At 39.8% G+C, this 100,898-nt stretch carries 87 protein-coding genes, 3 tRNA genes and 5 pseudogenes; 49 read left to right on the forward strand and 46 right to left on the reverse strand.

Annotated elements, in window-relative coordinates:
• Positions 1–283: 283 nt before the first annotated feature.
• From E0H94_RS14140 to E0H94_RS14150, 3 genes are all read left to right on the forward strand, one after another.
• Positions 284–1,273, forward strand: a complete 990-nt coding sequence (locus tag E0H94_RS14140) for a LysR family transcriptional regulator (RefSeq protein ID WP_016166891.1) — start codon at positions 284–286, stop codon at positions 1,271–1,273.
• 129 nt (positions 1,274–1,402) lie between these two features.
• Entirely contained in the window at positions 1,403–2,731 is a 1,329-nt protein-coding gene (locus E0H94_RS14145; RefSeq protein WP_131327101.1) for a hemolysin family protein, read from the forward strand.
• Between the two features lie 229 nt (positions 2,732–2,960).
• Entirely contained in the window at positions 2,961–4,301 is a 1,341-nt protein-coding gene (locus tag E0H94_RS14150; protein WP_131327102.1) for a CitMHS family transporter, read from the forward strand.
• A gap of 63 nt (positions 4,302–4,364) precedes the next feature.
• On the opposite strand, the gene E0H94_RS14155 is transcribed toward E0H94_RS14150, so the two are convergent.
• The 3 genes from E0H94_RS14155 to E0H94_RS14165 form a co-directional block, all read right to left on the reverse strand.
• Entirely contained in the window at positions 4,365–4,871 is a 507-nt protein-coding gene (locus E0H94_RS14155) for a hypothetical protein (protein ID WP_131327103.1), read from the reverse strand.
• Between the two features lie 159 nt (positions 4,872–5,030).
• The gene (locus E0H94_RS14160; protein ID WP_131327104.1) at positions 5,031–6,023 is read right to left on the reverse strand and encodes an NAD(P)H-quinone oxidoreductase; all 993 of its coding nucleotides are present in this window, start codon (positions 6,021–6,023) and stop codon (positions 5,031–5,033) included.
• 148 nt (positions 6,024–6,171) lie between these two features.
• Positions 6,172–7,353 (reverse strand): S1C family serine protease, encoded by a 1,182-nt coding sequence (locus E0H94_RS14165; RefSeq protein ID WP_131327105.1) that lies wholly within the window; start codon positions 7,351–7,353, stop codon positions 6,172–6,174.
• 167 nt (positions 7,354–7,520) lie between these two features.
• Between E0H94_RS14165 and E0H94_RS14170 the strand changes: the two genes are divergently transcribed.
• The 8 genes from E0H94_RS14170 to E0H94_RS14205 all read left to right on the forward strand — a co-directional run bounded on the left by E0H94_RS14170 (position 7,521) and on the right by E0H94_RS14205 (position 11,358).
• Positions 7,521–8,279 carry a Nif3-like dinuclear metal center hexameric protein gene (locus E0H94_RS14170; protein ID WP_131327106.1) on the forward strand — a complete coding sequence of 253 codons (759 nt, stop codon included), beginning with the start codon at positions 7,521–7,523 and terminating at the stop codon, positions 8,277–8,279.
• A 179-nt stretch (positions 8,280–8,458) separates the two neighbouring features.
• Positions 8,459–9,085, forward strand: a complete 627-nt coding sequence (locus tag E0H94_RS14175; protein WP_131327107.1) for a superoxide dismutase — start codon at positions 8,459–8,461, stop codon at positions 9,083–9,085.
• Positions 9,086–9,232: 147 nt separating this feature from the next.
• Positions 9,233–9,308: transfer RNA gene (locus tag E0H94_RS14180), tRNA-Asn, on the forward strand.
• Between the two features lie 4 nt (positions 9,309–9,312).
• Positions 9,313–9,388: transfer RNA gene (locus E0H94_RS14185), tRNA-Asn, on the forward strand.
• Between the two features lie 174 nt (positions 9,389–9,562).
• Positions 9,563–9,826 (forward strand): hypothetical protein, encoded by a 264-nt coding sequence (locus E0H94_RS14190; RefSeq protein WP_227548644.1) that lies wholly within the window; start codon positions 9,563–9,565, stop codon positions 9,824–9,826.
• 99 nt (positions 9,827–9,925) lie between these two features.
• Positions 9,926–10,001: transfer RNA gene (locus E0H94_RS14195), tRNA-Asn, on the forward strand.
• Positions 10,002–10,053: 52 nt separating this feature from the next.
• Positions 10,054–10,497 (forward strand): DUF2726 domain-containing protein, encoded by a 444-nt coding sequence (locus E0H94_RS14200; protein ID WP_227548645.1) that lies wholly within the window; start codon positions 10,054–10,056, stop codon positions 10,495–10,497.
• Positions 10,498–10,728: 231 nt separating this feature from the next.
• Positions 10,729–11,358 (forward strand): response regulator transcription factor, encoded by a 630-nt coding sequence (locus E0H94_RS14205; RefSeq protein WP_131327109.1) that lies wholly within the window; start codon positions 10,729–10,731, stop codon positions 11,356–11,358.
• A gap of 34 nt (positions 11,359–11,392) precedes the next feature.
• On the opposite strand, the gene ppk1 is transcribed toward E0H94_RS14205, so the two are convergent.
• Together ppk1 and mtgA are read right to left on the reverse strand one after the other, a co-directional pair.
• Positions 11,393–13,474 carry a polyphosphate kinase 1 gene (ppk1, locus tag E0H94_RS14210; protein ID WP_131327110.1) on the reverse strand — a complete coding sequence of 694 codons (2,082 nt, stop codon included), beginning with the start codon at positions 13,472–13,474 and terminating at the stop codon, positions 11,393–11,395.
• A gap of 130 nt (positions 13,475–13,604) precedes the next feature.
• Positions 13,605–14,279 carry a monofunctional biosynthetic peptidoglycan transglycosylase gene (gene mtgA / locus E0H94_RS14215; protein ID WP_131327111.1) on the reverse strand — a complete coding sequence of 225 codons (675 nt, stop codon included), beginning with the start codon at positions 14,277–14,279 and terminating at the stop codon, positions 13,605–13,607.
• A 78-nt stretch (positions 14,280–14,357) separates the two neighbouring features.
• Between mtgA and E0H94_RS14220 the strand changes: the two genes are divergently transcribed.
• Positions 14,358–15,176 (forward strand): rhomboid family intramembrane serine protease, encoded by an 819-nt coding sequence (locus E0H94_RS14220; protein WP_131327112.1) that lies wholly within the window; start codon positions 14,358–14,360, stop codon positions 15,174–15,176.
• A gap of 17 nt (positions 15,177–15,193) precedes the next feature.
• On the opposite strand, the gene E0H94_RS14225 is transcribed toward E0H94_RS14220, so the two are convergent.
• Positions 15,194–17,665, reverse strand: a complete 2,472-nt coding sequence (locus tag E0H94_RS14225; RefSeq protein WP_131327113.1) for an ABC transporter permease — start codon at positions 17,663–17,665, stop codon at positions 15,194–15,196.
• On the reverse strand, positions 17,662–18,366 hold the full coding sequence (locus E0H94_RS14230; RefSeq protein ID WP_131327114.1) for an ABC transporter ATP-binding protein: 705 nt from the start codon (positions 18,364–18,366) through the stop codon (positions 17,662–17,664). The genes E0H94_RS14225 and E0H94_RS14230 overlap by 4 nt, the downstream gene beginning before the upstream one ends.
• A gap of 85 nt (positions 18,367–18,451) precedes the next feature.
• On the opposite strand from E0H94_RS14230, the gene E0H94_RS14235 reads away from it, so the two are divergent.
• Positions 18,452–19,039: an arylesterase gene (locus E0H94_RS14235; protein ID WP_413773021.1), complete on the forward strand. Its 588-nt coding sequence runs from the start codon at positions 18,452–18,454 to the stop codon at positions 19,037–19,039.
• A gap of 40 nt (positions 19,040–19,079) precedes the next feature.
• Here E0H94_RS14235 and E0H94_RS14240 read toward each other — a convergent pair whose 3' ends face one another.
• Positions 19,080–19,694 (reverse strand): carbonic anhydrase, encoded by a 615-nt coding sequence (locus E0H94_RS14240; protein ID WP_116761772.1) that lies wholly within the window; start codon positions 19,692–19,694, stop codon positions 19,080–19,082.
• A 377-nt stretch (positions 19,695–20,071) separates the two neighbouring features.
• Between E0H94_RS14240 and E0H94_RS14245 the strand changes: the two genes are divergently transcribed.
• Positions 20,072–21,040 (forward strand): alpha/beta fold hydrolase, encoded by a 969-nt coding sequence (locus E0H94_RS14245; RefSeq protein ID WP_227548646.1) that lies wholly within the window; start codon positions 20,072–20,074, stop codon positions 21,038–21,040.
• A 12-nt stretch (positions 21,041–21,052) separates the two neighbouring features.
• Complete coding sequence (locus E0H94_RS14250) at positions 21,053–22,063, forward strand: hypothetical protein (protein WP_131327117.1); 1,011 nt, start codon at positions 21,053–21,055, stop codon at positions 22,061–22,063.
• 28 nt (positions 22,064–22,091) lie between these two features.
• Here the strand turns inward: E0H94_RS14250 and E0H94_RS14255 are convergent, their stop codons facing one another.
• On the reverse strand, positions 22,092–24,323 hold the full coding sequence (locus E0H94_RS14255) for a TonB-dependent siderophore receptor (protein WP_131327118.1): 2,232 nt from the start codon (positions 24,321–24,323) through the stop codon (positions 22,092–22,094).
• A 205-nt stretch (positions 24,324–24,528) separates the two neighbouring features.
• Positions 24,529–25,167: a Fe-S biogenesis protein NfuA gene (gene nfuA / locus E0H94_RS14260; RefSeq protein WP_116761780.1), complete on the reverse strand. Its 639-nt coding sequence runs from the start codon at positions 25,165–25,167 to the stop codon at positions 24,529–24,531.
• A 159-nt stretch (positions 25,168–25,326) separates the two neighbouring features.
• Here nfuA and E0H94_RS14265 point away from each other — a divergent pair, with 159 nt between their 5' ends.
• The 3 genes from E0H94_RS14265 to E0H94_RS14270 all read left to right on the forward strand — a co-directional run bounded on the left by E0H94_RS14265 (position 25,327) and on the right by E0H94_RS14270 (position 28,086).
• A complete protein-coding gene (locus E0H94_RS14265) occupies positions 25,327–25,944 on the forward strand; it encodes a rhomboid family intramembrane serine protease (RefSeq protein WP_131327119.1) in 618 nt (205 codons plus the stop codon).
• Between the two features lie 187 nt (positions 25,945–26,131).
• Complete coding sequence (locus tag E0H94_RS18520) at positions 26,132–26,290, forward strand: hypothetical protein (protein ID WP_227548647.1); 159 nt, start codon at positions 26,132–26,134, stop codon at positions 26,288–26,290.
• A gap of 248 nt (positions 26,291–26,538) precedes the next feature.
• Positions 26,539–28,086, forward strand: a complete 1,548-nt coding sequence (locus E0H94_RS14270; protein ID WP_131327120.1) for a hypothetical protein — start codon at positions 26,539–26,541, stop codon at positions 28,084–28,086.
• Positions 28,087–28,184: 98 nt separating this feature from the next.
• Here E0H94_RS14270 and E0H94_RS14275 read toward each other — a convergent pair whose 3' ends face one another.
• From E0H94_RS14275 to E0H94_RS14290, 4 genes are all read right to left on the reverse strand, one after another.
• Positions 28,185–28,682 (reverse strand): DUF2505 family protein, encoded by a 498-nt coding sequence (locus tag E0H94_RS14275; RefSeq protein ID WP_131327121.1) that lies wholly within the window; start codon positions 28,680–28,682, stop codon positions 28,185–28,187.
• 135 nt (positions 28,683–28,817) lie between these two features.
• Entirely contained in the window at positions 28,818–29,093 is a 276-nt protein-coding gene (locus E0H94_RS14280; protein ID WP_131263554.1) for a hypothetical protein, read from the reverse strand.
• A 20-nt stretch (positions 29,094–29,113) separates the two neighbouring features.
• Positions 29,114–29,698: a nicotinamide riboside transporter PnuC gene (pnuC, locus tag E0H94_RS14285; RefSeq protein WP_131327122.1), complete on the reverse strand. Its 585-nt coding sequence runs from the start codon at positions 29,696–29,698 to the stop codon at positions 29,114–29,116.
• A gap of 106 nt (positions 29,699–29,804) precedes the next feature.
• Positions 29,805–30,293 carry a hypothetical protein gene (locus E0H94_RS14290; protein ID WP_131327123.1) on the reverse strand — a complete coding sequence of 163 codons (489 nt, stop codon included), beginning with the start codon at positions 30,291–30,293 and terminating at the stop codon, positions 29,805–29,807.
• 264 nt (positions 30,294–30,557) lie between these two features.
• On the opposite strand from E0H94_RS14290, the gene E0H94_RS14295 reads away from it, so the two are divergent.
• Positions 30,558–31,001, forward strand: coding sequence for a GNAT family N-acetyltransferase (locus tag E0H94_RS14295; RefSeq protein WP_131327124.1), 444 nt, complete (start codon positions 30,558–30,560; stop codon positions 30,999–31,001).
• 4 nt (positions 31,002–31,005) lie between these two features.
• Here the strand turns inward: E0H94_RS14295 and E0H94_RS14300 are convergent, their stop codons facing one another.
• From E0H94_RS14300 to atzF, 7 genes are all read right to left on the reverse strand, one after another.
• Complete coding sequence (locus E0H94_RS14300; RefSeq protein WP_131327125.1) at positions 31,006–32,799, reverse strand: GGDEF domain-containing protein; 1,794 nt, start codon at positions 32,797–32,799, stop codon at positions 31,006–31,008.
• A 202-nt stretch (positions 32,800–33,001) separates the two neighbouring features.
• Entirely contained in the window at positions 33,002–33,340 is a 339-nt protein-coding gene (locus E0H94_RS14305) for an FKBP-type peptidyl-prolyl cis-trans isomerase (RefSeq protein WP_131327126.1), read from the reverse strand.
• Positions 33,341–33,368: 28 nt separating this feature from the next.
• Entirely contained in the window at positions 33,369–33,899 is a 531-nt protein-coding gene (locus E0H94_RS14310; protein ID WP_131327127.1) for a YaeQ family protein, read from the reverse strand.
• Between the two features lie 61 nt (positions 33,900–33,960).
• Complete coding sequence (locus E0H94_RS14315; protein ID WP_131327128.1) at positions 33,961–34,971, reverse strand: CobW family GTP-binding protein; 1,011 nt, start codon at positions 34,969–34,971, stop codon at positions 33,961–33,963.
• Between the two features lie 135 nt (positions 34,972–35,106).
• Positions 35,107–35,793 carry a GntR family transcriptional regulator gene (locus E0H94_RS14320; RefSeq protein ID WP_131327129.1) on the reverse strand — a complete coding sequence of 229 codons (687 nt, stop codon included), beginning with the start codon at positions 35,791–35,793 and terminating at the stop codon, positions 35,107–35,109.
• Positions 35,794–35,808: 15 nt separating this feature from the next.
• Positions 35,809–39,408, reverse strand: coding sequence for an urea carboxylase (gene uca / locus E0H94_RS14325; RefSeq protein ID WP_131327130.1), 3,600 nt, complete (start codon positions 39,406–39,408; stop codon positions 35,809–35,811).
• 16 nt (positions 39,409–39,424) lie between these two features.
• Complete coding sequence (gene atzF / locus E0H94_RS14330) at positions 39,425–41,266, reverse strand: allophanate hydrolase (protein ID WP_131327131.1); 1,842 nt, start codon at positions 41,264–41,266, stop codon at positions 39,425–39,427.
• Positions 41,267–41,829: 563 nt separating this feature from the next.
• On the opposite strand from atzF, the gene E0H94_RS14335 reads away from it, so the two are divergent.
• From E0H94_RS14335 to trpC, 5 genes are all read left to right on the forward strand, one after another.
• Positions 41,830–42,414 (forward strand): NAD(P)H-dependent oxidoreductase, encoded by a 585-nt coding sequence (locus tag E0H94_RS14335; RefSeq protein ID WP_131327132.1) that lies wholly within the window; start codon positions 41,830–41,832, stop codon positions 42,412–42,414.
• 11 nt (positions 42,415–42,425) lie between these two features.
• The gene (locus E0H94_RS14340; RefSeq protein WP_131327133.1) at positions 42,426–42,749 is read left to right on the forward strand and encodes a putative quinol monooxygenase; all 324 of its coding nucleotides are present in this window, start codon (positions 42,426–42,428) and stop codon (positions 42,747–42,749) included.
• 186 nt (positions 42,750–42,935) lie between these two features.
• Entirely contained in the window at positions 42,936–43,520 is a 585-nt protein-coding gene (locus tag E0H94_RS14345; RefSeq protein ID WP_131327134.1) for an anthranilate synthase component II, read from the forward strand.
• Complete coding sequence (gene trpD / locus E0H94_RS14350; protein WP_131327135.1) at positions 43,521–44,567, forward strand: anthranilate phosphoribosyltransferase; 1,047 nt, start codon at positions 43,521–43,523, stop codon at positions 44,565–44,567.
• 14 nt (positions 44,568–44,581) lie between these two features.
• Positions 44,582–45,388, forward strand: a complete 807-nt coding sequence (trpC, locus tag E0H94_RS14355; RefSeq protein WP_131327136.1) for an indole-3-glycerol phosphate synthase TrpC — start codon at positions 44,582–44,584, stop codon at positions 45,386–45,388.
• A 125-nt stretch (positions 45,389–45,513) separates the two neighbouring features.
• Here trpC and E0H94_RS14360 read toward each other — a convergent pair whose 3' ends face one another.
• Positions 45,514–46,695, reverse strand: a complete 1,182-nt coding sequence (locus tag E0H94_RS14360) for a hypothetical protein (protein ID WP_131327137.1) — start codon at positions 46,693–46,695, stop codon at positions 45,514–45,516.
• Positions 46,696–46,912: 217 nt separating this feature from the next.
• Between E0H94_RS14360 and E0H94_RS14365 the strand changes: the two genes are divergently transcribed.
• Both E0H94_RS14365 and folE read left to right on the forward strand, forming a co-directional pair.
• Positions 46,913–47,599 carry a Smr/MutS family protein gene (locus tag E0H94_RS14365; protein WP_131327138.1) on the forward strand — a complete coding sequence of 229 codons (687 nt, stop codon included), beginning with the start codon at positions 46,913–46,915 and terminating at the stop codon, positions 47,597–47,599.
• Positions 47,600–47,692: 93 nt separating this feature from the next.
• Positions 47,693–48,241: a GTP cyclohydrolase I FolE gene (folE, locus tag E0H94_RS14370; protein ID WP_171304967.1), complete on the forward strand. Its 549-nt coding sequence runs from the start codon at positions 47,693–47,695 to the stop codon at positions 48,239–48,241.
• Between the two features lie 56 nt (positions 48,242–48,297).
• On the opposite strand, the pseudogene E0H94_RS14375 reads toward folE, so the two are convergent.
• From E0H94_RS14375 to E0H94_RS14385, 3 genes and pseudogenes are all read right to left on the reverse strand, one after another.
• Positions 48,298–48,641, reverse strand: a pseudogene (locus tag E0H94_RS14375) (arsenical resistance protein ArsH); the annotation flags it as partial.
• A pseudogene (locus E0H94_RS14380) lies at positions 48,635–48,816 on the reverse strand (arsenical-resistance protein); the annotation flags it as partial. The pseudogenes E0H94_RS14375 and E0H94_RS14380, both read right to left, overlap by 7 nt.
• Positions 48,817–49,080: 264 nt before the next feature.
• Complete coding sequence (locus E0H94_RS14385) at positions 49,081–49,404, reverse strand: ArsR/SmtB family transcription factor (protein ID WP_131327139.1); 324 nt, start codon at positions 49,402–49,404, stop codon at positions 49,081–49,083.
• Between the two features lie 90 nt (positions 49,405–49,494).
• Between E0H94_RS14385 and arsC the strand changes: the two are divergent.
• Positions 49,495–49,917 (forward strand): annotated as a pseudogene (gene arsC / locus E0H94_RS14390) (arsenate reductase (glutaredoxin)).
• 54 nt (positions 49,918–49,971) lie between these two features.
• Here the strand turns inward: arsC and E0H94_RS14395 are convergent.
• From E0H94_RS14395 to hemE, 4 genes are all read right to left on the reverse strand, one after another.
• The gene (locus tag E0H94_RS14395; RefSeq protein WP_131327140.1) at positions 49,972–51,855 is read right to left on the reverse strand and encodes a DUF4105 domain-containing protein; all 1,884 of its coding nucleotides are present in this window, start codon (positions 51,853–51,855) and stop codon (positions 49,972–49,974) included.
• A gap of 62 nt (positions 51,856–51,917) precedes the next feature.
• Positions 51,918–52,388 (reverse strand): DUF3015 family protein, encoded by a 471-nt coding sequence (locus E0H94_RS14400; protein ID WP_131327141.1) that lies wholly within the window; start codon positions 52,386–52,388, stop codon positions 51,918–51,920.
• Positions 52,389–52,530: 142 nt separating this feature from the next.
• The gene (locus E0H94_RS14405) at positions 52,531–53,331 is read right to left on the reverse strand and encodes a DUF817 family protein (RefSeq protein WP_413773022.1); all 801 of its coding nucleotides are present in this window, start codon (positions 53,329–53,331) and stop codon (positions 52,531–52,533) included.
• A 23-nt stretch (positions 53,332–53,354) separates the two neighbouring features.
• Positions 53,355–54,425, reverse strand: coding sequence for a uroporphyrinogen decarboxylase (hemE, locus tag E0H94_RS14410; protein WP_131327143.1), 1,071 nt, complete (start codon positions 54,423–54,425; stop codon positions 53,355–53,357).
• Between the two features lie 202 nt (positions 54,426–54,627).
• Between hemE and E0H94_RS14415 the strand changes: the two genes are divergently transcribed.
• Together E0H94_RS14415 and E0H94_RS14420 are read left to right on the forward strand one after the other, a co-directional pair.
• Complete coding sequence (locus E0H94_RS14415; protein ID WP_131327144.1) at positions 54,628–55,866, forward strand: L,D-transpeptidase family protein; 1,239 nt, start codon at positions 54,628–54,630, stop codon at positions 55,864–55,866.
• A gap of 173 nt (positions 55,867–56,039) precedes the next feature.
• Complete coding sequence (locus tag E0H94_RS14420; RefSeq protein ID WP_131327145.1) at positions 56,040–56,729, forward strand: pirin family protein; 690 nt, start codon at positions 56,040–56,042, stop codon at positions 56,727–56,729.
• Between the two features lie 259 nt (positions 56,730–56,988).
• Here E0H94_RS14420 and E0H94_RS18745 read toward each other — a convergent pair.
• The 3 genes and pseudogenes from E0H94_RS18745 to E0H94_RS14435 form a co-directional block, all read right to left on the reverse strand.
• A pseudogene (locus E0H94_RS18745) lies at positions 56,989–57,189 on the reverse strand (capsule assembly Wzi family protein); the annotation flags it as partial.
• Positions 57,190–57,359: 170 nt separating this feature from the next.
• Positions 57,360–58,886: a lysine--tRNA ligase gene (gene lysS / locus E0H94_RS14430; protein ID WP_131327146.1), complete on the reverse strand. Its 1,527-nt coding sequence runs from the start codon at positions 58,884–58,886 to the stop codon at positions 57,360–57,362.
• Between the two features lie 128 nt (positions 58,887–59,014).
• Positions 59,015–59,455 (reverse strand): SRPBCC family protein, encoded by a 441-nt coding sequence (locus tag E0H94_RS14435; RefSeq protein ID WP_131327147.1) that lies wholly within the window; start codon positions 59,453–59,455, stop codon positions 59,015–59,017.
• Between the two features lie 287 nt (positions 59,456–59,742).
• On the opposite strand from E0H94_RS14435, the gene E0H94_RS14440 reads away from it, so the two are divergent.
• Positions 59,743–60,261, forward strand: coding sequence for a YqiA/YcfP family alpha/beta fold hydrolase (locus E0H94_RS14440; RefSeq protein WP_116761833.1), 519 nt, complete (start codon positions 59,743–59,745; stop codon positions 60,259–60,261).
• 57 nt (positions 60,262–60,318) lie between these two features.
• Here the strand turns inward: E0H94_RS14440 and E0H94_RS14445 are convergent, their stop codons facing one another.
• Entirely contained in the window at positions 60,319–60,864 is a 546-nt protein-coding gene (locus tag E0H94_RS14445) for an adenine phosphoribosyltransferase (RefSeq protein WP_131327148.1), read from the reverse strand.
• Between the two features lie 479 nt (positions 60,865–61,343).
• On the opposite strand from E0H94_RS14445, the gene rubA reads away from it, so the two are divergent.
• The 7 genes from rubA (at position 61,344) to pgaD (ending at position 68,671) form a co-directional block, all read left to right on the forward strand.
• Positions 61,344–61,508, forward strand: coding sequence for a rubredoxin RubA (gene rubA, locus E0H94_RS14450; protein WP_016166951.1), 165 nt, complete (start codon positions 61,344–61,346; stop codon positions 61,506–61,508).
• A 58-nt stretch (positions 61,509–61,566) separates the two neighbouring features.
• Positions 61,567–62,745 carry a rubredoxin reductase RubB gene (gene rubB, locus E0H94_RS14455; RefSeq protein ID WP_131327149.1) on the forward strand — a complete coding sequence of 393 codons (1,179 nt, stop codon included), beginning with the start codon at positions 61,567–61,569 and terminating at the stop codon, positions 62,743–62,745.
• A 58-nt stretch (positions 62,746–62,803) separates the two neighbouring features.
• Positions 62,804–63,742: an esterase EstB gene (gene estB, locus E0H94_RS14460; protein ID WP_131327150.1), complete on the forward strand. Its 939-nt coding sequence runs from the start codon at positions 62,804–62,806 to the stop codon at positions 63,740–63,742.
• Between the two features lie 12 nt (positions 63,743–63,754).
• Positions 63,755–64,648: a LysR family transcriptional regulator OxyR gene (gene oxyR, locus E0H94_RS14465; protein ID WP_131327151.1), complete on the forward strand. Its 894-nt coding sequence runs from the start codon at positions 63,755–63,757 to the stop codon at positions 64,646–64,648.
• Positions 64,649–64,951: 303 nt separating this feature from the next.
• Positions 64,952–66,946, forward strand: a complete 1,995-nt coding sequence (pgaB, locus tag E0H94_RS14470; protein WP_131327152.1) for a poly-beta-1,6-N-acetyl-D-glucosamine N-deacetylase PgaB — start codon at positions 64,952–64,954, stop codon at positions 66,944–66,946.
• 12 nt (positions 66,947–66,958) lie between these two features.
• The gene (pgaC, locus tag E0H94_RS14475) at positions 66,959–68,221 is read left to right on the forward strand and encodes a poly-beta-1,6-N-acetyl-D-glucosamine synthase (RefSeq protein ID WP_131327153.1); all 1,263 of its coding nucleotides are present in this window, start codon (positions 66,959–66,961) and stop codon (positions 68,219–68,221) included.
• A 27-nt stretch (positions 68,222–68,248) separates the two neighbouring features.
• The gene (gene pgaD, locus E0H94_RS14480) at positions 68,249–68,671 is read left to right on the forward strand and encodes a poly-beta-1,6-N-acetyl-D-glucosamine biosynthesis protein PgaD (RefSeq protein ID WP_131327154.1); all 423 of its coding nucleotides are present in this window, start codon (positions 68,249–68,251) and stop codon (positions 68,669–68,671) included.
• 354 nt (positions 68,672–69,025) lie between these two features.
• Here the strand turns inward: pgaD and E0H94_RS14485 are convergent, their stop codons facing one another.
• Complete coding sequence (locus E0H94_RS14485) at positions 69,026–70,648, reverse strand: inorganic phosphate transporter (protein ID WP_131327155.1); 1,623 nt, start codon at positions 70,646–70,648, stop codon at positions 69,026–69,028.
• A gap of 440 nt (positions 70,649–71,088) precedes the next feature.
• On the opposite strand from E0H94_RS14485, the gene metH reads away from it, so the two are divergent.
• A complete protein-coding gene (metH, locus tag E0H94_RS14490) occupies positions 71,089–74,775 on the forward strand; it encodes a methionine synthase (RefSeq protein ID WP_131327156.1) in 3,687 nt (1,228 codons plus the stop codon).
• Positions 74,776–74,850: 75 nt separating this feature from the next.
• The gene (locus tag E0H94_RS14495; protein WP_131327157.1) at positions 74,851–76,284 is read left to right on the forward strand and encodes a hypothetical protein; all 1,434 of its coding nucleotides are present in this window, start codon (positions 74,851–74,853) and stop codon (positions 76,282–76,284) included.
• A gap of 295 nt (positions 76,285–76,579) precedes the next feature.
• Here the strand turns inward: E0H94_RS14495 and E0H94_RS18525 are convergent, their stop codons facing one another.
• A complete protein-coding gene (locus E0H94_RS18525; protein WP_165495618.1) occupies positions 76,580–76,732 on the reverse strand; it encodes a hypothetical protein in 153 nt (50 codons plus the stop codon).
• Between E0H94_RS18525 and E0H94_RS14500 the strand changes: the two genes are divergently transcribed.
• Positions 76,731–76,934 carry an amino acid transport protein gene (locus tag E0H94_RS14500; RefSeq protein ID WP_131327158.1) on the forward strand — a complete coding sequence of 68 codons (204 nt, stop codon included), beginning with the start codon at positions 76,731–76,733 and terminating at the stop codon, positions 76,932–76,934. The two genes, E0H94_RS18525 and E0H94_RS14500, sit on opposite strands and share 2 nt — an antisense overlap.
• Here E0H94_RS14500 and E0H94_RS14505 read toward each other — a convergent pair.
• Positions 76,931–77,398, reverse strand: coding sequence for a hypothetical protein (locus E0H94_RS14505; RefSeq protein ID WP_131327159.1), 468 nt, complete (start codon positions 77,396–77,398; stop codon positions 76,931–76,933). The two genes, E0H94_RS14500 and E0H94_RS14505, sit on opposite strands and share 4 nt — an antisense overlap.
• Before the next feature lie 140 nt (positions 77,399–77,538).
• A complete protein-coding gene (locus tag E0H94_RS14510; protein ID WP_131327160.1) occupies positions 77,539–78,759 on the reverse strand; it encodes an MFS transporter in 1,221 nt (406 codons plus the stop codon).
• A 102-nt stretch (positions 78,760–78,861) separates the two neighbouring features.
• On the opposite strand from E0H94_RS14510, the gene E0H94_RS14515 reads away from it, so the two are divergent.
• On the forward strand, positions 78,862–79,644 hold the full coding sequence (locus E0H94_RS14515; protein WP_131327175.1) for an AraC family transcriptional regulator: 783 nt from the start codon (positions 78,862–78,864) through the stop codon (positions 79,642–79,644).
• 19 nt (positions 79,645–79,663) lie between these two features.
• Here the strand turns inward: E0H94_RS14515 and def are convergent, their stop codons facing one another.
• From def to E0H94_RS14530, 3 genes are all read right to left on the reverse strand, one after another.
• Entirely contained in the window at positions 79,664–80,149 is a 486-nt protein-coding gene (def, locus tag E0H94_RS14520) for a peptide deformylase (RefSeq protein WP_131327161.1), read from the reverse strand.
• Between the two features lie 216 nt (positions 80,150–80,365).
• Complete coding sequence (locus E0H94_RS14525; RefSeq protein WP_131327162.1) at positions 80,366–80,947, reverse strand: HutD family protein; 582 nt, start codon at positions 80,945–80,947, stop codon at positions 80,366–80,368.
• An 853-nt stretch (positions 80,948–81,800) separates the two neighbouring features.
• Complete coding sequence (locus E0H94_RS14530; protein WP_131327163.1) at positions 81,801–82,562, reverse strand: TorF family putative porin; 762 nt, start codon at positions 82,560–82,562, stop codon at positions 81,801–81,803.
• An 847-nt stretch (positions 82,563–83,409) separates the two neighbouring features.
• On the opposite strand from E0H94_RS14530, the gene E0H94_RS14535 reads away from it, so the two are divergent.
• From E0H94_RS14535 to tcuB, 6 genes are all read left to right on the forward strand, one after another.
• Entirely contained in the window at positions 83,410–84,339 is a 930-nt protein-coding gene (locus E0H94_RS14535) for a LysR family transcriptional regulator (protein WP_131322246.1), read from the forward strand.
• 278 nt (positions 84,340–84,617) lie between these two features.
• Positions 84,618–85,928 (forward strand): MFS transporter, encoded by a 1,311-nt coding sequence (locus E0H94_RS14545; protein ID WP_131327164.1) that lies wholly within the window; start codon positions 84,618–84,620, stop codon positions 85,926–85,928.
• Between the two features lie 86 nt (positions 85,929–86,014).
• Complete coding sequence (locus E0H94_RS14550; protein ID WP_205679303.1) at positions 86,015–86,809, forward strand: substrate-binding domain-containing protein; 795 nt, start codon at positions 86,015–86,017, stop codon at positions 86,807–86,809.
• Positions 86,810–86,940: 131 nt separating this feature from the next.
• A complete protein-coding gene (locus E0H94_RS14555; RefSeq protein WP_009390620.1) occupies positions 86,941–87,870 on the forward strand; it encodes a LysR family transcriptional regulator in 930 nt (309 codons plus the stop codon).
• A 103-nt stretch (positions 87,871–87,973) separates the two neighbouring features.
• Complete coding sequence (tcuA, locus tag E0H94_RS14560; RefSeq protein WP_131327165.1) at positions 87,974–89,380, forward strand: FAD-dependent tricarballylate dehydrogenase TcuA; 1,407 nt, start codon at positions 87,974–87,976, stop codon at positions 89,378–89,380.
• Entirely contained in the window at positions 89,370–90,503 is a 1,134-nt protein-coding gene (gene tcuB / locus E0H94_RS14565) for a tricarballylate utilization 4Fe-4S protein TcuB (protein WP_131327166.1), read from the forward strand. The genes tcuA and tcuB overlap by 11 nt, the downstream gene beginning before the upstream one ends.
• 77 nt (positions 90,504–90,580) lie before the next feature.
• On the opposite strand, the gene E0H94_RS14570 is transcribed toward tcuB, so the two are convergent.
• Positions 90,581–91,114, reverse strand: coding sequence for an HPP family protein (locus E0H94_RS14570; protein WP_131327167.1), 534 nt, complete (start codon positions 91,112–91,114; stop codon positions 90,581–90,583).
• 97 nt (positions 91,115–91,211) lie between these two features.
• Between E0H94_RS14570 and E0H94_RS14575 the strand changes: the two genes are divergently transcribed.
• Both E0H94_RS14575 and E0H94_RS14580 read left to right on the forward strand, forming a co-directional pair.
• Positions 91,212–91,772 carry a TetR/AcrR family transcriptional regulator gene (locus E0H94_RS14575; RefSeq protein ID WP_131327168.1) on the forward strand — a complete coding sequence of 187 codons (561 nt, stop codon included), beginning with the start codon at positions 91,212–91,214 and terminating at the stop codon, positions 91,770–91,772.
• A gap of 1 nt (position 91,773) precedes the next feature.
• Complete coding sequence (locus tag E0H94_RS14580; protein WP_131327169.1) at positions 91,774–92,433, forward strand: VOC family protein; 660 nt, start codon at positions 91,774–91,776, stop codon at positions 92,431–92,433.
• Between the two features lie 86 nt (positions 92,434–92,519).
• Here E0H94_RS14580 and E0H94_RS14585 read toward each other — a convergent pair.
• From E0H94_RS14585 to E0H94_RS18935, 5 genes and pseudogenes are all read right to left on the reverse strand, one after another.
• Positions 92,520–92,750: pseudogene (locus E0H94_RS14585) on the reverse strand (CoA transferase); the annotation flags it as partial.
• Between the two features lie 810 nt (positions 92,751–93,560).
• Positions 93,561–94,997: an HlyD family type I secretion periplasmic adaptor subunit gene (locus E0H94_RS14590; protein ID WP_131327170.1), complete on the reverse strand. Its 1,437-nt coding sequence runs from the start codon at positions 94,995–94,997 to the stop codon at positions 93,561–93,563.
• Complete coding sequence (locus E0H94_RS14595; protein WP_131327171.1) at positions 94,994–97,126, reverse strand: type I secretion system permease/ATPase; 2,133 nt, start codon at positions 97,124–97,126, stop codon at positions 94,994–94,996. The genes E0H94_RS14590 and E0H94_RS14595 overlap by 4 nt, the downstream gene beginning before the upstream one ends.
• 69 nt (positions 97,127–97,195) lie before the next feature.
• On the reverse strand, positions 97,196–98,578 hold the full coding sequence (locus tag E0H94_RS14600) for a TolC family outer membrane protein (RefSeq protein ID WP_131327172.1): 1,383 nt from the start codon (positions 98,576–98,578) through the stop codon (positions 97,196–97,198).
• A gap of 157 nt (positions 98,579–98,735) precedes the next feature.
• The coding region (locus E0H94_RS18935) for an Ig-like domain-containing protein (protein WP_131327173.1) at positions 98,736–100,898 on the reverse strand (2,163 nt) is incomplete at its 5' end.

Raw genomic sequence — 100,898 nt, forward strand, 5'->3', positions numbered from 1 at the left:
AGTTTTTAAGTTTTTAAGTTTTTAAGTTTTTAAGTTTTTAAGTTTTTAAGTTTTTAAGTTTTTAAGTTTTTAAGTTTTTAAGTTTTTAAGTTTTTAAGTTTTTAAGTTTTTAAGTTTTTAAGTTTTTAAGTTTTTAAGTTTCATTTTTAGTCATTTTCCTTTACCATTCATTCGCAATTCGTTTCACCTCTCACCAGCTTTTTTCATCATATTTTCTACACAAGCCTTATCGCTTATGGCATAATCAACATAATTTCATAAGTTTATTCTTGGTATTTATTTTATGAATCTGGAGCGGGTCGACCTTAATTTACTCATTTATCTTGATGTATTATTGCGTGAAAAAAATGTCACGCGCGCAGCAGAACAATTGGGCGTTACCCAACCTGCAATGAGTAACATCTTACGTCGCCTTCGTAATCTCTTTAATGACCCTCTATTGATTCGTTCTTCCGAAGGTATGACCCCTACCGAACGTGCGCTTGAATTACAGCCACGAATTCGCGATGCGTTGTCAGACCTTTCCATGATTTTAGAACCACGTACAGAGTTCCGTCCTTATACCTCTAATCGTGTTTTTCGCATTATGACTTCTGACTATGCCGAGGCCACGTTGGTTCCTCGTTTAGTTAAAGCCTTACGCTCAGAAGCACCCAACGTCGTGTTGGACTTTTTAACTCCAAGTGACGTGTCCTATCGTGATATGGAACAAGGTAAAGTCGATTTAGCCATCAACCGATTTAATGAAATTCCGCAAAGTTTCCATCAAGTTTTAGTATGGCGTGACAGTTTTTCCTGCTTATTGAATGGTAAGCACCCTGCTGCATCAAATTTAAACTTAAAAAGTTATCTCGATGCGCAACATATTTGGGTGTCTAAAACAGGTATGGGTGTAGGTTTTGGGGTAAATCCTGAAAAACAAGCGGGCTTAGGTTGGATTGATCAAGCATTAGAACGTATCGGGCAAAAGCGTAAAATTTCTGTCTTTACCCGCCATTATCAAATGCCAGCACTATTAGCATCAAATGTCGATTTGATTGCAACTTTACCCACACGTATTGCGCGTCTACAAGCTAAGAGCCAACATTTACTAATCAAAGACCCGCCGTTCTACATTCCTGAATTCGAATTAAAAATGGCATGGTGTCCTCTGTTACATCATCATCCAGCACACCGTTGGTTACGCCAGTTAATTTTATATGTCGCTCGTCAAATGATCGAAGAAGAAAATCGTGAATTTTTATTAAATAACTCACAATTTTCACACTATTAATTAGATTTTTCTTAAATTCTTCTTTTTTAAGATTATACTGTGAGCACTTCGGGCATAATTCGATTATTCCCCTAGTGCTTTTTTGTGTTAAAAATATTTCATAATAATGATGATCCGCAGGTGGATTTCGTGAGTCTCTTCCAGAATATTATAATCATCGCACTTCTGATTACAGGGGCGGGATTTCTGTCTCTGACTGAAATTGCACTTGCCGGTGCGCGCAAAGTCAAATTGAAAATTCTGGCCGAAGCTGGCGAAGAGCGAGCGCAAAAAGTTTTAGATTTGCAGGAAAATTCTGCTGATTTTTTTGCAGCCTCTCAAATTGGTCTAAATGCAGTAGCAATTTTGGGCGGTATTTTAGGTGAAGGGGCTTTTCGACCTTACTTCATGAGTTTTGTGTCTCGTTTTTACTCAGGTGCTTGGGCGGAAAGTATTAGCTTTGCTCTTTCTTTTACCTTAGTCACCTCACTCTTCATTTTATTTGCCGATTTAATGCCAAAACGTTTGGCCATGATTGCACCTGAAAAAATTTCTATTGCAGTCATTAACCCCATTCAAGTCTTTATTAAAGTTTGCAAACCTTTGGCTTGGATCATTAACTCTTTAGCTAACCTACTGTTTCGTTTGTTCAAAGTGAATACAATACGTGACGACAATATCACCTTTGACGATATTTCTGCGGTCATGGATGCTGGTGCTCAAGCTGGCGTATTATTAAAGCAAGAACATCACTTTATTGAGAATGTACTTGAACTTGAAGAACGTAATGTTCCCTCAAGTATGACCACACGTGAAAATGTCATTTACTTTACTTTAAATGAGGCAGAGGACAGCATACGTCAAAAACTGGCTGAATATCCCTATTCAAAGTTCGTTGTCTGTAGTGAAAATATTGATGATGTGATTGGCTATGTCGATGCTAAAGACATTCTGGTTCGTATTCTGAATAATCAATCTTTACTGCAACTCAATGAAAGTACCATTCGTAATGTCTTAACTATTCCAGACACGCTGACCTTATCTGAGGTTCTAGATCGTTTCCGCTCAACCAAAGAAAAATTTGCAGTGGTGATCAACGAATATGCCCTAGTGGTAGGTGTCATCACGCTGTCAGATATTATGATTACGGTCATGGGTGATTGGGTTACCCCTATTGAAGCAGAGCAACAAATTATCAAACGCGACGATAATTCATGGCTGATCGATGGCAGCACCCCAATTGAGGATATGAAGCACGCTCTCGAAATTGATGAAATGCCTGATGAAAAAAATTATGAGACGCTGGCTGGCTTTATGATGTACCGCTTACGTAAAATTCCACGCCCTGCAGATGTGGTACTTTTTGGTGGTTATAAATTTGAAGTAGTGGATGTTGATCATTTTAAGATTGACCAACTGCTAGTGACTCGCCTACTTCCAGAGCCAAAAGACTCAAATGACACGGAACCGCAAGAATAAAGGTTAGCTAGGTCTTACTTTCTAAGCCTTGCACATCATGCAAGGCTTTTTTTGCACCCAATCCATACCAATTTTGTACTCTGACATACTTTATCGATATATATTATTTATTAGAAAAATAGAATAAAAAATACCATTTGTTAAATAATCTTTAAAAATCACCATTACTTGAATACTATCAATTTCACTCAAATATTAAATAAAACTATCACACTCAAAGGACTGATCCATGCTGACTATCTTAGGCTTGGGCATGATTATTTGCTTTATGTATTTAATCATGTCCAAGCGTTTGAGCGCTCTTGTCGCTTTAACTTTAATTCCAATTCTTTTTGCATTAATTACGTATGCTTTAAGCTTCTTTGTTGACAGTCTAGCAGGATTTAATATTTCAGAATTAGGCAACATGATGATGGAGGGGATTAAGAAACTTGCCCCGACGGGTGTCATGCTGTTATTCGCTATTCTTTATTTTGCCATCATGATTGATACAGGCTTGTTTGATCCATCTGTGAAATGGATTTTAAAACAAGTCAAAGGCGACCCTCTGAAAGTAACTTTAGGGACAATCACATTAACCTTGATTGTGTCATTAGATGGTGATGGTTCAACGACTTATATGATCTGTGTTGCTGCGATGCTACCACTGTATAAACGTATTGGCATGAGCCCTTTGATTATGGCGTGCTTAATGATGCTTGCCAGCGGCATCATGAATTTAACTCCATGGGGTGGACCAACGGCGCGTGCTGCAACTGCACTACACGTAGACCCGAATGATGTATTCGTACCCATGCTATTTCCAATGTTTGTCGCAATTATCTGGTTATACTTCTTAGGTTTTATGTATGGTCGCATGGAACGTAAACGTATTGGGATCGTCGAATTAGATATTAGTCATGGAGATAGCATTCAAATCTCTCAAGTCCCTGAAGCAAACCGTCATCATCTGCGTGTATTTAATGCGGTGTTAACTCTGGGACTCATGTTTGCCTTAATCATGGGTATTTTACCTGCACCAATTTTGTTTATGGTCGCATTGTGTATTGCGCTGATTGTGAATTATCCAGATTTAGATATGCAAAAGCGTTTAGTTGGCAATCACTCTGCAAGTGCATTGGCGGTGGTCGGTATTATTTTTGCCGCAGGTATATTTACAGGTATTCTTTCAGGCACTGGCATGGTCGATGCTATGTCCAAACAATTGGTAGCAATTATTCCTCCAAGCATGGGACCTTATCTAGCACCCATCACTGCTGTGATTAGTATGCCGCTCACCTTCTTTATGTCAAATGATGCCTTCTATTTTGGTGTACTACCCGTATTGTCCGAAGCCGCTGGGCATTATGGCATTAGCCCTGCAGAAATGGCTCGCGCTGCAATTGTTGGACAACCTGTACATCTATTATCCCCTTTGGTTCCATCGACTTATTTATTGTGCGGACTTGCAGGAATCAATTTTGGCGAACACCAAGAGTTCACAATTAAGTGGGCTGTTATTACTTGCTTAGTTATGTTGGTCACTGCTGTAATTTTTGGAATCTTTCCACTTTATTCAACACTTGGATAAAAACTGCTAATAAAAAAGAGCATCTCATGGTGCTCTTTTTTATTTTCATTGCGCATTAAAAGATTAATACTTTTCTAATAAAGCCTCTAAAACAGCTTGATAGTGAATCAAAATGTCATCTTCTAGAATTTTGTAGGCATTGTCGAACTGCACCATTGGCCAACCCTGTTTCCAGAATGGGAAAATATTATGCAAATCTTCTGTCACCATCGCTTCTTCACGGGTAATTGCTTGTGCAATTTGCGCCAGAACTTGTGCTGTTTCAGCACCATCAATGGCTAAATAATCAATCCCTTGCGCTTTTAAAATACGAATACGGTCTTTTTTATAACGAATTTTTTTTGCTTGAGTTGAGTTCAAATGTAACGCCAATGTTACCGCTTCAACAAATTTCTCTTCAAAAGATTGATGTAATGCTACTAAAGCCTGTTTATGTGCTTCCTGACGTCCAGCCTTGCCTCCATCACGAATGATTTGATTGGCTTCAACATTGAGCTTATCGTTTTTCATAGATTTTAAGATGTCTAAAATTTCGATATCACTTAATTGCTCAGGAGATTGTTCAGTCATGCACTGCTCATTTACATTAAAAGGAATCTACTATTCTCTCATATTTCCAACATAAAGAGCAGTCTTTACTTCATGCGTAGGTATGAACATGAAGAGAAGCTTCAATATATGCGTATTACAGAATATTCAAGCTTACTTCATGATCAATAACTCAATAGGTTAAATCACTTCAACCACAATTTTACCAATATGCTCACCTGTATCCATAGCACGATGTGCATCTTGAATTTGGTCAAATTTAAAAGTTTTATAGATCATTGGAATGCATTGACCTTGCTCTAACAACGGCCAAACATGCTCTTGCAAACCTTGGCGAATTTCTGCTTTTTCGGCCGTATTACGCGCACGCATGGTCGAGCCTGTAATCGTCAAACGCTTCATCATAATTTGACCGAGCTTAACCTCTTTGGCTTTTGCCCCTCCCAGAAACGCAATGTAGACCAAACGACCATCTTTACGTAATAAGTTCAGGTTTTGTTCTAGATACGGTGCACCCACAATATCTAAAATAACATCAACCCCAGCTTGTGCTGTTTTTTCCAGAATATAACTTTCGAAATTTTGCGTTTTATAATTAATTGCATCCGTTAAGTGAGCAATGGCGTGAACTTTTTCATCTGAGCCAACCGTTGCAAAGGTTTTAAGCCCCAGTGCATTACACAGCATTAATGCTGTGGTACCAATACCACTTGTGCCACCATGAATCAGCACCGTTTCTCCTGCTTTGGCTTTCCCCATTTGAAATACATTGGCCCATACCGTAAAAAATGTTTCTGGAATTGCCGCAGCCTGCACATAGCTTAAGCCTGTTGGAATGTTTAAAGTTTGGCTTTCAGGGATAACACAATATTCGGCATAACCACCACCATTGGTTAAACCACACACCTGATCACCGACTTTAAACTTCTGCACTGCGGAACCGACTGCAACGACTTCACCTGCAACTTCCAAACCCGGTACAGGAGTCACACCTTTTGGCATCGGATATAAACCTTGACGCTGTAAAATATCTGGACGATTTAATCCAAAAGCATGTACCTGAACCAAAACTTCGTCGGCTTTAGGTTCTGGCACATCAGTTTGCTCAATGGCTAATTTTTCTGGTCCACCTACTTCGGTAATCACTACCTGATGCATCATTGGATTTGTCATGACTTTTCCTTATATTGCTTTATATTCTCACGCTGTATTTGACCACAAACATTTAAATGAATGAAGTAAAACGTCCTCATCAATTCGCTTAATGTCGTTGACTCTAGCCATAAAAAAAGCCCCTTTTCAGGAGCTTTTTTTAAAATATTTATCTTTTCGGTAACGGAATATATTGTGAATCCGAATTTTGAACTTTACGTTCGCCAACCACTACATCCAAACTTAATGGTTTACCCCCACGTTCGACTTGAATTTTGATGGTACTGTTCGGTGCCTGTAGTGCCACATAATTAATCAAATGCGATGCCGAGGTAATTTTTTCCTCATTCACTTGAGTAATTTTATCGCCTTTTAATAGTCCTGCTTGAGCTGCTGGCCCATTTTTCAGCACGTCTGCAACAACCACACCCGCTTGTTTCGGTTCAATAATATTTTCTTGCTGTACAGGCATTAAACTAATACCCAACCAACCACGAACCACACGACCATCTTTCAAAATTGAATTAAGCACTTGCTGACAGATTTTTGCAGGAATCGCAAAACCTATCCCCAGTGAGCCACCTGATTGTGAGAAAATAGCAGTATTGACCCCAATTAAATTGCCTGCCACATCAATCAAGGCTCCCCCTGAGTTACCAGGATTAATCGCTGCATCTGTTTGAATAAAGTCTTCATAAGTATTAATGCCTAAATCTGAACGCCCTGTCGCAGAGATAATCCCTTGCGTTACAGTTTGACCGACACCAAATGGATTACCAATCGCTAGGACCACATCCCCCACTTCATTGCCACTCAGCTTAAAGGGTAATACTGGCAATTTATCTAACTCAATTTTAATCACAGCTAAATCAGTATCAGGATCTGTACCAATAATTTTTGCTGCAGCACGTCGACCATCTTGTAGTGCAACAATAATTTGATCAGCCTGAGAAACCACATGATTATTCGTCAAAATATAACCATCTGGGTGAACAATCACCCCAGAACCCAGACTATTTTCATTTTGTTCAGGATTTAATTGCTCTGGAATTTGGTTACCAAAAAACTCTCTAAATGCTGGATCATTCATGAGGGGGTGATCAAGTTGTTTGACTTTCTGTGTGGTAAAAATATTGACCACCGCTGGTGCAGCAACTTTTACCGCAGCACGATAAGATACGACCCCACCCGTTCTAGAAGTATCGATCAGTGGTTCAACTTTTTCAGCAGGCATTTTTACGCCATCGGGAGCAACAGGCGCTTTTGGTTTTTGGTTTTGTTGCCATGCAATAAAACCGATAATGACAATAATGAGTAACACCCAAGGTAACCATGTAAAGGTCCGGCGCACGTTTCTATCCTCTTAAAATGTTTTAATTTATTAATAACGAAGAATTTATATTTATTGTAAAGGCAAATACAGTTCGATACACAAAATTCATGCAAGAGTTTTGTGATGCTTTAGTTACAATTGAAACTATGTTTTGATGATATTAATTCGTAACTTAAGAGATTTTTATGGCGACCCTGCAAGAAATTTTACACTGGTGTAATGACACGTTAAAAACTCAAGAGTTTAAAGACTATGCGCCCAATGGTTTACAAATTGAAGGACGCTCTGAAGTTAAAAAAATTCTCTGTGCCGTCACGGCATCTCAAGAGGCAATTGATGCTGCGATTGCACAGCAAGCTGATCTACTTTTAGTGCATCATGGTTATTTTTGGAAAGGTGAACCCTACCCCATTACGGGTATGCGCGGTAAACGCATTAAATCATTGATCAAAAATGATATTTCATTGGTGGCTTATCACCTACCTTTAGATTCACACCCAATACTCGGCAATAATGCTGCAATTGCTGAAATTTTAGAACTGGAACATATTGAGGCTTTAGATGCTTCAGAACGCCATCCTATCGGCAATATTGGTTATTTAAAGCAAGCGCTTTCTCCTGAAGTGTTTAAGCAGCTACTTACAGAACGCTTAGGCTTTCAAACCATTCATTTAAATGCTGATAAAAAATCCATTCAAAAAGTGGGCTTCTGTACAGGTGCAGCGCAAGACTTTATTGGCAAAGCTGCTGAACAACTTTGTGATGCCTACATATCTGGAGAAGTCAGCGAACGAACGTATTATGAAGCCAAAGAATTGGATGTACATTACTACGCTTGTGGACATCATGCGACCGAACGCTATGGTGTACAACGCTTAGGTCAAGCTATTTCAGAACAGTTTAATCTTGAGTATAGTTATTTCGAATTAAACAATCCGATTTAATTTTGGTTTGGTAAATTTTCCTTACTTAAAATATGGATTTAAAGTATTTTTTATATACGTATAAATTCGAGCTTTATTCTGTATTGTTATTTAAAAGTATTGCGCAAATTTAGCCTAGAATCCATTACAATAGTGCCACTTAAATGTCAAAACCCAGCAAAATGCAAGGAATTGAAATCATGACAACGATCACTTTACCAGCACTTCCATATGGCTATGAAGATCTTGCTCCTCATATCAGCAAAGAAACTTTAGAATACCATCACGACAAACACCACAATACTTATGTTGTTAACTTAAACAACTTAATCAAAGGCACTGACCTTGAAGGTAAAACTTTAGAAGAAATCATCCAAGCTTCTGCTGGTGATGCAGCTAAAGTAGGTGTTTTCAACAATGCAGCTCAAGTTTGGAACCACACGTTCTACTGGAACTGTATGGCTAAAAACGGTGGCGGTAAAGCAACTGGCGCATTAGCAGCAAAAATTGATGAAACTTTTGGTTCATACGAAAAATTTGCTGAAGAATTTGCTGCTGCAGCAACAACTCAGTTCGGTTCAGGCTGGGCTTGGTTAGTGGCTGACGAAGTAAATGGCGCACTTTCTATTATGAAAACTGCAAATGCAGATACTCCACTTGCTCACGGTAAAGTTGCAGTATTAACCATTGACGTTTGGGAACATGCTTACTACATCGATTTCCGCAATGCTCGTCCTAAATACATCACAACTTTCCTAGAAAGCTTAGTGAACTGGGACTATGCAAATGCTAAATATGCAGGTCAAGCTGCTGGTGTTGAAAAATAATTTTTATTTTTCTGCATAAAAAATCACCCTTTACGGGTGATTTTTTCATTTTTAGGCTTTAACTGAATAATTATAAATCAAATAAAACAATTATCTTCAGGAACGGGTTGACGACTCCCACTTTCATCCCTAAAATGCGCATCAGATTCTCCAATAGCTCAGTCGGTAGAGCGACGGACTGTTAATCCGCAGGTCCCTGGTTCGAGCCCAGGTTGGAGAGCCACTATTCTTCCATAGCTCAGTCGGTAGAGCGACGGACTGTTAATCCGCAGGTCCCTGGTTCGAGCCCAGGTGGAAGAGCCAAGATTCTAAAAAACCCACACATTATGTTGTGGGTTTTTTATTGCCTATATTTTAAAATCAATCTAATTCCAAATTGTAATTCCGTTGCATTTTGAATATCTTCACTACATAACAACAGCACAGAGAATAAGAATGAATCTACCTTGGCTAAAATCCCTAATTTTTTGGATTATTATGATTGTGGTTATTTTTGCTGCCTTTCAATGCACACAAAAGTCTGAAAATAATAAGTCTGCTTCTGCCCTGATGTACGAACGCTTATATCAATGTAGTCGTGACTTAGCTGGGAAAAATCCAACCGTATTAACAGCTATCCAAAAGCAAATTCGTACCGATATGACTCAACAAGAACTCATGCAGTTGATCAATTCATGTCGCCAGGCCAATCCCCTCAAGACACAAAGCACTTATATTGACGCAATACAGCGTATTAAATAATCTATTTGTCTATTTTTAATTCATTTAACTGAAAATATTGGAATTTTTTAACTTTTTGCTTGACCACTTGCACTTAGCCCCCTAAAATGCGTTCCAGATTCTCCAATAGCTCAGTCGGTAGAGCGACGGACTGTTAATCCGCAGGTCCCTGGTTCGAGCCCAGGTTGGAGAGCCAAGATTCTAAAAGCCCACTCACTTTGTAGTGGGTTTTTTATTGAGTTCAATTTGTGTTTACATCAATTCAAGCGCTATTTTTTATTATTGGCTGTCTGGCAAGTTTTTTTTTGCTTCTGATGCTATTGCAACATTTATTTTTGAATCGGCAGCAATTTTATCAAAAACCTCTCATTACAGCCTTTGAACAAAAAATGTTTGTTCGACTGAATGAAGCACTGCCTGAACATCATATTTTGGCACAAGTCGCATTTAGTGCCCTGATTACCAGCAACAATTTCAAAATACGTCAACAATTCAATCGAAAAGTCACAGATTTTGTGGTGTTAAATCGCGATATGAAAGTTATTGCAATTGTTGAATTAGATGACCCTAGCCATATTGGTAAAGAAGATGAAGACCGTCAACGTGATTTAATGCTGACAGAAGCAGGTTATACAGTATTTCGTTATACCTCTATACCAAGTGCACGCGAACTACGCAAAGATTTACTTTAATTTTAGTTAAACAGCAATATTCATGAATATTTATTCTAATAAAAAAAATAATCTAAACAAATTACCTAAAATTTACAACAAAATTAAAACCATTTTCAATTAATATTTATTCAACAAATACTTACACTAGCAGCAGAGACAGAAAATCCCAATTTACAGGTATAGAACATTTTCAGTATTTGGAACACAGTCAAAAGATAATTGGATGCTCAAGTTTAGGACAAAAAAATAGTGAATGAGCTTTTACTCCCAGCACCCGTATTAATTCTCTCGGAAGAAATGAATTTAGACCTTCGCCTTAGAATATTATTGATGGAGTTAGGCTACCCTGCGCCGTTAATTCACTCTACGCCTTATTTAGATGATGCACTTGAAATCTATCGTTTACATTTACCCAATATTGTCCTAATCGATCTCAATTTTACGCAAGTGCCTTTACACGATCTAATACGCTCATTAAAAACTTATCATCCGTATGTGGTCATTATTTTGCTGGCGCCCAAAGGGCACACAGAGCAAATCTTCCGTGGAATTCAATCTGGCGCATATGGCTACTTTTTTATTGAGCAGACTGACCGTGAGATTTTGCAACAGATTAGAACCATTTTAAGGGGGGGTGCAACCTTACATGGCGAATTGGCACAATATATTCTCAATGCCCAGACTCAAAGCCAAACTCAACAATTCATCAACCCTTTTAAAGAAAGTCCAAACCAATTGTTCTCTAATGTCGAATTAGAAATTTTATCTTTGCTCGCAAATCAGTTAAATACTCGTGAAATTGCCCATAAATTAGGGATTCCTCTTTACAGCGTAGAAGGGCGTATCAAATCGATTTACCGGCATTTAAGTCATAAATAAAAAAGAGCCTACTTGAGGCTCTTTCTTTTGACTGTTATTTAATGATTTCTAACAAGGTACGTTGGGCATTATGCGGCACTTCCCCTTCTGCCACTTGAGCACGTACCCATGAACCATCACCTTGTAATAGCCATGCTTGTTGATTGTCTTTTAGATAAGTGAGTAAGCCCTGTAGATAAATCCGTTTTTTTAATGCAGGATCTTCAATTGGGAAACAAGCCTCCACACGATTAAATAAATTACGATCCATCCAGTCCGCACTTGAGCAGTAGATATGCGGATTACCATTATTACTAAAATAGTAAACCCGTGTATGTTCCAAGAAACGCCCAACGATAGAACGTACACGAATATTTTCTGACAAACCCGGTAGCCCAGGACGCAAACAACAAATAGAACGAATAATGAGGTCGATCTGCACACCCGCCTGCGAAGCTTCATACAGTTTATTAATCAACTGCAATTCAGTCAGGGCATTAACCTTCACAATAATCTGTGCTGGTTTTCCTGCTTTGGCATTGGCAATTTCCTCATCAATAAAATTGACCAACTGGGCATGTAAGGTAAATGGCGCATGCAAAAGCTTTTTCAGCTTTGCCATTTTGCCCATACCTGTTAACTCTTGGAAAATGCGATGTACATCTTCACACAGTTCTTTGTCAGTTGTGAGCAAACCGTAGTCGGTATAAATACGGGCATTGCCTGCATGGTAGTTTCCGGTGCCTAAATGAACATAACGTACCAATTTATTATTTTCACGGCGGACAACCAAAATCATTTTGGCATGCGTTTTATAGCCGACAATACCATACACCACCACAGCACCTGCTTCTTGCAAAACATTCGCCACTGCAATATTCGACTCTTCATCAAAACGAGCACGCAACTCAATCACCGCGGTGACTTCTTTGCCATTACGCGCTGCTTCTGCAAGTACTTGCACAATCTCAGAATCTGCTCCACTACGATACAACGTTTGCTTAATCGCAAGGACTTGTGGATCTCGTGCAGCCTCTCGTAACAAATTAATGACTGGCGCAAACGACTCAAAGGGATGGTGTAGTAAAATATCTTGCTTTTGCATCGCTGAAAAAATGTTTTCAGATTTTTTCAATACTTTAGGAATTACTGGGGTATGTGAATCATAGCGCAAATGCGGACGCTTAAAATTTGACAATAATCGTGCCAAATTTACTGGACCATCCACCTTATATAACTGCTCTTCTTCTAAGTCGAATTCATTAAGCAAGTAATCATAAATATGTTTAGGACAGTTTTCAGTGACCTCTAAACGTACTGCACGACCAAAACGACGCGAGTTTAACTCACCTTTTAACGCTTTCGCTAAGTCTTCTACATCTTCATTTAAAGCTAAGTCTGCATTCCGCGTTACTCGGAACTGATAGCAACCCGTTGCGGTCATTCCTGGGAATAGGTCGGAAACATGCTCATGAATAATGGCAGATAACATGACATGGTGTTCTTTGCCGCCCGTCAATTCATCGGGTAAACGTACAACTCGTGGCAATGAACGTGGTGCGGGTACAACAGCCAAATCAATTTGACGACCAAAGGCATCTTTACCTTCCAAAGTCACAATGAAGTTTAAGCTCTTATTGACCAAACGCGGGAATGGGTGTGCTGGGTCTAAACTAATCGGCGTTAATACTGGGGCAACCTGTTCTTGAAAATACTTTTTCACCCAAGAAGATTGAGCTGGGGTTAGCTCGCCACGACGCAAGAAACAAATGTCTTCTTCGCGCAGTTTCGCTAAAATTTCTTCATTTAAAATACGGTATTGACGTTCAATTGCAGCATGTGTCGTTTGCGAAATTTGCTCCAAAACCTGTTTTGGGGTTAGACCATCGGGGGTATGACTTTCATTGCCCAAATCCAACTGTTCCAACATGCCCGCAACACGAATTTCAAAGAACTCATCTAAATTTCTTGAAAAAATCAGCAAGAAATTCATGCGTTCTAGCAATGGATGCAACGGATCGACAGCTTGCTCAAGAACACGTAAATGGAAATCTAAAATAGAAAGTTCACGATTAATAAATCGATCATTATAAGTATATTCAACTGGCTCTAATGGAGTCTGTGCCGCCGTATTCATAATCAACCCATGATTTTAAGACGTTATCTGTATAGTCATAAGTATGCTTCAATTTTGTGACATTTTCATAAAAAAGCCCAAAATAATTTGGGCTTATGGTGCTTTATGCTTATCGCTGAATTAGGCCATATTAAGGTATTTGGCTATAACGCATATATTTACGAATCATTTTTTTACGAATTTGGACTTTTCGATCATTCTGATGATCTTGATAGTATTTCGGATTGGGTAAAATTGCAGCTAAAAATGCCGCTTGATCACGGGTTAAACTTCGCGCACTTTTACCAAAATAATGCTGTGTTGCAGCTTCAACCCCGTAAATATTTTCCCCGAACTCAACCGAGTTTAAATACACTTCCAGAATACGCTGTTTCGACCACATACGCTCCATCATCCAAGTAGCGACAGCCTCTTGACCTTTACGAATAAAAGAACGCTTATTGTATAAAAATAAATTTTTCGCCAATTGTTGAGAAATGGTCGAACCACCTGCAACCACTTTGCCTTTGTCTTGGTTACGTTCCAAAGCAAATTGCATACCTTCCCAATCAAATCCATGGTGATGCATGAATTTTCCATCTTCAGATGTGACCACAGCCCGTTTTACATAATCGCTGATTTCATCATAATCGCGCCATTTGTGCTGAATTGGTTTTGATGGTTCAGACCAGTAATCTAGACGCATGAACATCGTGGTTTCGACTGGATGTGTACGCCACCACACTAAACTACTAAAAATCCATAGCTGTACAAGTAGAATCAAACTGACAATGACTAACAAAGTTCGAACAAAAAAAGCTTTCATGTCAGTAAGTTGCTCCAAATATTTTCATTCTTTCGTGCTAAGCTTGATCAAAATATAGATTCAAAGTCAAACAATAGCATGTCTCATTCAACACCACCTTGGGTTCCAAGCAAACTGAATATGCAGGATTGGTGGCTCACAACCCTTTTGATTGCCATCAATGTCGGGTTATTTCTCTGGCAAATTTTCTCTGGAGTCAATGTCAGTGATCCAAGCCTAGCAGATGCCATACGCTGGGGAGCTGATTATGCACCTTTAACCTTTTTAGAGGAACCCATCCGTCTGTTCAGCAGCATGTTTTTTCATTTTGGTTTGATCCATTTAATGTTAAACATGTGGGCATTGTATATTTTTGGTAGTGTGGCTGAGCAACTCTTTGGTCGGTTCTATTATTTCATGCTCTATGTTGCCGCAGGATTAATGGGCAGTCTTTTTAGTGGTTATTTGGCAATACACGATACGATAAGTATGCTAAATCAGCAGGCGATTAATCCCGCGTTATTTCCACATGTGAGTGCTGGTGCCTCTGGTGCCGTGATGGGCTTAGGCGGTGCTTTAACCTTACTTTCTCTCTTTCCTGTTCTTGCACAACAACGCTTTATTCTAGATAAAAAAACCTTAATTATGGTCATGGGCATTAACTTGGTGATTGGACTCACGATCTCTGGAATTAATAATGCTGCGCATGTTGGCGGAATGCTCATAGGCGCAGTCCTTGCAGGTATTTGGTACCTATGCCAGAAGTGGCAAAAACCCGCCCTAAGCTTGATTTTGGGTACAACTGTAGCAGTCGCGAGCTGCTGGTTTCTATATCAGTATTGCCTGCAACAAGTTCAACTGATTCAACCGATTTGGGCTGAATTATTACAGGCCATGCGTCAACGCTACCATTTTTAAAGACAGAGAGATGAATCTTAAGATTGATTCATCTCTCTTAAACTTTGTAAAGGCGGTATATCACAGAGATAACTCAAACGATAACGCCCAATCAGTGCGCACAATAACATCATGCTCACGGGTAAAATCAACCAAATCTCCCAATGGGCTTGAATGCTTAGGTTCATTCGATAACTGGCAATTGCACTGATCAATTCGGCAAAGAAACAAGCCACAATACCCGCAAGTAACCCCATAAAGCCAATTTCCAGTGTCAGCATATTTTTGAGCATACGTTTGGAACTACCAAATGAACGAAGTAAAGCCACTTCCCTTTTTCGCTCATCCATCAATAAATTAAGACAGGCAATTAAGACCAAAATGCCTGCAAGGCTGACCAGTGCAGCCAGAATGGTGACGACTTGTATCAATACATTCATCAAGCGCTTAATTTCATCCAGTATTAAACCCACATCAATAAAGACCGTGTTACTAAATTGCTGAATCAATTGAATCATTTTTGGCTTGTCTTGCTCTGGGACATAAAAACTCCCCAAATAACTGCCTGCATTTTCATCCAACGTCTGCGGTGAAAAAATAAAGAAAAAGTTTGGGCTAAAACTTTCCCATTCAACTTCTCTTAAATTGACTACTTTGGCGTGTAGTATGCCTTCAGGCAAACTAAAGCTTAACCGATCACCCACCTGTATACCCAACTCTGCCGCGGTTTTCGCCTCGACAGAAACTTCTCCGACATGGGTAAATTTTGCTTGCCCTTGCACAATCTTATTGTCTGTTGGCAAGCTGCTACTTTGCGTCAGGTTTAACTCACGGCGTAATGAATTGTTCTGCTTGACCAATTGTTCTGAAAAAGGTTGTTCATTTTTTGCGACTAATCGACCGCGAATATTGGGATATAAAGGCGTGCTATTCCAGCCATGTGCCTGTAATTGCTGTTTAAACTGGGGGACATCAAATGGCGGCAAACCATACACAAATTGATTTGGTGTACCTTGTGGTAACTGTTGTTGCCAACGTTCTAACAAGTCTGTACGCAGGACTGCCAAGACTGTAATCAAGCTTAGTCCTAGTGCCAAAGCCGTAATCTGAAATGCAGTCTGATAAGGTACTTTAACATAAGCCGAAACCGCCATTTTTAAGCGTTTTAAAGCTTTTAAAACCAGCCAGACCAAAACATACAAAAGCGCACTTAGGGCAATAATGCCACCAATCACCAAGCTGGTTAATAGTAAATTCTCGGTCAGTATGAGACTAAAAATAAATAAACTCAGTGTACCCGACAGTAAGGTCCATAATAACACTTGCATAGACTGCGTTTGCTGACGAATCACTCGGATTGGCGGGGTGTACATCAATTGCCATAAATTAGGCAAAATAAAACCAGTTAACACCACTGCACTGGTCAATATGGCAATCGGCAATGGTCCTTTCAACATTGCCCATGCAGAAAATTGGAGCTGCAAATTCGGAATCAGTTGTAGCATAAGCTGTAACAACCCATACCCCAAAGCTATTCCGAGCAACACCCCAATCAAAATAGCAATACTTAATATAAGCAACAAAAGAGACGCGTAGACTTTTAAAATTTGGGCTTTGGAAGCCCCCATACAACGTAATAAAGCAATATAGTCTTGGTTTTGCTGTACATAACATTGACTGGTCAATGCAATAGCGATACCACACAGCAAAATGGTCAAGATATTTGCCAACTGTAAAAAGGTATCTAAGTTCTCAATCGGGCGCATCAAGCGCGTATTGCCTTCAGTGGCATTACGCAGTTTCAACCCATTGGCATCTTCAGCATTGACAGCGGTGGATGGTTGTTTTACTTGTAGCTGCTTAAATTGCGTTTGAAACTGTTGAATATTATTCGTATCACCCGCCATCAATAGACGGTAATCAATTCGGCTCCCGACTTGAATGGCATTGGTTCGTGCAATATCTTGTTGTGCAATCATCACTGTCGGTGAAAAACCCGAAAAACCAAGTTCCTGGTTGGAGTCATGTTGAATCTTTGCCGTAACTTTAAACGTACCATCTGCAATTTGAATTTGGTCTCCCAACTTTACCCGTAATAAGTCCATCACCCGTGGACTTAACCAAACTTCACCACTTTGAATCGCCTGCTGTTGAGGCTGAAGCTGTAACTGCCCTCGTAATGGAAAATGCGCATCAACAGCTTTCACATTCACCATGACAAATTGTGACTCAGTATGCGCCATAGAGTTAAACACAGTGACTTGCGACTGTTTTAAATGCAATGCAGTCGCCTGATCTTTCCAACGTTGTTCAATTTCTGACTGATCCGACAACACCAAATCTGCTGCCATCAGCTCTGCGGCTTGTAAAGTCACTGCATTCTGGATTTGCTCATTACTAAATTTCAGTGCAGTCGTCACACTAATCGCCAGTACCAAAGCAATAATCAGTAAATACATCCCACTACTTTTCAGACTTTGCTGCAATAAAGGTCGAAATAGAGCACTCATACCTGATCACCACCCTGCACGTGTTCATGCAACTGACCTTCAAATAAATGGAGATGGCGCTGACATTGTCTGGCCAATTTCAAATCATGAGTAACTAGCACCAAGGTGGTGCCCAGTTCCTGATTTAAAGCAAAGAGTAACTGCTCAATCTCTTTGGCTGTTTGGCTATCTAAATTACCTGTAGGTTCATCTGCAAAAATAATTTTAGGCTGGCTAATTAAAGCACGCGCAATCGCGACACGCTGTTGTTCTCCACCAGAAAGCACTTTTGGCGTTTGCTCTGCTTGTCGCTCTAACCCGACCTTTTTCAGCAATGTTAAAGCTTGTTGTTCTGCCTCCGCATATTGAAAATTAGCGTGCAAACGCAAAGGCAACATAACATTTTCTAATGCGGTCAAATGTGGTAAAAGCTGAAAAGATTGAAAAACAAAACCAATATATTTCAAACGGACAAGCGCTCGCTGTTCTTCATTAAGCGCAGAAATATTTTCTCCACAAACTGTTAATTCACCACCACTGGCTTGATCTAAAGTGGCCAAAATCCCCAATAAAGTCGACTTACCAGAACCCGAACGCCCTGTAATGGCAATTTGTTCACCTTCCATAATGTCGAGATTTAAATTTTCAAAAATTGAGAGACTTTTATCGGCAAGTTGTATTTTTTGTGTCAAATTCTGGGCAGAAATTACGGCTTGTGGCATGATAAATCTCTCTTCTATTGTGCTCAGGTTTTCGTCAGTTACTATGCGTCAATATCGTTTCAAAGTATTCGTTTATTCTTGGGTAATGGGGCTAATGCTCTGCCTAAGTCCAGTGATGGCTTCAGCTAAAACTATTCTGATTCTCGGTGATAGTATTAGCGCAGGTTATGGTTTACAGCCACAGCAAGGATGGGTCACACTGTTACAAAAACGATTAGACCAACAGTATCCGAAACAGCATCAAGTGGTCAATGCAAGTGTGAGTGGTGAAACCACCAGTGGTGCTTTAGCACGTTTACCCAAATTACTTGCAACTTATAAGCCAAATATTGTGGTCATCGAACTGGGAGGAAATGATGGTTTACGTGGTCAACCACCACAAATGATTCAGCAAAATCTAGTACGTTTAGTTGAACAAAGCCAGAAGGCAAAAGCCAAAGTCGTTCTGTTTGGAATGAAAATTCCGCCGAATTATGGCACCGCCTATAGCAAGGCTTTTCAACAAAACTACACGGTTGTCAGTCAACGCTATCAAGTGAAATTACTGCCCTTCTTTTTAGAAGGCATCGCAGGTCATAAAAATTTAATGCAAAATGATTTAATTCATCCGAATGCACAAGCACAAGTAAAATTATTAAATCTCGCTTATCCATACATTAAAGGCGCTTTATAAAGCGCCTTTAATCACATCCATATTTTATAGATCAGATGTCTTAGAAATCAAAAAAAATCACTTCGCCAGTTTCTAGCGAATATTCGGCACCCACAACAATCATCTTGCCTTTCGCAATTAATTGTTCCAATACAGCCGAACCATGACGTAATTGATTAACAGAAGCAAACACATTTGAACGAACAGCATGGTTTGAAAGTTTTTTCAAATCGTTTTTCAATTCAGTTTGCATCAAAGTTTCGACAGAAGGACGCACACGGTTCACAATCGACATTAAATTATTTGATGGTGGACAGTCTGGGTTCATTAAAGTGTCAATGGTCGCTTGAATGGCGCCACAATGGCTATGGCCAAGAACAACAACCACTGCGCAGTCATAACGTTCAGCAGCAAATTCCACACTACCCACTTGCGAAGGAGCAACCACGTTACCCGCGACACGAATGACAAATAAATCACCTAAGCCTTGGTCAAAAACCATCTCGGCAGGAACTCGCGAGTCAGAACAGCCCAGTACAATTGCAAATGGATTCTGATCTTCCGACATTTCAGCACGTTCTTGGTGTGTCAATTGTTTAGGGAGGGTTGTTTCCCCAGAAACAAAACGTTGGTTTCCTTTTTTAAGACGGTCTAATGCTTCTTGAGCCGTTAGCATTCTTTTTTCCACCATGATTTGAAGTTTCAATATTCTAATACCAGCAAAAATGAATGTCACTTGCAAAAAAGAATACAGCTAGGCATTTTTAGATTGGCAGAAAAGTTCAAATGCTTTTTGTTGTTAGCTTGAAGTAAATCACATTATCTTATTTTTATATCAATCATTTCAATAAACTTGTTCGTGACATTCTAGTGATTGTATTTACAATAGATCAACATAAAGCACACGATTATTCTTTATAGCAATTCCAGCATTTTTACAGTTTCAAAAATAGATTTCATCCAGCAGAATTTTAGTAACAAGGATTTAAGTCAATGACACAAAGCAGTCAATATTTTTCTCATTTTGTTACTGCAATGGGCATCCTGCTTACAATGTCATTGCTCAATATTGCTTCTGCCAAACCTCTACAGCTTTCTTCTGAGCAAATTGCGCTACAAAATTATTTACAACAAGAACGTGAAGATTGCGGATTAAAAACCAAAACGCTCAAAGTAGGGGATATTTTTTGGAGCTATAACGAAGGAGGATCGAGCCAAAAACCTACTGTTTTACTGATCCATGGGATTGGAGGAAATCGCGACAATTGGAATCGTGTTGCTTCTTATCTCACCCCAAACTACCATGTGATTGTGCCTGACTTACCCATTTATGGCGACACCAAAGTTCCTTCAAATTTTGATATTGCTGTTCCCAATGTCACCTCCAGCCTTAGACAATTTGCCGAAGCGATTGATATTGAAAATAAATTGAACATAGCAGGTCACTCTTTAGGGGGTTCAATTGCTACCCTGTATGCTGCGCAATATCCTTTTGATACACAAAGCTTATTTCTATTAAATAGTGCCGGCATCTATAAAAAAGCCAACACGCCTTACACAAAAGACCCGCATTTTTTAAAGCATATTATTGTGTCAAAACCTGGTGATTATGACGAAGTTCGCCATGAAATTATGCAAAATCCACCAAAACTTTCACCCGAACTCAAACATGCTAAAGAGCAATTACTGATTGCACAAGCAGGCAAAAATAATTTAGTTATTGAGCAAATTTCGACCTTAAACCGAATCTATACCCCTGAAACCTTTGCCCGAATTACCCGCAACGTAGAAGCACCAACTTTAATTTTGTGGGGCAAACAAGATAAAATCTTTAATGTTGAAGTTGCAGATGAATTAAAATCTCTGTTGAAACGTGCCGAAGCACCTGTCATCCTGAACAATGTGGGTCATATGCCTTTGTTGGAAGCAGATAAACAAGTTGCGAATTATTACCTCCCATTTCTCGCAAAGACCCAAAATCTGAAAAATCCATTGGCGGATCAACTGATTCCTTTACATTAAATTTGAGCTTTTATGCAAAAACACCCCATGATTGAGCAACTGATCGAAGCTCATCTGCAATTTTTAAATGATGAATTTACACAGTCAGAAACCATTAAAAATGAGTTTGTTGAATTTTATCATTGGTTCAGAAAACAAAAATTAAAACAAATTTGGACAATTGAACAGATTCATCAATTGATTCAAAAACAAATCTTGAACACCCCTGCCAGCGATTTTTTAATTGCACAAATTGCAGAACATATTCGCTTTGCCTTGGTTCATCCCGCAAATGACCAGACCAAAATCGCCGATGCAATTCCTGTGCTTACGGTCGATAAAATTGCTCAATATGTCGCCAGTAAAAATGGTCATCGTCAACGCTTAATTCATACCGTTGTGAACAACCCTGCTTTCTCTGCCATGATTACACAATTGATTCAGCACGCGATTCATGACTATTTAGATAACTCGGTCATGGTCAAGCATGTACCTGGTGTTTCTCGTTTTATGAAAATGGGGAAATCTGTTTTAGAAAGCGTGACTGATTCAAACTTGGATCAAGCCATTCAGCATTATTTACAGAAAAATATTCAGAAACTCAGTCAAATGAGTGAGCAAGTGTTAAATCAGCATTTTAATGACGATAAGCTTTATCATTTTCAAGCCAATTTATGGCATAAAATTAAAGACCTTCCGCTCAATGTCTTAAAAAATTATATTGAGATTGATGACTTGCCTCAAACTGTTGGCTTAGGTCATGAAATTTGGGATCATTTGCGCCAAACGGCATACTTAGAACAGCAAGTTAAAGATGGTATCTCTGCATGGTATGCGCGCAATCAAGACCGAAGCTTTGATTTATTGTTCCGTGACTTAAATATTAATGAAGCATTAATCCAAAATCAGTTACAACATCTGTTAGAACCGATTGTTCAGAATATGCTGCAATCAGATTACCTAACACAACGTGCACGGCATTATTTAGAAAAGTTCTATTATTCCGACAGTACATTAGCAATATTGAAAAAAGGCGCTGAATAGCGCCTTTTCGTTCTGTATTTAAATCAACTTAGAACTGATATTTCAGACTTGCATAATAAGCGCGACCAGGTTCATTATATGTCTGGTTCACAGATTTATCACGTAACTTTTGCTCATCAAACAGATTGCTAACACCTAAACGGCCACTGATTTGATTTGTGAATTTATAGCCCATGTTGATTCCTGCAATGCCATAGCTTTTCACGCTCTCCGTCACTAAACCTGAAACATCAGTATTCGATTCTGCATATTGACGTGGTCGTTGACGACCATATTGGGTATAAACAAAGTTAACATCCATCGCATCTGTAATGTCATAATTCAAAATCGAGTTGATGGTGTAATTTGGTACGATAGATAAAGGATTGCCTGTAGATTTATTCTTAGAATCCATCATATAGGTCACGTTATTGGTCCAGTTTATATCGCCAAAATCTAAGCTGATACTGCCTTCAACACCTTGAATCAACGCTTCTGGAATATTGGTCCACTGTAAAACGTTATAGGTGGTCGAACCAATAGTAACCTGCTGGGTGACTTCATCGCCTGAGGTGATTTTGTCTTTGTAGTCATTACGGAACCAAGTCAAACTGGCATTCACAATATCTTTTTCGAACTGTATGCCAATTTCTTTATTGACTGAAGTTTCTGGTTTTAAATCATCATTGCCTTGTAATACACAACGTGTAAGACCAATTGGGCAACCATTACCATTGGTTGCCAATAAATAGCCTTCGGCATTTTGATATAAGTTCGGCGTTTTATATGCCTGAGCAATCCCGCCCTTCAACGTAAAATAGTCACCTAACTTTTGCGTTAGATTTAAACTCGGACTCCAGTTCGAGCCTGACTTATCGTGATCATCAAAACGAACCGCTAGCACTAAATCAGTACTGTCAGTCACGCGGATATTGTTTTCTACATAAGCAGAGGCAATCCGTGATTCCATTTTAGAACGATCACCACTGGTCAACTGGTCTCCATATGAACCATCCCCTTGTGTCGTGCTGGCTTGATCTGTAAATTCATCTTCAACCCATTCTGCACCCAGAGTGAATACTTGAGGAACATAAATATCAACAGGAATATGGGTTTCGGCATTAAATCGTAAAGTCTCCAAATTTGACGTGACTCGATTGGTGTCTGAACTAATACTGCCTTCTGGCCCCCCCGCCAAAGCTTCTGCCAAACGTTTGTTTTTGGTTCGGTCATATTGTGCAACCAGTTTGGTGTCACCCCAAGCCCATTTCCCATCATGGGTTAAGGCAAAACTGTCACGATACATGGTATTGGTTTCAGTCCCCAATAAACTATTTAACAGTTGCGTTTTCGCATCAGTGACATCGCTATTGGATGCATCATAATTACTGTTTTGTGTATCGCCCGTATATTCATTACCTTGGCGACTGGTGGCTACGTCCAAGGTGAAGCTTTGGGCATTGGTCATTTGCCATGCTAAACGCCCAGCAATATCTTGGTTTTTTACCCCTTCTCGCGCTGCTGCTCGGCTACCATTCACTTCTGGGTTAATATCCGCAGCATCAGCATCGGTTTGGTTATAGTTACCAAATAAGCGATAAGACAAGACATCTTTGACAATCGGACCACTTAAATTAAAGCCAACACGATTGGTTGCTCCCTCTTTGGAATCTTCCGGCTGATTGCTATACAGCTCTACCGAACCATGCACTTCATTGGTCACTTTCTTGGTTTTAATATTGACCACACCACCCATGGCACCTGAACCATAACGTGCTGCAGCAGGGCCACGTAACACTTCAATCGATTCAATTGCATCTGCAGGAACCCAGTTAGAATCCCCACGCGTATCCCGTTCACCACGCCAACCGTAACGTACTGAGTTTCTAGAATTAACAGGCTTACCATCAATCAAAATTAAGGTATTTTCAGGTCCCATACCACGAATATCAATTTGGCGGTTATTGCCACGTTGCCCTGTCGCACTGTTCCCTGTCAAATTCACACCAGGCATACGGCGTACATATTCTGAAATATCATTCACCACAGGAAGTTTATCCAAATCTTCTGCTGTAATGATGGATGCCCCTAAGGATTGCTTTACTTGCTCTTCGGCAGTCAGAACAATTTTTTCAAGTTTGATTGGATCTGGCTGTTGTGTCGTAATTTGCGCAGTTGAAGAAGTTTGCTGTTCTGTCTGTAAATCTTCAGCATTACTCATCACACTCATGACCGACAAAATTGAAAGTGCTAATGCTGATTGGACAATACGTCTGTTCATACAAATACCCCAAAGGTGTGGAAGATAGAAAAAAACGTGAAATTTCGGTTTCAGAGTGTAACAAACATAAATATAAATGCAATTATTATTAATAATAATTCTCATTACTATTCAATAGTTCTCTAGAATCCACGCAATTTTGTATGAAACAGACATAAAAAAACCTCCAATCTATGGAGGTTTCTGAGGCATTACGTTCAAGTATTTACTTGAAATATGCACCTTCTGCTTGAGTATGATCCGTCTGGTCAATCACGCGCTGTAACTCAGGTACATGCTGTTTCAGAGTCGTTTCAACCCCTTGTTTCAAGGTCACATCAATCGCTGAACAACCTTGGCAACCACCACCAAATTTAAGTACAGCAGTTAAACCATGTTCTTCATCTTCAACCACTTCAACCAATGCACAGTTACCACCATGACCTGCCAGGCCTGGATTGATTTCAGATTGTAAAATATAAGTAATGCGCTCTTCGACAGAGGCATCAGGGCCAACGCGTGGCACTTTTGAGTTTGGTGCGCGGAAAGTCAACTGACCACCAAAACGGTCTTTATTGTAGTCAATCACTGCATCTAATAAATATGGAATAGATGGTGCATCAACATAAGCAGGGAAATCTGGATAGTCTTGCTTATAATCTGTTGGCACAACTTCTTCAGGTGCGCTATATGCCATACAACATTCAGCACGAGGTGTTCCAGGATTTTCCACAAAAACACGTACACCAATACCTGGAGTATTTTGTTTCGCCAATAAATCACGTAAATACTCTTGTGCAGTTGGTGTAATCAATAAGTTTGGAATTTCTTCTGCAACTGCAGTGCTGGTGTTCTCAGTCGACATAACAATATTTCCTCTAGCTGAAGTTGCCATTTTAACTGAAGATGCGGCTAAATAAAAAAAAATCAACTAAAATTGTCGGATTTATTCTAAAAGTCCTGTGCAATTAAACAATTAATGGCATTATTGAGGTTGAGTCATTAAAAATTGAACCTTTTTTATATGCTAAATCTGCCTTTCAACCATACTGTAGCGCTGATTATCATTACTGTGGTGGTTTCTCTTCTGGCGTTTTCCAATCAGAAATTGATGAGTCGATTGATCTTTTGGCCGCCCGCAATGCAAAAAGGACAATATGACCGTTTTATCACGCATGGTTTTGTTCATGTCGATGGCGCTCATCTGTTGTTCAATATGATCACCCTATTTTTCTTTGGGAGTATTATTGAAAGCTTTTATCGTCAGTACTTTTATGACCTTGGCTTTGCCCTGTTTTATTTGGGTGGATTAATTGTTGCCATTTTACCGAGTTACTTAAAACACAAAAATGACTTTCAATGGGCCAGTCTTGGTGCTTCTGGGGCAGTCTCCGCAGTCCTTTTTGCGTACATCCTATTTGAACCATGGAAGCTGATTTTTGTATTCTTTATTCCTGTTCCTGCCATTATTTTTGCTGTGCTCTACATTGCCTACAGCATTTGGTCAGGCAAACGAGGGAACTCTCATATTAACCATAGTGCGCACTTATGGGGTGCAGCATATGGGGTCGTTGTGACCATTTTACTTGAGCCACGTTTAATTCCACACTTCTTCAACAAACTGAGTCAATTGCCATTTTAAATATGTTTAATCAATACTTTATATAACAAATAAAGGGGTAGAGATATCAACTCTCTCCCCCTTTCAAAAAATAATTTTTTCTTTCACCGAATCCTTAACATAAATAAACTCGTGACCATCAAGCATTTTCTCTACAATAAATTCAGAGCATAGAAACAGGGAGAATAAAAACATGCAGAAATTGCTCATGATTATTATTACCTGTATTGGGTTAAATACCCTTACAGCTTGTGCTGTTCACACCCCTGAAGGCAGTATTGTTGTAGATCCAGATGGGCATTACGGACACTATGAACATGACGGAGATTTCTGTCCACCAGGTCAAGCCAAGAAAGGACGTTGTTAGTCACAGCTTAAATTGAATTTTTCTCTGACTGTCAGTCTATTGCCTTGACTGACAGTATCAGACTATCTCGACTTACTTCCCTCAACATATGCAAATTTCCGAGCACTCTTCCACGTTTTTCACAACTGAGTTTAAAACTTTAGACGCTTGGGACATAAATTGGTAGTTAATGCCACCCCAAACTTTAATTTGGCATAGATAATGAATACATCTGTATATTAATACTGTAATTAGACGAGATTTTTTGCATGTCCAGCTCTTTAGAGGGTCTACAGTTCCCTGTTCAACCCGATACTCAAAAACCAAGTACAACGCGCACAGGCAAGGAAATTATTGCTGAGGCATTATCGATTGTTGACCACCAATCTGCCCAGCAAGCGCTCAAAGAAAAGAAATGGCGTAAAAACTATCCTAAATACTTTAAAGCCTTGGTCGAGCATGGGATTCGCAATTGTAGTAATCCCATTACCATTGCCAAACAAGGTCTACATAAAGCAGAACATAGTTTTGAGTTTTACCGTAATGGTCAACGTTATTTATTAAAAGACATGATGGATGTGCCCTTAGCACAATTACATACAGTTCAGTTAACAGGTGAAAGCCAAGCTGAGCCTGAATGGTACATTCCCTATCATGGTCAAAACCTGAAAGGTGAAGCTTTACTTGCGCAAGTTCAAAAATGGGAAGATGACGGCATTATTGAGCCTTCTCATGCAGATGCCTTACGTTTAGCCAATGCACACCCTGAATGGTTCGATCTTTCTGACCGTACCATGGTACTATTTGGTGCAGGTTCTGAAGCAGGTCCACTGACGTGGCTGTCCAAATGGAAAGCCAATATTGTGGCTGTAGATTTACCCAATACCAAAGTTTGGCAAAAAATTCTCAATACCATTCAAAATGGTAACGCGACCTTGTATGCACCAAGTCAAACCTCTCTTCCCGATCAAACGCCAACTCGTGAACTCAGTGCCAAGCTTGGGGCAAATTTACTGACTCAGACTCCTGAAATTGCACAATGGCTATTACAAAGCCAACATCAACTAGATTTAGCAGCAATTGCTTATCTCGATGGTGAGAAGCATGTCCGTGTTGCCATGGCCATGGACAGCATTATGAAAGTCGTTAGTGAACATAAAGCCGATACCAGCTTAATGTTTATGTGTACGCCGACTGATGTCTATGCTGTACCTAAAGAAGTGGTTGAATCTTCAGCAGATAAATTCCGTTATCGTTCTCAAATTCAAAAGCTGCTGACCAAGAGTGTGGCAACAGCATCGTTAAAGCATTTTTTCCAGAGAAACCTGCACGATCTCATTACCTCTGACAATGGTCAAGCTTATGGAATTGCAGACTGCCTAGTAATTGAGCAAGGCCCAAACTACGCGTTGGCGAAACGCATCCAGCAATGGCGTGCAATTTTAGCCCGTCATGAAGGGCAACGCGTGAGTATTAATATAGCCCCATCGACCACTACACATTCAGTGACCAAAAATCCGCTGCTCAAAGCCGCTTTTAATGGTGCCAGTTTATTTGATGTCGAAGCGTTTAAACCTGAAACAACCAATGCCATTATGGCAGCACTGTGGATTCATGATTTACGTAATCCTGAATCAGTCGCCAATCCTGAAACAGTCATGAATCATCCATTAGAGTTGATGATGCAGGGTGCCAATCATGGTGGATTGTGGCGTGTAGCTTATTTGGCACGAACAGCACTACCGTTTGCTGCAATTTATGGCTTTGCTACAGATAAACTTCCGCTTAAAAAAGCGCTGGCTAAATTTAAAAGCTAAATATTAGAATATCTAGGTAAATCAAGCCTAATCGCTTGAAATAGCAAAGGGCGCCATCAATTTGGCGCCCTTTGCTTTTCTCTCAACCCCAAATAAGCTTAAACGGTTAAATGCTTTTTTAACTCGTCTTCAACAATCGTCAATTCAATTTCACTAAACTTACGAATTTCCCCTTCAGCATGTTTTTCTAACAATCCACCAATTAAAGGGACTTTTACTTTGACCGTCCATTCCAACTGAAATTCAATATGCTGATCTGAGCCTGTGACTGAACGATTGCAACTGGCATGTAAAGGTAAATTTGCACCTAAATCTACGGTAGAAGTCATTTCTTCGAGATTACTAATATCTGTACGGTGTAAGCGGAATGCATCTTTTAATAATTTTTTGGCAATGTCTGGAATGTTTACATCTAAATTATAGGCACGTTTCAGGGTGTAGATGTCCCCTACTTTTTTTGATTCTAAAATTTCTAAATGTTCACCTGGAATTCGACGGCAAACTTGTTCGTGTAGACTGGTATCGGCTGCTAAACGTTTAAATTCTTCTAGAGATACACCCTGTATGGTTGCATTGACAATAAACTGATGTGCCATTATGGCTCCTTATTTTTTGTTTTGTCCTGTTGGAAAAGTGCAAATATTTTATTACAAAACAACATTAACTATACGTTGATATTATGGCTAATTAAAGTCAATTCTGCTTAGGCTGTCATTGACCTATTTCTTGTTTTACACATTGGAAATGCCAAAAGTAACGCTCATTTCTGATAAACAATTAATCTTTAAAAAATGCTGTTGAAATTGAATGATGGCATAAAATTCTGTTGCCCCATCATCTAGACCTGTTGCAGCCCAAGTCGTGCCTTTAGGAAATAGGTCAAGCCAAGCGGCTTGATAAAAGTCTGAAACAGAATCAAATTGTAAATATTGTTCTGGATTTTGAATAATCTTATGGGCAAGTTCATCAAACTGCTGTAACTTGGCTTGATTAAAATGGATCAACATCCGCTTGCCCCCCTGCATTACTATGCAGATTTCGTGCCTGCCAATTGTTGTTTATTTTGGACTTGAATCCATTGCCACCAACCAAAAGCTGCTAAGCCAACAAAGGCTGCGTATAGACCTGCGGTCAAGAACAGGTCTTTATAAATAAACATCCCAACATACACAATATCCACAAACACCCAAAGTACCCATGTCGCAATATGCTTGCGGCTGGTCCAATAGGTTGCCAATAAGCTAAATGCTGCCAATTGTGCATCTAACATCGGCACCGCTGCATCTGTCCAGAATTTCAGACTTAAGCCAAAGGCGAGTCCCACCAGTGCAGTCAATAACATTTGCCAAATCACTGTACTGAGTTTAATTGGTTCGATACGAATATCATGGTCTTGTTGCTTACCTTTGAACCAATGATAAAACCCGTAGAAATTCACCACGATAAAGAAAAACTGTAAAATCGTTTCTCCATATAATTTAAAGGTATAAAACAAATAAGCGTATAAAATGAAGGCGAGAAAGTTAAACCACCAACACCACATGTTGCGTTTAATGGTTAAAGTCACGCCAATTACGCTGATGATGACAGCAAAAATTTCCAGTCCAGACATCCATTATTCACTTTAAAAACCAATAGCACATTATGAGAAGTTTTTCGTAGAACGCAAGTTGCAATAAAAAAGTACAGTTGGTCAGCCTTAAAATTTTTGCTCGCCGTTAAGAGGCGAATTCTTTCACTTTAGGAGGCATTTTAAACTCAGACTTATGTTCTGCCCCATTTCGATCAACATGGCTACAAAACACGCCATACTTTCCAACATAATATTCGAGGGACTGGTCATAGAAATTCCAATAAATCGACCACTCATTCAAATCTAACTTGCGAATTTGGGTTAATGCTTTGGCGGGTAATTTTTTTAGCAGATTATGTTGGATTTCTTCTGCGGCTTGAATGTCACGAATATGTATATTTTGCTCAAAAAACTGTTGCACCGCATCATCAAACAGTACTTGATCATAATATTCAATTTCGATCACCTTGCTTTGTTTTACTTTTGTTTGCGTCAGCTCAGTTGGAGCATCTTCAGGTAGGGTTTTAGAAAAATAGCGGGCACGATACTTTTCTGTCACTTTGATTTTGATAAAAATTTGCCACGCTGCTGTCAGGGCAAAGCCTAATAAACACAAAACAATAATTTTAAACATATTGTCCCCCTATTCAGGCATATTTTCAGCATTACGGTCACTTATATCATACGCTGTTTTATATTTTGCATGAGTCCAATTATCTTAAAAATCAGTTAAATGCATATACAGTTCGTTCAAATTTGTGATTTATATCAAATTCTATAGCTACTTTTTTATTAAAAGACTCCTCCTAAAACACACTAAAAAAGCAACAAATCTCCACTGTTCCAATGCCACGAATTCACATGAAATAAGCCTGTTTTCAGGAAATAAGAACAAACAATGATTAGGGCAGCTAAAATTCAGGATATTCCTGAGATTATTCATGTATTACAGGAAAGTATCCGTTCCTGTGTACAAGATCATCATCGTGTGGAAAGTAAAATTCAGGCTTGGTTGGAAAATAAAACACATAGTCATTTATTGTTATGGATGCATTATAACGACAGTTGGATTTATAGCATCAACCAACGGACTGTCGGCTTTATTATGGTCAGTGACACTGGAAAAATATTGCTGAATTATACGCTGCCAGAAATGCAGCATCAGGGTATTGGTTCCGCCTTGCTCAACAGTGCCATTTCCCATTTAAAACTCAGAAATTTGCAACAAATCACCCTCGATAGTACCCAAACTGCACTGTCATTTTATCAAAGACATGGTTTCCAAATCCGTGCATATGCCACCCCAGAACAAAACACGATCCCCATGATTAAATATATTTAGTCTTTTACATTTCCAGTCGATCTCGCCCTGCATTCTTGGCGAGATAAAGCTGCTGGTCTGCTGCTTTCATTAGTTCATGAATATCATGATAAGGACGATTTCGATCCATATAGGCAGCGCCAATACTGACGGTAACGTATTGTTTATGATCCCCTCGATTCATATGTTCAAACTGATGTTCGCGAATAATATGAAGCAAATGCTGCAATGATCTTTCCACCACCACGACAGGCATATTCCGTAATATGACCGCAAACTCCTCACCACCATAACGTGCTAAATAGGCATGCTCAGGTAAATTACTTTGAATGAGTTGCACCAAGTGTTGCAGTATTTCGTCCCCTTTGAGATGTCCATAATAATCATTATAATTTTTAAAAAAATCGACATCTAACATCGCAAATGCCAACACAGCATTATGCTGCTGAGCAGTTTCATTAAACTGACGCTGAATTTCGGAATTCAAAGCGCGACGGTTAAAAGCCCCTGTCAGCGCATCGGTTTTCGCCTGTAATTCAAGTCTTTCATTTAGCTCACTTAACTGTACCGTGCGTTCTTTTACTTTTTGATCCAATGAGGAATTGAGTTCTAATAAATTATTATTCAACTTCTCAATTCGATCGGAGTGATACGCATAATTCTTAGATTGTTGCACCATAATCAAAAAGGCATAAAAACTGGTCGAAGCAAAGGATAAATTAACTGAATCAATCCAGTTTAAACTCAATAAAAAGTCATGCAGGAACGTAACACACAACAATACCACTGCCCATAAATTAATGGTGGAATATGGCTCATGTCTGCTTATGGTTTGATAGAACCCATAAGCGAAGTTCAGTACCACAATGATTCCCAATAGAAAACTATAAAATGCCAACTTTTCAAAAACATCGGGCATAGATAAACAAGTAATCACTATGTCGAAACTCAATACAAATACAGCTATGGTAAAAACTGCTGGATGTAAATAACGCCGATTGAGTAAAAACATGTAATTGATAAAGAAGAACGCCGATAGATAGGTAAAAATATATTCGAGCCGTGTTCCCCATAACCAATCAATATTGGTGAACACCGTATACACATAAGGTGCAGAAAATAAATTGTGTAAGGCTAAAAAAATAATAAAGATACCGAACACCAAAAAGCCTTGGCTTTGGCCATGCCTGACCCCACGAAAAAAGGCAAATAATATGGTGAATACACCAACACCAATCACTGCACCACATACGCCCGCAATACTCATCATTAATTGCTGGAACTGGCGGTTCACTGTTTTACCGATCCCAATTCGCATCGGGTTTTCTAAACCACCATGCATATTTTGAAAACTCGACACCTGCATGGAAACGGTAAAGTGTTCATTTTCAGCGATAAAATAAGCAAAACGCGGTGCATTTTCGGTTTTATGAGTTTGAGTTGTTGTGCCAACCTCGCCTAATTTTAAAAGCAAATCACCATTCAGATACATACGATAAGCACCGTATTGATTTGGAATCCAAATCGAAATACGACGCCCAATAAATTCTTTCGGTATCTTAAAGTGACCAACAAAGGTCCCATAGGTATTTTGTGGATAGCCCATTTCTTTAAAGGAAATCGGTAAAATCACCGTTCTAGAAGGTATGGTTGGCGTCGCTGTTTGCAACAATTGTTTGGGATAATACTGCCATTGTCCTGACAAATACGTGGTCGTATTTTCTTCAAATTTGACTGAATTAATATTCTTTTGATACGCGTAATAAAACTCAGGAACTGGTTCATACAGTGCCCAACTGGATTGCTGTAAAAACAACATTAAGCATGTCAGCGCATATAGGATAAAATGGTATATCGCATATGGCTTAAATATATTTATCTTCAAGTCGCGTTTATTCCTTATTCGCGAATTTGATTTTTAATATAAAATAGAATGTACTAAAAAACGTTTATTTTCAGTAGTAAGTTTAACCATAGCACGCTTTTCCCTAAACATGCTATGGTTTATTTTTCAAATATTATTAGTCACGTGTTTTCACGTCATATAATTCAATTTCAAAAATTAAGTTCGAGTTGGCTGGAATAATATTGCCCATTTTACGCTCACCATAGGCTAAATGTGCAGGTACAATCAGTTTGCGTTTTCCACCCACTTTCATGCCCATAATGCCTTGATCCCAACCTTTAATCACACGGCCCGTACCAATCACACATTCAAAGTAGTTGCCACGGTCAAGTGAAGAATCAAATTTCGTTCCATCTTCTAACCAGCCTGTGTAATGTGTGGTAATTAAAGCGCCTTTTACTGCTTCTTTACCTTCGCCTACAACTAAATCAATCATTTCTAATTCATTTGACATCTTCAATACTCCTCAAAGCCACTTATCGTTACTGTAACTGAATCCACTCAATTTGTGCTTGGGCATGATCCCCAATGAGCGTCCACTCACCATCCATCACATTCAACTGCAATTGCATGGTACGTTCGCACAATTGCTGAATGGCTTCGGTAGTCGCTGGCGATAATTGCCAAACTTCAACATTACTGAGGGTTTTTAATTTGCTATTGCGCTTATACCACTCTTCCACGGCTGTACCATAAGCAACCACAGCAACTGACTTACAACGTGCACTGGCTTTCTTGACTTTATCTTCATCAGGGCAACCAACTTCAATCCATTGTACCAACTGCCCGGTCAGATCTTTTGACCACAATGCAGGCTCATCAGTTTCAAACAGATCTTTGGTAAATTCCAACTGCTCACCAGCATAACGAGCGAATGCTAAAATTCGAACCATCAAGCGTTCAATGGTTTCAGATGGGTGCAATGCCATCGTGAATTGATAATCACCATATTGGTGAGTATCCATGTTGGCAATATTTAAATCTACCTTATAAATTGTTGCTTTTAGCGCCATGAAATGTTCCTCAATTTTGGCGCCTAGCATATAAGATTTAACACAATTTTGCTGAACAGTTTTAGTCCGTTTCAGTATCTATACGGCAGGCAAGTAACTGAGCTTCGAATAAGGCCCAATCTCTTTGTGTTTGTACAATCACTTCAATACGGTTATCGATATTTTCAGGTGCAGACTGATAATTAAACTGATTCGGATTGAAATTAAAACTTTTCCAACCTTGATTGGTATTAAAAATCCCTTTGATTCTGAGCCACTGCTGTTGTTCACATAACAGATCAAGTAAATCATAGAAATCAAATTGCCAGCGCTTGGAAAACTTCCACCCTGCAATACTATAGCCCTGTGCAGTTTCTACATAATGATAAGGTAACTGCTTAATTTCAGGTAATACTGACTCATTACTGTACTGCTTCTGAATTTGAATTAATGGCTGGATTTTTCGTTGCACACCTTGATATGGCAAATCAATTTCTGCCAGTTGGAGTGACCCCAAAGTAGGTTTTAACCATGTCTGGGCATAAGCCAGATATTCCTGTTGTAATTGTTGCAAAGCCTGTTCATCTGCCGCTTGCATGTGTTCCATATGTGAAATCACCACGATTTGCGCGGCTTTCAACTGATCGGCATACAGGTTTTGTTTCACCCATTCCTGTTCATGCAAACGCGAACCATCCACCACCGTGACTAAAGCACGCATCTGAATTTGGCTTTGCCAATGTGGTTCAGTCAGTTGCTCTAACAATTGAGCTGGATGCCCCAAACCTGTCGGTTCTATGAATAAACGATCAGGTTGAGTGTCTGACAATAACCGTGATAAAGCAATTTGCATTGGCAATTGACTGCTACAACACAAACAGCCCCCTAAAAGCTCTTTCACGGCATAGCCTTCAGTTTGGGGAAGCAGATTTTGATCTACTCCAATTTGACCAAACTCATTCATCAGTATTGCCCAGACTTCATCTTCAGGCTTTTGTGCCAATAAGCTATTCAGTAATGTGGTTTTTCCTGCACCTAAAAATCCAGAAATAATATGGGTCGGTACGGATTTTTGTGGGGTCAACAGTTTCAAAATGAGATGCTCGCAAGCCAAACGAAAGGTGAAGATCGATGTAATAGTATAACAAAATCTTCACTTTCGCTGCATGTACATGTTACGAACGCATATGCCGTCGAATGTATTTTTAAACTGATCTGGAATAGACACTTAAACAAACTGGCTCGGATCCAACATGTGCAAGGTAATCTTTTTCACCTCATCTCGACTTTGCTGAATATGGGTGGCAATTGCCGCAATTGCATCTTCAGTCTTTTGCTCAAAAATCAGTTTTAAAATATGTTGATGTTCCTGATAAGTGGCTTCAATACGGTACTGTTTAGAAAAATCTAGACGGCGAATAATCCGTATTTTTTCACTTAAGTCACGGTGAATCCGTACCATCTCATTATTGCCTGCTGCTCGAACCAAAGCACAGTGAAAATCTTCATCCAGTTGCGAGAGTTGCTTTATGTCATTCAGATAATCTTGCGGTTCCACCATCCAAATTGTTTTCAGTCTTGCCAACTCACTGGATTGCTCACAATCCTGCTGTGACAACTTATAAATCGCATCTTTTTCCAGCACAATCCGCACATCATACAGTTCTTCATAATAGCGGAAGTTCAGTGGTCGGACTTGCCAACCACTGCGGAAACTGACCTCGACATAGCCTTCTTGCTGTAAGCGATACAAGGCTTGCCGAATTGGAGTTCGGCTCACCTCATAAGCTTGTGCAACTTCAGACTCAGTAAAACGCTCACCTGGCATTAATTTGAAATCGAAAATATCGTTCTTAATACGTTGATACACCAGCGCGGACAAATTGTCTGCGCTTTTACTTGTCGCGCTTTTCATTTCCTATACTCAACTCTATTCCATATACACCAAAGGTTCTCCGCTGTGTACGGTTTGTCCCGCGCGACAAATGACCGCTTTAACGATGCCATCTTCAGTCGCATACACAGGCAGCTCCATTTTCATGGCTTCAATAATAGCAACTGTTTCACCTTTTTTAATCTCCTGACCAGACTCAACAAAAATTTTCCAGATATTCCCCGTCATAGACGCATTCACAGCCAAGAAATCATCAAAGTTTTCGATCCGTTGCTGAACGATTTCTTCGGGTTGTGCGTTATGTTCCTCTTTCCAACGCCCGACTTCTGCACTGAAAGCCTGTTGTTGCTGTTGCTTGAATGCTGCAATGCTTTCGGCTTCGTCCTGTAAAAATTGGGTATAACGGGCAAAATCAAACTCAGTTTCTTCAATTTGAATCTGCGCTACACCATGTGCAAAATCAGTACGCCATTGATTCAATTCTGCTTCGGTAACAGGGAAGAATTTAATTTGATCGAAGAACTGTAAGAACCATTGTTTATCGCCAAATTGCTTGTTCTGTTTGAACTTGTTCCAGATAGGTAAAGTACGTCCCACCAACTGATAGCCCCCTGGGGAGTCCATGCCGTAAATACACATGTACATACCGCCAATACCCACTGTACCTTCCGCAGTAAAGGTACGTGCAGGGTTATATTTCGAACTGAGTAGGCGATGGCGCGGATCAATGGGCACCGCACAGGGTGCAGTCAGATAAACATCGCCTAAGCCAAGTACCAAATAATTGGCATCAAAAATAATGTCGCGGACTTGTTCACGACTGTCTAAGCCATTAATCCGTTGGATAAAGTCGACATTATTCGGCAACCACGGGGCTTTGGCGCAGACACTTTCCTGATAACGTTCCACAGCGCCTAAAGTCGCACTGTCCTCAAATGCCATTGGCAAATGCACAATCCGTGATGGAATTTTTAACTGGCTTAGATCTCCCATTGAAGATTCCAACTCCAGTAAATGTGCAATCAGTTGCGGCTGTGAAATCACCAGACCATCATATTTGATTTGCAGTGAGCGTACCCCGGGGGATAGTTCTAAAATGCCGTTTTGGTTCGTGCTACGAATCATGTGCATCAATTGGTGCACGCGTAAACGCAACGCCAAATCCAGAACATTTTCACCATATTCCAGCAGAATATAACTGTCTCCTGCCTGACGATAGATTGCTTTTGGTGTTGTTGCTGTTTCTTCACGTAAAGCCAGTATAGTACTTCCGATTTCCATGACTTCCGGTGTTTCTGCAACAGTGTGAGCCACAGAGAAGTTCTCAATCTGCTCAATTTGCTGACGCTCTAAAGCATTGGCTTGCTCGACTGTCATCGGGTAAAAACTAATTTTATCATCCGCTTTTAATTGTCCCACTTTCCACAGCTCTGCTTTAGCAATCGTCACTGGACACACAAAACCACCCAAACTCGGACCATCTTTTGCCAAGATCACAGGAAAATCTCCCGTGAAGTTAATCGCCCCAATCGCATATTCACAATCATGCACATTGGAGGGATGTAAGCCTGCCTCACCGCCATTTTCACGTGCCCAAGTTGGAGTGGGTCCAGATAAACGGACACCTAAACGGTTGGAGTTAAAATGTACTGTCCATTCGGTTTGGAAAAACTCTTCAATATATTCCGCTTTAAAAAAATCTGGTGCGCCATGCGGACCGTAAAGTACGCCAATCTTCCATTCACGCCCATAACTTGGAATCAGGTCACATGCGAGATTTTGGGGTTCTGCTGTGGCCCAAGTTAACCCTGCATGCGGCATCTCAGGATCAACCAGTTTAATCATATCGCCGGTACGTAATGTACGCCCTGCATGTCCACCAAAGTTCCCCAATGCAAAAGTTGCACGACTGCCTAAATACAGTGGTACATCTAAACCATGACGTACAGCCAAATAAGTTCGACATCCCGATTCAACCTGACCCAGTTTGAGCACCTGCCCCGCCTTCACCTGAATCGCCGACCAAAACGCAACAGGCTGATCATCCAAGGTTGCGACACAGGGTGCACCTGTTAAAGCAATCGTAGTTGCCGTGTGGAACTTGAGTGTAGGTCCCAATAAAGTGAACTCAAATCCCGCCGCATTTTGTGGATTACCAACAATTTTATTCGCCAATTGGAAAGCATAGTCATCCATTGGACCTGACGGCGGTACACCAATATCCCAATACCCTGTCCGTCCCGGATAATCTTGAATCGAGCTTAAAGTTCCTGGCTGCAAGACTTCAATTACCTTTGGCACATACGTAAAATCATCTAACATCCGTGTCCAAATGTTCATTTCGGCAAAACGCTGATCGGCAATGACTGCACGAGCATAATCCAAGTTGGTACTGATACCATTAAGACGTGTTTCACTCAGTACTTGCTGTAATTTTGCAATCGCTAGCTCACGGTTCTCGGCATGCACAATGATTTTGGCAATCATCGGGTCAAAGTATTGTGAAATTTCGGTGCCCGTCGCCACCCATGTATCCACACGAATTTGTTCAGGAAAATAAACTTCAGTTAATACTCCCGGACTCGGTTGAAAGTTTTTAACTGGGTCTTCAGCATAAATACGCACTTCAATCGCAGCACCTTGTGGCTGAATATTCTGCAATTTTTCCCAATCTAAGCTATCTCCCGCAGCCACTTTGAGCATACATTCAATTAAATCCAGTCCTGTTACCATCTCTGTCACAGGATGCTCGACTTGTAGACGAGTATTTACTTCCAAGAAATAAAACTCATCACGTGCAGCATCATAAATAAATTCGACGGTGCCCGCGCTACGATAGTTAACCGAAGCACCCAATTCTACTGCCGCTTGATGCAACTTCTGACGTGTCGCTTCAGGCAATAATGCAGCGGGTGTTTCTTCCACCACTTTCTGGTTACGGCGTTGTAAGGAACAGTCACGCTCACCCAATGCCACTACTTGACCCAAGCCATCGCCAAAAATCTGGACTTCAACATGACGTGCTTTATCGACAAAACGTTCTAAAAACACGCCTGCATCTTTAAAAAATTGTTCACCTAAACGTTTGACACTGGCATAAGCCTCTTGCAGTGCTTCAGGCGTATCACAACGGGTTAAACCAATACCGCCTCCTCCTGCGGTGCTTTTCAGCATAATGGGATAACCAATTTCTGCCGCAGCAACCAATGCTTCTTCTAAACTATTGAGTAAACCTGTACCCGGTGTCATTGGGACATGTGCAGCAGCAGCCAATTCACGTGCACGATGTTTCAGACCAAATTCCAAAATCTGTTCCGCAGTTGGACCCATAAAAGCAATATGGTTGGCTTCACAGGCTTGTGCAAATTCAGCACTTTCAGACAAAAAACCATAGCCCGGGAAAATTGCTTCAGCACCTGTTTGTTTGGCAGCAGCAATTAATTTTTCAATACTTAAATATGTTTCAGCAGGTTTGGTTCCCTGTAAGTCCACTGTAAGATCGGCATCTTGAACATGTTGCGCATAACGGTCACTGTCCGAATACACCGCAACACTGGTGATTCCTAATTTCTTTAAGGTACGAATCGCACGTACAGCAATTTCACCACGGTTGGCAATTAATACGGTCTTAAACATGAGCGTTCCTATTTTTTTAATGTGTTGTTTGTAGTTGTTGTGCAGTACGATGCTGAATATAGGCGCGCCAGCCCCCAAAGTGACTGATGTTTTCAGCATCGGCTAAACCATAAGGCTCGCAAATAAAACCCTTGACCCAACGCCCATCACTGAGTTCAACATTGCCCATCCCCAATGGCGTTGGAATTTCAGCGACAAACTCACCAAATCGAGCTGTTGGCACATCCCACAGTTCCACGATAATTTCCTGTCCGTTGCTTTGACGTGCCAAACCTGGTTTTGGCGGAATCGTGCCATTCAGTGCATATAAGGCGTAATGGGCTGAAGTTTTAGTGGTTTCTACATGCACCGCTTGACGGGTGGTTAATTGGAAATTCAATGGCATTCCTGTCAAATGTGCACCTACTACAGCCACACGAATATGCTGTGCAGATGGTGCAGAAATTGACTTTACCTTTTCAGGATAAGGACGTCCTGTCGCCCCTAGAGGTAATTGCAGATGCGCTTGCCATTGACGACCAAAATCTGCCAAAGCACGGTCATGCCATGCAGGTGCAATCAAGCTGATGCCAAACGGCAAACCATCACCACGGAATCCCGCAGGCAATGCCAAAGCACTCAGGTCTGCAAGATTGGTAAAGTTGGTATAGGTGCCAAAATGTGAATTGTATTGAATCGGCTCCTGCTGCATTTCAGCAAGGGTATGAATGGTTGGCGATGTTGGCACAACCAAGGCATCAAACTCAGACAGCAGCTCTTGAATTTGTCGCGCCAAATCATTTTTGAGATATTCGGCTTTATAAGCATCAAGTGCCGTATAGTTTTTGCCTTGTTGAACAATGTCTAAAACAGTTGGATCAAATGCTTCTGGAGATTGTGCGAGTAAGGTTTCAACCGCTACTGTACGCTCAGCCACCCACGCGCCTTGATAAAGCTGTGCTGCCAATTGTTCGAAAATTGAAAAATCAATTTCAGTCAAGATGACATTCATTTGCTTTAACTGCGTAAGCGCTTGCTGAAAAGCTTGTTCTGCTTGCACATCACCAAAGAATTGCAAAGTTTTTGGAATCGCAAAATGAAGTGCCGAAGATAATTTTGCGGGCGCTGTTTTAGGGTTATGCTGTGAATAGCTGTCACGCACATCAAACTGTTCCAACACTTGTGCCACAACTTCTGCATCGTCTACTATCAAGGCAAATACAGAAATGCAGTCGATGCTTTTACAGGCTGGCATCAAGCCATAATTAGAAAAACGCCCTTTGGTTGGTTTTAACCCGACAATATTGTTAAAAGCGGCAGGTACACGACCTGAACCTGCGGTATCTGTGCCTAATGCAAATGGCACCAAACCCCGTGCCACCACACTGGCAGAACCCGAACTTGAACCACCACTGACATAGTCAGGGTTGAAACTATTTGGAACAACACCAAATGGAGAGCGTGTGCCAACCAAACCTGTTGCAAATTGATCAAGATTGGTTTTGCCCACCACTATCGCGCCAGCCTGTTTCAGCAAACGAACAGTTTCCGCATCTTCAGTCACAATATCTTTTAAAAGCATACAACCTGCTGTTGATGCAAAACCGACAACATCAATGTTGTCTTTGACCGCAAATGGAATGCCATACAGGGGGAACTGTTCAAATAATGCTGTACTTGCTGCACTGTGTTTTTCTAATTCTTCAATCTGTTGTTGCAAAATTTGAGAAGTCGCAAGGGAAATCCAAGCTGTATCTTCTGTATCAAAAGCCTGAACCCAAGTAATTAAATCGGTTAATTGAATATGTTGTGTTTTATAGGCATTTTGCCATTCTGCGATGGTCCAGCCAAAAGATTGAAGTATGCTCACTTTATGCATCCTATCTTGTATACAAGTTAAGATTCATATTGCGAATTTTATGCCAATATTTATTTATTAATAAAAATCAGTTCATTAAATAAAATAAAATGCTTATTTTGATTAAAATTGAGGACTAAAAATTCTGACATGCATTTTTTTAGTACAGCAAAACATACAGATGCACTAAAAAAGTTGCTGTATTTTCAATTATGAAAAAAGAAGTATAAAGTTCAAATAAAAGAGAATCAGAAGTCTCTAGGACGTAAATTTTAAAGACTATCAATAAAAATTTCCTTCCCGCATTTGCAAAAAAAGAAGGACCTAAACGGGTAAATATTTTATTGATTATTTAGGGACTATTGACCTTAGCTGTGCAGGAAAAGCAAGAAAGTAAAATTTAATCGCCCAACCCAATCCACTCCTTACTCTGTCTCTTACAATGCTGATTAATCAATATAGTTTAAAGTTGAAATCCAATTATTGATTTTTAATCAACAATATTTTGCAGATTCAACGATTTTTCAAATCGAATTGCTTATCTATACTTTTGCCCAATTCGAAAAATTTGCTTGAGTCATTCAATGAAAAACATTCTGATAGTCAACGGTGCAAAACAATTCGCGCATTCAAACGGCGAACTTAACGACACACTAGCCAATTTCGCAAACACCCATTTAAGTCAACAGGGACACAATGTCCGCATTACCAGAACAGATGCTGAATATGACATTCAGCAAGAAGTTGAAAACTATGTGTGGGCGGATGTGATTATTTATCAAATGCCAGGTTGGTGGATGGGCGCACCGTGGACCATGAAAAAATACATCGACGATGTTTTTACCATAGGCCATGGTACGTTGTATGCCAATGATGGCCGTTCACGTAGTGATGCGAGCAAAAAATATGGATCTGGTGGTTTAATTCACGACAAAAAATATATGCTCTCTCTGACGTGGAATGCTCCGATTGAAGCATTTGAAGATCAAGAACAATTCTTTGAAGGAGTCGGTGTCGATGGTGTCTATCTACCCTTTCACAAGGCAAATCAATTTTTAGGTATGCACGGTTTAGACACGTTTATTGTGAATGACGTGATTAAAGCACCGAATCTACCGCAATATTTAGCTGCTTATCGCTCACACTTAGACACGATTTTTACGGTATAAAGGACATCACCATGTTAACTGTCATTGCAGAAATTCACATTCATGAAGGTGCAACGCATGTTGAAACTGTCCTGAATGCATTTAAGGATGTCACGCCTAAAGTGCTACAGGAAGCAGGTTGTTTTGGTTATGAGCTTTATATTGATCAAGACAGTAACGCCAGTTTCCAGTACAAACCTGAAAATTCGATTATTATGTTTGAAAAATGGCAATCTTTAGCTCATTTGGAACAGCATTTAAACACGGCACATATGCAGGACTTTCAACAGAAAGTGAAAGATGCCGTTAAAGAAACCAAAATTCGGATTATGCATTTGGGTTTAAATAACAATTAAATCCTTCCTAGCATGATGATTGTGTATGAAATTATCACAAGACAGTTAAAAACTGATAAAGTAGCCTGCGCATAGCAGGCTTTTTTATGCTCATTCTAAAATAGCGTGCCTGAAACAAGGGCATGTACCACGAGTATAAAAAAAATTTAGCTATAACTTTATGCAACTCAAGAGGTTACATCTGAAATGCTTCTCATGATCGACAATTATGACTCCTTTACTTACAACATCGTGCAATATTTTGGCGAGTTGAACCAAGAAGTGAACGTAGTCCGTAATGATGCCGTGACGTTGGAAGATATTGAACGATGGCAACCGAAGTATTTGGTCATTGGTCCAGGACCTTGCTCACCTACTGAAGCAGGCATTTCTATTCCAGCCATTCAACATTTTGCTGGAAAAATTCCATTACTCGGTGTGTGCTTAGGTCATCAAAGTATCGGACAAGCTTTTGGCGGCAATATCGTTCGCGCCAAAACCGTTATGCATGGGCGTTTATCGGACATGTATCACAGTGACAAGGGCATCTTTAGCAATCTACCTTCCCCATTTTCAGCAACCCGCTACCACTCTTTGGTGATTGATCAAGCGAGTTTGCCAGATTGCCTAGAAGTCACTTGCTGGACCCAAGAAGCTGATGGCTCAATGGAAGAAATTATGGGCGTAAAACATAAGACACTGCCTGTCGAAGGTGTGCAGTTCCACCCTGAATCGATCCTCAGCCAACACGGTCACCAAATCTTCAAAAACTTTTTAGAGATTTATGCATAAATGAATATTCAACAAGCTTTAAATCATATTACCAAGAACATCCACCTGACTCAGCCACAAATGGAAGAGGTCATGCGCACCATCATGAATGGTGAAGCCACAGATGCACAAATTGGTGCATTAATGATGGGGCTGCGTCTAAAAGGTGAAAGTATTGATGAAATTACGGCTGCTGCACGTGTCATGCGTGAATTTGCCATTAAAATTGATGTCAGCGACGTCCCAAACCTGATTGATATTGTCGGTACGGGTGGTGATGGACAGAACCTATTTAATGTTTCAACCGCTTCCGCCTTTGTGATTGCTGCGGCTGGAGCCACCATTGCCAAGCATGGTAACCGAGGCGTTTCAACCAAGTCAGGTTCATCCGACTTGTTAGAACAAGCTGGCATTCAGCTTGATTTGAATATGCAACAAACTGAACGTTGTATTCGTGAAATTGGCGTTGGCTTCCTGTTTGCCCCGAATCATCATAAAGCCATGAAATATGCAGTGGGTCCGCGTAAGGAACTCGGTATCCGTAGCATCTTCAACTTACTTGGCCCGCTTACGAATCCGGCTGGAGTAAAGCGTCTGGTGATTGGTGTATTCTCAAATGAATTATGTCGTCCAATTGCAGAAGTGATGAAGCAACTTGGCGCTGAACACGTGATGGTGGTGCATTCTAAAGACGGACTAGATGAGATCAGCCTCGCCTCTTCCACTTATGTTGCGGAACTGAAAGATGGTGAAGTGACTGAATGGGTGATTAATCCTGAAGATGTCGGGATTGAATCGCAAACCCTCACAGGTTTAATCATTGAAGATTCTGCTGAAAGTTTAGCCCTGATTAAAGATGCGCTTGGCAGAAAAAAATCTGATCGTGGCGCCAAAGCCGCAGACATGATTGCCTTAAATGCTGGTGCAGGCATTTATGTCTCAGGTTTAGCCAAAAGCTATAAACAAGGCGTAGCGTTAGCGCATGATATTATCTACGGTGGGCAGGCTTTAGAAAAAATGAGTGTGCTATCTGAATTTACCAAAACACTCAAACAATACGAAGCTTAAGGAAGGATGCTCACATGGTCGATATCGCCAATACGATTTTAGGCAAAATTGTTGATCGTAAACATGAAGAACTGGCAGCACGCCTCAAGCAACGTAGCCTGCATGATGTAGAACAATGGGCGCAAGAAGCAACACCCGTGCGTGGTTTTGCTCAAGCCCTGATTCACAAACGTCCTGGTGTGATTGCTGAAATCAAAAAAGCTTCTCCTTCAAAAGGGGTTATTCGTGAAAACTTTAATCCTGCGGAAATTGCAGCACAATATGAACAAGCGGGTGCGGCTTGCCTATCGGTTTTAACTGATGTCGATTTTTTCCAAGGTGCGGATGAGAATATTCAAATCGCACGTACGCACTGTGCTTTGCCTGCACTGCGTAAGGACTTCCTAGTCGACCCATACAATGTCATTGAAGCACGTGCCTTACATGCTGACTGTATTTTACTGATTGTGGCCTGCTTGTCAGACCAACAATTAGAAGAAATGTCAAAAACAGCGTTTGAGCATAATTTAGACGTTTTGGTTGAAGTACATGATGAGGAAGAACTTGAACGTGCTCTACAACTTTCTGAGCGCTGCTTGTTAGGGGTAAATAACCGTAATCTGAAGACTTTTGATGTGGACTTAAACACATCAATTCGTTTGAAGAAACTCCTTAGTCCTTCTCGCCTACTCATTACAGAAAGTGGCATTGCAACCCCAGAAGATGTGAAGATGATGCAAGAGCATGATATTCACAGCTTCTTGGTGGGTGAAAGCTTCATGAAACAACCGCGTCCAGACCATGCTTTTAGCGCATTATTTGGACAACCTTTAGAAATTTAAGTCCCAACTAAAAAGGGTAAAACTCTTTTACCCTTTTTTATTAATCATTCAGCAAATTAATACTTATCGTCGGATCAGACTGCCTAATATATTCCAATGATTAATTCAAAACCCTTTTAATTAAATTATTGCTTAAGATCCTTTAGCCATCCATAAATATACGGATCCTTTTTCAATAAACTTGCCACCATTTCACTGCGTTTAGCCTTATCTAATCTCAATAAAATACTTTTGAGCTCCGCATTAATAGAGTTTTCTGGAGCCCCTCTATCACGAGCCTTACCATACCAATCGTGACCAAGATCATATTTATGATTCTCCATGTATATAGCCCCTAATAAGGTACAAGGTCTATAGTCTTGAGAACTATGATCATGTGCTTTTAAACCATGTTCTAGAGCGATATCTGATTTCTTAAGATCCCTTTTAACTCCACCTAAAGTAGTGAAATAAGCGGATAATAATTTGCTGTTTTTATTTAAGGAAATTTTTGTATTTTCTAGAAATCTTTCAGCTTCTTTACTAGCTTTACATTTTCTTAATTGGCTAGAAGCATTGATAGCATACCAGTCTGATTTAGTTACTTCATATAGTTTAAGGTAAAAGTCGGCTTCTACACGATGAAATTTTATTTTAACTTCACCAGTAAAAAACTCTCGTCCTTCAGAACTTAACCAAATAGCATCTTGCTCCTGTAATCTTTGTTGGTTATCTAATAAATTCAATATATTAAGTAGTTTATATCTCTGCTTGTTGCCAATAAGATAAGGATGAATTTCATATTTACTTAAAAGAGCTTTCTCTCTTTGTTGTGCAATATATTTTGGATCAGATTCTAATTTCTTTCTTCTCTCACGTTCAGCTTGTTCTCTAGCTTTTCTTTCTTGAACTAATTTTTCTTGACGTTTTTGCTCTTCAATACGCTCTAACTCCTTAAGCTTTTCTAGGTACATTTGTTCTTCTTCTAAACGTTTTTTATATACGATTCTGTCATTAGCAGATTCTTTTTTATATTGATTAAAAGAGATTTTCCCTTCAACAAGGTCATGTAAAGCATTCAGATTATTGCGAAGTAAATAGGCTTTTTCTGGCAAAGTTAAACTGTCATTCTGCTTCGTTTTTAATTTCTGGATGATTTTATAAAGCATACTGTGGGGGATTATTGAACTTTCTATATGGTCTAAATAGTAAAAAGCAGCATCTTTCTTCATGTCATCAATATTTTTTTGATGTTTTTGAGCATCTTCAACTGTGACCTTTCCCTGATAATTAGAACGATATGAGTTTTTAAAAGTATTTCTATTCATTTCAAGTATTAAAATTATAAGCTATTAAATAGTTATACAAAATCATATCCAAATTTGGAATATTTTTTCTTAATCTAAACTGAATTTTAATAATTATAAAAAAATGAGCTGTTCATCTCTTACTTTAATTCAATATAACATCCTGTGAGTTCAATTTGCAGCAATTTCAGATTATAATTGCCGCTTAAACCCCATCTTGCAGTTATTTCTGGACATTATGAGCAAACATGATTCATCGCTTTCTAAAGATCAGTACAACTTACTGAAGGCTTTTAAAAAGCAAATTAATCATCCACATTCAACCGCTGCTGAACAGCAAGTTGAAGCGAAAAAGCAAGCTGTAATAGCTGAGCCAGATGATGCCGAATTATTTCTAAAATCCATGCAAGGTGTACAAAAAATGGATGTCGGCAATATCGCTCAGATTGCCAAAAGTTCGAAAAAGAAATTAGATGCTCAGGTTTTAGCAAAGCGAGCAGCGGCTATTGGTCCAACTGAATCTGAAATGGCTGAACTTTCCGACACACAAGCCATGCTCAACCCAGTTGCCAGTCAAGCGAATTTGAGTTATCGCATTGCGACGTTGCAACATAAGGTTTTTGAAGATTTAAAAGCAGGTAAAATACGTTGGTTTGAAGCGGTAGATTTACATGGCTGCACCGTAGAGCAAGCCCGTGCTGCCGTACTTCAAATTATTCAAATGGCAAAAGATGAAAATCAGAATGTCATTAAAATTGTACACGGCAAAGGTCCTGAAGCTATTTTAAAAACCTATGTGAATGGCTGGTTACGTCAGCATCGTGATGTACTGGCATTTGTGAGTGCACCGGATAATCAGGGTGGTACGGGCGCGGTTTTAGTTTTACTAAAACGTTCAGAAAAAAATCCAAAACACAAACAGTAATCGGATTTTGATATTAAACACGGTATTTTTTCGGTTTTCTGGTACAATGCCGTCCTTGTTCAATATAAGAGTAAGTGAAAACGTCTTATGTCTATGCAGCAATCCTACGCAAACATTTTAACTGCCGTTGGTGAAGACCTGAATCGTCCAGGTTTACTTGATACACCTGTGCGTGCTGCTAAAGCGTTTTCGTATTTAACGTCTGGTTATAGTAAGACGCTAGAAGAAGTGACCAATAAAGCGGTGTTCCCATCGGACAACCGTGAAATGGTCTTGGTGAAAAATATTGAATTTTATTCGCTTTGCGAACACCATCTCCTCCCGTTCTATGGTCGTGTGCATATCGCTTATTTACCTGAAGGTCATGTGCTTGGCTTATCTAAATTTGCTCGCATTACTGAAATGTTCGCACGTCGTTTACAAATTCAGGAAAATTTGACCCAGCAAATTGCCGAAGCTGTTGCTGAAGTCACTCAGGCACGTGGTGTTGCTGTGGTGATTGATTCTGCGCATATGTGCATGATGATGCGCGGTGTCGGTAAACAAGAGTCAACCACACGTACCGTTTCATTTATTGGGGAATTTAAAACCGATAAAGAATCACGTCGTGAATTCCTCAGTGCAGTACCTGAAAGTTACTGATTCATCTCAAATGAATTAAAAAATAAACCCCGAAACACTCGGGGTTTATTTTTATCTTATAGTGAACGCTGATTCACGCACTTCGACAACTGCTCTGCGGTTTCAACACGTTCCGAATAACAATCCGTTAAATAGGCTGACTGTCCACGGGTCAACAAGGTAAATTTATACAATTCTTCCAGCACATCCACGATGCGGGTATAGAAAGATGAATCTGTCATTGAGCCATCTTCTTCAAATTTCAAGAATGCTTTTGGAATCGAATACTGGTTTGGAATGATGATCATACGCATTTGATTGAGTGCACTAAAGATTGTGAACCACCACAAACTTGCATCAAGACCAGTATTTTACTCTGTGTAGCTCGAATAGCCTCTGCTGCCAGCGGAATCCAGTCAAGGTTCGTTTATCTTTAAAACTTCTGGTAAAGCTGTATAGTCCACCTTTGCCAACGGTGGATACATCATCACAATAAGACCGATGGCAATTGGAATATTGACACTGCCGACATGCATTTGATTTAAAACAACCGAAGTTTGCGGGATAAATACCCCAATAGCAACGCCAAGGGCCATGGCAATAAAAATCCACAAGGTTAAATTGCAGTCCAAAAAGAAAGTCTAGAAGTCGACAGGTATTTTCTCAATCAGGGAGATTTGTTTTATATAGCGAATAGATCTCATTCGATAGATTTTTTGATCAGCTTAAAACAAACAAGCATCCAACATTCTAAATACAAGATACATCCAATTCTGATTCTATTTAATCAGGACCGCATCTGGTCATTAAATTCATTCAAACATCAGCTATCGTACAATAAACCTGCTAAATACAGTGAATCAATCACAATGGATATTGGTCAAAGTATTCAAATAAAAAGTTTCTCTGTCTGTTTGTGCTGACTGAGCAATGATCTTTAACACCGCATTTGCCCATTCAGGTAAATCTGGATTCACACGGTAATACACCCATTGCCCTTTGCGCTGATCCAATAAAACCGATAAATTTCTAAGCAATGCCAAATGTCGTGAAATTTTAGGCTGACTCAATTGCAATAATTCCGTCAGTTCACACACACATACATTTTCTCTCACAAGTACCCACTTAATAATGTCCAAGCGAGTAGGGTCAGAGAGACATTTAAAGAAATTAGTTTGATCCATTTTACAGCCCAAAATTTAGTAATCCTTGATATATGTATATCAATATATAAATGCAATAAAGTTTATTTAACGAAAGATGATGTCTAAAAAATGATTAAGATTTATCATAATCCTGCTTGTGGTACGTTCAGAAATACCCTTGGTCTCATATAAAACACGGGTCAAAAACCAGAAATTATTAAATATCTTAAAACACTACCTAATAAACAAGAATTGATTGATTTAATCAAGCACTCAGGCTTATCTGTACGTGAAGTACTACGCAAAAATGTTCCACCTTATGAGGAATTACAACTAGAACAGTCAACGCATAACGATGAGCAACTTATTGATTTTATGCTGCAATATCAAATTTTAATCAATAGACCTTTTGCAGTAACAGAACTCGATATGAGATTATGTCGACCCTCTGAAGTCGTTCTTGAAATTTTTACAGAGCCACAACGTAGTAGTTTTAGCAAAGAAGATGATGAGCCATTAATCAATAAACATGGGAAATTGATTAAAAATTAAAATGTATTCAAGAAAAAAGGCGCTTACAATGCACCTTTTTTCCTCTGCTTAAGTTCAGAAAAATCGGACATAACCGAAGCTCAGCTTATTCCAATCTTTTTCATCTTGATATTGATACTCCCACCCCACGCGTAATGCATTCTGCGCATTCAATGCATACTGTACTTGCGAATTCAATCGAACTTGCCATTGATGCGAATCTTCCCAATATGGCAATTCGACCTGCACAATCGAATTAATATGGTCTGTCCAAATGTTCTGACAACCGACCATCGGCCCTATACCCAATCGCCAGCCTTTATCTAATGATTTTCCACCCTGAAAATAGGTTTGCATTTGCGCATAACATAGATTCTCTCGTTTTGAGTCCGCATAGCTGTAGCCCATCTGCATTTTTAAACTGGCAACACCATGTTGATCCTGCTCGCTAAAATGCCCTGACGAATCAGTCGCTTCTTGTTGCCAACCCAGATTAAATCCCCATGTCAACGGCGTTTTAAACGCTGTAATCGGGTTATAAGAATTTACTGTCAGAAAGTCGAAATGTTCTAACTTCAACTCATCCTCACGCAATTGAATAGCCCCATCCCAAAACAACAATTGTGTTCCTATACGGTATCCGCCTTGAGGATCAATCAAATCATGATAGGCTTGACGATGTCCCAACTCAATAAATTCATCGCCTTGCACAGTTCCTGCTTTTACAGAGAAATTTCGAGCATCATGTGATTGTGTGGGGTCAATACGTGGACGTTTGGGCGCTTGACGCTGCTTATCTAAATCGATCGTACTACGTAAAATGAGTAATTCACGAAGATTAGGCTGTGCAAAAGCAACATCTACTTTACGTGCGACCAATTGCAAATACAGATCGTCATAGGCCATTTCTAAAATTTTGGCACGATCTTCCGCAGAATAAGCTGCCAAAATTTCCAGTCTTTGTTTTTGTTCAGTAAAAGCAACCTGATGGGCTGTTTTGGCCAAACTTTGCCCATGCTGTTTGGCTTGTGCCAATAATTGGGTTTCTAAGGCAGGACGATAGACTGTCTCACGAACAATCCCTTGCTGATCAATGGCTTTAATGGTCTGCATTGGAATTGCTGCGACTTTAAACTGTTGACTTAAATTGAGTTCGGGACGCACCAAATCAATCAGCCCTAACAGACGATAAGCACAGTTATCGCTGACAAAATAATAGGGAAAAGTCACATGTTGCATTTCCCAAATATGCTGTACCAAAAAGCGAGTTTCTTCTGGGTTTAAATTGAGTTCATATTCCCACAAGTCACGACTTTCTAAGTCCCCATATTCTTTTACCTTGCGATAATATGGCATTAAAGAGTATTCGCCAGGATATTGTCCAGTTAAGCCTTTCCAAGCAAAGGCCCAACCATCCGCGCTTGCGACCGTGGCTGCATAGTTCACCGCATAAGAAACCAAGTTTAATTGTTTCTGGTCTTTGGGATCTAAACGCAATAAGGTATGCCCAAACATCGAACTCGGATTACCCATAAAGTCAGTTGCATAAATTAAAGTGGCTTTATAGGGTTTAATTTCACCAAGCCATTTGTCTAATTCAGGACATTCAACTTGTGGTAAATCTGTCGCGGAAATCTTCAGTTGCTTGATTAACCATTGACTGCGTGCTGGAAATCGGCAGCGAACAGATTGATTCGGAGCCGCCGTTAGAAACAGCGCTTCGATATTGCTATTTAATTCATTTTGTAAATGTGTCTGCCCTTCTGGGCTAAGAAAATAGCCCGTATAGTGAACTTCACTGTGCCCTTTGGAGTCGGCATACATTAATCTTTGCCAAGTTGTCTCTTGCACCAGGTGTTTCTGGGTCGCCATTTGAACATAGTGCATAGAGGGTGTAGGTTCAACGGCATACGCCAGACTAGAACCGAATAAAGCTGTAAATAATGCAATCTTTTTCATTAAATTTAATATTTTTAGATATAAAAAACCCTGTCAGATTGACAGGGTTTTACAACAATCAATTAGACATAAGCTTTGAGGACAGCATCTTTTGCCATTACAGCTTGTAGAGAAGTGAGTACTTGGTAAGAATCTTTATTCTCTGTAGAATAAATTTCAGCAAAATTTTGCTTAGATACAGCAAAGAAACGGGCTTTATCTTCTGCTTTAATATTGAGTAATTCAGCCAATACATTCAAGCTTTCGCCCTGACCCACTGCCATATCACGCGCCAATGCTTCTGCATTTTCATTGGTAAACGTGACTGCTTGTGCAGTGACTGTACCCGAACCACTACAACCGAGAGTACCAAAGGTGATACCAAATAATTGGTTGGCAAATAAACCATTTGTTGTAGCGGCAAGTAACTTCGGCACTTTACCTGATTGACCCGCCCAAATCTCAGAACCAATACCGCAACCTGCATCGCTATCTGCAAATGCTGCTGTAGAACCTATTGCCAATACTGCTGCTAACGCTACTTTTTTTAACATCGCACTTCTCCAGAATTATTCTCTGAGTGTTCTAATTATTTACATGTAATGATGGATTACACAAACTTAGATTATCTGCATATCTTTAATAACGCAAAATAATTTATATTAAAGTTAAAAAAACAAAACTAAACTATTCATATTAATCATTATTTAACTGCCAATCACCCTTTGAGTTGCGTATTCCAAGTATTTTCAAGACTAAAACTAGACTTAACAACAGCAACAAATACCATGAACCCAGCTTTCCCCAACCCACCATATGCCAAGCATCAACCTGACTTGGATAAAGCCAAATTTTGTAAAAAGTACTCACATTTTCGGCAAGCCAAATAATAAAAGCCAAGACCCACAGAATAGGTAACATCGGCAGTTGAATGGTGTGATGGTGTAATTCAAAACGAATCTTGGTTTTCCAGAACAGCACGATACTCCAGCAAAACAAGACATAGCGAATATCTGGAATAAAGAATTTGCTCATAAAATTTAAATAAGACAACACTGCCAAAGTCAACATATGACTAAATTTAGGCAAAGCCTTAAAAGACACAGTATAAAGTCGTAAAGAACGAGCAAAAAAACTTCCGACCGCTGAATACATAAACCCAGCAAATAAAGGCACTGTCCACAGTTTAAAAATTGCAGGTTGTGGATATTGCCATGAAGCAATGGCTGGATGCGTAAGGAAAATTTCCATCCCCATTGCCATAATGTGAAACAGTGCAATGACTCTGGCTTCTGCCCAAGATTCTAATTTTAAATATAATAAGCAGCATTGAATAATTAAGGCATAAAACAACAGGTAATCATAACGATAAAAACCATAATGCGGTTCATAACCTAAAGGCGCAGTAAACACAAAAGCCAATAATAAAAGTATTCCAAATAAGGCAGCCGAAGCTGCCTTATAAGAAAACTCAACACAAGATTGAGCAACACGCAACACAGTAAATACTCAACCTAAATTTATAGATACTTTGCGCTATATTCATGTACGGTGTCGATAAACACTTTCGGATGATCTGGGTTCACCCATTGGGTAATACCATGACCCAAATTCGCAATATATCCCGTTTTTTCACCATTGGCATAAGCTTCATCCAACATAGCTCGAGTAGCTTTTTGAATCGTTTGTGATGAACCATATAAAGTTGCCGGATCCAAATTGCCCTGTAACGCTGCACGACCATTCACGATTTTACGTGCTACAGACAATGGCGTCGTCCAGTCCAATCCTAGCGCATCTGCACCTGTTGCAACCATTGGCTCTAACCATTGACCACCACCCTTGGTGAATAAAATCACTGGAATTTTGCGACCATCTTTTTCACGTTTTAAACCGCAGATAATTTTCTGCATGTAATTTAATGAAAATTCGATATATTCACGATGTGCTAATGCACCGCCCCAACTGTCAAAAATTTGAACAGCTTGCGCACCCGCATCAATTTGCGCATTTAAATAGTCAATCACTGCAATAGCCAAACGATCAAGCAAAGCATGTAAAACTTCAGGCTGTGCGTACATCATGTGCTTGGTAAAGCGGAAGTCTTTGCTGGAACCGCCTTCAACCATATAAGTCGCTAAAGTCCAAGGACTTCCCGAAAAGCCAATCAGTGGCACTTGTCCACCTAAAGCTGAACGAATGGTCGATACCGCATTCATGACATAATCTAAATCAGACTTTGCATTGAATGTCGGTAAATTCATGACATCTTGCTCAGTACGTACAGTTTTATGAAACTTTGGACCTTCGCCTGCCTCAAAATACAGACCCAAACCTAAGGCATCTGGAACGGTCAAAATGTCCGAAAATAAAATTGCGGCATCTAAGTCATAACGACGTAAAGGTTGTAAGGTCACTTCACATGCAAACTCGGTGTTTTTACATAAAGAAAGGAAATCACCTGCCTTTGCACGTGTTTCACGATACTCAGGTAAATAGCGTCCTGCCTGACGCATCATCCATACAGGCGTAGTATCAACAGGCTCACGCAATAAAGCACGCAGAAAACGATCATTTTTTAAGGTCGCCATTGACTTTCCTAACTTAATTTAATCTTTGCAGCATCATAACAAAAAGGACTAAATTTTAATAACTTCTAACACGATTAAAATTTAATGTTCTTGTTGGACAAATGTCTATTTACACAAAACAAATACTGCATCTGCCATTTTTTTCTGCAATACTTGCGTCGTTTGTCACTTAGTAAATGAATAATTCTTAAGGTTGAATTACATGTTCGTTCGCACAATACTCGCAATGAGTTTAGGCTGCCTTTTTGCTGGCACAGCTTTTGCCACAGCTACTACTGCTGAACAACCATTAAAGCCCAAAGTCGTTACCAATACTGCCGTAGAAGACCCAATTAATCCTCTTGCAATAGGCTCTGCATCTTCAGCGCAAGATACACAAATTACGCCTCAAGAACAGCAAGACTTAAATAAGGCGTCGCAAACTTTACAAAATCTTCAACAAACTGAAGATAATACAGCAGATATTGGAACTGCTCCAGCCAGCTCAGCTGTAGCAACAAGTGCGGCAACAGCACCTACCTCTCCTGCTGCAAAGGCCTCTTGGACACTTGATGGTCTAAATAATGCATCTTGGTTTGACAATATTGGTAAAGGTCAATTCCCTGTTTATGCACGAACGCAAGTCATGTTGAATAACTCACATGCTTCACCAGGTGCAATTGATGGTTCCAGTGGTAAAAATACCTTAAAAGCACTTGCTACTTTTCAACAAATGAATGGTTTACAGCCAACAGGGACTTTAACCAAACAAACTTGGGATGCCTTAGTCGCTAAACAAGGGAATCGTCCAGCATTCGTAGAATACACCATTACCGATGCTGACCTTAAAGGTCCCTATGCACCGTCTATTCCACACGACTACGCATTACAAGCCAAAATGAAAGGTTTGTACTACACTCGTGTGACAGAAATGTTGGGTGAAAAATTCCATATGGATGAAGATTTCTTGAAGAAACTTAATCCAAAAGCAACATTCAAGAAAGCTGGTGAAAAGATTATTGTGACGAATATTCGCAATGAACTCCCAGAAGACATTCATTTAATTGTTGCGCATAAAGGTGCTAAACAACTGTATCTATTTAATAGCCGCAACCAAATGATTGCTTCTTTCCCTGCGACCATTGGTAGCTCAGATACACCCTCTCCTGAAGGCACCTATAAAGTCACTGGCGTAGCACCAAACCCTTGGTATAGCTACTCACCAAGCAACTTTGTTCAAGGTAAAAACTTAAAGCCACTTTCTTTACCACCTGGTCCAAACGGTCCAGTAGGTAACATTTGGATTGGTCTAAGCAAAAAATCATTTGGTATTCACGGTACACCTAACCCATCTGCAATTTCAAAAACTGCATCGCATGGTTGTATCCGTTTAACCAACTGGGATGCCAACGACCTCGGTAAAAAAGTTCGTTCTGGCGTGACTGTAAAATTCCTTAATTAATTCTAGCAATTAGCCCTAAATAGCCTGCACATGCAGGCTATTTTTTTAAGTTAAATTTCTGATCCTATTTTGTGTTGCAAAAATAGAATGAATTGTCGCTTATATAAGATTTAAACCACATAATCGAAACGCTATGATGAGTTCATGAACAAATTAAAAATAGGATAACGATCATGCAAAGTTATTTACATCGTAGTGAAAATCGCGGTCATGTCAAAGCAGGATGGCTCGAGTCTAAACATAGTTTTTCTTTTGGCAGTTGGTACGATCCAAAATATATGGGGGTAAGCGTATTACGTGTCATTAATGATGACGTGATTGCAGCCCACAATGGCTTCGGCACACACCCACACGACAATATGGAAATTTTGACCTGTGTACTTAAAGGGACTATTTCTCATAAAGACAGTATGGGCAACGAGCGTCATATTTCTGCGGGTGAATGGCAGCTCATGAGTGCGGGTACAGGTGTACAACATAGCGAAATTAATCAGGGCGATGTTCCTGTACACATGCTACAAATTTGGATACATCCTGATATCCGTAATGCCGAACCTAATTATCAACAGATTCAATGTGATCCAAAATTACAACCGAATCAATGGCATGTGATTGCAGGACCCAATAGTGATGCTGCCATGCATATTCGTCAGCAGGCTGAAGTCAAAACTGCCTTTATACAAGCGACGCATAGTTTGGCGATCAAAGCGATGCAGAAATTAAATTATGTCCATGTAATTTCTGGCGAGCTTGAAATTGCGGGTGAGACCTTAAAATCTGGTGATGCTTTAGCATTTGCTGAAGAAGCTGAAATCAAAGCGTTGACAGACAGTCAATTGATTTGGTTTGATTTACCTGTTTAATCAGTACATGCTTTGCTGAGCATCGGATTGATTTAATAATTTCTTTGAATGCTATCTCATTATTGAATGCAACTCATATTTATAACTCTAGAATAAAAAACCTCACAATTGTGAGGTTTTTTTATTCTATTTAGAAATTAATAGCCCCAAGCTTTCGGGTCTAATGGTAAATCAACAGCAACTGAAAGCCCTGTATCATTACCATACACATCTGAATCACTTACCCAACCATTGAATTTCAAAGGAATATCTGGGCGAAGATAGAGTCAATTACTTTTTGTTGTTCTGGTTGACTGATATGTGCTTGAGATAATGCACGTTGGATTTCATCCCCACTCATTGGCCATGTTGAGGTACTAATTTGAATAACGCCTTGTTAATTTAACTAGTTTAAATCCGAACGTAAATCGTCATTATTTACGACAATCCCTTGCGCAAAACCCGATGACGCTGACACCATCAACAACGCCAAAACTAAAGATTTAAAAAAATTATCGTGACTTTCTCGTTACTTAATTCTGCCGACTCCCATATTTTCTTTGATTCAATATTGCAACCTGAGTATTGATTTTTGTTGTAAATCGTCAACAAAAAAACCCGCCGAAGCGGGTTTTTTATTGAATACAGACCTTAGTCTTTCCGGCGCATATGTGGGAATAAAATCACATCACGGATACTTGGTGCATCTGCAAATAACATGACTAAACGGTCAATACCAATACCTTCACCCGCAGTTGGAGGCAAACCATATTCAAGTGCTTCAACAAACTCGGCATCGTAGTGCATCGCTTCATCATCACCCGCATCTTTTTCCTGAACTTGTGCTTGGAAACGCTCTGCTTGATCAATTGGATCATTCAACTCTGAGAAGCCATTTGCCAATTCACGACCACCGATAAAGAATTCAAAACGGTCAGTAATATGCGGATTATCATCATTACGACGTGCTAATGGTGAAGTTTCAGCTGGGTATTCAGTAATAAAGGTTGGCTGGCGAAGTTTAGTTTCAACCGTTTCTTCAAATACGATAGTTTGAAGCTTACCTAAACCAAAACCAGGCTTAACTTGTTCTTTCAACACGTCTTTAGTGAATTTAGCTAAAAACTCGCGGTCATTAACATTTTCAGGGGTAAAGTCTGGGTTGTTTTCCAAGATTGCATCAAACATTGAAATTTTCTTGAACGGCCCTTTAAAGCTGAAGACTTCACCTTGATAAGGCACATCAGTGCTGCCTAAAATATCTAAAGCCAATTTTTCTAGCATATTTTCAGTCAAAGCCATTAAGTCTTTGTAATCTGCATAGGCTTGGTAGAATTCAATCATAGTAAATTCAGGGTTATGACGCGTTGATACCCCTTCATTACGGAAGTTACGGTTAATTTCAAACACGCGCTCAAAACCACCAACCACCAAACGCTTTAAATAAAGTTCTGGTGCAATACGCAAGAACAAAGGCATATCCAAAGCATTATGATGCGTTTCAAATGGACGCGCAGATGCACCACCAGGAATTACATGCATCATTGGTGTTTCAACTTCCATGAAACGTTCGTTGTTCAAGAATGTACGAATTCCTGCAACAACTTTGGCACGAATTTCAAAAGTTTTACGTGTTTCTTCATTCACAATCAAATCAAGATAACGCTTACGGTATTTAACTTCGGTATCATTTAGACCGTGGAACTTATCTGGCAGTGGACGTAATGATTTCGTCAATAATTCAAAATGTTGAATGTGAACATATAAATCACCTTTACCTGAACGACCAATATAGCCTTCTACTGCAATAATATCACCAAGGTCTAAACCTTTAATGGTCGCTAAAGTGGCTTCGTCTAACTCTTTGCGTGCAACATAAAGCTGAATACGACCTGTCATATCTTGAATCACAATGAATGATCCACGATTTAACATGACACGACCTGCAACTTTTACATAAACATGTTCAGTTGCTTCAATCTGCTCTTTCGATTGATCTTCAAATTGTTCTTGTAAATCTTGTGCATAATGTTCGCGCTTGAACGAGTTCGGCCATGGGCTTGCACCCGTTTGTTTGGCTTGCTCTTCAATTTGCTTCAACTTGGCATGACGCTGTGCAATTAAATCGTTTTCGGAAATAGGTTGTTCAGAAGTCGATTGAGCGTTGTTTTGCGTCATCTCTGCCTCGTAAAAATACTAAAAAATGAAGTGCTATAGCATAGCAGATTCATTCATGATTTCGTATGATTTCTCTTAAACAAAATAATGACCGTGAATTTAGCTTTCTTTGCTCTCCCTCAATGATTCTATTGTTCTGCTAATTCTCGAACACGCTGCAATCCTTGTTCAAAAGCTTGCTCCATCATGTATTTATAATCTTCCATCGTTTCCAATTCGACATTCAATACGGTCTTTCCATTAACTTCAGCCAGAGAATATTGTTCGAGTAATCCTTGCCATTGCTGAACTTCAGGGCTAGTTAAATCCTCCACCCCACCTTGCAACAGACCTTGATATTGAAAAATAACTGAACAATGCGGTAGATAAACCAAAATGGTGGCAATCAAACCATCGCCATTACTGTCTATAAATAAAGTTCTTCCACCCACTGTCCAATCGGACTGTATTTTTGATCCTTCCGTAAAGAACTTGGTCCATTCAGTATAGGTATCTGGAGACCAAAGAATATTCCATATTTTTTCAGGGCTTGCCGCTATACTGATACTAAAGTTTAGATGTTCCATCATTTTATTTTTCTCAAGCGAGTTCCTTCCTTCCAAACTACTGAATAATTACAATAAGCTGTAAAATAAATCGTTAAAAAATATTTATCAACTTGGCTAATTTCCAAAGAAAGACAATATATCTCTCTGTTTTATCTATTATTAAAAACTACATCACCCTATCGCATACATCTCCCTTAGACCAAATGCTAAGATCAATGCCAACTGAAGATTCGTAAAATAAAAACAATTTAAAAAAGTTGAAAAGTGAACGTTTATTAATCCGTTCTATCTTTGCAAAAAGAGAGCCTATGAATGCGATAACCATCAATATAGACCAATCGAAAATTCTTTTTTTTCATGGATTAGACTCTTCTAAAGAATCGACCAAATTCCATGCTATTGACTCTGCAAAAAAATATTGTATAGATGTCGATTACAGAAATTTAAACTATTCCACTGTTGCCGAATTCTATAAAAATGCTTTAGTGACTATTAAACCTGACTTATTAATAGGCCACAGTTTAGGCGGATATTGGGCACTCAAAATGTCCTTACAACACCGAATTCCTTGTATTGTAGCGAATCCCAATTTAACTCCAGATTTCCGCTCTGATTATCCTGCAATTACTGAATTAGATTTAGAACATGATATTCCTCAAATTGCCTACATTGAGCTTGGTGATGAGGTTTTAGACATGTATGCGACTACAGCTTTTTTAGAACCCTATATGCAAGTCGAAACGGTTGAAGGTGGACATCATCGACTGGTTACGCCAGAACGCATCAACCATCTCATTCATTATATGGAACAAACCTTTATTTTTTAGCGCAATAAAAAAGCCAATCAAATGCATTTGATTGGCTTTTTTGCAGATATTAAATGCTTAAGCGACAGCAGCTTCTAATGGTTTTGAATTTTCTTCCAACACTGTCCAAACTTTAAAACCTAAATCTTGATGCAATGTTGGTAAATCTAAGAAAATGCTCGCACCCAATACTTGATGCTGACATTTATCCATTAATTGTTTTACGGCTTTTAATGTCCCGCCTGTGGCAAGTACATCATCTACAATAATCACTTTTTGTGGCTGAATATTGGCTGCAATTTCTAAACGATCTACACCATATTCAAGGCTATACCCTACACCAACCACCGGAGGTGGTAATTTCCCTGCTTTACGAACCAATAAAAGACCCTTATTTAAGCGTTGAGCCAATAGGCTAGCAAGTACAAAACCACGTGCTTCAACCGCCACAAAGCTCTCTACTTCTGCCAACTGTTCTACTGGAATACTTGCAATAAGAGCATCGGCTAATGGCGTAATATTACTCATAAACAATGGGGTCAAATCATAGAAACAAATTCCCGGTTTTGGGAAATCTTGGACAGTACGAATGTGTGACCACAATACAGCAGACAAATTTTTCATGGGAGAGAATTTAAAACAAAAAGAATAGGTGAATTTTAACGTTTATTAGACGTTCAGGATAGATAATAGCCAACTTTTCAGGCGAGGATATTTTTTATTGATTTTCACAAGAACTTGAATTATATAAATAATTTTTATAATAAATATTAACTATATACCTGTATGATTATAATATAGCAATTTTACGGTTTTAAATCTGCTCGACCTTAGTCTGATAATCCCCCAATCAAACCCGTTGTCATGAATTTTCTCTAAATTGTCTAACAAAAATACAGCGCAGTGATTGAATTGATAAGTTTTGTCCTACTCAGCCATTCCGATTCAGGATTCTCTAATTAAAATCCGATATTTGCTTTACATTCGTCCTAGAACTGCGTAAAAATTTAGGCGAAAATAACGCTAGCCATTAGATCATTAGAGCCATGCGGTATATGAGTTATTACTGATCTAAATTGACCCGATCAGAATTGGAGAATCAGATGAAAAAGTATCAATGCATCGTTTGTGGATGGATTTACGACGAAGCAGAAGGCTGGCCGCAAGACGGTATCGTTGCGGGCACCAAATGGGACGATATTCCAGATGACTGGACTTGCCCAGATTGTGGTGTTTCGAAAGCCGACTTTGAAATGATTGAAATTTAATAATAACTAAAAGACCCTTCCAGTGGTCTTTTTTTACACCTTATTTTGGGAGAAAAAAATGCAGCCTATCGTTATCATTGGTTCAGGCATGGCTGGCTATACCGTGGCACGTGAGTTTCGCAAACTGAATGCGGAACAAGAACTGATTATGATTACCGCAGATGATGCCAGCAATTATGCAAAGCCAACCTTATCTAATGCATTAGCAGGCAAAAAATCTCCTGAACAGATTGCCTTAGGCGATGCAGAAAAAATGAGTACTCAGCTCAATATGCGCATTGAAACCCACACTTGGGTCAAAGAAATCCGTAGCGAGCAACATCAACTTGTCTTAGAAAAAAATGGGCAATCTAGTACGCTAGACTACGCAAAACTGATTCTAGCGGTAGGTGCAAATCCAATCCGTCTTGCAATTGCTGGAGACGGTAGTAACGATATTCATGTGGTTAACTCTCTCAATGACTATAAAGCATTCCGTGAAAATCTAGACAAACGTCAAGATAAACGTGTGGTGATTTTAGGCGCAGGATTAATTGGCTGCGAGTTTGCCAATGATCTACAAAATACAGGACATCATGCTACGGTCATTGATTTGGCTGCCCAACCTTTAGGTCGTCTACTGCCTGCGCATATTGCTTCAGCCTTCCAAGAAAATCTGGAAGAAACAGGCATTCATTTTGTATTGGGCACGACTGTTGAGAAAGTATCTAAGGTTGAAAATGGTGACTATCTTGTCACTTTGGCCAATGGACAATCTGTAATCGCTGATATAGTGCTTTCAGCAATTGGTTTACAGCCAAATATTAGCTTGGCTAAAACAGGCAATATTCACACCAGTCGTGGCATTTTGACCAATAGCCATTTGGAAACCAATCAAGCAAATATTTACGCAGTGGGTGACTGTGCAGAAGTGAATGGCACATTACTTCCATATGTAATGCCAATTATGCAACAGGCTCGAGCACTGGCAAAAACCTTAAATGGTGAACATACCGCAGTACATTATCCTGCGATGCCTGTAGCAGTCAAAACGCCTGCGGCACCACTCACGGTTTTACCTGCACCGATTGATGTTGACGTGAATTGGGAAACGGAAGAATTTGATGATGGTATGTTAGCCAAAGCCCTAGATAGCTCAGGGACTTTGCGTGGTTTTGTACTGTTAGGTGCAACAGCAGCGAAACAACGATTAACACTAACTAAGTTAGTTCCAGACTTGATTCCTGTATCAGTTTAAGTTCAAAATAGAGAGGACGTTCACATTTTTGAATGTCCTCTTTAGGGGAGAAAGAAGAATGAATAGCGTATTACAATTCAAAAATTCACCTTACACCCCGTTTATGCATGAAACCAAGGTAAACTTGGGGAATGGAATTGAATTACACGTCGAAGTGGGTGGTCAACCTGAACATCCAACCATTTTACTTATTATGGGTTTGGGCGCTCAATTATTATTCTGGCCCGATTTCTTTTGTAAAACACTGATTGATCATGGCTATCGCGTAGTTCGTTACGATAATCGTGATATTGGTTTATCTTCTAAAATACGCCATCAGGGACCACGGCTAAATACCATTAAATTAATGGGTCGTTTTGCACTGGGTTTAGAAAACCAAGGCGCACCGTATAATTTACATGATATGGCCGATGATGCCGCCTTGCTCATTGAGCGGATGGGACTGGAAAATGTTTTTGTCTTAGGCGCATCCATGGGTGGAATGATTGCACAAATTCTAGCTGCAAAAAATCCAGATAAAGTCAGCAAATTAGGACTGGTGTTTACCAGTAACAATCAACCTTTACTCCCTCCTCCGTTTCCAAAACAATTGTTCAGCCTTATTGGCCAGCCAGAATCGAATGATGAGGAAGGGATTATTAACCACAGCTTAAAAGTATTTAACATTATTGGTTCACCTGGTTATATCAATCAGCTTGAAACCATGCAAACTGCTCGTAAATTATATCAACGAAGTTATTACCCAGCGGGTGTACTTCAACAGTTTTTAGCAATATTATGTACAGGCTCCTTGCTACATCTGGACAAGCAGATTCAACAACCGACTCTTGTAGTTCATGGTTCACGTGATCGCTTGCTCCCGCCTAGCCATGGTAAAGCTGTTGCAAAAGCAATTACAGGCGCTAAATTTGAATTAATTGATGGAATGGGGCATGATATCCCGCCGCATTTCATTCCTCATCTTAGCGGATTATTTGCTCATCATTTTAAATCTTAAAATTAGGACACTATGGCTGCATTACCATCCCTGAGACAGCTGTCATACCTTGTAACACTGTCTGAAACGCTGCACTTCACTGAAGCGGCGCGTCGTTCGTTCGTGACCCAATCTACCCTTTCGGGTGGGATCATGGAACTTGAACGCTTACTGGGTGGCGTCCTCGTTGAACGCGATCGCCAAAATGTACGTTTAACCCCGCTTGGCGAACAAGTTGTCGCTCGAGCCCGTGTTCTACTTGCTGATGCTCAAGACTTAATGCGCTTAAGTCGTGAAATGAGTGAGCCTTTGACTGGCGATCTACATTTAGGTGTTATTCCAACGATTGCGCCTTTTATTCTGTCGCAACTACTTGACGAAGTGCATAAGCAGCTTCCTAAAATTCAGTTGCATTTACATGAAGCACAAAGCGAAAAAATTGTTGAAAAACTTGAACATGGTAACTTAGACATGGTGTTGTTGGCACTGCCATTTGACACGCGTGGACTTAAAGTTTCTGAAATTGCAAAAGAAGACTTGTTCTTGGTGTGTCATAAATCTGACCAACGTTCAGCACAAGCAGTAACGCTGGAAGATTTAGATTTATCACGTTTAACGTTGTTGGAAGAAGGACATTGCTTACGTGATCATGCCTTAAGTGCTTGCCCAATTGGGGAACGTAAAAATGATCACCGCTTAAAGGCAAGTTCATTACCGACTTTAATTGAAATGGTCTCTGCAAACTTGGGCTTTACTTTATTGCCTGAAATTGCTTTGCACACCAATATGATTAAAGCCAACCCAGACTTAATTGTAAAACCGATTCAAGATGCACCAAGTCGCACATTGGCATTAATTACTCGTAAGAGCACACCATTGCAAAGCGAATTTGATGTGCTATTGCAAATTTTACAGAAAATTACCTAAGAACGAGCTTTTAGGTTCAATCTTAAAAAACCCAGTGTCAGCACTGGGTTTTTCATTTTTAGAATGCTGACATTCTTAAAATTACTCTGCATCACCCCATCCCAAATGCAATACATCTGCAATCAATTGTTTTTATTCTGTATCACCTCTTTAAAAAGTGCATTTTTTAAGAAAACGTTCAGGTTCAGAATTTATAAATGCGCAATGAACAAAAGACCTTAGTCGACTCCCAGAAATAAGAATAATTTTGAGTTTTTGTGATCACTAATCTCCCGCACTAAAAGTTTTTTAGAAGATATCGCTATGCTTGCTCGCTTTGCATCTCCTTGGTTTCCCCTTTCACTAGGGTTATTGTGTTCGCTCAGCGCATCATTCAGTATGGCAGCTGAGCCACCCAAGGTTGACTCCTCTACCCTGACCATTATTGGCTATCATGAAATTACCGATCAAAAAAATGCCCTGATCCCTGACTATGCGGTAACACCGCAACAATTTAGTCAGCATCTGGATTGGCTTCAGAACAATGGTTTTCACTTTGTAGATGTCAACCAATTAATTCAAGCCCACCAAGGCAAATACCGCTTGCCAAGTAAACCCGTGTTATTGACCATAGATGATGGCTATCAATCATTTTATACCCATGCCTACCCAATTCTTAAAGCCAAACATATTCCTGTCGTACTTGCTGTGGTCGGTTCATGGCTCACCCCGAAAGCCAATCAACCCGTACATTTTGGCGATGACGTTATTTCACGTAACAAAATTCTGACTTGGTCAGAACTGAAAGAAATGCAGGACAGCGGTTGGGTCGAAATTGGGAATCACAGTTTTAATTTACATCGTGGCATCAATGCCAATCCGCAAGGTAACTCTGAACCTGCGGCCATTACACGTGAATATGATGCAAAACACCAACGCTATGAAAATGATCAGCAATATACCACCCGCATCACCCAAGATCTAAAACATAACAATGAGTTACTCCAAGCTCATGGTTTAAAAGCACCACGTGTCATGGTTTGGCCATATGGTCGCTATAACATGCAGGATGTGAATATTGCCAAGCAATTAGGTATGCCAATTACCATCACTCTGGATGATGGCCCCGATCATGTGCATGGTTCTTTGCAAACGCTGAACCGTATTTTGGTTGAAGGCAATATGAGTACCGCCGATCTGGCACAAGAAATCAAAAATCGTGAAATGAATTTAGGCGATAACAATCGTCCCCAAAAAATCATGCATATCGATTTAGACTATGTTTACGACCCCAATCCTAAGCAGCAAGAACATAATCTTGGCATTTTGCTAGATCGCATTCGTGCCATGGGGGTCAATACTGTTTATTTACAAGCTTTCTCAGATTCTGATGGCGATGGTTCTGCCAATATGGTGTATTTCCCCAATCGTCATTTACCTATGCGTGCCGATCTATTTAATCATGTGGCTTGGCAAATTCAGACTCGCACACAAGTCAGCCGCATTTATGCTTGGATGCCACTCTTGGCATGGGAACTTCCCCAAACGGATCCAGTAAGTAAAGATGTGGTTGAGACGCAACAAGTCAGCCAAGATCATTTAAACATGGGGTATTTACGTTTATCGCCTTATTCGGCCCGCGCACGCCAAACCATCAGTGAGATCTATCAGGATTTAGCAAAATCTACGCCATTTAACGGCATTCTGTTCCATGACGATACCACGCTATCTGATTATGAAGATGCCAGCCCAAATGCTTTAACGGCCTATGCAGCACAAGGTTTACCGACTGATTTAGCGAAAATTCGTGCCGATGATGCCTTATTGCAAAAATGGACTGCATATAAAACCAAAACCATTGATGATTTTGCCATGCAGCTTGCCAGCCAAGTCCGTCAGTACGAACCCTTCTTGCTCACTGCACGTAATTTATATGCGCAAGTCGCATTAAAATCTTATGCAGAAAACTGGTATTCACAGTCACTTGAAGAGTCCTTAAAACGTTATGACTTCACTGCCATTATGGCAATGCCGTATATGGAACAAGCGCCTGATGCAGACCAGTTTTATCGTGACATCGTTCAACGGGTTAAATCTTTCCCGAATGGCATGAAAAAAACGGTCTTTGAGCTACAAGCAACCAACTGGCGTAACAATCAGAAAATTCCTTCACAAGAACTGGCAAGCACCATTCAGTCCTTATACAGCCAAGGGGTTATGCATGTTGCCTATTACCCTGACGACCCAATTCAAGGACATCCAGACCCAAAAGTCATGCATGATGTCTTTGCAACCAAATCTTCTCAATTAATTCCATAAAGGCAGTTGAGTATGTTCCCTCATTTCAATCTCTGGCTGCGTCACGCGCTCAACTTTGTGTTTTATTACCCGTTGTTCATGTCTTACCTGTGGATGTTAGGTGCGCTGATTTTTTATCGTAAAGAGCGCAAACAACCTGCCTACCAACAACCCAAGACATTACCGCACTACCCTATGGTTGCGGTATTGATCCCTTGTTTTAATGAGGGTGATAATGCGGAAGAAACCATTAGTCATGCCTTAAAACTGGACTATCCGAATTTTGAAGTCATTGCGATTAATGATGGTAGTTCGGATAACACTGCTGAAGTATTGAACCAATTAGCCCATCAGCATGAACGTTTACGTGTGGTGCATCTTGCGAAAAACCAAGGTAAAGCCATGGCGTTACAAGCAGGAAGCCTTGTGACAGAAGCTGAATTCCTATTAGGAATTGATGGAGATGCCTTACTCGACCCACATGCAGCAACATGGATGATGCAACATTTCATTGTCAATCCAAAAATTGCAGCGGTGACAGGCAATCCGCGTATTCGGACCCGTTCAACACTCTTAGGACGCATTCAAGTGGGTGAGTTTTCTTCAATTGTGGGGATGATTAAACGTGCACAGCGCAGCTTCGGACGATTGTTTACGGTATCAGGCGTGATTACGGCGTTCCGTAAAAGTGCTGTGCATCAGGTGGGATATTGGTCGCCTAACATGCTCACTGAAGACATCGACATCACGTGGAAATTGCAGCGTGCGGGTTGGGATATTCAGTTTGAACCGAATGCGCTGGTGTGGATTTTGATGCCTGAAACACTTTCTGGACTTTGGAAACAACGTCTACGTTGGGCAATGGGTGGTGCTCAAGTCTTAATCAAAAATTTGGATGTATTCACTCAACCAAAATTAAACTTCTTATGGCCACTCATGTTAGAGCTTTGTCTGACGCTGGTTTGGTCATATTTAATGTTATTATTGGCCATTTTATGGCTTGTGCATTTTATTTTCCCAATAGCCGCATTGAGTAGCATTAGCTCTCCATTCTTACCTTATGGCAGTGGTGTATTACTGGGAGCGACCTGCCTTATTCAGTTTGCTTTAAGCAAATGGATGGATAGTCGTTATGAACCAAATTTAGGCAAAAACTACTTCTGGATGATTTGGTATCCATTTGTATTCTGGCTTATTACCATTGGCGCCACCATTATGGCTTTTCCAAAAGTGTTGTTACGTGGTGAAGATAAACGCGCGCGCTGGGTCAGCCCAGACCGTGGTGTTCGTTTATAACACTCAACACGATTAGAGTATCTCAAAATGAAATCTCAACATGATTTAGTGATTGATTTGCGTCATTTACTACCTTGGCATAAACGCTATATGTCCAACACCACTACGGCATTAATGTGGGGTGCATGGTTCATGCTTTGGCGTCCCTTCTTGCTGGTCTGGATTCTCATCCAATTACAGAAAAGCGTAGCGGTACACCACCTGTTAAGTGCCCTGAGTATAAGCCTTGAATATGGTGGCTTAGAACTACTGCTCTGTAGTGTGGGTTTATTGCTCTGGAGCCGATTTATGCCGTCTGCAAGTGTTAAAGTAGAGCAAGAACAGTCTTTAACTACACAGCAATATGCCGATTATTTCGAGCTCAGCAACCAAAAAATTGAACAATCTCGACAGCATAAAATCACCGTGGTTCATCATAATGATCAAGGACAAATCGTTGATCTAGCATAATGAAATGTAGATCACCACGCCCTATCTAAGAACCATTGACCTCAAGATCTCTTGGGGTCTTTTTTATTCTAGTCACTTTTTCAAAACCCAAGTGTAGTCGCATCTCAATCCTTCCCAAAATAAAAACAAAGCTGTCTGCATCTTGTTTTCATCATGATTGACGCTTTTACTTTTGAAATATCGATGAAAATAGGAGTGAATCTGCTTGAACCCCAGTAATCCATCTACCTCTAAGTGCAGCGAGTATCAGTGCTAAAGCAGCCTTTCTTCACATCAAAAGATGGCGTTTATAATCAAACAGACATAAAAAAAGCGCTGACCATGCAGCGCTTTTTTTTCCGTCTCTTAAGAACTTTAAGAAACGAACTGGAGGAAAATCCAGTATAAACCACCTGATAAACAAATGGTGGCAGGAAGTGTAAAAATCCATGCCGAAAGAATTGTTTTTACAGTGGCAAAATTCAAACCAGACTTGTTGGCTACCATCGTACCTGCAACCGCACTGTTTAATACGTGAGTTGTAGAAACTGGCATACCAAAACCATCCGCCGCTGCAATGGTCGACATTGCTACAAGCTCAGCAGACATACCCTGACCATACGTCATGTGATGCTTACCAATACGCTCACCAACAGTCACCACAATACGCTTCCAGCCCACCATTGTGCCTAGACCTAAAGCCAAAGCTACTGCAACTTTTACCCACGTTGGAATGTACTGTAAGAAGCTATCCAAATTGCTACGGTACTCTTTCACCACCTTTTGCTGAGCTTCAGGCATCGCAGGTAACTGGTCTGCTTTATCCAAACGTTTGAACGCTGTTGTGCTCAAATACATATCATTACGGATAGATGAAATTGCATCTTCAGGAATATTTTTTAAGTCACCATATTGAGCAACACGGTCACCTAAATGCTCAGTCAAACTTGCCAAAGCAGGTACCACTTCTGGGGACATTTCTTTGGTTTGAATATAGGCAGTAATGGTTTGACGTGCTTTTTCATCTGAAATATCTGCATGTGCAGGATACATCGCAACCGCAGCTTGCGATGACAGTTTCTCAAATGACTGGATATGTGTTGGGTCTAAATTCTTGTTCAATGAATAAGCCAATGGCACCAAACCAATCAAAATTAACATGATTAAGCCCATGCCTTTTTGACCGTCGTTTGAACCATGTGCAAAACTTACCCCGGTACAGGTAAAAATTAGAATGGCACGAATAAGTGGCGGTGGCGGTTTATTGCCTTCAGGTGGTTGGAATAATTCGAGCTGACGCTTGAAGACTTTTTTCACCAATAAGAAAACAACAGCAGCAAATGCAAAACCAATTAAAGGAGAAAACAGTAATGCTTTACCCACTTTCATCACTTGGTCCATATCGACACCGCTGGCACCACTACCTGAGTGTAATAGGTAGTTCATAATGCCTACACCCAAAATAGAACCAATCAGAGTGTGCGAGCTGGATGCAGGAATACCCAAGAACCAAGTGCCTAAATTCCACAGAATTGCAGCAATCAGCATGGCAAAGACCATAGCGAAGCCTGCCCCTGAACTCACATTCATAATCAGTTCAACTGGCAGTAAAGCAATAATGCCATAAGCAACCGCGCCGCTAGCGACCATAACCCCAAGGAAATTACAAAAACCAGCCCACATCACTGCAACAGGCGCAGACAGAGCATTGGTATAAATCACTGTTGCAACTGCATTGGCTGTGTCATGGAAACCATTCACAAACTCAAAGCCGAGTGCAATCAATAATGCCGTCGCTAAAAGAATAACAGAATACAAACTTAATGGTGGTACATGCGACAAGTCCGCAGATACCTGAAACCCAATATAAATGAGGGTCGCAATAATGACCGTAAAAAACACCGGCATAAAAAACTTCGGTGTTGGAACATGCACATTCGTCGACTTGTTCGATGCTGAATGCATACGATCTTGGACGGGAGGAGTTTTTGAATTCATGCAGACGGTTAAGAGGATAATAAAATCCCCTTATTGTTCAATTAAATTGTGACAATTATATGACAAACAGGTGTCATATAAAGCCAAATTTTTAACAATTGACCTGTTTTAAATCACTCCGCGCTACTATGGGGAGGATTTTTGGCTGTAAATCTGTTTTTTTCAAATACTTATAACAAAAAAATATTTCATGCAAAAAAGTAGTTGATTTTCAGAAATGTAAAAAAATTTATCATTCTCTGATGCGCTTTCACCTTGAAATCGAAATTGATCCATCATGCCTATGTAATATTGCATTTCAATGAAATCGCCAAATAACTCTTCTTTTTTGCATGAATACTACTAACCTGACAGTCAAAAAGCTGAATTAAAATAAAATTAAGTCTGAGTTCTGTTAAAATATGCTCCATTTCAAGACTTGTCGTGTATTGGGGTTATTTATGTCCACGCTTACCACCCTTAAAAAGCTTCTCGCTGAGCGTATATTGATCATTGATGGTGCAATGGGCACCATGATTCAACGCCATAAGCTTGAAGAAGAAGATTACCGTGGTGAACGCTTTGTAGATTGGGCATCTGACCTTAAAGGCAACAATGACTTATTGGTCTTGACGCAACCACAGATTATTCAAGGGATTCATGAAGCCTATCTCGATGCGGGCGCAGACATTATTGAAACCAACAGCTTTAACGGCACACGTGTTTCTATGTCGGACTACCACATGGAAGATCTTGTTCCCGAGATTAACCGCGAAGCAGCGCGTTTAGCCAAAGCTGCTTGTGAAAAATATTCAACCCCAGACAAACCTCGCTTTGTTGCGGGTGTACTTGGCCCCACCTCACGTACTTGTTCAATTTCACCAAATGTAAATGATCCTGCATTTCGTAACATTACTTTTGATGAACTCAAAGAAAACTATATTGAAGCAACGCATGCCTTAATCGAAGGTGGTTCAGACATCATCTTGATTGAAACTGTGTTCGATACCTTAAACTGTAAAGCGGCAATTTTTGCCGTCAAGGAAGTGTTCAAGCAACTTGGTTATGAATTGCCATTGATGATCTCGGGCACCATTACCGATGCTTCAGGTCGTACCTTAACGGGTCAAACCGCAGAAGCATTCTGGAACTCGGTACGTCACGGTGATTTACTCTCGATTGGTTTTAACTGTGCCTTGGGTGCAGATGCCATGCGTCCACACGTGAAAACCATTGCCGATGTTGCAGATACCTTTGTTTCTGCCCATCCAAATGCGGGTTTACCGAATGCCTTTGGTGAATATGATGAAACCCCAGAACAAACCGCAGCATTCATTAAAGAATTTGCTGAAAGTGGTTTAATCAATATTACAGGTGGTTGCTGTGGTACAACACCAGATCATATTCGTGCGATTTATAACGCAGTTAAAGATATCAAGCCACGTCAGATTCCTGAAACAAAGCCTGCTTGTCGTCTCAGTGGTTTAGAACCCTTTAATATTTATGATGATTCCCTGTTTGTTAACGTGGGCGAACGTACCAACGTTACAGGCTCAAAAAAGTTCCTACGCCTCATTCGTGAAGAAAAATTTGCTGAAGCCCTAGAAGTTGCTCAACAACAAGTGGAAGCAGGCGCGCAAATTATTGATATCAACATGGATGAAGGGATGCTCGATTCGCAAAATGCGATGGTACATTTCTTAAATCTAGTGGCATCTGAGCCAGATATTTCTCGTGTGCCAATCATGATTGACTCATCGAAATGGGAAATCATTGAAGCAGGCTTGAAATGCGTACAAGGCAAGCCTGTCGTGAACTCAATTTCCTTAAAAGAAGGTTATGACGAGTTTGTCGAAAAAGCACGCCTATGCCGTCAGTATGGTGCTGCGATTATTGTCATGGCCTTTGATGAAACTGGTCAGGCCGATACGGCTGCACGTAAGCGTGAAATCTGTAAACGTTCTTATGATGTTTTGGTCAATGAAGTAGGCTTCCCTGCCGAAGATATTATTTTTGACCCGAACGTGTTTGCGGTTGCAACAGGGATCGAAGAACACAACAACTATGGTGTCGATTTTATTGAAGCCACAGGTTGGATCAAACAGAACTTGCCGCATGCCATGATTTCAGGGGGTGTATCCAACGTATCCTTCTCATTCCGTGGTAATGAACCTGTACGTGAAGCGATTCACTCAGTATTCCTTTACTATGCCATTAGGCAAGGCATGACCATGGGTATCGTTAACGCTGGTCAAATGGCGATTTATGACGATATTCCCAAAGAACTGAAAGATGCGGTTGAAGATGTTGTTCTGAATCAAAACCAAGGTGAGTCAGGTCAAAACGCCACAGAGAAACTACTTGAAGTCGCAGAAAAGTTTCGTGGTCATACTGGCGCGCAACGTGAAGCGGAAAATCTAGAATGGCGCAATGAGTCTGTTGAAAAACGTCTTGAATATGCCTTAGTCAAAGGCATCACCACGTATATTGATGAAGATACTGAAGAAGCTCGCTTAAAAGCCAAACGTCCACTCGATGTGATTGAAGGTGCATTGATGGATGGTATGAACGTGGTCGGCGACCTGTTCGGTTCAGGCAAAATGTTCCTACCGCAAGTGGTGAAATCTGCGCGTGTAATGAAACAAGCTGTGGCTTGGTTGAACCCGTACATTGAAGCCGAAAAAGGCAATGCACAATCCAAAGGCCGTGTGTTGATGGCGACGGTAAAAGGTGATGTACATGATATTGGTAAAAATATCGTGGGTGTGGTCTTGGGTTGTAACGGTTATGACATCGTTGACCTTGGCGTGATGGTACCAGCAGAAAAAATCCTGCAAACCGCGATTGATGAGAAATGTGACATCATTGGTTTATCTGGTTTAATCACCCCATCTTTAGATGAAATGGTGTTTGTTGCCAAAGAAATGCAGCGTAAAGGTTTTACTATTCCTTTATTGATTGGTGGTGCAACCACATCGAAAGCGCATACTGCCGTTAAAATTGACCCGCAATATTCAAATGATGCGGTGATCTATGTGGCCGATGCTTCTCGTGCTGTGGGTGTGGCAACTACCCTACTCTCGAAAGAAATGCGCGGTAATTTTATTGCCGAACATCGTGCTGAATATGCCAAGATTCGTGAACGTTTAGCCAATAAGCAACCGAAAGCAGCCAAACTCAGTTATGCCGAATCGGTTGAAAATGGCTTTAAAGTCGATGCGAACTATGTACCACCTATTCCAAATACGATGGGTACACACGTACTGACCAACTACCCACTTGCAACATTGGTAGAGTATTTTGACTGGACACCATTCTTTATTTCTTGGAGCTTGGCGGGTAAATTCCCGAAAATCTTAGAAGATGAGGTTGTCGGTGAAGCGGCAACGGATTTGTATAGTCAAGCGCAAGCCATGCTCAAAGATGTGATCGAGAATAATCGTTTCGATGCGCGTGCCGTGTTTGGTCTATACCCTGCACAACGTACAGGTGCAGATACAGTGAGCGTGTTTGATGAAACAGCTCAGAAGGTTACGCATACTTTTGAACATTTGCGTCAGCAGTCTGACAAAGTCACAGGTAAACCAAACTTATCTTTGGCAGATTATATTCGCGCTGATCGTGAGCAACAGGACTACTTGGGCGGATTCACTGTATCAATTTTTGGCGCAGAAGAATTAGCAAATGAATATAAAGCCAAAGGTGATGATTATTCTGCAATCTTGGTTCAGTCTCTGGCGGATCGTTTTGCCGAAGCATTTGCTGAGCATTTGCATGAGCGTATTCGTAAAGAGTTCTGGGGCTATAAAGCCGATGAGACTTTGGGCAATGAAGAATTAATCAAAGAGAAATATGTCGGTATTCGTCCTGCACCAGGTTACCCTGCTTGCCCAGAGCATTCAGAAAAAGCAGTATTATTTGATTGGTTAGGTTCTGAAGAAAAAATCGGTACGAAGTTGACTGAACACTTTGCCATGATGCCACCATCTTCTGTGAGTGGTTTCTATTATTCTCATCCTGAAAGTGAATACTTTAATGTGGGCAAGATTTCTCAAGATCAGCTTGAGGATTATGCGAAACGTAAAGGCTGGTCACTGGATGTTGCGAAGCGTTGGTTAGCACCGAATTTAGATGATTCGATTGCTTAAGCTTTATAAAACTAGATTTTGCAGTGCTTAATCTCAGCACTGCATTCTTTTAACCCAATAAAATTGTAGTAGAAAATGTCTCAATTTCCAAATTTAACTTTAAAAAACAACTATATTTTAATTGCAACTTCAAATAGTAAAGAAAAAGATGCCGTACGTTCAAAATTAAAATTTAAGAAAAAATTTTCTCTCACATCAAAAATACATGTGTATCTTGGTATTTTAGATAATTTACCTACAATTCATATAAATGGTAGTAGTGGTGGATCTACAGATGATTCTATTGGAAAAATTTTAAACTATTGTTTGCTTCAAAAAATACTTCCAGCTCCATCAGTCATTTTCTTAGTTGGTTTTTGTTGGGGCAACCCTAATCTTGTTAGTTTAAATGATACCATTTTATGTACTGAGATAGAATCTTCAAATCAAACTAGGTTCTATAAAGATAGTAAAGAATTCAAGTCACAAAATATTCAAAGTACCTTAAACTCAAAAATATTTTTTGAGCCGTTACTTAATGAGTATATAGATTTAAAATTTAATAAACTCATAAGTTTTGATTGCTATGTAGCAGATACCCAACAGAGAGATCTTCTGACATTATCTAGACCAGAAATAGGTGGTGGTGAAATGGAAGGTTGGGCTTTCATTAGTAATTTAAATCCAATGCCATGGATCATAGTAAAATCCGTCTCAGATTTAGCAAATGACTCTACCAATCGAGATGAGCAAGAAAAATGTGCACAAAAATCTGCTAATTTAATTAGTATTGTTAGTAAAACTCTAATTACTGAAGAAGCAATAGATATTACTCCTATCCAAGAAAATACAGATTTAATTAACCTTCTTATTAATCATGAAATAAAAATAATTTCTTCAGAATTACCCTCTAACAAATATGACTTAAATAACTATTTAAGTAAAAATATTTATCCATTACTAGAGAAAAAATTATTAAACTATGATTATATCAAGCAAGACAATAATTTAATTAAACATTTTTGCATTTTAATTCTTGAAATGATTCAAAACTCTATAACCCACGGAAAATCAAATCAAGTTTCCATTTTATTTGACCGAAATACAATAAAATACAAAGATAACTGTATATTTCATGATCCAAACACAGAAACCGATAATAAAGGTGGGGGAAAAACATCATGGAAATACATCAAGACAAATTACATCGAAAAAAATACTATTTCCTATAGATACTATGATGAAAAATATCAATTTACATTCAATAATATTGAATTTTTGGAAAATATTCCAACTGAATGCATAGTAAAGTATGATATTCCTACTGAACCAAGTGATCTATGCAAAAATATTTTATTAGATTTTAGTACTTATAGAATGGGGTCTTTACACCCATTATTATTTATAATTTGTAAAAAGCAATTACTTGCAGGAAAATTTATTTACATTAAAATTAACAATGAAATTCAAGTTATGCAATTCCAAGAGCTAGTATTCGAATTCCCCGAATCCATTAAATTTTATTATTAAATATTGGTAAGCCTCCTTTTTTAAAAGTTGACTGCTTTAAATAAGCTACACCATCTAACTATTTCATTATTATTCATTCTCAGGTCTCAGTAACTTTATACCCCCACTAAGTCAAAACTTTATCACTGCCCTGATCTGTTTCTAAACTCTCATGCATAGAATGTTATCCACCATAACATTCTATCACTAAAATTATTATACTCTTCCCTTTAGAAGCAATATTTCTCTTGCCATTGATTAGGATTAGAGAAAGTTAAAAAATCTGCTTACCACCGAACATTAATCATAAAAATTTTTAAGCATCAGTCATATTGTTACGTAAATCACGCGCTGGAAGTTTTAAGCGCTTGTTATAAGGTTGCATCACGACGCTCTTATTTTTAAATATTCTTTTAAGAATCTTGGCATAATATCTGCCAGAGAATAACAATGCACGAAACATCATCATGAACGCAACCCAACTCTTTCTCGGCGTGATCTTTAGCTCAATTGGTTTAGGCTATTTCCTTTATGGTAAAAAACAAAAACTGACTGTGCCCTTTGTTGTCGGTCTAGTTCTAATGGTTTTCCCTTATTTTATTGAAAGCAATATTTTGCTGAGTAGCATTGGTATTTTTCTCTCTATAATCCCCTATTTTTTACGCTTTTAAAGTGATTTAGCGGTTTCAAGCAATTCAAATTTAATGTCGATCACATTCCAGTGGTGCATCATCTCGCGTAAAAATACAAAGTAAACCAGACTGAATACACCCTGTTCCGCCACTTTACACACATAATATTCACGACGTTCGATAAACTCATTAAAGCCACTTTCAAGCTGTACTCGATCTATGCTGTGCTGATTCGGGAAAAATAAGCTCAACACTTGTTGAAATAAAGCATCCGCACTGATTGCATTTTTGGGCGGAGCATATTGGATGGGAACCGATTCTAATATTTCTTCAATCACATAAATCATCAACTCGATGGCTAGTTCGTCTAGTACACCATGACGCATACTATTCGATTTGATGAATTGTAAGCCTTTATCAATCTGAAAGTGCTGCCCATCTCGTTCAAAGCTAAGCTGCTCCAAACCTAAGGAAAATTTTATTGCAGCATCGGGAGTAGTCATAACATTCATCCTCCAGAATCAAAACGGTTCATCCATCGTTGCATTGGTTTTGGACACAACAACCATGCCAAAAACAAACGCGCCATCTTGTTCATCTTCTAAGATAGCGCGTCTGAGTATAAAGTTCTGCGGTTTTCAGTTTAATTTGCTTGGGTCTTCGGTAAAAATGCGGTGGCAAAACCCAGTAATGGCAATAACGAACACACGCCAAATACCCATTCAATACCCTTTAAATCTGCCAAATAGCCCAATCCTGCTGCGGCAATCCCACTCACTCCAAACATTAAACCAAACATTAAGCCTGCAATCATGCCCACTCGACCAGGCACAGCTTCTTGTGCGTAGACCACCATGGCAGCAAAGGCAGAAGACAGCACTAAACCTGTCATAACTGACAATACCGTGGTCCAGAACAGATTGGCAAAAGGCATCATTAAAGCGAAGGGTGCCATGCCGACAAAGGACACCCAAATCACCGCTTTACGTCCAATTTTGTCGCCAATTGGCCCACCTACAAAGGTTCCCAATGCCACCGCAGCCAAGAATGCAAACAAATGTAACTGTGCCGATTGCAGGCTGATATGGAATTTATGCATCAAGTAAAAAGTAAAGTAATTACTGATACTGGCAATATAAGTAAATTTGGCGAACATCAACACGCAGATGGTCGAAAGTGCAATGGTCAGTTGACGTCCATGCAGTTTGCTTTGCACTTGTTGTGTCTTGGCTGCCAATTGTTTTTTACTGTAGCCGATACTCCAACGACTCACACCAAACAATACCCAAATGGCAAGTAATGCAAACACAATCAGCAATGCCACAGCATGCTGTCCAAAAGGCACAATAATCAGTGCCGCCAATAAAGGTCCAATAGCTGTACCGGTATTACCTCCCACCTGAAAGGTCGATTGTGCTGTGCCAAAGCGTCCACCCGATGCCATACGCGCCACGCGGGAAGCTTCGGGATGAAAGGTCGATGACCCCACCCCAATCAATGCAGATGCGATAAGCAATACTGTAAAATTCGGTGAAAATGCCAACAGCAAAATACCACTAAAAGTCACCAACATGCCCATTGGCAGCAAATAAGGTTTTGGATGCTTGTCGGTATATAATCCAATCCAAGGTTGCAGGAGCGATGCCGTGATTTGATAGACCAATGAAATCAGTCCAACTTGAGCAAAGCTCAGCGAGAAATTGGTTTTCAGCATCGGATAAATTGCAGGAAGAACGGCTTGAATCAGGTCATTCAATAAATGTGCCAGAGCTACAGCACCCACAATTTTTACAATCATTCCTTGTGGCTGAAGATTTGCCACAGCTTCATCCATGCTTTCCTTCGTCTGCATTGAAGACGTCATAGCTGAAAAACTCCAATCATTGATATTTCAACTAATATTGTAAAATGTCATTCGTGGCGTTATCTTCCAACAATCCCTGTATAAGTGACAAATTTCATGAAAATGTCTAATTCACTGATTGAAACGGAAATGTCCGAACTGGTGATTGGACGTTCATCTGAGCATACTTATCGAGAAATTACTCCTGCACATAGCCATTCACGAGCGCAATTTTTGTACGCCTCGACCGGAATTATTCAAGTCTTTACACCCAATCATGTTTGGTTGATTCCTCCCATGTGTGCGTTATGGATTCCTGCACATATTGAACATAGTGTAATTTCTTTAAGTCGGGTCAAAATGAATACTGCACTGGTCGAAGCTCAAGCAGCATCAGTATTGGGTCAACAGTGTTTTATTATTCGGGTCAGCAAGTTATTGCATGAATTATTGATTCGTTTAAATGTGATTGAACATATTCCTGTGTCTGAATTACTCAGTTCGGCAGAGCTTTCTCGTGCAATACAAATTCTGATTTTTGATGAAATTCAGAAAGCCAATTCTTTACCCATTCAGATTCCTTGGCCCCAAGACAAACGCCTATTAAGTATATGCCAAACGCTATTACACGAACCTCAACACCATAAGGACTTAAGCACATGGTCAGATGAAATTGGTACCAGTGCCAGAACCCTGATGCGGATGTTCCAAAAGGAAACTGGGATGTCGTATCGGGCATGGCTGCAACGAATGCATATTGCACAAGCCTTAAGTAAAATTGCCAGCGGCGAATCTGTTGCACAAATTTCTAGAGCACTGGGATACAGCAATCCAAGCGCATTTAGTGCCATGTTTAAACGACATTTAGGGCAAACACCGCAGCAATTTAAATATACAGATGAATAGGAGGATGACCCAATATCGCTTAGGCCGTTAATCGGTCGACAAACAAAATACCATTGAGGTGATCCACTTCATGTTGCACAATGCGTGCTGGAAATCCTTCAAAAGTTGTTTCCATAACATCACCTTCTAATGTGTGATAAAGCACTCTAATGACTTGTGCACGCTCAACCTGCGCACGTTGATTTGGCACACTTAAACAACCTTCTTCGCCCAAACAAGTCACTTCAGAAAACTCTAAAATTTGTGGATTGACCATGACTACAGGCTGCATCTCCGATGCATCGGGATAACGTGGATTCGGACGCGACGCAACAATAATCACCTGTTTAGAAATATACAATTGCGGTGCAGCAATCCCGACACCATTACGCTCTAGCATGGTTGCATGCATGGCTGAAGCCAATTGCATCAGCCATTCACTATTAAACTCTGCTTCGGCAACAGGCGCAGCTTTTAATTTTAAGATGTCTTCTCCGCGTTGGGCAACGGGTAAAATCACGCTCATACACTGTTCCTAAGATCAAAACTCAACGATTGGTTTTCATCTATTCTGAACCAGTTATACGCAAATTGAAATCGGTAGTTTAATGATGAACTTCTAGCCTTTATCTATTCTTGTGCAACGCTTGGCAGTTCAAATGGACTTTTTTACTCCACGGTTTGCTCAAGTCTGGTAACACTAAGTACGTCGAGATCTTGCCTGAATATGTAGTTTATTCTGTTAAATTTTGCTTAATTCAATCCAGCAGCATTGCCGTACAGTAGATGCAGGAAAAACAAGATGTTTCACATTTTGATTGGAATGCATGTAGATGCTCTGGTGTCGCTCAAGCTTAAAGTGTTGGCCATCTACAAACAATTCGAGTGCTGAAATACTTTGATTAAAGATAAACACCACATCTGCTGAGGAGAAAAACTCAAGTGCTGATGAAGTTTCCATCCATTGATAACGGGCAGTATAACGCTGCGGTGAATAGATTAAGTTAAAGTCACGGATCGCCTCTGCCAGTAGATTACAACTGACTAAACTATCACCAGCAAATTGTACCGACTGTAATGTCTTTAAAGTGAGCGCTACTCCATCAATATTCAGGTGAATGCCAGTACCATCCAACACCGTCAAAAAGCGTTGCATACCATTAAACTGAGAAAAGGTTCCCGAAGTCGTGACATCTGCCATGGAAATGCGCCAATCAAACTCGGTTAAATTCTCACCTGCACTACGCGCCAGTTCTAAGGTATAACCTGCTCCATTTTTCCAAGGCATTTTTTTATAGTGATTTACCGTAAGTAACTCGATCATGGCGTAAAGTTCTCTTTTAAATCATAACAATTGCCTAGGCAAAACAGTCATGCCTTTGTAATAAGCTAGTGGTTTGACCATGCACAGCGACAATGAATAAATAAGATTCTTTCTTTTGAATTTTCAAACCGTTATACACTTTGGTTAGCGCTTAAACAGCAGTGACAATGTGTTCTTTCCATCCCATCAGCAATCAACCTTCGTCTGTTAATGCTGGGTTAACCCTCCGATGGCTACAATTCAATCCAGCATCTGATTTATCTTAACCTAGCATACACTTATTTGTATATACAGGATTATACATAATAATTAATCTTACCATGATGTCTCAGCGTCGCGACTTGATCGCCCATTAATGGATTTGTTGCACAAAGCTGTTCGTAAATCCTTATTCAGCAATATAATTCTCAGATGAATACACCACAGCAAAATCTATCGTTCCAGCAATTCGTTTACTGAGAATCAAACTCAGATCAACCGAGAAACTTTATCAATCTCATTTAATTTCTATTCTGCTAAGGGAAAATGTGAAGCTTGGAGAGAGATAAAAACTCTCCCGCAAGCAAGAAAAGAGCTGCTTCAAATAGTGAACTGATGAGGCAGACCATCTCCCCGAGTGGTCACTTAAATTTGAGTAGATCGAGATAAATTTACCTTTTGAATCTTTGCACAACAGTGCCAATTACACATAACAACCGTATAAACCCCATTAGCATAAGTTTAGAAATGTTCTTATAAAAGCAAGTATTCGCCAAATTAATTTCGATAACTACAAAGAATTATTCCAGTTCTCAGAATAACCCTTTGTTGTCATGATGTTCTGAATCAGCCCCATTTAAAAGATGAAAAATTTTTAGAATTCCTTGGTAATACTAAAAATCACAGCATCATCTGCATAATTTAATTCTTTGTTGATATTTGAGTCGACATAATACAAATCAAAAATAAAATCATTATAGTTATAATTTCCGCCTAATTTATAATCATAATATGAGTCTTCTTGGTCTGTTGCCCATAAAACATCATAAGCCTCGTGACTTGAAAATTTGTTATATCCAACTTGGGCATAAGTATTCCAATTTTTAGCGACCGGATAATTATAACTGGCTTCATAACGCAGCATTTCCCCAGTATTGAAAAAATACTCTGGGGAATAATAAAAGGTAAAATTTAATGCATCATCTTCAGTTAATAAACTCATACCTGTTACAGCAATAGAATATTCCTCATAGTCCGTATCGGTTAAAGATTTATACGAACCTGGATAATTAATATCTGCATATTGAATATTGAGCTGAAGGTGATCATTAACTAAATAGTCATATCCTAAATAATAATCCAGCTCTATACTACTCCCAATATCAAGCTCACTGTTCGAAGCAAAAAGTTGCGCATATAAACCAGAGTCATGATCTATACGTAAAGTACCTTGTATAGCAGGATCACCTTCCGTTTGTGAATAACCACGCGAATAGTAATCAGTTAAAAAAGAAACCGTACCACTGGTTGAAAAACCTTTTAAGATATTTGATTGTTCGACAGTTTCCGCGTGTACACTCGAAATTGCCATTACCACCCATAAACCGCATACTAGCTTATTTTTCAAATTTTGCATTTAATCAATTCCATGATTTTTATTTGGTTTTTTATTGTCATGCTTTTTTTAAGAAAGCATAGAACCAATTTACATAATTCGATAGGAACCATTCCACGAATAAATATTAATTATATTTTTCAAAGACTTTTTTTATTTTATCTAAAAATACAGCAATTTAAGTGACCATTGAAATGTAAAATTACAAAATAACGATCTTGAATTGCATTTAAGTGAATAAAATATCCAATCCTCTTACAAACTATATGCACAATATCGATATGCAATTCATCTGCCTGATAAAAACATTAATGGCTATCATTGAATAAACGAGATCAAATCAATAATGATGAATGAATATGCTATAAAATCATGCTCAGATTTAAAAAAAATATGAGTTGATAAATTCATACTTTTGAATCATCGAACTTAATATTGATCAGATAAAACAAGGTCTGAAGAGATGGGTCCTCCCCTTCAGACCTTAAGAAGCATTAAATATCTTTGCTCTATGCCCTTAATTTGAACTTTTTTGAGTAAAGATACGAGAGCCATTTAATGATGGTGAAAGAGTGCCAATTGATTTTTTGTTCTTTATGTTGAATACCCATGCCAGTATTGATTAGTGCTGAGCTTTAGCTTAACAAATGAGGATTTTGTATATAAATTCAATGTAAGCATTGGTATGATTGAAATTCATCATTATTATTGGAAAAATATCATATTAAGTGAGTTATAAAATATTTATCGTATCGAAAAATTTCTACTTAATTTAAACATTTTTCTGGCAACACTGATAACATCCACTTTATTCATTAACTTGCTTTATTGAAGTATCGGACACCTAAACGCAAAAGAATATATTTTCATGGAAATCAAACAAATAAAATATTTTTTGACGGTAGTTGAAGCAGGCAGTATTGGTAAAGCTGCCCAAAAACTCGATGTTGGCGCTTCGGCCATTAGTCAGCAAATTAGTAAGCTAGAACAAGAGCTAAGCATTCGCTTATTACAGCGTAATGCCTTTGGCGTCACGCCTACACCCGCAGGTCTGGCCTTTTTAAAACACTCTCAACTTATTTTGCGTCAAGTTAACTTCGCAATAGATGCGGCGCATTCAGCACGGCTTTCTGGTCATGTCAGCCTTGGTTTTCCACCGACCATTACCGCTTTAATTGGCATCCCTTTAATGAAACTAATGTCTGAGCGCTACCCAGACATTCGTCTAGAAATTGTGGAAACCCTGTCGGGCAACCTGATTCAGTCGATTAATTCGCGTCAGCTTGATATTGCCATTATTTTTACCAATGAAATTGATAAACAGTGGTCAATACAGCCTTTGGTACGCGAACAAATGTATCTAATGGCACGCAAAGAAGTGCTTGAAAAATACGGTCTTGCCGACTGTATCAAAAGTGGGATTATCCAGTCTCAACAAATCGGTGATATTCCTTTAGTACTACCGCGGCAGCGTCATAGCTTAAGAAAATTGCTTGAACACAAGATTGGACAGCTTAATGTCGTCTATGAAATTGATGGTCTACACTTACTCATGGACAGCCTGATTCACCTTGACCTTGCAAGCATTCGCCCTGGAAGTGCCTGTCTGCAAGAATATAAACATAAGCTTCAACTACTTAAGTTGATTGATCCTGAAGTTGAGCGAATCAATTACTTGGTGAGCCTTGCCGAAGAAGAATTGTCACCTGCTGCACTCGCTGCAAAATCGGCAATTAAAGCGTGTGTGAAAGAGTTAATTCAAAATCAAATTTGGCCGTGTTCTGAAATTATTTTATAAAGAGTCATTAATTTTATTAAAGACCTAATTAATTTTGCCCTCTCACTCCCTCCTGCTGTTTGAGATTACATTTTCTTTCGAATGATAAGTGGATTTCTGTTTATCGAATTATAGATGTGTAGTTTGAACTGGAAACAAGGCATCACATTTTCTACGAGGAACACCTTTAAATCTCATCTCTAACCCATTTGCCATTTAGGTTTATTGAATGCGTCGATTTAAAGCCCTTTATTGAAGATCGTGAATGTTTCCATTTTGTCAGGCCAAGGAGGTCTCCAATGGATGTCGTGAATAACCGTAAGGCAACTTTTAAAAAAATATTAAATGTAACGAGTGGCAACTTTTTAGAACAGTACGATTTTTTTCTTTTTGGTTTCTATGCCACTTATATCGCAGCAAAATTTTTCCACTCTGAAAATGAATATGTCTCTTTAATGATGACATTTACCGTATTTGCTGCGGGCTTTCTTATGCGTCCTCTCGGCGCTATTTTCTTGGGCGCTTATGTCGACAGAGTTGGTCGACGTAAAGGTCTTATTGTGACTTTAAGCCTTATGGCAATCGGAACCATCTTAATTACCTTTGTACCGGGTTATGAAACCATCGGTATTATTGCGCCAATTTTGGTGGTGATTGGACGTCTATTACAAGGCTTCTCGGCGGGTGTTGAATCTGGCGGTGTATCAATTTATCTAGCTGAAATTGCAACGGATAAAAACCGTGGATTTATCACAAGCTGGCAATCTGGCAGCCAACAAATTGCGGTTGTGTTTGCAGCATTACTTGGCTACTGGCTCAACACCATTTTAACTCATGCTCAAGTGGGTGAATGGGGCTGGCGTATTCCATTCTTAATTGGTTGTTTGATTATTCCTTTAATCTTCTTGTTCCGTCGTACGTTAGAAGAAACTGAAGACTTTAAAGCGCAAAAAACTCATCCATCGACCAAAGAAATTTTCAGCACGCTTGCAAGCAACTGGCGCATCGTACTTGCGGGCATGATGATGAGTGCTATGACCACAACCACGTTCTATTTCATTACGGTTTACACCACGGTGTATGCAAAACGTACTTTAGAAATGTCAGTAACAGACAGCCTTTTAGCGACTGTGTTTGTGGGTTTATCGAATTTCTTCTGGTTACCAATGGGTGGCTTACTTTCAGACAAAATTGGTCGTCGCCCAGTTTTAGTCGGCATTACAACCCTTGCCATCTTTACAACATATCCGGTTTTAAGCTGGTTGGTGAGCGACATTAGTTTTACCAATCTGATTATTACGCTTGCTTACTTCTCATTCTTCTTTGGTCTGTACAACGGCACTATGGTCGCAACACTTGCTGAAGTAATGCCAAAACGCGTACGTACAGTTGGCTTCTCTTTAGCTTTTAGTCTTGCAGCCGCTATTTTTGGTGGTATGACCCCAATTGCATGTACATATCTAGTTGAACACACAGGCAATGCAAGCACACCTGCATTCTGGCTGATGTTAGCAGCGGTATGTAGCCTCATCTCAAGCCTATATTTATGTCGCGGTTCTAAGCAGAAGAATGCTGACCCAATTGCTGAAGCTACAAAGGTTAGCGCTTAAAACAACAACTTCACCTGAAATTTTAATGAACAGTACGGCGCATGTTGCAGCCGTACTGTGCTCTGCTGTCATTAAAGTGAGATACTATGAAAAAGTCCCCTATCTTCATGACCATTTGCCTAGCTGGTGCAGGCTTAGGCTCAACTTTTGCTAATGCAGATACACTTGAAGTGATTAGCTCAGGCGGTTTCTATTCATCTATGGAAAAACTCATTCCCATATTTGAAAAACAAACTGGTCACACGGTTCACCTTTCGTCTGGTTCATCAATGGGTGCGTCGCCAACGGCGATTCCAAATCGACTCGATCGTGGTGAACATTTTGATGTGGTGGTGTTAGCGGCTCCTGAACTGAACAAGCTCATAGAAAAGGGTTATGTAAACCCAAATTCGCAAAGTGCTTTGGTGAATTCAAGCATTGGTATGGCTGTTCCAAAAGGTGCGCCAAAACCAGACATTAGTTCTGCTGCAAAATTCGAAAAGGTTTTATTAAATGCCAAGCACATCGGCTATTCCGCAAGTGCAAGCGGTACGCATCTTGAAAAAGATGTTTTTCCAAGCTTCCCACCTGTCGAGTACAAAGTGATTTCTGGTAAAGCAGAAAAAGTGGTAGGTGACCGCGTTGCAAAACGTATTGCCGAAGGTCAGTTTGATATTGGTTTCCAGCAAATTAGTGAAATTAAACCTTTTGCTGGCCAATATGGTCAAGTTGATTTAGTCGGTCCAATTCCTGCGCCTTATCAAAAAGTCACTGTGTTTGCAGCAGGCATTGGTAAAAACTCTGAACATGAAAAAGTCGCAAAAGAACTCATCAAATTTGTGAAGTCACCACAAGCAACACAAATTATTGAAGAACAGGGTCTTGAGCAGGTTAAGCAATAAAAGCTCTAAAAGGCAACGTCTTGAGGTGATGTTGCCTTTACTCTGTTGGTGGTTTACTCAGAGTAATAGAACAAAATCTATAGAGATAAACCAGTGTAGAATAACCAAAAAAGGTCAATGTAGTATTTGCCGTGGAACTCAAACAATTAAAGTATTTTATTGCGGTGATCGAGTCAGGAAGCTTGGGTAAAGCTGCAAAAAATCTCGATATTGGAACGTCTGCATTAAGTCAGCAAATCTCAAAATTAGAAAGCGAGCTTTCCATTCGCCTTTTACAACGCACTGCTTTGGGTACAGTTCCCACCCCTGCAGGTTTAGCTTTTTTTCAACAGGTTCAACTGGCGCTTAGGCACTTAGACCATGCCGTAGACTCTGCACACTCTTCACGTTTAAGTGGTCATGTCACCGTCGGTTTTTCGCCAAGTGTCGCATCGGTTATTGGCACGCACTTTTTAAAACTCATGAGAAACCGTTATCCCGACATTAAAGTCCGTTTAATTGAAGGCTTATCTGGCGATCTCAAGGCCTTAGTTAATGCAAGGCAGCTCGATGTTGCCATCATCTTTAGTGACGATGTCGACCCACAGTGGGCCATACAGCCTTTAGTCAAAGAACAGATGTTTTTAATCTCGCCAAAAGAAGTGCTGAGTCAGTACCACCTTGAAAGTTGTATCGACACTCAAACCATTACTCATCCACAGCTTAAAGAACTTCCGCTAATTTTACCGAGCCAGCGACATGGACTGCGCTTGTTGCTCGAACAGAAAATTCATCAGCTTAAAGTGGCCTATGAAATTGATGGACTACACTTGTTAATGGAAAGTATTAGCCAACTCGAAATGGCAACCATCCAACCTGCGGGCGCATCGTTAAACTCACGGCAAGACTTATGTTTGCTCCGCGTTGTAGAACCCGCCATTGAGCGTATTAACTATTTGATTAGTCTCTCCGAAGAAGAACTCTCACCTGCAACTTTAGCCACCAAAGTGGTGATTCGTGCTTGTGTCACCAACCTGATTAATGAAAAGCGTTGGCCCGGTGCGAAACTCATAAACACTTAAGACTTTAGTGTTTATTTTTACTAAATACCCATTCAAGCTTAGCCTCTCACTTCACTTTCCCTTTTAAAGCTACATTAGCCTTAGCTGAGAAAGGGAGAAATCCATGCATGATGTGATTGTAATTGGTGGTGGAAATGCCGCACTCTGTGCGGCGCTCACGGCAAAAGAAAGAGGTGCTTCTGTGCTTGTAATAGAAGCAGCACCTAAAGAATGGCGTGGTGGTAACTCACAACACACTCGTAACCTTCGCTGCATGCATGATGCCCCTCAAGATGTATTGGTCGATGCCTACCCCGAAGAAGAATATTGGCAAGACCTATTAAAAGTCACTGCCGGAAAAACCAATGAACACTTAGCTCGTCTCGTTATTCGTAGCACGGCGACCTGTCGTGACTGGATGCGTAAACATGGTGTGAATTTTCAGCCACCACTATCGGGTGCTTTGCATGTTGCACGTACCAATGCCTTTTTTATGGGTGGTGGTAAAGCCCTCATGAATGCATATTACCGAAGTGCCCAAGAACTTGGCATTCAGATTTTATACAACACAAAAATTAAAGACCTCAAGTTAAACCAAGGACATTTTGAAGCTGCAATTGCGGAAGATGGTCGTGTGTTTAAAGCAAAAAGCTGTGTATTGGCCGCAGGTGGTTTTGAGTCAAATCTGGAATGGTTAAGAGACGCATGGGGACAAAATGAAAACGGCGAATGGCCTGCCGATAATTTCATTATTCGCGGAACCCGCTTTAATCAGGGCAACTTGCTTAAATTTATGATAGATCAAGGCGCCGATATTATTGGTGATCCATCACAATCGCATTGCGTCGCTGTAGATGCACGAGCCCCCTTATATGACGGCGGCATCTGCACCCGTATTGACTGCGTTTCATTAGGTATTGTGGTCAATAACAAAGCCGAACGTTTTTACGATGAAGGTGAAGACTTCTGGCCAAAACGTTATGCAATTTGGGGGAGACTTGTTGCAAAACAGCCACAGCAAATTGCCTATTCCATTATCGACTCAAAAGCGATTGGTCGCTTTATGCCACCTGTGTTTGCAGGTGTAAAAGCAAATAGCATTCAAGAGTTAGCCGAAAAAATCGGGCTAGATGCAAAAACCTTATGTCACACTGTAGAAGAATTTAATCAAGCCTGCGTACAAGGCACCTTTAACCATACCGTTTTAGATGACTGCACCACCCAAAATATTGTTCCCAACAAAACCCACTGGGCAGTTCCTCTCGATCAACCACCCTTCTATGCCTATGCGCTTAAACCCGGCATTACCTTTACCTATTTAGGCTTAAAAGTCGAAGACGATGCTGCTGTACGTTTTAACAATAAAGCCAGCCGCAACCTGTTTGTCGCAGGAGAAATGATGGCAGGTAACGTACTCGGTCAGGGTTATACCGCAGGCGTTGGTATGTCGATTGGCACGACCTTTGGACGCATTGCCGGAAAAAATGCAGCCCACTATGCACTTTCACAAGGAGTTGAACATGAATGCTAGTACTAAAGCCCTAATTCCAGTTGTTCAGCTCTCTGACCATGAGCAGGAAGTTCAAAGAGCGCTACAGATTTGTAATGCTTGTCGTTACTGTGAGTCATTTTGTGCTGTATTTACGGCCATGACCAAGCGTCTTGAGTTTAATCAAGCCGATATTCATTACCTCGCAAATCTGTGCCATAACTGTGGTGCATGTTTACACGCTTGCCAATATGCCCCGCCACATGAGTTTGGTGTCAATATTCCAAAAGCGATGGCGCAAGTACGTTTGGAAACTTACCAAGAGTTTGCGACCCCTCAGCCTTTAGGCCGACTTTATAAGTCTGTCGGGATTCCTTTTGTTTCTGCGTTATCACTCATTTTCTTTTTATGCATGTTAGCTGTGGTGTGGTACAAAGGCACCGACTTGTTTGCAGGCTATCAGGGTAATTTCTATGCGATTTTTCCGCATAACTTCTTGGCTCTACTTTTTGGAGCGACTTTTACAGTTGCGATTGTTTTGCTCGGCATTGGGATTAGTAAATTCTGGCGACAAACATCTAAAGTTATTCACGGCAAAGTTGAGAAACCAGACCTTATTCAAGCCTCTCAAAATGTTTTAACACTTAAATATTTAGACGGTGGGCATGGTAAAGGTTGTAATGAGCAAGATGACCGTTACACACAAATCCGCCGTGTGTTCCATCACCTTACTTTTTATGGCTTTATGCTTTGCTTTGCAGCCACAGGTGTAGCGACTTTATATCACTACTTCCTTAACCTACATGCGCCTTACCCTATCTTTAGCTTGCCTGTTATTTTGGGTACGTTGGGTGGGTTTGGCTTAGTAATTGGGCCATCTAGCTTACTCTATTTAAATCTTAAACGCCATCCATTACATGGTGACCGCGAGCAAAAACCTGTAGATCGAGGCTTTATTTTCCTTTTAATTTTAGTCAGTGCTTCAGGCTTAGCTCTTATGGCATTTCGCAATACACCTTACATGGCACTTTTACTGATTTTCCATTTAGCTACGGTCATGACCTTCTTTATTACCATACCATTTGGAAAGTTCGCACACGGTTTTTACCGCAGCGCTTCTTTACTCAAATTTGCCATCGAAGAACGTATTTCTAAAAAGTCATAATTTCATTCAAAAGTATTCACTATCTTGGCGTAGTGAATACTTTCATTATTTTAAGCTCAAAATACTTCATACCTTCCCTACTTTTTACTATTTAAAATTCCCAAACCATACATCGGCCACTTGCTACTCGCCTTAATATTATTAATCAGCATCGCTACCAAAACTAAAGACACTGCACCAACCAAAACAGGAAAAATTAGAAAACTCCACTCATAATGTATGCTGCTCGCAGTAAGCAAAATAACCAAAGGATTGGCCCCAGCAGGTGGATGAACGCATTTAAAAATCTGCATGAGTGCAATGGCGCAGCCCACTGATAAAGCAATTGTAAAAATCGAAACACCAACAAATTTTAGAAAAAACAAACCCACAAAAGCCGAGATAAGATGCCCAAATATTATATTTCTCGGCTGTGCCAAAGGTGACTGAGACACGGTATAGAGCAATACACAGGTTGCACCAAACGGTGCCATGATAAAGATATTGTGTGTGAGCTTACTCAACCACAGAAGTATAAAAATACTGACCGTACCCCCAACAAGGCTTCTTAAAACATCAATTTTAGTGGGCGATGGAGCCAGTTTTTCTTTGCCATAAAAGATCGAGAACATGGTTTTTTCCTCAAATAAAAATTTGCTTTTTAAAAAGCATATAGATAAAATTCCAAATAGTACAGATCTGTACTATTTTATTTTTTGGAAAAGACACATGTCAAAATCTGCCTTAAAAATATTAGATACAGCCGAGAAGTTATTTAATGAAAATAGTTTTGTCGGGGTTGGCGTCGACCTGATTCGCGATGAATCTGGCTGCTCTAAAACCACCATGTACACCTATTATAAAAATAAAAATCAACTGGTTAAGTCTGTACTCGTTGCACGGGATGAACGGTTTAAGCAAAGCCTTTTGGGCTATGTGGGAGATGCAACGGGGTTAGAAGCCATCAATAAAATTCTGGATTGGCACACCAATTGGTTTAGGCAAGATTTTTTTAAGGGCTGTTTATTTGTAAGAGCAGTCGCTGAATCTAATCAAGATGACCAAGACATTATTTCTATTTCTAAAGCCCATAAACAATGGATTAAAGTACTGATTGCACAAAACTGCAAGGTACCGAATGGTGAAGCTTTATCTGAGCTGATCTATACGGTGATTGAAGGCCTCATTAGCCGCTTTTTAGTCGATGGTTTCGATGAAACACTTGCGATAAACATGAAAAATTCTATTAATCAATTATTTAATATTCATCAACAAAACATGAGAACTTAAAATGGAAGTGGACCATATTTTTATTTGTGTAAAACCAGAAGCTCCTGAAGCTGAAACTTTAAAAAAATTTGGTCTCACAGAAGGTTCATCCAATAAGCATGCGGGTCAAGGAACAGAAAACAGACGCTTTTTCTTTAAAAATAGCTTTATCGAATTAATCTTTTTAAATAACCCAGATGAAGCCTCAAGTGATCTCACAAAACCCACCCTGCTGTTTGAGCGTCTAAGCGCTAAAGACAATATCGCGTCCCCTTTTGGAATTTGTTTTCGTCCTAAGAATAAAGATGATAATGGCGCAAAATTTCCTCATTGGGTTTACAAGCCAAGCTATTTACCAGCCAACTTAGAAGTAAATGTTGCCAAAGATTCTGTGGTATCTGAACCGATGTGGTTCTTCCTTTCATTTGCTTCACGACCAGACCTTGCCGCAAAAGAAAAACAACAACCACTTGTCCATAACAAAGATTTATCAGAAATCACCGCGATTAAGGTTTTTATTCCAAACCTAGAGCAGCACCCTACTTCATTACTGTTCAATACGCTTGATGATTTTGAAGTGACCGATGGATTAGAGCATTTAATGGAAATTAGTTTTGATCATGAGCCTCAAGGAATGATTCATGATTTCAGACCAGAGCTGCCGCTTATTTTTAAATATTAAAACGCTTATTTTTTAATAAAAAAACTGTGATTTATTGCAAATCACAGTTTTTATTTAAATTAAATCACATGAAAAACGGCAATAGCTTAAGCAATTTTTCCATCAATAATGCCCTTCTCTTTTAGTGCAACCAATTCTTCTGCTATTTTAAAGCTCGATAAGATTTGAGCAGTATGTTCACCTAACTCTGGCGGTGCGTGATGGTATTCAACAGGAGTATCAGATAGCTTGATCGGTGAGCCAATCGTTTGGAAGTTTTCATTTAAACGATGAGGAATATTCACCACCAAATTGCGATGTACGATTTGTGGTCTGGCAGGAGAATGGATTTTCCCGTGATAGTTACCAATATTTGATTGAGGTTGCCCAATTCAATTTGGGCTATTACCAACCTTTTTTTCATTTAAAGATTCATTCATAAGCTCTTTTTTTATCTATTTAAAACATCTTTCCGAAGCCGTAAGTTTAGGATGATTCATATTTTTATACTTATTTGCTAAATTATCCTATTTTACATCCAAAATTTGATGGGAGATCTATCGTGGCGTAAAACCATAGATAAAAAATAAGCCCTTGTAATAACAAGGGCTTATTTAGATATTTGGCGGAAGCGGTGACATTCAAATCAAAAAATTAATATATTGTTTTATAATATAAAATTATTTTAGATTTAATTTTTTACTACAAAAAGGTTACTTCATCATTTGTTTGTATTTTACCCATTGAACACCATTTTATTCAGTAATTTGGTGATTGTACATTAGGTAAAATGCTTTATAACACATCTTTAATCTGAGTCCGATATAAAGAAGAATAGAAAAAATCCCTGTATTTTTAACATATGGGTTTTCAAGAAAAAATTGGCCAGACTGGGTTTAGGGGAGACAATTTATAGAGCAATGTAGCGGCAAATTCTCTGCTTTTTATGTTACATGAATCATATTCAATCAATGTTCCGCGACTTTGATTAGCTTAGATAAAATATTAAGCTAACAGACAAAATATTTATACTCAGTAAAACTAACTAGAGATTTATAAAAAGCCTCTCCGTTTTATAGGAAGATTACTCGAAAGATAAATGATTCGCTTACCATATCCCTGAATAAATAAGCGAATCACAGGGAAAATTAACGCTCTGTTAAAGCATTACTTTTTGCTTTTAAGATTGGTTTAAGAAGGTAGGAAAGGATGCTTTTCTTGCCTGTCATAATATCCAGTTGCACGGTCATACCAGGGATTACAGATAGATTTCGACCAAAAGTAGGACGATCTGTTACTGCACGTACAATGTAATATGTATTGCCCTTTTCATCAGTAAAAGTATCAGGGCTAATATGTTTTACCTTAGCTTCCATACCACCATAAATAGAAAAGTCATAAGCATTAAACTTAATTACCGCAGGTAACCCAGGTCGAATAAATGCAATATCTTTTGGTGATACTTTTGCTTCTACAATTAACTGACCATCAACAGGTACAATTTCAGCGACCTGATCACTCGGTTTGACTACACCACCAATCGTATTAAAGAAAATCTTTTGTACAATACCATTTGCAGGTGAACGAATATCCGTCGTTTTAACACGATCAGCTACACCTGAAATACTTTGTTTCAAGCTTACCAATTGTGCTTGTGCTTCTGCCAATTCATTTCGCCACTGATTTTTCAAACTCACTGCGGCTTCTGATGTACGGGATTGTGCCTCCCCAATAGAAGATTGAGAAGCTCTTAGATTTGCAGCGGCCTGTTTACGCTCACCATCCGCATTCGAAACATCCCGTTCCAAACGTAAAAGATCCATCTCGGAAACTGCACCCGTCTTAATTAATGGACGAGTTGTATTTAACTCTTTCACAGCCATCTGATAAGCACGTTCAGCTTGTGCCAATGCAGCCTGTGCCCGTTGCGACTCACCTTGTCGGGTAGAAACCGCACCTTGATTGGTCATGGTACGTTGGCTCAACTCTCTCAAGCTCTCACTATAATATTGACTTTCCTGTGTCAATATTTGCGCTGCTTCACTTGGTGAAACACCTTCTGGCACAGCACTTGAAGCATATGTTGCGCCACTGACCTGTGCAGTTAAACGCTTCACTTTAGTTTGTAACGCAAAAATCTTGGCATTGACTTCATTTAAATTGGAGACAAAGCGAGTAGGATCAATCCGAACTAATAAATCTCCTTTTTTAACGTGCTCTCCCTCCTGAACATAAACTTTTTCAACAACACCACCATCAACAGATTGAATCACCTGCATTTGTTGTGATGGGATGACTTTCCCTTCACCTTTGGTAATTTCATCGATTGTCGCAAATGCAGACCAGATCAACAATACAAAGAAGATCAGTACAATCAAGTACAAAATGCCTCTTGCTCGAACTGGAGTTTGTGACTGGGTCACTTCTTGAATCTGGCTTTGCCAATCATCAAGATCTTGATAAGGTTTATTCTTAAATAGCCCTAAACGTCCTAATACCTTCATCCAAAGTTTTTCAGAGTGTTCAATGCCTCTCCCAACACTGTCAAATAATTTCTCGCGCTGAATTTTGTCATGTTTACTCATGCTTCAGCTCCTTCTTTGCGTTGCTTAGGCATTATTGTTGTCAGTACAGTATCTTTTGGGCCATCAGCGATCACCTTACCATCTTCCATCACGATAATCCGATCAACCAAATGTAATAAAGACGGTTTATGCGTAACTAAAATAAGCGTTTGTTGTGCACTCATATATTGCTTTAAGTTATGAATAACTTGATTTTCAAGTGCTGCATCCATGGCGCTAGTTGGCTCATCAAACAGTAAAATATTGGCTTGTTGAGCAATCGCTCTTGCTACTGCGACCGCTTGACGTTGTCCGCCCGATAAATGTGAACCGGCCTCACCAACCTGCATGGATAAACCATCTTTATGTGCTTTTAAAACGCGTACCAATCCCGATACGATAAGACTTTGTTCCAAAGCATCACGTTGAATATGTGGATTGCCCAAAGTAATATTGGATAACACTGTACCATTCAATAAATGAATATCTTGTGGGATATAGCCAATATTGCTACGCAGTTCAGCAGGATCTATCTGGGAGATATGGGTACCATCAATTGAGACTGTTCCTTCAGTTGGTTTGTACAATGCCAATAATAATTTTTGAATTGAACTTTTCCCGGAACCAATCTGTCCTAAGATTGCAACTTTTTCGCCTGCTTTAATATGAAAAGAAACATTATCCAAAGCCAAGTGTGCATCTTCAGCATAACGTAAGCTGACATTTTTCAGTTCAATATCGCCACTAATATGAGGATGACTGACCCAACCTTTGAGCTGTTCTCTTTCCTGTTCTGCTGCAACCATTTGGTTTAAACTTTTTAAGGCACTGGAGGCTTGATAATATTGAGTCAACAATCCTGCCGCTTGAGCAATCGGTGCTGTAGCACGAACCGCCAACATATAACAGGCAATCAATGCACCTTGTGAAAGTTGTCCATCAATAATCAGATAAACCCCCATAATAATAATGACCACACCGATCGTTTGCTGTATCCATCCAGCAAAACTAGCAACGGTCCCGCCTAAAAAACGTAATCGGGAAGAATAATGGATCACAAATGCTGAAGCTTTCTCCCAAACAGTTTGAGTGCGACTACTGGCATTAAAGCTTTTAATCGTTTCAGAGGCTGTTAAGCTTTCGATCAAGAAGGAGTTACGCTGTTGTGATGCTTCGGTCATGGCTTCAGACAATTGCTTTAACTGTAAATGTACTGATAAACCATAGAGTAAAATAATGAATGAACCGATCAGTATGGGCACAATGAATTGCCAAGCAATCATGCCAATGACTATCAGGAATAAAAAGAAAAAGGGGAAATCAATTAAACTGATGAGTGTTAATGAACTGCAAAAACTACGAATTGACTCGAAAGACTGAATATTCGCAGCGGTGACCCCGACAGGGGCTTCGTTTTCCATTCTACGACCTAAAACTTTTTCCATAATATAGGCAGAAAGTTTTTGGTCGGAACGGCTTGAAGCCAAATCCAGAAAATAGCTACGGATCAACTTTAAGGCAAAATCAGCAGTTAAAACTACAAAAATGCCGAGGCTAAGTACCCATAAAGTTTCTATCGCATGATTAGGAACAACTCGATCATATATATTCATTATGAATAACGGCATGATCAAAGCAAAGAGGTTTACAACAAGAGCAGCGAGTAAAATATCTTTATAAATTTTTCTGTTATCTCGGATTACGCCCCAAAACCAGTGTTGATCACTTTTTTCTAATTTAACTTTATTATCAACAATAAATTGGCGTTGCTGGACATAAATGACTGTCCCCAGATAATCTGCCTGCAATACCTCTAATGAAACCTGACTAACAGTGTCTCCTAACTCTGGAAAATAGACCATAGCCTGTTGGGCTTGTAGATCCAGTTCATAAAGAATACAAACTTTATTATCTTTTAATAACAAGATTGCAGGTAAAATATGTATATTAATCTGTTGTATGGGCTGTTGCACCATATTACTGCTCAGTCCAATACGTTCGGCAGCTCTGGCAAAATGTAATGGAGTCAGGCGTCCTAACTTTTGCGGAAGACCTGATAATATGCCTTCCTGTGTAATATGAATTTCATTTTCCCTTGCAATGCGAATCAGACAGCTTGCCAAAGGATCAAATACAGAATTTGTCGCCACAAAAACACCATTCAAAAAATAGAGTTGGTGATATCACACAACTCCATATCATTTATTACTAATTCAACATTATTCCGCAGAGGCTTGCACGGCAGCGCCACATACATTGGCATTGTTAATGCTACGTTTATTGCTCACATCAGATGGTGTTGGCATGTTGTCACGCTGGATACCCAAAGCAGGTAATAATTGCCCCGTACTGCTTAATGTTTGTAATTGTGCAATTTTGAGGTTGTATTGTGCATTCGTATAACTACGATTGGCCTGGAAAGCTTCATTTTCAGAATCTAATACATCCAGTAAGCTACGACGGCCAATGTCGAATTGATCATTATATGCTTTTACTACTGCAGCAGATTCATCACGATGACGTTGTAACCATTCCATTTGACGATTTAAATTATCGACATTATCCCAAGCAATGGCAGTCGTTTGGCGAAGATCAACGCAAGCTTTATTTTTTAAATCATCAGCCAATAACATACGTTGATTAGCAGCACGAGTTGCTGAACGGTCAGCCCCCCCATTAAATAAATTATAAGTCAAACGCAGCTCAACAGCACTGTCTTGACCGTAATCACGTGGATCTAACTGGTCGTCAAAACTGTTACGATTTTCATAAAGCCCAGTACGTGCCACAAACGATAGTTTCGGGAACATATTGGATTTGTATTCTTCAGCATTGGCACGTGCATACTCGATTTCACTCAGTGCTGCTCGTAAGCTATTGCTATTTTCATAAGCCCCTGCAACAGCTGCGTCTCGGCTAGCTGGAATCACAGCATTCAACTGCACAGGTTGTAAGTAAACATCAGGTGATTGACCAACTAAACGAATATATCCTGTCGTAACATCATTTAAGTTGGCTTGTTCAGTCATCATATTGGTTTGTGCTAAGGACAAACGACCGGTAATTTGTGCTAAATCGGCACGATTACCTACACCTTGATCGGCACGTTGTTTAATTTGACTATATACACGAAAATGATTGTTATAGTTGGTTTGCGCCAATCCAACCAACTCACGATAACGCTGTACATCCATGTAAGCTTGTGCTGTTTCCAGTGCTTTTTGTTCTACGCCTGCATTGAGTTCATAGTACTTTTTCAATGCAGCATAATCACTTTGCTCGACTTTATTTTTAATGCGGAAACCATCAAATAAAACTTGAGTCAAGGAAATCTCTGCCTGTCCCTGATTAAACCAGTTACGATCATCAAAATCACGCTCACCTTTACCATAGGCAGCATTTAAATCGATAGAAGGTAAATATCCTGCTTTTGCCTGATTTTTATTTTCCATTGATTCCTGAAATGAACGCCATTGCACCTGTATTTCCGGGTTATTTTCAATTGCTTGTTTCGTTACCGAACGAATATCTGTTGCATTTGCATTCAATGAAATAACCGATGCAATCGCTAAAATAGAAGCCGTTAAAGCCGTATGTTTCACAAGGATTCCCCTTAGATTTTGGTATTCAATTTAGGCAATGTTCGTTATTCATTACCTATGTATTTGTTGACTTTTCAGATCACAACATGATTAATTTTCTAAAAAATATGCACAGCTTCGCATGGAAGATAGACGAGCTATCTTCCAGCATAGGGTTTTAGGTGGTTTGGAAATTGGTTTTGGTAATCATATCATTTAGATCACTAAATGTTTGATTTTCAACAACTATACTCACATGATTAGTATTGGTCGTGTTATGAATATCAATAGTATTCCCTGAGACACTGACATAGTTACCTAATGTCACCATCGTGTTATCCCAGCCCAGTGCATTCAATAAAGCTTTGGCATCGATTTTGTCACCTTCGGCTTTACTAAAGTCTTTGATGATATCTGTTGAAGCATCGGCATCAGTAAGACCATTGGCAACAAGAGTACTCAGGCCTGTCGCCTGTTTGCCCCAAACAAAGGTATCTGCGCCAGTACTGCCATTTAGAATATCGCTACCTGCACCACCAATCAGAATATCGTTACCTGCACCAGCATATAACTGGTCACTGCCAACATTGCCAAACAATGTGTCATTGCCTAGGTCACCAAAGAGTCGATCATCTCCTGTTCCCCCATCAAAGTAATCATTACCTGTTGTTCCTCTAAAATCTTCATCAATACTATGTAAGGTAATTGAAATCGGTTTCGTCGTTGTAAGTGCATCACCATCGCTATCCACTGCACCAACACTAATATTGGTAATAGTCTGATTGACTGCACCTTCACCACTAATGCTAGTGAGACCGATACGTGCACTATCAGAAGCACTGACTCCCGAAAAGGTCAAGTTTTGAAAACTTCCGCCGGTAAATGTTGATACAGGTAGAGTGAATGTTCCATTTTGACCATCAATCGTTGTCCAGCCAGGACCACCAACACTAATAATTCCTGTGCCCACGATATTGCCAAATTCATCTCTGGCAATGTAGCTCATCTGTTCTGAACCTGTTAAACCATTTACTTTTAATACCATGCCGGTCATCTTGGTCCCGAAATCCAGGTTAAGAACTTCGCCGCCATCAATCCAGTTATTCGAAACGCCAAAGAAACCCTGGTTGGTATTTACAGTACTTGCTGTGCCATTCTCTGTACTACTCAGGTTAATTTCAAAAATCTGACCATTGTCACCATATAAATATGTACCTGGCGTATTCCCGCCTTTCAGACTGCCTGCAAAGTTAGTTGCCGTATAAGTTGTTGGATCCAACTTAACATGCATTTCAATGCTGTACGTATCCGTACTTAAATCACCTCGAATCGTGAAGACAGCTGTTCCATCGCTTGCTTTGGCAATCAATGAACCATCGGGCTGCGCTTCATAATGTAAGCGCATACCTTTATAGGTTGGATAGGTTGTTTTGGTTGCACCACCGTCAGGATCAATATAAGTTGACTGAATATCACCCGCTGGTGCTGTAAATACAACTTTTGCCTGACTACCATTGTCTGCACCAATATGAATGTTCAAGTCACCTTTTACTGGAGATACTCCAATATCGGTAGTAACTGTAATATTGGCTGTTGGATTACCACTGTTTTGTGTGCTATCCCAAATTGGACTATCATCTTCAATAGCGACATTGATCGTGGTACTTTGTTTGACATTATTCAGGTCCGTTACAGTCAGCCCCACACCAAATGAAAGCACATCTTCAAGATTTGCTGTTGCATGATCAACCTGATCAAGTAAAGTCACTTGATATTGACCTGAAGCATTCACCTGTATTCGTACTACATCAATACCAGCAGCCTGACCAACCAGAGTCGCAGTACCTACACCTACCCATGTGATTGCCACACCGTTACTGGTGAGTGGAGTTACTGGCGCAGTCAAGGCATAGCTATATCCCGTACTCGCATTGGTATTAAATACGGTCGTCCATGCTGTTGTGGCCAAATTAGTTGTATCCGATGAGCCTGTGGTATCCGGGTTTGATACAAAGTTTGAATTAGCATTGGTTAAACCTTCTTCAGATACTCGTGGTTGCAAGTTATTGAGAAGTGTAAATGGCGGTGTCGTTACGGTCACTGTTACGGTGGCGGTTTCAGCGACCCCGGTACTGCCGATCGCGGTATAGGTGAAGCTATCGCTACCACTGAAGCCGGCATTCGCTGTGTATTTCACGGTGCCGTCTGGGTTGATGCTGACGCTGCCGTTGGCTCCTTGCGTCACACTGCTGACTGCAACGCTACTGCCTTCAAATGAGTCATTCGCAAGTACATTGATATTGACCGACTGGCCGCTGCTGACCGTGGCGGTATCATTAAA

The sequence above is a fragment of the Acinetobacter sp. ANC 4173 genome (assembly GCF_004331255.1).
Classification (GTDB): Bacteria; Pseudomonadota; Gammaproteobacteria; order Pseudomonadales; family Moraxellaceae; genus Acinetobacter.

What these genes read in the sequence shown, in the direction of transcription:
- E0H94_RS14140 (WP_016166891.1), top strand. Translation starts at nt 284, where the DNA reads ATGAATCTGGAGCGGGTCGACCTTAATTTACTCATTTATCTTGATGTA.
- E0H94_RS14150 (WP_131327102.1), top strand. Translation starts at nt 2,961, where the DNA reads ATGCTGACTATCTTAGGCTTGGGCATGATTATTTGCTTTATGTATTTA.
- E0H94_RS14155 (WP_131327103.1), bottom strand. Translation starts at nt 4,871, where the DNA reads ATGACTGAACAATCTCCTGAGCAATTAAGTGATATCGAAATTTTAGAC.
- E0H94_RS14160 (WP_131327104.1), bottom strand. Translation starts at nt 6,023, where the DNA reads ATGACAAATCCAATGATGCATCAGGTAGTGATTACCGAAGTAGGTGGA.
- E0H94_RS14170 (WP_131327106.1), top strand. Translation starts at nt 7,521, where the DNA reads ATGGCGACCCTGCAAGAAATTTTACACTGGTGTAATGACACGTTAAAA.
- E0H94_RS14175 (WP_131327107.1), top strand. Translation starts at nt 8,459, where the DNA reads ATGACAACGATCACTTTACCAGCACTTCCATATGGCTATGAAGATCTT.
- E0H94_RS14190 (WP_227548644.1), top strand. Translation starts at nt 9,563, where the DNA reads ATGATTGTGGTTATTTTTGCTGCCTTTCAATGCACACAAAAGTCTGAA.
- ppk1 (WP_131327110.1), bottom strand. Translation starts at nt 13,474, where the DNA reads ATGAATACGGCGGCACAGACTCCATTAGAGCCAGTTGAATATACTTAT.
- mtgA (WP_131327111.1), bottom strand. Translation starts at nt 14,279, where the DNA reads ATGAAAGCTTTTTTTGTTCGAACTTTGTTAGTCATTGTCAGTTTGATT.
- E0H94_RS14220 (WP_131327112.1), top strand. Translation starts at nt 14,358, where the DNA reads ATGTCTCATTCAACACCACCTTGGGTTCCAAGCAAACTGAATATGCAG.
- E0H94_RS14225 (WP_131327113.1), bottom strand. Translation starts at nt 17,665, where the DNA reads ATGAGTGCTCTATTTCGACCTTTATTGCAGCAAAGTCTGAAAAGTAGT.
- E0H94_RS14230 (WP_131327114.1), bottom strand. Translation starts at nt 18,366, where the DNA reads ATGCCACAAGCCGTAATTTCTGCCCAGAATTTGACACAAAAAATACAA.
- E0H94_RS14235 (WP_413773021.1), top strand. Translation starts at nt 18,452, where the DNA reads ATGGGGCTAATGCTCTGCCTAAGTCCAGTGATGGCTTCAGCTAAAACT.
- E0H94_RS14240 (WP_116761772.1), bottom strand. Translation starts at nt 19,694, where the DNA reads ATGCTAACGGCTCAAGAAGCATTAGACCGTCTTAAAAAAGGAAACCAA.
- E0H94_RS14245 (WP_227548646.1), top strand. Translation starts at nt 20,072, where the DNA reads ATGTCATTGCTCAATATTGCTTCTGCCAAACCTCTACAGCTTTCTTCT.
- E0H94_RS14250 (WP_131327117.1), top strand. Translation starts at nt 21,053, where the DNA reads ATGCAAAAACACCCCATGATTGAGCAACTGATCGAAGCTCATCTGCAA.
- E0H94_RS14255 (WP_131327118.1), bottom strand. Translation starts at nt 24,323, where the DNA reads ATGAACAGACGTATTGTCCAATCAGCATTAGCACTTTCAATTTTGTCG.
- nfuA (WP_116761780.1), bottom strand. Translation starts at nt 25,167, where the DNA reads ATGTCGACTGAGAACACCAGCACTGCAGTTGCAGAAGAAATTCCAAAC.
- E0H94_RS14265 (WP_131327119.1), top strand. Translation starts at nt 25,327, where the DNA reads ATGCTAAATCTGCCTTTCAACCATACTGTAGCGCTGATTATCATTACT.
- E0H94_RS18520 (WP_227548647.1), top strand. Translation starts at nt 26,132, where the DNA reads ATGATTATTATTACCTGTATTGGGTTAAATACCCTTACAGCTTGTGCT.
- E0H94_RS14270 (WP_131327120.1), top strand. Translation starts at nt 26,539, where the DNA reads ATGTCCAGCTCTTTAGAGGGTCTACAGTTCCCTGTTCAACCCGATACT.
- E0H94_RS14275 (WP_131327121.1), bottom strand. Translation starts at nt 28,682, where the DNA reads ATGGCACATCAGTTTATTGTCAATGCAACCATACAGGGTGTATCTCTA.
- E0H94_RS14280 (WP_131263554.1), bottom strand. Translation starts at nt 29,093, where the DNA reads ATGTTGATCCATTTTAATCAAGCCAAGTTACAGCAGTTTGATGAACTT.
- pnuC (WP_131327122.1), bottom strand. Translation starts at nt 29,698, where the DNA reads ATGTCTGGACTGGAAATTTTTGCTGTCATCATCAGCGTAATTGGCGTG.
- E0H94_RS14290 (WP_131327123.1), bottom strand. Translation starts at nt 30,293, where the DNA reads ATGTTTAAAATTATTGTTTTGTGTTTATTAGGCTTTGCCCTGACAGCA.
- E0H94_RS14295 (WP_131327124.1), top strand. Translation starts at nt 30,558, where the DNA reads ATGATTAGGGCAGCTAAAATTCAGGATATTCCTGAGATTATTCATGTA.
- E0H94_RS14300 (WP_131327125.1), bottom strand. Translation starts at nt 32,799, where the DNA reads ATGTTGTTTTTACAGCAATCCAGTTGGGCACTGTATGAACCAGTTCCT.
- E0H94_RS14305 (WP_131327126.1), bottom strand. Translation starts at nt 33,340, where the DNA reads ATGTCAAATGAATTAGAAATGATTGATTTAGTTGTAGGCGAAGGTAAA.
- E0H94_RS14310 (WP_131327127.1), bottom strand. Translation starts at nt 33,899, where the DNA reads ATGGCGCTAAAAGCAACAATTTATAAGGTAGATTTAAATATTGCCAAC.
- E0H94_RS14320 (WP_131327129.1), bottom strand. Translation starts at nt 35,793, where the DNA reads ATGAAAAGCGCGACAAGTAAAAGCGCAGACAATTTGTCCGCGCTGGTG.
- uca (WP_131327130.1), bottom strand. Translation starts at nt 39,408, where the DNA reads ATGTTTAAGACCGTATTAATTGCCAACCGTGGTGAAATTGCTGTACGT.
- atzF (WP_131327131.1), bottom strand. Translation starts at nt 41,266, where the DNA reads ATGCATAAAGTGAGCATACTTCAATCTTTTGGCTGGACCATCGCAGAA.
- E0H94_RS14335 (WP_131327132.1), top strand. Translation starts at nt 41,830, where the DNA reads ATGAAAAACATTCTGATAGTCAACGGTGCAAAACAATTCGCGCATTCA.
- E0H94_RS14340 (WP_131327133.1), top strand. Translation starts at nt 42,426, where the DNA reads ATGTTAACTGTCATTGCAGAAATTCACATTCATGAAGGTGCAACGCAT.
- E0H94_RS14345 (WP_131327134.1), top strand. Translation starts at nt 42,936, where the DNA reads ATGCTTCTCATGATCGACAATTATGACTCCTTTACTTACAACATCGTG.
- trpD (WP_131327135.1), top strand. Translation starts at nt 43,521, where the DNA reads ATGAATATTCAACAAGCTTTAAATCATATTACCAAGAACATCCACCTG.
- trpC (WP_131327136.1), top strand. Translation starts at nt 44,582, where the DNA reads ATGGTCGATATCGCCAATACGATTTTAGGCAAAATTGTTGATCGTAAA.
- E0H94_RS14360 (WP_131327137.1), bottom strand. Translation starts at nt 46,695, where the DNA reads ATGAATAGAAATACTTTTAAAAACTCATATCGTTCTAATTATCAGGGA.
- E0H94_RS14365 (WP_131327138.1), top strand. Translation starts at nt 46,913, where the DNA reads ATGAGCAAACATGATTCATCGCTTTCTAAAGATCAGTACAACTTACTG.
- folE (WP_171304967.1), top strand. Translation starts at nt 47,693, where the DNA reads ATGCAGCAATCCTACGCAAACATTTTAACTGCCGTTGGTGAAGACCTG.
- E0H94_RS14385 (WP_131327139.1), bottom strand. Translation starts at nt 49,404, where the DNA reads ATGGATCAAACTAATTTCTTTAAATGTCTCTCTGACCCTACTCGCTTG.
- E0H94_RS14395 (WP_131327140.1), bottom strand. Translation starts at nt 51,855, where the DNA reads ATGAAAAAGATTGCATTATTTACAGCTTTATTCGGTTCTAGTCTGGCG.
- E0H94_RS14400 (WP_131327141.1), bottom strand. Translation starts at nt 52,388, where the DNA reads ATGTTAAAAAAAGTAGCGTTAGCAGCAGTATTGGCAATAGGTTCTACA.
- hemE (WP_131327143.1), bottom strand. Translation starts at nt 54,425, where the DNA reads ATGGCGACCTTAAAAAATGATCGTTTTCTGCGTGCTTTATTGCGTGAG.
- E0H94_RS14415 (WP_131327144.1), top strand. Translation starts at nt 54,628, where the DNA reads ATGTTCGTTCGCACAATACTCGCAATGAGTTTAGGCTGCCTTTTTGCT.
- E0H94_RS14420 (WP_131327145.1), top strand. Translation starts at nt 56,040, where the DNA reads ATGCAAAGTTATTTACATCGTAGTGAAAATCGCGGTCATGTCAAAGCA.
- lysS (WP_131327146.1), bottom strand. Translation starts at nt 58,886, where the DNA reads ATGACGCAAAACAACGCTCAATCGACTTCTGAACAACCTATTTCCGAA.
- E0H94_RS14435 (WP_131327147.1), bottom strand. Translation starts at nt 59,455, where the DNA reads ATGATGGAACATCTAAACTTTAGTATCAGTATAGCGGCAAGCCCTGAA.
- E0H94_RS14440 (WP_116761833.1), top strand. Translation starts at nt 59,743, where the DNA reads ATGAATGCGATAACCATCAATATAGACCAATCGAAAATTCTTTTTTTT.
- E0H94_RS14445 (WP_131327148.1), bottom strand. Translation starts at nt 60,864, where the DNA reads ATGAAAAATTTGTCTGCTGTATTGTGGTCACACATTCGTACTGTCCAA.
- rubA (WP_016166951.1), top strand. Translation starts at nt 61,344, where the DNA reads ATGAAAAAGTATCAATGCATCGTTTGTGGATGGATTTACGACGAAGCA.
- rubB (WP_131327149.1), top strand. Translation starts at nt 61,567, where the DNA reads ATGCAGCCTATCGTTATCATTGGTTCAGGCATGGCTGGCTATACCGTG.
- estB (WP_131327150.1), top strand. Translation starts at nt 62,804, where the DNA reads ATGAATAGCGTATTACAATTCAAAAATTCACCTTACACCCCGTTTATG.
- oxyR (WP_131327151.1), top strand. Translation starts at nt 63,755, where the DNA reads ATGGCTGCATTACCATCCCTGAGACAGCTGTCATACCTTGTAACACTG.
- pgaB (WP_131327152.1), top strand. Translation starts at nt 64,952, where the DNA reads ATGCTTGCTCGCTTTGCATCTCCTTGGTTTCCCCTTTCACTAGGGTTA.
- pgaC (WP_131327153.1), top strand. Translation starts at nt 66,959, where the DNA reads ATGTTCCCTCATTTCAATCTCTGGCTGCGTCACGCGCTCAACTTTGTG.
- pgaD (WP_131327154.1), top strand. Translation starts at nt 68,249, where the DNA reads ATGAAATCTCAACATGATTTAGTGATTGATTTGCGTCATTTACTACCT.
- E0H94_RS14485 (WP_131327155.1), bottom strand. Translation starts at nt 70,648, where the DNA reads ATGAATTCAAAAACTCCTCCCGTCCAAGATCGTATGCATTCAGCATCG.
- metH (WP_131327156.1), top strand. Translation starts at nt 71,089, where the DNA reads ATGTCCACGCTTACCACCCTTAAAAAGCTTCTCGCTGAGCGTATATTG.
- E0H94_RS14495 (WP_131327157.1), top strand. Translation starts at nt 74,851, where the DNA reads ATGTCTCAATTTCCAAATTTAACTTTAAAAAACAACTATATTTTAATT.
- E0H94_RS14500 (WP_131327158.1), top strand. Translation starts at nt 76,731, where the DNA reads ATGAACGCAACCCAACTCTTTCTCGGCGTGATCTTTAGCTCAATTGGT.
- E0H94_RS18525 (WP_165495618.1), bottom strand. Translation starts at nt 76,732, where the DNA reads ATGATGATGTTTCGTGCATTGTTATTCTCTGGCAGATATTATGCCAAG.
- E0H94_RS14505 (WP_131327159.1), bottom strand. Translation starts at nt 77,398, where the DNA reads ATGACTACTCCCGATGCTGCAATAAAATTTTCCTTAGGTTTGGAGCAG.
- E0H94_RS14510 (WP_131327160.1), bottom strand. Translation starts at nt 78,759, where the DNA reads ATGACGTCTTCAATGCAGACGAAGGAAAGCATGGATGAAGCTGTGGCA.
- E0H94_RS14515 (WP_131327175.1), top strand. Translation starts at nt 78,862, where the DNA reads ATGTCTAATTCACTGATTGAAACGGAAATGTCCGAACTGGTGATTGGA.
- def (WP_131327161.1), bottom strand. Translation starts at nt 80,149, where the DNA reads ATGAGCGTGATTTTACCCGTTGCCCAACGCGGAGAAGACATCTTAAAA.
- E0H94_RS14525 (WP_131327162.1), bottom strand. Translation starts at nt 80,947, where the DNA reads ATGATCGAGTTACTTACGGTAAATCACTATAAAAAAATGCCTTGGAAA.
- E0H94_RS14530 (WP_131327163.1), bottom strand. Translation starts at nt 82,562, where the DNA reads ATGCAAAATTTGAAAAATAAGCTAGTATGCGGTTTATGGGTGGTAATG.
- E0H94_RS14535 (WP_131322246.1), top strand. Translation starts at nt 83,410, where the DNA reads ATGGAAATCAAACAAATAAAATATTTTTTGACGGTAGTTGAAGCAGGC.
- E0H94_RS14545 (WP_131327164.1), top strand. Translation starts at nt 84,618, where the DNA reads ATGGATGTCGTGAATAACCGTAAGGCAACTTTTAAAAAAATATTAAAT.
- E0H94_RS14550 (WP_205679303.1), top strand. Translation starts at nt 86,015, where the DNA reads ATGAAAAAGTCCCCTATCTTCATGACCATTTGCCTAGCTGGTGCAGGC.
- tcuA (WP_131327165.1), top strand. Translation starts at nt 87,974, where the DNA reads ATGCATGATGTGATTGTAATTGGTGGTGGAAATGCCGCACTCTGTGCG.
- tcuB (WP_131327166.1), top strand. Translation starts at nt 89,370, where the DNA reads ATGAATGCTAGTACTAAAGCCCTAATTCCAGTTGTTCAGCTCTCTGAC.
- E0H94_RS14570 (WP_131327167.1), bottom strand. Translation starts at nt 91,114, where the DNA reads ATGTTCTCGATCTTTTATGGCAAAGAAAAACTGGCTCCATCGCCCACT.
- E0H94_RS14575 (WP_131327168.1), top strand. Translation starts at nt 91,212, where the DNA reads ATGTCAAAATCTGCCTTAAAAATATTAGATACAGCCGAGAAGTTATTT.
- E0H94_RS14580 (WP_131327169.1), top strand. Translation starts at nt 91,774, where the DNA reads ATGGAAGTGGACCATATTTTTATTTGTGTAAAACCAGAAGCTCCTGAA.
- E0H94_RS14590 (WP_131327170.1), bottom strand. Translation starts at nt 94,997, where the DNA reads ATGAGTAAACATGACAAAATTCAGCGCGAGAAATTATTTGACAGTGTT.